This is a genomic window from Paenibacillus sp. HW567, from assembly GCF_000374185.1.
Classification (GTDB): Bacteria; Bacillota; Bacilli; order Paenibacillales; family Paenibacillaceae; genus Paenibacillus_AQ.
Genome location: NZ_KB910518.1, coordinates 2545889 through 2661231, shown reverse-complemented (window position 1 = coordinate 2661231; position 115343 = coordinate 2545889). Strand labels below are relative to the sequence as shown.

The window sequence follows — 115343 nt, the reverse complement described above, 5'->3', positions numbered from 1 at the left end:
CGCATTCCTGACAGCGTATTCGAAAGCGCCGAGCAGATTGAGCTGGTTGATATTGAACCTGAGGATCTGATAGAGCGCTTGAACAAAGGCAAGATTTATAAGGATGAACGGTCTCAGAACGGGCATGCCCATTTGTTCAGCACAGAAAAACTGATCGCCCTGCGTGAGATCACGCTGCGCTACACGGCGAAGCAGTTGAACCGGATCGCGCTGCAAATCAGCACAGAGGAGCACAATAACGAGTACTCTACGAAAGACCATATATTAGTGTGCCTGTCTTCGGCTGCAACCAACAAAAAGGTGATCCGCACTGCTGCGAGAATGGCCGATGCGTTCCACGGGAATTTCACAGCACTTTATGTGGAAACACCGGAGAACAGGCATCTGACCCCAAAAAAAAAAACGGAGCTGAGGGCGAACCTCAGGCTGGCCGAGCAGCTTGGGGCACAGATAGCAACGGTGTACGGGGAGGACATCCCGGGGCAGATTGCCGAGTACGCGAGAACCAGCCGTGTATCGAAAATCGTCATGGGACGTTCACATAACAACAAAAAAAGATGGTTTGCCAAACCCAATGTCGTGGATCGGCTGACGGCCTCTTCGCCCAATGTTGATATTTATATCATCCCTGACACTCAGCCATCTTTCTACAAATGGTTCCCCCAGTATAGAAAATCCCCCAATTTCTCATTAGTGGACACAGTCAACACCGTGGGAATATTGGCTGGCTGCACCTTGATCGGACTTTGGTTTCAATTTCTGGGTTTTCGGGAAGCGAATATCATCACGGTGTATATTCTGGGGGTTCTGCTGAGTGCTATTATTACCAAAGGCAGGATATATAGCGCGATAACTTCGGTGCTGAGCGTGCTTGTGTTCAATTATTTTTTTACCGAGCCTTACTATTCATTGAACGCCTATGATCCGGGATATCCGGTTACCTTTTTGGTTATGCTGTCAGCTTCCTTCATCTCAAGTACGCTGACTATGCGTGTAAAAGAACAGGCCCGTCAATCCGCACAAAAGGCCTACCGCACAGAGGTGCTTTTAGAAACAAGCCGTAAGCTGCAGCAGGCGAAAGACACACCCGCAATCATCAACGAAACGGCGCATCAAATGGTGAAGCTGCTAGATAGAACGGTAATTTTTTATCCGGTTGGGGACAATTCCTTGGCTGAGCCGCTCATCTATGCCAAAGAAGAATCGGCTGTTGATCCGCAGAGCTACACCGGAGATAATGAGCGCGCGGTTGCAGACTGGGTATACAAGAACAATAAGCGCGCCGGAGCGACAACGGACACCTTCTCAGCCGCCAGTTGCCTGTACCACGCGGTACGGGGAGGCGATTCTGTTTTTGCGGTCGCGGCTATTGTTATGGAGCAGGAAGATCCTTTGGGGATTTTTGAGAAAAGCCTCATGTTTGCCATGCTTGGCGAATGTGCGCTGGCGCTGGAGAAGGAGCACCTGAACGAGAAGCAAAAAGCTATATCCATGCAGATTCAACAGGAGCAGCTTCGCGCCAACCTGCTTCGGGGCATTTCCCATGATTTGCGCACCCCGCTGACCAGCATCTCCGGCAACGCAGGAATTCTTATCGGAAACTCCAAAGTGCTGAGCGAGGAGCAGAAGCAGGGGCTGTACACGGATATTTATGATGAGTCCATGTGGCTCAATAATCTGGTTGAGAATCTGCTTTCGATAACCCGCATTGATAACGGCACTTTAAATCTGAATCTACAGCCGGAGCTGCTGGAGGAGGTCATTGCGGAAGCGCTGCTTCACATCCACCGCGACAGTAAGGACCATCATATCAAATCTGTGGTGAATGACGAGCTGATCATGGCAAAAATGGACTCCCGGCTTATTGTTCAGGTGCTCATCAACATTGTGGACAACGCAATAAAATATACGCAATTTGGCTCGCATATCACAGTCTCGGCGCGGCGTGAAGAGGATATGGTCGTTGTGCTGGCGGCCGATGACGGACCCGGTGTCTCCGATGAGGCCAAGGCGAAACTGTTCGAAATGTTCTATACGGCTGATAATATCCGTGGAGATGGCCGGAGGGGCTTAGGTCTTGGGCTTGCTTTGTGCAAATCCATCATTATTGCCCACGGCGGCACTATTGAGGTGCATGATAATTTCCCGCAAGGTACAGTATTCCGCTTTACCCTGCAGGCTGAAGAGGTGAGTGTGCATGAATAAGCCTTTGATCCTTGTTGTAGAGGATGACAAACCGATCCGCAAGCTGATTACTACCACCCTGGAAACACAGGGCTATAAATATCACACGGCTGAAACGGGGGCGTCTTCGATTCTGGAGGCAGCGTCCAGGCAGCCGGACATTATGATTCTGGATCTGGGGCTGCCCGATATGGACGGCGTGGATATCATTACCAAAGTCCGCTCATGGTCGAATATTCCAATTATTGTAGTCAGCGCACGCAGTGAGGACCGGGATAAAATTGATGCGCTGGATGCAGGTGCGGACGATTATCTGACCAAACCCTTCAGCGTAGAGGAGCTGCTTGCCAGGTTAAGGGTAAGCTTACGGCGCATCCGTAATGACACGGATAAGCTGCAGAAGGATGCCTCCATATTCACCAATGACAGCCTGAAAATTGATTATGCGGCAGGCTGCGTATGGCTGGATGCCGAGGAGATTCATCTGACACCGATTGAGTATAAGCTGTTATGCCTGCTTGCCAAGAATGTAGGCAAGGTGTTGACGCATAATTATATCCTGCATGAAATCTGGGGCACGCATACCTATGACATCCCAGCGCTGCGCGTTTTTATGGCAACCTTAAGGAAAAAAATAGAAAAAGCACCTTCGCAGCCAAAGTTCATCCAGACGCATATTGGCGTCGGGTACCGGATGCTTCAGGTGTAATCAATCAATCTGAAATATGGAGGAGCTTGTATGACAATAGGATCACAAGATGATATTGATGGCTTGAAGGAAATTGGCAGAATCGTTGCAATGACGATAAATGAAATGAAAAGTCACACACGCGCCGGAATTACAACCAGGGAATTAGATGAAATTGGCGGAGAGTTTCTGAAAAGATATGGGGCTGTGCCAGCACCTCAAGCAACCTACAATTTTCCCGGCAACACCTGCATTAGTGTTAATCATGAAATTGCCCACGGAATACCGGGAAACCGGATCATTCAACCGGGCGATTTAGTTAACATTGATGTTTCGGCAGAACTCGGAGGCTATTATGCGGACTCGGGACATTCTTTTCCGATAGCTCCATATGAGCCATCATTAGTGCGTCTGTGCCAATACACACACGACACGATGATGAAAGTAATCTCTTCGCTTAAAGCTGGCGTGAAAGTGAACGAAATCGGAAGGATCATTGAAAGTGAGGCTGAAAAAGGCGGCTATACGGTCATTGAGAATCTATGCAGCCACGGTGTCGGGAGGTCGCTGCATGAGTTCCCAAGCGAGATTCTGCCGGTGTATAACAAGCACGATAAACGGAGATTGAAAGAGGGGATGGTCATTACAATCGAGCCCTTTTTATCTACAGGTGCAAGGTATGCCGATGAGCAAGGGGACGGATGGACGTTATGTGTACCGGACAACAGCTTTGTAGCACAGCATGAGCACACCATTATTATTACAAAGGATCAGCCGATTATCTTGACTGCAGTATAAGTCATCAGATGAAGAATTCGTGCTAGTCCGCAGGTTCATTAGAAAATAAAACAGCGGCAGTCCAGGACTTATTTTCTTCGTCCTTGGCTGTCGCTGTTTCAATTTCCAGGTCTTTATGCAATCTTTATCCGCGCATAGAAACCCTAACCCTGAACTAATGGCGGGAGTGATACGCTATATCCGTAACCAAGAATAAGAGAGAAGGAGTCTTTTGTATGAATGAAATTTTGAAAAATACCGGTCTGGTATCGCTCATGCTGGTGCTGCTGTATAGCATTAAAAAAATATTCGACTATTGCGATTTGCATAGCACTGATAGCTATGAGGATGAGAACGTCAGTAAAGCTGCTGAAGAATTTGTACAGGAAATCTCCCGCAAGGGTGAAAAAGCTGATCTATAACGATGTATCTAGCGTATCTTAATGCAATCTTTATCCGCCCATGAAAACTCTAACCCTGAACTAATGGGAGAAATGTTACGCTAAACCGGAAGAATAAAAGAATTGAAAAGCAGAAAAAGGTAGAGAGAGGAGTGGCAAAGACGATGCTGGATGTGTATATGGTGGCGGCTTTGGCCGGGTTATTCGTTTTATTGTACACATTTGTACTGTGGTGTGGGCAGGTTGTTGATGATAAAGGAGGAGCCGGGCAATGACGGTGGTCATCATAGCAACCTTGTTATTGTTTCTGTATTTGGTATATGCCTTGATTCATCCGGAGAAATTCTAAGTCAGCTTATACATTTAAGGAGGAGCATCCGTGGGTATAGTGCAAATCATTGCTGTCATTGCCATACTGCTGCTGCTGGTTAAGCCAGTAGGAACTTATTTATATCATGTATTCTCAAATGAACCGAACCGGACAGACCGCGTCTTCGGCGGCTTCGAGCGCGGGATCTTCAAGCTAAGCGGTCTGAACAACCGCAAGAGAATGTCCTGGAAACGGTATGCCGTCAGCTTTCTGGCAACCAACATCGTACTGGTCGCCTTCAGCTATTTGTTCCTTCGCCTGCAAGGCGCATTGCCGATTAATCCGAATGGAACCGGCAGGATGGAGCAGACACTTACGTTCAATACAGTAATCAGCTTCATGACCAACACCAATTTGCAGCATTACAGCGGTGAAACCGGCCTTTCGTATTTCTCGCAAATGGCGGTCATCACCATGATGATGTTCACTTCGGCAGCGAGCGGGTTTTCTGTTGCCGTAGCTTTTGTGAGAGGGATTACCGGTAGAGGGTCTGTGGGGAACTTCTTCGAAGACTTCGTGAAGTCGATCACCCGTATATTCCTCCCGCTTGCGCTACTGGTTACACTGGTGCTTGTGGCGCTGCAGGTTCCGCAGACTTTGAAGCCTACTCTTCAGGTAACAACGCTGGAAGGAGCAACACAACAGATCGCAATCGGACCTGTAGCCTCACTCGAATCCATCAAGCATCTGGGAACGAACGGCGGCGGATTTTTCGGGGCGAACTCTGCGCATCCTTTCGAGAATCCGTCGCCGCTGACCAACATCATTGAAATCCTGTCAATGTGGACGCTGCCGGCAGCCTTGCCTTATATGTACGGACTGTTCGCCAAAAATAAACGCCAGGGCTGGATGATCTTCAGCGCCATGATGACCTTGTTCGTGCTGCTGCTGGGACTGAACTATTATGCGGAAACCCAGGGGAACCCGGCAATTAATGCAATGGGTATTAATGCTTCGCAGGGCAGTATGGAAGGCAAGGAGGTCCGCTTCGGCATCCCGCAGACGGCCTTGTTCACCACAGTGACAACTGCGGCGACAACCGGCTCTGTTAACAATATGCATGACACCCTCACCCCGCTCGGCGGCGTTACCCCGCTGGCCCTGATGATGCTGAACAACGTGTTCGGAGGCAAGGGCGTCGGTCTGGTCAACATGCTGATGTATGCTATCCTGGGAGTCTTCCTCTGCGGGCTTATGGTGGGCAGAACGCCGGAGTTCCTCGGACGGAAGATTGAAGCGCGGGAAATGAAGCTGATTGCAATCGCCATTCTGATTCATCCCTTGATTATTCTGGCCCCGACTGCCGGAGCCTTCCTGACTGAGCTGGGTAAAGGCGCGATTACTAATCCGGGCTTTCACGGGTTGACTCAGGTGTTATATGAATATACCTCCTCTGCCGCCAATAACGGCTCGGGTTTTGAAGGGCTGGCGGACAATACATCGTTCTGGAATATCACCACCGGGATCGTCATGCTGCTGGGACGGTATGTCTCCATAATTGCGATGCTCGCGGTTGCCGGCTCCATGATCCGCAAGAAGCCGGTTCCTGAAACGATTGGCACCTTCCGCACAGACAACGGCTTGTTTACCGGTATTCTGATTGGTACGGTGCTGATCATCGGCGCGCTGACCTTTCTGCCGGTTGTTGTCCTCGGTCCGATTGCCGAATATTTGACCTTACGTTAGGAAGAGGGAGAACACAATGAGTACTGTACCAAGAAAAAAGCTGCTGACAGGTCCTATCCTGCAAAGTGCGGTCAAGGACAGCTTCATGAAGCTGAACCCGGTGACCTTAATGAAAAACCCGGTCATGTTCGTTGTTGAGATCGGAACCTTTATTGTGCTGCTGATGGTCCTTGCGCCTGAGTATTTCAATGCCGAGGATTCCATAGGCTTCAATATTACGGTGTTCTTTATCCTGCTGTTTACCGTCCTATTCGCCAACTTCGCGGAAGCACTGGCGGAAGGCCGGGGGAAAGCACAGGCCGATACGCTCAAGAAAACGAAACAGGACATTTCCGCGAATAAGCTGATAGGCGGGGCCATCAAGACAGTTGCCTCTTCCGAGCTGCGCAAGGGTGATGTTGTTGTCGTCAGCCAGGGTGAATTGATTCCCGGCGACGGCGAGGTCATTGAAGGACTGGCTTCCGTAGATGAATCAGCGATTACCGGGGAATCGGCTCCCGTTATTAAAGAAGCGGGCGGAGATTTCAACTCGGTCACAGGCGGCACAAGAGTTGTTAGTGATGAAATTAAAGTGCGGATTACGAGTGACCCCGGTGAATCCTTCCTCGACCGGATGATCTCTCTCGTTGAAGGGGCCAAACGGCAGAAGACGCCGAATGAAATTGCGCTGAGCACGCTTTTAATCAGCTTGACGATTATCTTTCTGATTGTGGTGGTCACGCTGCGTCCGATTGCCGCTTATCTGAATGTCGAGCTGGAAATCCCGGTTCTCATCGCGCTGCTGGTCTGCCTGATCCCTACGACAATCGGCGGTCTGCTGTCAGCCATCGGTATCGCGGGCATGGACAGGGTGACTCAATTCAATGTGCTCGCCATGTCAGGAAAAGCGGTTGAGGCCGCTGGTGACATCAATACGATGATCCTCGATAAAACAGGCACAATCACCTACGGCAACCGGATGGCGAGCGAATTTGTTCCTGTGGGCAAGGAAAGCGCAGAAGAACTGGCCGTGTGGGCGGCGATCAGTTCCCTGAAGGATGAAACGCCTGAAGGCCGTTCCGTCATTGAACTTGTCAAAAAGCAAGGACACCGCTACGATTCCGCACTGGAAGGACAGTTCATTGAATTTCGCGCCGAAACGCGGATGAGCGGGCTGGACTTGAACGATGGCCGCATGGTGCGCAAAGGGGCTGTAGACTCCATCAAGCGCTGGGTATCTTCGCAGGGAGGGCTGATCCCGGACAACCTGGATAAATGCTCCAACGAGATCGCCGGTAAAGGGGGGACCCCGCTTGCCGTGGCAGTAGACAACCGGATTTACGGGCTTATTTATTTGAAGGACACCGTTAAGCCGGGGATGAAGGAACGCTTCGATGAGCTGCGCAAAATGGGCATCAAGACCATTATGTGTACCGGAGACAACCCGCTTACTGCCGCAACAATTGCTGCCGAAGCCGGGGTGGACGGATTTATTGCCGAAAGTACACCTGAGAATAAAATCGAGGTTATCCGCCGTGAGCAGGCCGAAGGCAAGCTGGTAGCTATGACAGGCGACGGCACGAATGATGCGCCCGCACTGGCGCAGGCGGATGTGGGTCTTGCGATGAACAGCGGCACATCGGCCGCCAAGGAAGCGGCCAATATGGTCGATCTGGACTCTGACCCGTCCAAGATCATTGAGGTTGTGGCGATTGGCAAGCAGCTCCTGATGACGCGTGGCGCCTTGACAACCTTCAGCATCGCGAATGATATTGCCAAATACTTCGCCATCATTCCCGCAATGTTCACGCTCGCTATTCCGGAGATGAAGGTGCTGAACGTAATGGGGCTGGGATCGCCAAGCTCGGCGATTATCTCGGCGCTGATCTTCAACGCCATCATCATCCCGCTGCTTATTCCGCTGGCGATGAAGGGCGTATCGTATAAGCCAATGAGCTCTACCAAGCTGCTCCGCCGGAATATATTTATCTATGGGCTGGGAGGAATTCTGGTTCCGTTCGCGGGCATTAAGCTGATTGATCTGCTGGTCAGTATTTGGATCTGAGAGATATACCTAAGGGTGAGAGAGGATGAAGTAAGAAATGGCAACTATCAATGCAGAACCAGTTGAACAGGAGCCGGTGCCACAAGGTTCTTATTGGATAAGTATCGTTAGGCTGAGCGTAGTGTTCATTGTACTCTGCGGAATTGTATATCCGCTGGCTTCCACGGCCATTGCCCAGGTGCTCATGCCTTCCCAGGCGAACGGCAGCCTGCTGAAGAACAGCGAGGGCCAGGTGGTTGGCTCTGGACTCATCGGACAGAACTTTACCAATCCGGCGTTGTTCCACGGGCGGGTATCCAGCATTGAATACAAGGCTGAGGCTTCGGGCTCGAACAACTATGGGCCATCGAATCCTGATATGCTGCAGCGCACACGCGATTCCATCGCCCAGTGGAAGCAGGATAACCCTGATGTTCCTGTGAATCAACTGCCGGTTGATCTCGTTACGAATTCAGGCTCGGGGCTGGACCCGGATATTACCCCGGCTTCCGCCAGCGTACAGATTCCCAGAATCAGCAAGCTGACAGGAATTTCGAAGGATAAACTGGAAGCATTAGTGAAGAAATATACCACAGGCCGCGATCTCGGATTATTCGGCGAGGAACGGGTCAATGTGCTGAAGCTGAATATGGCTGTAATGGAATTGTCGGCGAAATAGCCGGCTGTACCCTGTCCGAAATGGGCAGGGTAGTTTTCATTTCGGATTTCAAGAATAAGCGGCGAGGTCGGAAGGAGGTTGACCGGTGGCTCCATACAAACGTAAAACACCGGAAGAAATTTTGGATTCCATTTATCAGTTGCACAGGGGCAGGTTAAAAATTATTATCGGCTCCGTCAGCGGATCTGGTAAAACGTATCATATGCTGGAGGAAGGCAAGCTCCTGATGCAGCAAGGTATAGATGTAGTAATCAGCGCCGTCTCCACCATGCAGCGGGCGGAGACTGTTCAGCAGCTTGCGGATCTGGAGCGCGTCCCCAGCCTTCATTGGGTGAAGGACGGCAAGGAGCAGAAGGATCTTCCTCTGGAGGCTCTGCTGCAGCGCAACCCTGAGGTGCTGCTGGTGGACGGTCTGGCACACCGCAACCGGAAGGGAGCGCGGTTTCAGACGCGGCTGGAGGATATCCGGTATTTGATGGACAACGGCATCAGTGTGATCACGACGATTAATGTGTATGAGCTGGCAGGTATGTCCGAGCTCATTCACCAAAAAACCGGTATCCGCGCCGGAGAAACCGTACCGCTCAACACGCTGGAGCTGGCGGATGAGGTGCGGCTGATCGACGTGTCTCCCGAGACGGTTCTGAAAAGAATCGCGGAGGGAGTGCTCGGCGGTGAGGCCCATCCGGCGCTGTCCCGGCGGGGCAATCTCGGCGTGCTTCGCGAGCTGTCGCTTCGTCTGGTAGCGGAAGGCGTCAATGAAACGCTGGAGAAGCACCGGGAGGAACAAGGGCTTATCGGGCCTTCCGGCGCCAGCGAGCGGATACTTGTCTCCACGCAATATCACTGGAACGGTTCACTGTACGTGAGACGGGGCCAGCAAATTGCGAAGCGGCTGGGCGGCGATCTCATAGTTGTGACGTTCGTTCTCCCCAAGCGTCCGCTTACGAAGGAGCAGCAAAGCTTCAAGCGCTCCATTACAAAGCTGGTAGAGCGGGTGGGGGCCAGGTTTGAGGAGCTGCCGCTGGCAAATCTGCGTCTGCTTCCTCCCGTATTGGTGCGTTATGCCATTCGAAACAACGTAACCCGGATCGTTATGGGGCACTCCAAAAAAAGCCGCTGGCAGGAAAAATGGCAGGGCTCCATCGCAAACCGGGTTCTGCGGAGGACGCGGAATATTGATGTGTTCCTGATGGCTGACCGGGCGGAGCAGGACGGGGAGCGGATATTGCCGATCAGACCGCAGCCTAAGGAAACAGAGGAGCCCTTTCACCGTCTGACCCGCCAAGAGATGGAGCAGAGAATTGAGGGAATCCGCCGGGGAACCTTCAAGGTCTATATCGGTGCGGCTCCCGGCGTAGGGAAAACCTACAAAATGCTGCAGGAAGGCAATCTATTGCTGAACAAGGGGATTGATGTCGTTATCGGGCTGCTGGAAACTCACGGCAGAAAGGAAACCCAGAAGCAAATCGGCGGATTGACCATGATTCCGCGGGCCAACGTACTTTATCAGTCCACACAGCTCGAGGAAATGGACACCGATGCGATTATTGCCCGCCATCCTGAGGCTGTGCTGGTAGATGAGCTGGCCCATACCAACGTGCCTGGCAGCCAGTCCAAAAAACGTTATGAGGATGTCATGCGCCTGCTCGAAAACGGGATTTCCGTCATTACAACCGTGAATGTGCAGCACCTGGAAAGCCTGAACGATGCAGTGGCACAGCTAACCGGTGTGCGTGTCAGGGAAACGGTGCCGGATGCGATTCTGAAGATGGCCGGCGAGGTGGAGCTGATAGATGTCACGCCGCAAATGCTGCAGGAGCGGATGCGGGAAGGGAAGATTTATGCGAGCGAAAAGGTGAACCAGGCGCTGGAATCCTTTTTCAAAATCGGAAATCTGATTGCGCTGCGCGAGCTGGCCCTTCGTGAAATTGCAGATGATGTAGATGAGCGGCTGGAAGCGTGGGACCGTGATAATTCCCTGCGCGGGCCTTGGAGCAGACGGGAGGTTATCTTTGTCTGTGTGGACCTCAGACCACGGGCGGAACGGCTGATTCGCCGCGGCTTCCGCATCGCACACCGGCTGAAGGCAGACTGGTACGTACATTATGTACACTGCGGAGGGGGACGCACGCCCGAAGAGCAGAAACGCCTCGATTCGCTGCGTCATTTGACGGAACGGCTTGGCGGGAAGATGGAGGTCGCACAGGCAGTCGGCAGCACAAGCGTCCATCAGCACCTGCTCACAAGGATGAATGAAGTGCAGACAACCCAGCTAATTATCGGATATTCGCGTAAACCTCTCTGGCGCAGTCTTTTCAAAGAAAGCTTTGTCCATTATCTGCTCCGGCATGCCCGGCATATGGATATGCTGATTGTGGCGGATTTTGATCCTGAGGCTGCAGTTCCAGAGCCGGTCAGATGATTCTCAGGAGCACTGCGGAGCTTCCCTGCGACAAGGTCTTGGTGTTGTCAGGTCGAGCTCCGCTCAATGAGCCTGTATTCCAGGGAATGAAGCTCAAGGTCAGATTGGGCCAGTCTATTTTGAATCAGAATAAAGGCATTTTCCGCTTGCAGGTCTACCGGAGAATGAATGGTTGTCAGGTCGAGCAAATGAGCCACTTCAGTATTGTCAAATCCCATGATGCCCACATCTCCGGGAACTGCAAATCCTCTTCTCCGAAGCTCCGTAACGGCTCCTGCTGCGACTTCATCGTTGGAACAAAATAGGGCATCCGGTCTGTCCGTCTGGGCGATCCACCATCCGGCGAGCTCTTCACCGTCCTGAACGGAGGTCTTGTCCTGAAACTGCGGGAATCCGTGATCCGGTATATTGTATTTTTCCACGAAATCGGCATAAGCCCGCTTGCGTTCCTTCGTGTTGAGACCCTTGGACATGGCATAGATGCTGAGAATTTTGCGGTAGCCCTTGGAATACAGATGTTCGATACCAAGGATGTAGGCCTGATACTGGTCCATAAAGACAGAGGGGATTATCTCGCTTTGCAAGCGCTGCCAGGTTACAATCGGGCCGTATTTCGTATAAGCTTCAATCACTTCCCAATCATTGGCCCGCAGCACGCATACCAGTGCATCCAACTGCTTGCTCCGCAGCATTTCAAGCGCAACAAGCTCCTTCTCCAAATCTCCGTTTGTCATGAACAGGGTGATATTGAACCCATATTGCTGAGCAATTTCCGTGAACGCTTGGATGAAATTAAGCAGCAGCGGGCTGAGTGAAACCGCAATAATTCCGATTAACCGGGTGGAGCCCTTCTTTAGGGATCTGGCACTGGCATTGGGTACATAATCAAGCTGTGAAATTATCTCAAGAACTCTTGCCCGGATTGAACCGCTGACATATGGATGCCCGTTAAGTACACGCGAGACTGTTGTGGTTGATACGCCCGCCCGCCGGGCGATTTCCTGAATATTTGCCATATAGAACCACCTCATGGACAAGCATATCACAAAATTTCCTTTGACCTGTAATGCATTCCACAGTTTACAGTGTTCATGCAGCACCAATTAAGCCTCAAAAGGAGACTGAATGCCAATGACTCAGGAACGCAGAAAAATTGTCTTTATAGATATTGACGGAACACTTGTGGGGGATGATGGGAAGGTGCCGGAATCCGCACAAATCGCCTGTAAAAAAGCGCGGGAGAACGGCCATCTGCTGTACCTGTGCACCGGCCGCTCAAAGGCGGAAATCTATGAGGAGATTTGGGGCATCGGCTTCGATGGCCTGATTGGCGCAGGAGGGGGCTACGTTGAGTCCGGCAGCGAAACTCTTTATCATAAAAAGGTTAAGCCTGAGGATGTCCGCCAGATGGTGGATTTCTTCGATGCGCAGGGTGTAGATTTCTACTTGGAATCCAACTCAGCCCTGTATGGAAGCAGGAACCTGAAGGCGCACCTGGAGCGCAGAATTTATGGCGATGTTGTCAATGACCCTGCGGCCAAGGAGCAAATGCTGCTCTCTCCCCATCCCTTCATTGCCGGCATCACTTACGGGGAGACGGATATGTATAAAGAGGATGTCAACAAGGTTTGTTTTCTGGAAAGCAGCCTGTCCTTCGGGCAGATCAAGCGTGAATTCCAGGGCAAATTTGAGGCCATTCAGTGTACCATCCCGATCTTTGGCGAGGACAGCGGCGAGCTGATGATTCCAGGTATCCATAAGGCCGTTGCTATTGCTGATCTGCTAGAGCATTTGAAGATTTCCCGCCAAGACAGCATGGCTATCGGGGATGGAATGAACGATGCTGAGATGCTCGAATATTGCGCTATAGGCATTGCTATGGGCAATGCGAAGCCGGCCCTGAAGGAACTGGCCAATGATATTACGGGCAACGTGGGAGAAGATGGACTTTATCAGAGCTTTGTAAAATACGGCTTGATTTCCGGCTGATAACGGAAGTCTAATCCTCAGAAATAAGTATTCTCTTGACATCCGTCATATAATGTAACTACAATAGTTACAGGTTAACATTCATAAAAGCGGATTACAAAGGAGTTATTTCTGTGAATCAAAATAATCTTAATCTCATTTATGTGTGGGATGCTTATTGCGGCTGGTGTTACGGGTTCTCAAAGACCCTGCGGGCATTCCGGGAGACACATCCTGAGCTGCCTTTGACCGTTCTGTCCGGCGGACTTTTTACAGGAGAACGTAAGCAGCCGATCAGCGCGTACCCGCACATTGCCGAAGCGAACAACCGGATCAGCCAGCTTACGGGTGCGGAATTTGGCGCTGGTTATCAGCGCTTGCTTGCAAATGATGACTTTATTCTGGACTCCGAAGCCGCGGCAACCGGCTTTGCTGCCTTACGATTCTTTGCACCGGAACGTGCAGTGTACCTGGCTTCAGCTATGCAGCATGCGTTTTACTTCGAGGGCAAAAGTCTCAGCGACACCGAAACCTACCGCGAGCTAGCGGTTGCCTTTGACCTTGACCCTGAAGCTGTAACGGCACGAATGAAGACATCATCTGCCGCTGAAGAAGCTGCCAAGGATTTCATTACCGCCCGCCAGATTGGTGTACAGAGTTATCCAACCCTGCTTCTGCAGAAGGATGGGGAATATATTCGTCTCGGTGGAGGAACGATGACCCCAGAGAAGCTTGAGCTGCAGCTTTCCGCAATTATTGCCTGATGTTTTTTAGAAAAACAGTTCAAGTCAGCACTGCATCCCCAGTGTTGGCTTTTTCTATATGTTCCTGCTAAGGCTTGCAGAATGAATTATACTGAAGGAACACTATGGCGTTTGAGGCAGGAAAGGAAATGTACGCATGAAGAAGGTCATCGTAATCGGAGCAGGAATTCTAGGGGCCTCGACAGCCTATCAGTTAGCAGCAATGGGGGCAGATGTCCTGGTAATAGACCGCAAAGATAAGGGACAAGCAACCGACGCCGCTGCAGGCATCATTTGCCCTTGGCTGTCCCAGCGGCGCAACCAGGCCTGGTATCGTCTCGCCAAAGCCGGTGCCCGTTATTACCCGGAATTAATTGCACAGCTTCATAACGAAGGGGAAACAGAAACCGGCTATGCGCAGGTGGGGGCTCTAAGCATTCATAATGACCCGGAGAAGATTAGCCGGATGGAAGAACGCGCACAGATTCGAAAAGCGGAGGCACCGGAAATCGGGGAAATCACACAGCTTAATGAATTACAAACCCGGGAGCGTTTCCCCCTGCTGGCAGAAGGGTATCCCGCAGTTCACATCAGCGGAGCCGCACGTGTAGATGGCCGTGCGCTGCGCGACGCGCTTATCCGTTCAGCACAGCGCAAAGGGGCCGTTTTTGTAAACGGGGATGCTTCGCTTGAATATCACGCAAACCGTGTCACGGGAGTAACTGCCTCAGCGCGTACCTTTGCGGCTGACCTTGTTATTGTATGTGCGGGGGCGTGGGCCGGTCCGCTGCTGGAGCCTTTGGGCATTCATTTTGACGTTCATTATCAAAAAGCGCAAATCGTCCATGTAGAGCTTCCCAATCCGCAAGATACAGGCACCTGGCCGGTTGTTATCCCGCCCAATGATCAGTATCTGCTTACTTTTGAAGGGCACAAGATCGTCCTTGGATCTACACACGAAAATCACATTGAAGGCTACGATACCAGAATAACCGCAGGTGGAATTCAGGAGGTGCTGAATAAGGGGCTAGACCTGGCCCCTGGCTTAGCGGACAGCACTTTTCAGGAGGTGCGGGTTGGCTTCCGTCCGTTTACGCCCGGATTCCTGCCTGTGATTGGAGCTATTCCCGGCTGGGAAGGTCTGATTACGGCTAACGGACTCGGTGCGTCCGGGTTGACAATGGGACCCTATATAGGAAGTCAGCTTGCCAAGCTGGCGCTCGGAATGGATTTGGATCTCGACATCAGTGATTATGATATTCGCAAGGCGATGGATCAAGGCTGATTCCAGCAAAATTCAACCCGCAAAGGAGAAGGTAATGATGGTACATGAAGCACCTAATCTTGAGTTAGATGCATACCGGACAAAAATCCGTTTAGATCAACCCCACCCGGCAATTGCAGCCGGGCGGTTAACCGAACAGCAATACCTGGAAAGCTTAGAGGCGGCAGCTAAGCTGCTTCTTGAAGACCCGGAAGGTTATATGGAAGGTATTCCATCTGCATCACCTGACCAGAAGAGGGCCTACATTAAGGCGGCTCTGACCATTAAGACTCCAGGCGCAGCCAATGCAAAGCTCAACCCCTATATGGATGTAATCCTGCAATATGAACGGCAGTTCAAGACGATTACCAAAGCTTCGGCTCTAACACCTTTGTCGAAACAATTCCAGTCTATACAACAAGAAATAGCTCCGGAAATATACCTATGGCAAGGAGATATTACAGAGCTTGAAGCCGATGCCATCGTGAACGCTGCCAACAGCAGGATGCTGGGCTGCTTCCAGCCTTTTCATGCCTGCATTGACAATGCCATTCATTCCGCCTCCGGGCCAGAGCTGCGTGAGGATTGCAATGTCATCATGGAGCTGCAGGGTCATGCCGAACCGACAGGCTACGCTAAAATAACAAGGGCATACAACCTGCCCTCCAGGTTTGTGCTGCATACGGTTGGCCCCATCATTGCGGCTGGACAAGCGGTCACAGAGCATCAGAGATCTCTGCTGGCTGGTTGTTATACCTCCTGCCTGGAGCTTGCGGCCCAGGTTGACTCCATCTGTTCGGTTGCATTTTGCGGAATATCCACCGGGGTATTCGGTTATCCCAAAAGGGAAGCGGCCGTCGTAGCCGTAAACGTAGTTCAAGCTTGGCTAAAACAGCATCCCGGGCGTTTCGGGCAGATTATTTTTAATGTGTTCAGCGACGAGGACCGTGAAATCTACGAATCTGTGTTGGAGGGGTAATTAAATGAATCCTATAGATCAGCAATTGATCCAAAGGGCGAAATCGGCCATTGGCGAGGCGGAATATATTGTTATAGGGGGAGGGGCAGGCTTATCTGCTGCTGCTGGGATTGAATATAGCGGGGTAAGATTCACCCGAAATTTCCAGCCCTTCATTGAGAAGTACGGATTGACTGACATGTACTCTTCCGGCTTCTATCCCTTTAAGACCCAGGAGGAACGGTGGGCATATTGGGCCAGACATATCAGCCTTAACCGATACGAAGCGGCCAGCACCAAGTTATATACCGATCTGCATCAGTGGGTGCAGAACCATAATTACTTCGTCATCACAACCAATGTGGACAGCCAGTTTGAGAAGGCCGGTTTTCCGCAGCATCAAATTTTTGAAATTCAAGGCAACTATGGCTATTTGCAGTGTGCGGCAGGTTGTCATGATAAATTGTACAATAATGAGGCTCTGGTCAAGGCAATGGTTCAGCACACCGTCGATTGCCGGATTCCTTCTGAACTAGTTCCCAAATGCCCGGTATGCGGCGGAGAGATGAATCCACACCTTAGAATTGATCAATACTTTGTACAGGACGGGAAGTGGTATGAACGAAATGCTTCCTACAACGAATTCCTGCGTGCAGCAGAATGCAAGAAGACTGTATATTTGGAGCTGGGGGTTGGTTATAATACACCGGGAATTATTCGTTATCCCTTTGAAAAGCTTACGTACCGCAATGAGCATGCGACCTTAATCCGCTTCAACAGACATAATCCCGAAGGCATGGAAGGAAATGAGGACAAGACCATCTCATTTACAGGAGATATGCAAGAGGTTATAACGTCATTGCTTAATTGAAGCATATTCATTTCTAGCAATGGATATATTAGATACATTCTTATGGCCAAAATGATTTTTTGTTTGACAGACGATGGTGATTGATCCATAATACAATCCATACTAAACTCATATGATTTATAGGAAGGGGAAGGATCAGACATGTCACAGTTTACAGCATCTTTTAGAAAGTCGGTTTGGGTAGGAGCATTAGCAATTCTGCTAGTGGTAATTGCAGGATGCTCCGGGTCCAAGAATGATCCTAAACAAAATAACAGCGCTCAAGCAACAACGAGCCCAGCGGCAACTCAAAGTGCAAATACAGATGTGCCTGCAGCGGGAGGAACCTTTGTCTATGGACGGCCTGCTTCAGTAACCTCTTTTGATTTACATAATGAGATTACGTCGAACAATGCGTTTGCAATTGACAAAGTATTCGAGTCACTGGTTGCTTTTAACAGCAAGGGTGAAATTGTAGACTGGCTTGCCCAGTCACACAGCATCAGTCAAGACGGGCTGACGTATACCTTTGTCCTCCGCGACGGTCTGAAGTTCTCGAACGGCACGGCTGTCACTGCAAAGGATGCGGTATTCTCGCTTAACCGGCATTTGAAGGTGGGCGGTCCGCTGGCAATCGCAGCCAAGGTTGCTTCTGTTAAAGCGCAGGACGACAAAACGCTCGTGATTACACTTAAAGAGCCGTATACACCGTTTATCTCCGAGCTGTCCAACTTCTCGAACGGGATAATTCCGGATAACTTTGGCGGGGCTACCGAAGAAGAGTTTTTCAAAAAACCGATCGGTACTGGACCTTTTGTTGTTGAGACATGGGACCCTGCAGGCGACCTGACCTTCACCAAGAATCCTAACTATTGGCAGGAAGGCAAGCCTTACATTGACAAGCTTGTGTATAAGCTGATTGAAGACGACAGCCAGGCAATCAACCAGCTCAAGGCTGGAGATGTTGACGCAATTGAATCTCTGGCGCTGCAGAACGCAGACGAAATCAAGAATGGTGCAGACACAGCAGTAGTAACGAACGGGAGCTGGGTAACAGAGCAATTGTTCTTCAATACACTGGACAAACATTTCTCCGATGTGCATGTCCGCCGTGCTCTGGCGCTGGCGCTGGATCGTGAAGGCTTGACCAAGGCGCTTACGTTTGGTTATGCACAGACTGCAAATTCTTTGCTGCCGACCACCATTCCATATAACTCCAATGATACGATCAAGCCGCTCAATTACGATGTAACTGCAGCGAAGGAAGAGCTGGCCAAATCCGCCTTCCCTAACGGCTTCACTACCAAATTGCTTGTAGCGTCCGGCAACAGCACCAGAGCCCAAGAGGCGCAAATTATTCAGGCAGCGGGTCAAACCATCGGCATCAAGATCGAGATTGAATCCACTGAGCTGGCTACTTTCCGGGAACGTTTCTTCAAATATGATTTCGCGGCAATGCTGAACAGCGGTCAGGCGGACTCCCCTGAAGCGAACTCGATTATTGCTTTCCAGACCGATCCGGATGGCTTCAGCAAGTCGTATTGGACGCATTACACGAATAAGGATGTAACCAAACTGCTCTATGACGGGCAAAAGACAGCAGATGGCGATGCCCGCGCGCAAATCTACTCTAAGCTGCTGCAGACGCTTGCCGATGAAGTACCTTACATTCCTTTATACTACCCGGATATTCTGATTGGTGCCCGTTCTTCGGTCGATGGCCTTGTTGTTTTGCCTAACGGCAGCCTGCGCCTGGAAGATGTCCGCATTGGAAAATGATGAAATCCAATAACACGTTAACTCCATCAACAGGTAGGAACGGTTCATACAGTTGGCTTGTGATTGCACTTGTTAGAGCATTGATAGTGATCCTGTGCGTGATGACGGCAGTTTTTTTCCTGATCCGAATCGTGCCGGGGGACCCTGCAAAAATGATTTTGGGTGAATACAGCACACCGGAGGCGCTCAAGAGTATGCATCATACTCTTGGGCTTGATCTCCCTGTATGGGAGCAATTCGTCCGTTTTGTGCAGACATTGTTTACGCAAGGGGATACCGGAAATTCCATTGTGACGGGAATCTCTGCAAGAGAGCTGATAGCCGAACGGGCTCCTGTTACTCTGCTGCTCATCGCATTGGCCAGCGCTCTGGCAATCGTAATATCGCTGCTGCTTGCCACACTTGCAGCCACGAACAAAGACAAGCTGCTGGATCATTTGATCCGTATTTTTCCTACAATCACACTGGGCATGCCAATCTTCTGGGTTGGCATCCTTTTGATTCTGCTGCTTAGTGTCCGTCTTCATTGGTTTCCCGTCGGAGGAGTTGGCGAAGGGTGGACCGGAACCTTGTACAGCCTTACGCTTCCGGCGATAACCGTCGCTTTTTCACAGATTCCGACTCTGGTTCGTTCGTTAAGGGCGCAGATGCTGGAGGTATTGGAATCCGATTTTGTAGTTACCTTGAAGGCCGCGCGAATACCTAACAGGGTGATTCTGTTTAAGCATGTGCTGCGCAACTCCGCGCTTCCAACACTGATGCTGCTCGGTGTCAATATTTCCTATCTCATAGGTGGCACACTCGTCGTTGAACAGGTGTTCGGCATCAAAGGAATTGGCAGCCTGCTGTTTACTTCAATTTCGAAACGGGATTTCCCGGTCATTCAAGGAATAGCGCTTTACTGTGCCATATCCGTAGTGATCATCAGCCTCCTGGTTGAAATCCTGTCCTGGTGGCTCGATCCCAGAACGAAAGGAAAACAATGAACCCTACAACGATAGACCCACAATTGCAAGAGGGCAGCAACAAGAAAAGCACTGTTAAGCGAATATGGGGAACACCTTCTCTTCTGATCGGGAGCATTATGTTTGCAGTGCTGATTCTCCTGGCTGTATTCATACCGTTTATAAGTCCGTATCAACCCACGGAGCAGAATTTGAGCGCTTTTTTGCAGCCGCCGTCTGCTTCGCATTGGCTGGGAACAGATCAGCTCGGACGCGATTTGTTTACGAGACTGATCTATGCTGCACGAACTGATCTGAAAATCATGGTCCTGGCGGAAATCATCCCTTTTTGCACCGGCATCTTTCTGGGAATGCTTGCAGGGTATTACGGGAAGTGGATTAACACTGTGATTACGCTGCTGACGGATACTTTTATCGCGTTCCCTTTTTATCTGATCGTTATCATCGTGGCATTTGCCAGCGGAGCAGGCGAGCGGGGGATTTATATCACTTTCATGCTTGTAGGCTGGATCGTATTTGCCCGTGTGGTCAAAGGTCTCAGCGCATCGTTCCGTGAGCAGGAATGGGTGGCGTCGGCTCAGACTCTGGGCCTTCCCGGAGTAAGAATTATTCTGCGCCATCTCCTGCCCAATGTTCTGCCTCAGGCGGTGGTCGTCCTAATGGCCGATATGGTTGGACTGCTGGTCGCGATTGTAACGCTCGGTTACCTTGGCATTGGCATTGCACCTCCGACTCCAGACTGGGGGACGATGATCGCGGATGGACAGTCCTTCATCACTACCGCTTGGTGGCTCTCGGCTGTTCCCGGCTTTGCAGTGGTGTATACGGGAATAGCGCTGTCGCTTGTCGGTGATGGGCTGGCAGACATATGGAGGAAAAAATGATGGCTACACATCCGATTTTGACAATAAATTCGCTGTCACTCGCCACAACGTCCAAAGAACCATTGGTCAGCAATGTCAGCTTTTCACTGGGTAAAGGGGAGAGCCTGGGACTCGTCGGTGAATCGGGCTCCGGTAAGTCGCTTACGCTGCGTGCCATTCTGGGGTTGCTCCCCCGCGGGGTGGAGCAGAGCGGAGGGGTCATCGAGACCGCGGCAAGCAGCGCGATGGTGTTCCAGGACCCGAGAGGGGCGCTGGACCCGCTCTGCCCGGTTGTTAATCAGCTCGCAGAAGTCGTGTATTACAGACAGAGAGTCGGCCGGAAGGCTTCACGCAAAATAGCGCTGGAATTGCTCGAAATGCTCGGGCTTCCCGAATCTCTAAAGAAAGCAGACCGCTATCCAAGCCAGTTGTCGGGCGGTCAGTGTCAGCGTGTAGTTATCGCTATGGCGCTGGCGTGCAAGCCGGACATTCTGCTCTGTGATGAACCGACAACCGCGCTGGACGTTACCGTTCAACGGCAAATTATCGAAACCATTACCCGCTTGCAAAATGAGCTGGGTTTTGCCATGGTCTTTGTGACACATAATCTGGCGATTGCAGCTAACTTATGCTCCAAGCTATGTGTGATGAAGCAGGGGCGGATTGTGGAGCATGGTGAGACTCAGCAGCTATTACACAATCCGTCTGATCCTTACACTCAGATGCTGATTGATTCCGTGCTGCCGCTGCCGGAGCTTGAAGGGAGCGAAGCTGAATGAATACTGCGCTGCAAGTACAGAATCTCACAGTCCGTTACGGCGGGTTTACTGCGCTGGATCACATTAATCTGAGTTTGCAGGAGCATACCACCCTTGGCCTTGTCGGCGAATCCGGTTCGGGCAAATCCACTCTGGCGCGAGTGATTGCCGGGCTGATCGCTCCCGATGAAGGGCAGATTCTGCTGGGAGCCCAGCAATTAGTGAAGAAGCGCAGCCGTGAGCAGCACAAAAAAATACAGATGATCTTTCAGAACCCGGATGCGTCGCTGAATCCGAAGCATTCCATCCGGCAGATTCTTTCCGAAGCACTGCTGTTCCATAATATTGTGAACCGCTCAGAGGTTGAGAAGAGATGCAAAGAGCTTTTGGACCGTGTTCATCTGGAGGCAAAAGCATTGGATAAATATCCGCACGAATTCTCCGGCGGACAGCGCCAACGGATCGCCATTGCGCGTGCATTAAGCGTTGAGCCGAGCCTTCTGATCGCGGATGAACCGACGAGCGCGCTGGATGTTTCCGTTCAGCTAAGTGTGCTCGAACTGTTCAATACACTCAAAGCCGAGCTTAATTTGACCATGCTGTTCATCTCCCATGATCTGGGAGTCATTCATGCAATTAGCGATACCGTAGCCGTTATGCGGCAGGGCAAGCTTGTTGAGAGCAGTCCGAAGGACCAATTCTTCACTCGTCCTGAGGCCGCCTACAGCCGCGAGCTGCTGTCCGCAGTTCCGAAAATGCCGATAACAAGATCAGCAGGAGGTTTTTATGAACCAAGAACATAAAGGATTTATCCCGCTTTCAATTACCGAGTTCAATACGCTTACGCAGTTGCTCTCCAAGCTATTGTCTACCCAGCATCCCCCGCTCATCATCCCTGGTGAGGCTATCTTAGGGATTGAGGCGGTGGCCGCAGGAATAGCTGCGCCGGGGCGTACCATTCTAAACGTAGTAACCGGACCTTATGGCAGTCTATTCGGAGAATGGCTTAAGCGCGGCGGAGCAACGGTTGTAGAGGTGAAGGTTTCCTTTGACGAGGTGGTTACTGCAGAGAAGGTTGCTTCCGCGATTGAGCAGTTCAAGCCCTGCGCTATTTCCTTTGTGCAGGCAGAAGTGGTTACAGGCGGGTCTAATCCCGCCCAGGCAATATTCAAGCTCGCCCAGGATAACAACCTCATTACAGTGACGGACTCCGTGTCGGCAGTCGGGGGAGAAACCCTGCTGGTGGATGAATGGGAAGTCGATTTTGCAGTGATGGGTGCGCAAAAAGCCCTGTCCGGGCCAAACGGCGTAAGTGCCGTAAGCATCTCGCCGCGCGGCTGGGATTTCCTTGCGTCTAACCCGGAGGCGCCGCGCAACTCGATTCTGTCCTTGCTGGATTTGAGACCATCTTCAGGCGGCGCTGCACCGTTACGTGTTCCGCCCAACATTCCAACTCTTGAGGCCAGAGCCCTGATTTCGGCTTTGACACAAATTGAAGAGGAGGGGCTGGAGCAGGTAATCAAGCGTCATGAACGGACAGCCGCCTCAGCCATTGCCGGTATTCAGGCATTGGGGCTTACGCCGTGGCAAAAGGATAGCAGTCATTACTCAACGCTGACAACGACGGTTAGAATTGCCGGGGAGCAGAAATTGCTTATAGATCAGCCTATTGGCATCGTGGCTCCAGGGGACGGAGAATTATTCGGCCAGCTTCTGCGTATCAACCATTTTGGAGCGAAGGCTAGCCGGCAAAGCGTGGAAGAAGCTGTGACTACACTCGCTCAATTGTTACATCAGGAGCCTGACCATGCCATAACGGCTGTTCGGCTGGCTTGGGGGGAATGAACATGATCATTAAGCATCCAGAGCTGCAAACCTACAAGAATATTGCTATCGCCGGCACCACAGGGAAACGGTTTGACATTGTGATTAAGGAAGGACGGTTCTCATCCATTGTTGAAGGCTCGAAGCCGTATGAGGAGTCACCTCAACCTGCCTCACAATTATGGATAAGTCCGGGTGTAATTGATCTTCACACGCATCTGGCCTGGACAGACTTCGACCATGCTGACCAATTGAAACGGAGCAGCGGCGAGGTTGAGGCTATGCAGGCCAAAGCCTTTGAAGCGACACTGCGGACCGGTGTAACGACTGCGCGCGATGCGGGCGGGATTCTGCCGAGCACGATTCAGCATCTTGTGCAGCACTATCAGCAGCCGCTGCGGGTACAGACCAGCAGCGATATGCTTGGCGCAGGGGATGCCCGCGGCCTTCAGCATTTAGAGCACCGGATGGCAGAAATCTTCGCTACAGGAGCAGGCTGGATCAAAATCATGGCCACTGGCGGTCTTGGAGCGCCTACCGAACAAGTGCTTGATCCGAATTTTTCGGAGGAAGAGTTCGCTTTTATTGTGCGGAACGCGCATGACCATCACAAAAAGGTCCTGGTTCATACCTGGGGTGGGGTGACAGTTGATTGGTCTATCCATGCTGGTGTGGAATCTATAGAGCACGGCATGTTCCTGACAGCAGATCAAGCAGGCAGACTTGCTGAGTCGGGGACAGCTTATGTACCTACAACTTCGATCTACCGCATAGCCGCAGATCCCAAAAGCGTGCTGGCGCTGAACCAGGTAATTTGCGAGCGGGCCGCCCGCGCCGCCGAAGCTCACTCGAAAGCCATTGACTATGCCAAACGGGCAGGAGTCCGTCTTGGATTCGGTACGGATTATGCCACACCTGCGCTCCACGGGTACAACCTTCAGGAGCTAGATACGCTGATGGAGTATGGCTTGACCCGTACAGAAGCGTGGCAGTCAGCCACCGGCAATGCCGCAGAGATTCTGGGAAGCGGCAACGAGCTGGGACGTATTGCAGAAGGCTACATTGCCGATGCGATTATCTTCAACGCCGATCCGTACCAAGCGTCAAATGCGGAGCAGCTCCGCACCAGCATCGTTTCTGTTATTACGGGGGCGGATATTTAAGGAATTGGACGTGTCTGCCGGGGGCCCGCAACTATATTTTTAAGCTTGCCGATCCTGGAACGGCTGTTTCCACTCAGAAAGCCAAGCTGCTCTGCCAGGTCACGCCTGAATTTCAAGAAAGCTTCATCGTTCAGCCTGCTCTCGTCATCAATATACCCGACAATGATTTGCTTGATCTCAAGCTCACTGTTAAAGTAGGCTTTGTTCTTCTCGTACAGGTCATGAATATAATCATCGGGATAGGCTTTTCTTTTCTTCACAAGCTCTTCGACTTGATTCCGGTGATAATTATACAATGATTCTATCTTGAAAATATCCAAGTGCTGCTCCGCTGCACCCAAGCTGTTCGTTACTGTCGATACTTCAAACGTCAGCACATCCGCTTCGAACCGGAAATGCTCGCCAATATGCTCCTCATAAGGGCTAATGTTGGCAAAGGTGAACTTCCGGTCACCCTTCAAGGCTTGATTGCATGATTTGCAGACCGGCACGAGGTTATAGAGCGACATGGAGAAGTAAGGATAATCGCACTTCGGCAGGAAGTGGTCGATATCTGCCCGCATTTTCCCGTTATCAGAGAGGATGGGGGTAATATACTGGCGGTTGCAATAGGGACACACGCGGATTCCGCTTTCCATCACGAAATGATAATCGTTCCATTCCTTTTGAAAAATATCCATCTGTCTGAAATTATCCATGCTGATGTTGAGCTGCTTCAGCTTTTGAAATTGCTGTCCACACTCTGCGGCATTAAGCGTGCCTTGACCAAGGCAGAGCCCGATTTCTTTACTTAGCTTAGGATAATTCGCCTTAAGGATGTTAACAATTTCTATCTGCGCTCTGGAAGAATACCGGTCCATTCCGATATTATCCAGGGCTTTTTTCTTGATGTAGTAAAAAAAATCCTTGACCTTAAACCGCTGATAGCCGAACAGCTTATTCAGATGCTCGGAGTAGGAACGCTCTTTAAGACGGATCATTTGATAAACTAGCGGGAAGTCCCGCTGAATCACTGCATCCAGGTTTTCTAAATCCTTTAGTTTGCCTATTGCGAAAGCTCTGTAGTTCCTTTCCACGTACTCTAAAAACAAACGGTGCTGGCTCATGAATTCATTGCGGATTTGTTGCTCATTCCACGGCAAATTCATCTTCGCTTTCAATTCGCTTAATATTTTAGAAGTTGGGATGTAAGCAGGATTGCTTCGTTCTTCTTTAAGAGCTGGATTGATCTTCCTCTTAAAATATCTCAAATGTGTTTTTACAGCTTTTGCGGATAATTGGATTTTCCTCATTGGTCACGATCCTTCTCATTGTCCTTGATGATATAATCAATCAACCGGTCGCGGTCCTCCTGCGACAATTCCTCATAGAGACTGATTGCACTCTTGAGCTTTTCCGTCCGGTAGGCCTCTTTAAGCCGCTGCAGCTTGGTTTCGAAGGCTTTTCTGATCACCGGCTCGCCAATGATGCCTGTAATATATTCATAATGCTCGAGGAGAGCGAACTGTTCGGATCTCACATCGCTTACATCTGGCAGCATAGCCGATTGCACCAATTCGTTAAGTCCATTCCCGACACTTTGAATGACCCCGTTAGCAAATTCTCCAACCTTTAGGTCCATAAAGAAAGCGTCGTTAAATAATGTATAGATATTCTGTCCAAACGTTTCCGCATGGTTATTTGCCGAATCATTCGTACCCTCTTGTAAATACATGACATTGCTCTTTGGAACATCCGACAGCAGCATGGGGGAATGGGAGGTCAGAATAACCTGTACCTTAGCAGATTTGTAGATCGTTCTCAGCATGTAGAGCAGACGGCTTATGTACTGAACCTGCCATTTTGGATGAAAAGATAAGTCCGCCTCGTCGATCAAGAGCAGAATACCTGTGCAAGGCTTATTCAAATGATTTACAACTTTATCGCTCCGCCCCCCGCCGTCATTAGCTGGCTTCAACACAGAGTGGAGTCTGGAATAGAGGCTTAACAAATTGCTCTGGCCCGTACTTAGACCCCAAGAGAAATTCAAGAAGTAGAAGGGGTAGCAGGTTCTGTTGTAGTGGTCAAAAAATACACGAAACCGCTCTTTATTATGATCATTAAGCATAATTCGGATGATGGACGCAGAGGCGGCATCAATCTCCAGATCAAGCGCCCGTGATTCCACTTCCATCCACTCCACAAAAGCGCGGTACGGGACTAAACGTTCTGCGAACACAGAACCTTCTTTATCCAATTCAATCTCTGCCCGTACTAAATAGTCTCTACAGTATGTAAGAATGTCCTCATTAGCACTTAACGGCAGATAAGCCTTCAACAGACACTCTAACTCTCGCTGCCTATTGTCTGATGTCGTGACCGGCTCCGCAGTATCCTTGATCGCATTGATGAGCAAATGGTCCGCTATGAGGACTTTCCATAAGTTGTTGTGTCTAATTGTTGTGAAGGAGCCTGAAATCATCGTAAGCAATTGTCCGACTTCATTCTCAGGCATCCCACTGAAGTTCGTCAGTGAACCTGTACCGGGCTTCTCTTTCTGTGGATAATATTTCTCGATAGATTGAGCAAGATATCTGCGATTCCAATCATTATCTGTAATTTCAACCTGTAAACTATTCACCATCTTAAATAAAAATTCGGTATCCAATTCACCCTGCTTATAGTGATACAAGAAGTCAATTTGCCTGTACACCTCATTATTTGAAAAATGAATGATAGGGTTCGCATCATGACGAATGTGACGATTTTCCACTCCGCTGGAGTGGTCTCTCCGCATTAGCCCGCCAACGGAGAGGTCATGCGTATAACCCGGTTTTTTGTAGGAATAATCCTGGATGTCCAGCACGTTGTTCACATAGATAAATTTAGTTGACTCCATCCATTCCTCGAATGCAATTTTGTCCATAAGGACAGTCCTTATGCCTTTACTTTCTATATTCCGGATCTGAAGTTCATGGTTGTATATTCTCAGCTCCTGCTCATCTTGGGCGAAGAAACCCGCTATAAAAGGGGACACATTAGCTTCATCTCCGGCAAGGCAGTCCAGGATCAACCTCAAAACTGTTGTTTTCCCCGCGCCATTATCACCCACGATGACACTTAGATTCGATATATTTTCGCCAAAAAAATCTTTCGGCTTGTATGTTCCCATTCCAGTCACAACTCGCAATCCGCTGGATTCAAGATCATACTCAAATTGATACGTGTTGTGAAAATGGAAGCCCGTTTCTTTGAAACAGCCGTAGCGCTTCACCCATAAAAAGACTAATTCCATAAACTGATAATCCTCCTTTGACTGTGGTATATTATACCATTCCGTCATGTGGCGGAGCATGAGGTTGTACAAAATTATTTTTAGCTATATAATACCCCTGGGGGTATATGAAACGAAATTGCTCGGAAAGGTGAGATGTGATGATGGAAGTACAATATACAGATGAACTAAAAACCCGTTTGCGGAGAATAGAGGGGCAAGTTAGGGGAGTACTGCGGATGATGGAGGAAGGTAACTCCTGTAAAGAGGTTGTCGCGCAGCTATCTGCCGTTCGCAATGCGTCGGATAAAGCCATAGCGCAATTGGTAGCGGAAAACTTGCAACAATGCATATTGGCAGAACAGGCAGCGGGCAACCAGGATACTGGAAAATTGGTCAAGGAGGCTATTGAACTGCTTGTAAAGAGCCACTGATAAAATAAGTCTTTTAATCAAAGGAGAGGATTTGTATGGCATTTAACATTCCAAAAGCAATAATACCGAAGGAAGTAGCAGCACAGTTGAATAAAGGAGATTCCCTTAAGATGCTGGATGTCCGTGAAAATGGTGAATGGGCTATGGGGCATATCGAGGGAGCTAAGCATATCCCGCTGGGGCAGCTTCTGGAAAGACTCCACGAACTGGACCCTGAGCAAGAAACCATCGTGATCTGTCAGAGCGGCAGCAGAAGCGGACTCGCCTGTGAGCTTTTGAATGAGAGAGGTTTTAAAGTAGTGAACATGACGGGCGGGCTGAACGCATGGGCGGATAAGCTGGTTGTATAGAAAAGGTGCCTCCTGATCCTTACGGACCGTTAAGCCCTTATTGTCCCGAACGGGGTACATTTGCCGGGCTTAACGGACCGTAAAGTGCTTATCACCACTTCGGTAGGTAAATTTGGGGTGAATGTCCGCCCATAAAGGCTCTGGAGTCCGTTCACTTTCGGAAAAATGACTTTCAGTAGAAATAAGAGCGGCTCGGTCCGTTACAACCGGGTAGAATCTTCCGATCAGGAGATGACTTTGTTCGCGGGGTGTGGGTCTGACGATCTAATAGTGACTGTCCAGGGTAAGCTCCTTTTTAAGTCGATTCATTCTTCATCTTGCTTAGGGGTGATGCTCCTGAACGGCCGCGCTGCGGATTCCCTGTTTTTCGCATAAGAAATTTTATAGATACAGGAATAAATCACGTTCAGTACGTATTCGAAGGCGATTTGGGAGGAAAATGTGCCGATTTTGGCATGCTTTTCTTCATCGTTAGGCACATAGATACACAGATTACTGAGCTTGGCCAATTCACTTTGATGTGAGGCCGTAATCGTGATAAAAGGGATTTTTTCACGGGAGAAATACTGCGCGGCTTGTACGTACATCGGCGACTGGCCATGGTAGGTCAGGAAGATCGCGCAATCCTCAACTGTGAGATTAGCTGTATGGTAAGCCCACTCCGACAGCTCGGTGGCAATTACTGCGTATTTGTTGATTTTAATCAATTTGTTCTGAAAGCTTTTCGCCCGGATTTGGGAATCGCCGACGGCATAGATAAAGATCCTTGCAGCTTGATCCAGCAGCGCGGCGGTCTGTGCCAGCAGTTCATCGTCCATGAAGGTAAAGCTTTTATCCATAGTTTCCTTCATTAATTCGGCAATTTCCTTCGCCACTTGAAGGGGAGATTCCTCCAGACCGAACGGATAGTTGGGATCAACGCTGGAAATACTTTGGGTACTTTGCTGGAATTCACGGGCCAGATTGATGATGAACTCCTTGAAGCCGGATAAACCCAGTTTGTGCGTTAACCGGTTAATCGCTGAATGCGAAGTATAGGTTGCCTTTGCCAGCTCCTGAATATTCAAATGCAGCATGCTCTCCTTGTGAGTCAAAATATAGGCGGCGATGCTTTTCTCATTTGGGGTAAAGTTAGGCATCTCCGTTAATTGCAGCAGTATTCTCAACAGCTTCACCTCAATAAACATTTTGTTCAAAAATCAACCGCCTTGGAGTCAAGGAATTGGTCGATTGTACCGTTTTGCCGGCAAATCTGTTACGTCCGGCCTTCTTCTTTTATAATAAAGGAAACAACACCATAGGGGGAATGAACATGCTGACCATTGGATATATCGGGAATGGCAAAAGCACGAACCGTTATCATCTGCCTTTTTCCATGAACCGGGATCATTTGAAAGTGAAGGCCATTTACGCCCGCAATCCAGATAAAAGCGAGTGGGAGAAGGCACCAGGCGTTCTTTACACCAATGATATTGATGCAATAATGAATGATCCGGAAATTCAATTGATCGTTGTCTGCACACATATTGACTCCCATTATGCTTATGCCAAAATGGCGCTGGACCACGGGAAGCATGTGCTTGTGGAGAAGCCTTTTATGTTAACCACAGATGAAGCGGTGTCGATCTTTCAATACGCCAAGGAGAAGAAGCTGATCATACAATGCTATCAGAACAGACGTTACGATTCGGATTTCCTCACTACCCAAAAAGTAATTGAATCAGGCAAGCTTGGCGAGCTGCTGGAGGTAGAATTCAATTATGATTATTACCGCCCGGAAACTCCGCTTTCGGTGACGCAATTTTCTAAGTTTAACAGTTACTTGTACGGACATGGAGTTCATACGGTTGACCAGGCAATTTCCTATTTTGGCGCTCCGGAATCCATTAATTATGATGTTCGGCAATTGCTGGGTCCCGGGAGAATGAACGATTACTTTGATCTGGATTTCTTTTACCCTTCGCTTAAAGTATCCATCAAATCAAGCTTTTTCCGCTTAAAAGCACGGCCAAGCTTTGCGGTGTACGGGAAGAAGGGGGTATTCGTAAAGGAAACGATCGACCGTCAGGAGGAGCACTTGAAATTATTTTACCTGCCTAAGGGACATGCTGATTTCGGGATCGACCTGCCGGAGCATTATGGCATTGTAACCTATCTGGATGACGAAGGCAAGTATCATGAAGAAAAGGTCGTCTCTGAAAAAGGGGACTACGCCCGGGTCTACGACGATATGTATCAGACCATTGTCCACGGCAAAGAAAAAGTGATTAAAGACGAAGAAACAGTGGCAGTCATGCGAATCCTTGAAAAAGGCATAGAGGGGTGCAGCTAAGATGAAACTGGGAATTGTCGGAGCCGGAATGATTGTAGGGGATTTGCTGGGTTTTATTCATGAGATCCCCGGCATCTCTTTGGAGGCTATCTGCGCCAGAGCAGGCAGCCAGGATAAAATTCTTGATCTGCAGCAGACATACGGGATTGCTCAGACCTATTCGGATTACAGCGAAATGCTGATGAATACGGAGGTCGATACTGTCTACATCGGGCTGCCGAACCATCTTCATTATGCCTACGCGAAAGAAGCGCTGCTCAGCGGCAAGCATGTCATTTGCGAGAAGCCGTTCACCTCCAATGTAAACGAATTTCGTGAGCTGAAAGAGCTGGCACAGCAAAGAAAGCTGGTATTGGTGGAAGCCATCACCAATCAGTATTTGAAAAATGCTCTGACGATGAAGGAATTTCTGCCTAAGCTCGGTGAGATCAAGATCGTGGAGTGCAATTATTCCCAATATTCCTCCCGTTACGATGCCTTCAAAGCCGGAGAAACCCCGCCTGCCTTCAACCCGGAAATGTCCGGCGGAGCCTTGATGGACATTAATTTATATAATATTCATTTGGTGGTCGGCTTCTTCGGGAGTCCTGAGCAGGTGGAGTACTACGCTAACATGGAGCGTGGAATTGATACTTCCGGTGTGCTGCTGCTTGACTACGGCCATTTCAAGTGTGTCTGCATCGGAGCGAAAGACAGATCAGCCCCAAGCAGTGTGAACATTCAAGGAAATAAGGGATATATACACATGCCAAGTTCAGCGAATGTATGCGACTCCTTCAATTTCACTCCTAATAAGGAAACGCCAATCCGGGTGGATCACAAGGATCATCCGCATCGTATGTATGATGAGTTCGTTGAATTTGAGCGTATCATCACAGAGCAGGATCTGGAAAAGGTCAAGAGGATGCTGGAGCATAGCGAGAAGGTCATGGATGTAATTGAACAGGCCAAACGATCGGCCAAGCTTGTTTTTAGTGCAGATAACCGTTAAAGTATTGACTTGGAGTTAACTCCAGACTGTACACTTCTCTATGTAGTTGTGAACAATACGGTATTAGGCGGTGAAGCAATTATGGCGATGGCGATAAAGCAAGTAAGCGAGAGATTCAATATTTCACAGGATACCCTCCGTTATTACGAACGGATTGGACTGATTCCTCCGGTGAATCGCAACAAAAGCGGCAACCGAGAGTATTCGGAAGAGGACTGCAATTGGGTTGAGTTCATCATATGCATGCGAAATGCCGGTCTCTCGATCGAAGTACTGATTGAGTACCTTGAGCTGCTTCAACAGGGCGATGAAACTTCCGGGGCGCGAAAAGACCTTTTGATAGAAGAACGTAAGCAGCTCACCACAAGGATAGAAGTTATGAAAAAAACACTGGAACGCTTGGATACTAAGATCTTAAGGTATGAGCAGATTGGTGAAAAGGAAAAAATACTTAACAGATAGCGGTCTTTCTTGATTTAATACCAAACGAACCATAGTGGCAGGAGCGTTGCTAACATGAAGGACAATGCGAAAGAAAGTATCATAGAATACTGCCTGAAGAAAAAGAGAGCGCATAAGGATTATCCCTTTGGGCCTGATCCATTGGTAATCAAAATCGAAGGCAAGATGTTCGCTCTTATTTTTGAGAATTTGGAGAAGCATACGATTCTAAACCTAAAATGCGACCCGGTCATCGCAGATAATTTGAGAGAGCAGCATGGTAAAGTTCGGCCAGGCTACCACATGAACAAAAAACACTGGAACTCCGTTACCCTTGATGGCTCCGTGCCAGAGGCGGATATCTTTTTCATGATTGATCACTCTTATAATCTGGTTGTTAACAGTCTTTCCAAAAGCCTCCGCGAGTCGATACTGGAAAATAATTAACAGTCTTATATGCTACACCCGTTCGTGTACAAAAAAGCAACCTGCCTAATTAAAGGTAGGTTGCTTTGCATTTAATGTGTGCAGCACCATAAAAATACTAAAATTTCCAAAGTAAAACCTTAAATTTGTGCAGATGAATTATAAAAGAGCTATGGTAACATATTAAATGTAACCGCTTTCAATATTATTTATGGAAGGTTGTGGTATATTAGTCCGCTAAGTGCTGCACAGCACCCTGGTAAGACTAAATGCAATTAACCAAATGGGAGGGATTTCAGATGAAAGCAAAAAGAATGAGGCTAGCCTGGGCAATTTAAATTTGTTTGGCGCTTATATTGCAAGTATGACATGTGTGAGGAGATACTATTATGTTCACAACGAAACTAATAAAAGGGGCCGTGGCCCTGGTACTATTCGGTACTTTGTTCTCATTCTCTAATCTGGAAGAACCTGTCGCTAATGCTGCCGATGCCAGTTGTTCTACGGGCTACGTGGGACTGACATTCGACGATGGCCCGAATCCCAGTAATACGACCAATCTGCTTAATGCCCTGAAGCAGGCCGGGCTGCGCGCAACGATGTTCAACCTTGGGCAAAACGTGCAGAATAACCCGTCTCTGGTGCGGGACCAAGTGACTGCAGGCATGTGGGTAGGTAACCACTCCTATACGCATCCTCACATGACTACATTGAGCAACTCGCAGATGTCGTCGGAAATCACGCGGACTCAGCAGGCGATCCAGTCGATTACCGGAACGGCTCCGAAGCTGTTTCGTCCGCCGTATGGCGAGACCAACGGAGTGCTAAAGTCCCTTGAGGCGCAAAATGGTCTTACCGAAGTTCTCTGGAACGTTGACTCCCAGGACTGGAACGGTGCTACCACCGCCCAGATCGTAGCCGCTGCGGGCAGGCTGCAAAACGGCGATGTGATTCTGATGCATGACCAGTACCAGACTACGCTCCAAGCGATTCCGCAGATCGCGCAGAACCTTAAGAGCCGTGGGATGTGCTCAGGCATGATCTCACCGAGCACAGGTCGGGCCGTCGCGCCTGACGGCGGAGGCGGAACTCCAACTCCAACTCCAACCACAGTCACGAAAATAGAAAGCGAGAATATGACCAAGGCGGGACAGTACACCGGCAATATCAGTTCGCCGTTCAACGGAGTCGCTTTATATGGGAACAATGATTCGGTGAAATACACGCAGTATTTTGGAAGCGGTACCCATAATTTCTCCCTTCGCGGGGCTTCGAATAACTCAAACATGGCCAGGGTCGACTTGAAAATCGGTGGAGTGACGAAGGGAACCTTCTACTTCGGCGGGAGCAATCCTGCGGTCTATACCTTGTCCAATATCAGTCATGGAACCGGAAATCAAGAGATTGAGCTTGTGGTAACCGCAGATGACGGAACATGGGATGCGTACCTTGATTATTTGGAGATCAACTGAGTGATGGCTTGATGAACTTCAGTGAGTGAAAGCTAAAACAGCCGGAGAGATCCCGGCTGTTTTCCTAAGTAAATTTGCTATTAATGTTCCTTCTCCACACGGAATGACACAACAGTCCCCGAATCGACGATGCTCTGCACTCTCAGGGCACTGCCGCAAAAGCGTTTTAACCGTCTGTCGGTATTCAGCAGACCAATTCCCGTGCGTCCGTTTGTCTTGATATCCAAAATATGGATCAGCGTTTCTTCGTCCATCCCAACCCCGTTATCGGATACAGAAATTTCAACAGCCCGGCCTATATCCGTTACTTTAATTCGCACTTCACCCCCCGATGACCTCTTTAATAAGCCGTGGGTAACCGCATTTTCTACAAGCGGCTGAATGGTCAGAGGAGGGATGCGGACTTGTACATTCTCGTCAAGCTCCCATACAACCTGAAGCCGGTCCTCGAACCGCTTCTGCTGGATATACAGATAGGAACGAATCAGACTAAGCTCCCGGTCTAGAGTGATCAGGCGGTCCGAATTCCGAAAATCTATGCTAAGCCTGAAATAGTTGGTGAGCTCATCAATTAGTTCATCCATTTTGACCGGATCAATCTTGCTGAGTGCAGATACTGCGTTAAATGTATTGATTAAGAAATGCGGTTTGATTTGTGCCTGCAGCAAGGCAGCTTCCATACGCAAGCCTTCGTTTACCGATTGTTTGAGATTGGTCAGCGACCTTACCCTGGATTTCAGCTCCGTTGCATTCACCGGCTTGGTTACATAGTCATTTGCCCCGGACCGGAATCCCGCTTCAATATCCTTATCCCGATCACTGGCTGTCAAAAGAAGAACTGGAAGCTCCGCAATGGAATAACGTTCGCGAATCCGCGTTGTCAGTTCGTATCCGGACATGACCGGCATAGTTACATCCGAAATAATGATGTCCCATTCGCCTTTTTCCAGCAGTGCCAGCGCTTCTGCGCCGTTGACAGCCGAATAGAGGTCATAGGGTTGATTCGCAAAAATTGCTCTTAGCACATTAAGATTTACCGGATCATCGTCAACAACCATCAGCCGCATCCTGTCAGGAGACGAAGGGAGGTCCAGCTCCATATCAGAAGGGGGCTCAGTTGAAGTAGCTGCAGCCTCACTGCTTACAGCAGTTATATCGGGAGCTTCAGGCTGCGGTGTTGTGAGCCTTCCAACAGCCCCTTCAGTATCTAGCCTTAAAGTGAAAGTAAAAACCGAGCCTACATTCGTCTCCGACTGTACCTCTATGGCTCCGCCATGCATTTCAACCAGTTGCTTACATATATTAAGCCCCAGGCCAACGCCTCCCATTGATGAGACCGAATCCGAAGGTGCCTGAACATACGCTTCGAACACTCTGCTCATTGTCACCGAATCCATCCCGATCCCCGTATCTGCAACCGATATGCTTGCCTGACCGTCTCTCACTTCGGCATTCACCGATATCTCGCCTGCATCGGAGTACTTAATTGCGTTATGTACAAGGTTGAACAGGATTTGATTCAATCTGTACTCATCAGCGAATACTGAAGGGAAATCCGCCGGGATGCGGTTGACCAACTGAATCGGCTTGCCTTCTGTCATAAAACGAAGCATATCGAGCACGCTGGAAGTGACGCCATGAACGGAGACAGCCTCAAAGTGCAAATGAATCTGATTTTCCTTCAGCCTGGCCATATCCAGCAAATCGTCCAGCATATAAGACATCCGGCGGCCAACCTTGACCATCAGGTGCAGGTCATTTGCGCTGTTAATCCCCAGTTTATTCTGTTCTCTATCGACAACCGACTGTGAGAGGTTAATCATTCCGTGCAGCGGATTGCGCAGTTCATGGGCCACTGTGAAAAGAAACTCGTCCTTCTGGTTGTCCGCCTTTTGCAGGATACCTGCGAGCTTCTGAGCGTCCCGTGACACCCCGATAAAACGCTTGAACCAAAAGGCCGCAATACAGATCATCGCTATGATCAGGTCGAACGGATATGAGGGAACCTCCATCCGGGCTTTTTCGTATATAACCAGCCAAATCATACTGCTAACCGCAGCAAGCGCGGCCAGGAGCAGATAAATATTATCCGTCACCTGCTTGACCGTTGATCTGTACATCACAAAGGGCATAAGCAGACAAGGAATGAACATTAGCGCAAAGAACAGGACCTCATACCCCTGCACAATACGTAAAGGCAGAAGACAGACCGCCGCAACCGCAAGGCCGCACAGAAAATTGTAGACTTGAACCGCCCGGGCCGGTAACCACGCAGGGAACTTGTCCTTAATCAATTGCTGCAAAAAAAACGCGCCTGACAGCATAACGATATAAATAATTTTGTACCCCCAGACATAGGACAAGGGAAGCCACTGATACAATAGCCGTACATCGGTTAGCAGCGTAGCAAGTATGACGCAAATCACCATCATGGAAAAGAACAGCAACTGCTTATTCCGTGCTCCTAATATATATAATAAAAATCCGTAGAGGGCATGAAGGGCATACGCCACACAAGCGATCCAGAGCACATTTTCTTCTAATTTCATGTCTTTTCTAAGTACATCTTCTAGTCCCAAGGTAGCGGAATGAACAATCCCGCCGCCGCGAATGCTGTCGTAATCGGAGACCTGTATGATCAGTTCAATTTCTCTCTCATTTGTTAATGTAAAATACATCGTATACGGTTTCTCCAGCGGTGAATAGCTGTCTCTGGTCAGTCCCGGATGTCCAGAGTGTCCAAGCAGCTCGCGGTTGATGTATACTTCTGACGCACTTTTTATCCTTGTGATGTGGACGCCGTAAGACTCTCCCTTGTCCGGGTCCACAAGAATCCTCAAGCGGTAAGTACCCGAACCATGCTTCCCCTTGCCAGATGAATCCTCTGTGTAAAGTAAGCTGCCCGGAACCTGGACCCATTGCTTCGGGGATTGAAGCCCGGTCATTGAACTGCCATTCTTGAAGGGAAGTACACCCGGATAAAATTCCCATTCGCCATTCAGCGGCAAAGAATGTTTGCTTAGAGATTCCCATCCCCGCAAATCCAGGACACCGCGTTCCGCAACAGGATAGTTCGCAGCCAGCGTATATTGCAGCCATTCATAACGCAGCGTTGTCAAAACGACCATAAATATTGCACATATCATCCATATTTTCGTTTTCTTCATAATGGTTCTACCATTCGACATGGCATTGCAAATTTCCTCCAATGAGGCTAAATACGCTTGACGTTGCGCCTAACAAGCGGGGCGGGCAGCGTAGTGACCAGAGACATTCCTTCAGGGGTTATTGCCGCCGGCTTATTTGCATTTTATTGTGTTTTAGTCAGCCATAAAAATATTGCTATTCTTTGGGCTCAAAACAGAAATCAGTGCTTGACGAAATGAATATCGGATAAAATTGGAAAAACATCTGCTAATCCTGTATTGTTGTAAGTCCCCACCCACAACAAAAGGAATAGACAGATGCCAACTCAGTATATCAACGAACTGCTCGACATACCAGAGCTAAAGATTCACCAACTGTTATCCGTTCATGAGGATGAAGTTCACATAGAAGCCGTGCCGTTAGATGACAAGCAAATCTGCCCATGCTGCGCTTCGGATCAAGAAGTCATTCGGAAGGGAAGCAATGGTATGCGAACCGTCCGACATCTATCCGTTTTTGAAAAGAAAACCTATCTGCACGTGCCGACTATTCGCATGTTTTGTAATAGCTGCGAAGCCGGGTTCGTATGGATATATGATTTCGTTGGTCCCAAACAACGTTACAGCAGGCTTCTTCGCTCCCACACGGTCGAACAGGCTCTTGGATCCACGGCCGCGCATAGCGCCAGGATGCAGCAAGCGCCGGCAAGTACCGTACAACGTATGCATAACGAGGCGGTTCCTGACGTTAGCGATGCGCTCTACGAACAAGTGTGGGAAGAAGCCAAAGGAACGTCTGAATTGGTTCTGGGTGTCGATGACTTCGCGATCAAGAAAGGTCATACGTATAACACCGGCATTCACAACCTTAAAGGCGAGACGATGCTGGACCTGCTGCCGGGCCGAAAGCTGGAAGCCCTGCGGGCGTATGCCCAGGCACATCCGGAGTTCCTTCTGCTTCACCCGAAGGCAGTGGTTATGGATCTGGCTCAGGCCTACCACACTTGGATTGGCGAGTGTTTTCCGAAAGCGATTCGCATCGCAGATCGGTTTCATGTTCACGGTTATGTAATTGAAAGCGTGCAAGAAGTTCGGAAAACCGTTCAGCCTACACTGTCGCCGCGTGCCAAAGCATACCTGAAAGCGAACCATCGCCTCCTGAATCCGCCTGCCGAAGCGCTGAACGAGGAAAGCAAAAAGAAGTTGGACGCCATACTGAGCTACTCCCCGCTGCTGCGCAGCGTGTGGGAATGGAAAGAAGCGTTCACGACTTGGTATGATTGCTCGCCTAGCTATGTCGTTGCCATGCTGGGATTTGAGCGTTGGTGTAAGCAAGGCGATCAGATCGACCACGCCGCCGTCCAAAGTGCGCTAAAGACCATGCGTAATTGGCAAGAGGAGATCGTAAATTACCATCTATGCCGATGGACAAACGCAACCGTAGAGGGCCGCCACAATCGAATTAAAGCCTTTCAACGCCGCCATTATTTTACAAGGAATCGCAGTCGCTATAAGGCGGGTATTCTGATCGAATGTAACCGCCATCGGATGTTGTGCTAATAATCAAGCACTGATTCTGAGGTTGAACCATTCTTTGAATCGTATTTTTCCATCAATTGTTTGATGTCTGTCCGGGGAGGCGCTCCAAACATACGGGTATATTCCCGGCTGAATTGGGAGGCACTTTCATATCCTACCCGAAAGGCAACATCTGCCGCTTCCGCAGATTCAGATAACAAGATGCGCCTAGCCTCGTGCAATCTGAGCTGCTTCTGGAATTGGATCGGGCTCTCAAAAGCTTATACAGAATTTCTTTGATGAACAGAGGGGCGAGGTAAGGGATGTCATTAGGGCTGTCTAACAGACGGACTAATCTGAGGATCGCATCCATCAAAGAAAACTCCATCTCTCCAACAAATAACGCCCGTTTTGCATTTTCCTTGGAAGTGATTGGAAGCTTGGAATCATTCATGACTTCTAAAATTAGATCCTGTGTAAATTCGAGCTTGAAGCTTAAATAAGGAACCTCTGGTGAAGCTGTGATGATCTGGCCAACCACCGGCAGATTCATAGAGGAAATAAGGTATTCGGCTGAGCTATATTCAAAACGCTCTTGGGCCAGCAGCACTTCTTTTGAACCTTGGGCGATGACACATAATGAGGGTTTGTAGACTCTATAAGCCGGTTCGGACACATGGGTATAGCGGATAACAAATAAAGACGGGATTGCAGTTTCGAAAACTCCGTTGTCGCCTGAGTGCTGCCCGATCAGTCTGGCCAATTCGGTCTGCTGTTGAAGTATATTCTCGGTCATCTTATCCTCCTTGAAGCTTATGATCTCAATTATAATCGGCTTTCATACATTGTGTATGTACTCATGAGAGAATTAGGCAATGATTCAAGACGATTGGGATATCGGTCTTGTGCTGCATTGCGGCATAATAAAAAGACGCCATTCAAGATGTCTGCAAAATAATGCAAGAACAAATAATATGCAATCTTATAGAAGAAAGTAGGGTAATGTTTTGAAAAACGCATTAAAAATCTATATGCTGGCCTTAATCAGCTTCCTCGTCGGCACTTCCCAATTCAGCATCGTGGGCATGCTTGATAAAGTCGCGGAGGCTGCTTCAGTATCGGTGTCGACAGCGGGCCAGCTTGTCACTGTATTTGCAATAGGGAATGCCATCGGCTCCCCTTTGATCATAGTGGCAACAGCGAAGATGAACCAGCGAAATCAATTGCTGATGGCTCTTGGAATCATTGTGCTTGGTATTGCATCAATGCTGGCTCTCCCAGGCTTCGGCTTCCTTATGGCTTCTCGAATCATTACAGGAGCAGGAACGGGTGTATTTGTCGTATCCGCCTATGCCATAGCTGCAAAGCTGGCTTCGCCCGGGCGTCAAGGCGGAGCGATGTCAACGGTTGCGATGGGGTATAGCTCATCACTTGTGTTTGGGGTTCCCATCGGACGTATTGTTGCTGTATCCCATGACTGGAGAACGATCTTCTGGGCGATCGGGATTCTCAGCTTGCTGGCAATCTTCACTGTTGCAAGGACGATACCAGCATTAGGGGGAGAAGTGGCGATCCCTTTAAGCAAACGTTTTGCCCACCTGAAAAATCCAAAAGTTACGGTTACGCTTGGCATAACCTTCTTTATTTTTATTAACTATTCAATAATCAACACCTATATCACGCCATATCTGGCCTCCGCCTTACCGGAGATGAAGGAGAGAATCAGTGCTATTCTTCTAGCCATGGGCATTGCGAGCTTAATCGGTTCCAGACTTGGCGGCTTCTTGGCAGACCGCTTTGGAACCAACCGGACCATCCGGGCTTCGATGACCGTTCAAATTGTTGCGCTGTTACTATTAGCCCTCAATCCAGGATGGACTTTCGCAACGATTCTGCTGCTTATGCTCTGGGAGATCGCTTGCTGGACCTTCGGGCCGACGCAGAACTACAATCTGATGTCGCTTGCCCCTGAAGCGTCGGGTATTCTGCTAAGTCTGAATAGCTCTTTTGTACAGCTTGGCTTCGCGGCGGGTGCCGGAATAGGGGGAATTACAACTTCGGGCTTATCGGTCATGGATATTACCTGGATTAGCGCGATTGCTGTTCTAATTGCGGGTGGGGTATCGCAGTATGTCTCCCGGGTTCAGCCAAAAGCCAAAACGGATTGTTGAAATAGAAACAAAAGTTTATTATAATGTTGTCGCTGCATGAGCAGGTGGGAGGACAGGCCATGAACAAAGAGGACCAGGTCTTAATGGGTTTCAGGGACTTGTATAACAAGATGGTTTGGCTTAATAAGGATAAGATGGAAGACAGTCTTAAGGGTTATACATCTTCTGAAGTACATTGCATCGAATACATTGAAAAGAATGCAGATTCCAACGTCACAACCCTTGCGGAGTCTTTTTATATGACCCGCGGTGCCATAAGTAAACTAACTAAGAAGCTTATCAATAAAGGCCTTATCGAAAGCTACCAGAAGCCGGATAACAAGAAAGAAATCTATTTCAGGCTTACTGGGCAAGGGAAGGTCATTTATAAAATTCATGAAGACCTGCACACAGAATTTCAAGAGCGGGATAAGGCTGTATTTGAGCAGGTCACCGAGGAACAATTTGACAGTATGCTTAGCTTCCTGGATAAGTACAGCAGGCATTTGGATGCGGAAATTAAGAAACTGGGTGTAGATAGCAAGGCAGAATAAATTTGGATAATGTGAATGAAACCACAGGCAGCCAGGCTCTATTAAGAGCGGGCTGCTTTTTTATTGCTATTATTTTGTTGACAAGGAAACAAACTAGCGCTACGATGAATATGTTTCCAAGGAAACAAAAAAACAACTTTTGAAGGAGAATTACATGACTAAATTTAGATCACACCACGAACAGAACACAGAACAAACCGTAGATACACATGCTTTAATCTTCGGTCTTATCTCAGTGTTTCTTTGCGGAATAGGGTTCAGCATTATAGCACCTGTCGTCCCGTTCTTAGTGCAGCCATATATCAGCAATCCGGGAGAACAAGCTATAGTTGTTACGCTGCTGACCTCTATTTATGCATTCTGTGTATTTTTTGCGGCCCCCGTACTTGGAGCTTTAAGCGATAAATATGGCCGCCGCCCATTGCTCTTAGTATGTCTTTTAGGTTCCGCAATCGGGTACTTGGTTTTCGGCATAGGAGGGGCTCTATGGGTACTGTTCGCCGGGCGCATAATAGAAGGTATAACAGGCGGGAGCATAAGCACAATCTTCGCATATTTTGCAGACATCATTCCTCCAGAGCAGAGAACCAAATACTTTGGGTGGGTGAGTGCGGTTGCAGGTGCAGGCACCGTCATTGGCCCGACGCTGGGCGGATTGCTTGCCAAGTTTGGTTATGCTGTACCCATGTATTTTGGAGCGGCAATAACATTATTGAATGTTGTGTACGGCTGCTTTTTTATGCCGGAGAGCCTTGATAAGAACCATAGACTGAAAGAGATTACCTTTGTGAGACTGAATCCCTTTGCACAGCTTGCCAGCCTGTTGTCCATGAAAAACTTAAATAGGCTGCTTGTCTCAGCGTTCTTACTCTGGATACCGAACGGATCTCTACAGGCCGTTTTTTCACAATTTACAATGGATACTTTTAGTTGGAAGCCAACACTAATCGGACTTATGTTTTCAATTATGGGCGTCCAGGACATCCTTTCACAGGGCTTCATCATGCCAAAGCTTCTGAAGAGACTTAGTGATCAACGGATAGCAATTCTTGGAATGGTCTCGGAGATTATAGGCTACAGTCTTATTGCGCTATCTGCTTTGTTCGCATTCTATCCGCTTTTTATCGCTGGAATGTTTGTATTTGGGTTTGGTGATTCGATCTTCGGGCCTTCATTCAACGGGATGCTCTCCAAGTCTGTTGATTCTAGCGAACAAGGAAGAATTCAAGGGGGCAGCCAATCTATTCAGGCTCTGGCAAGAATGATCGGGCCGGTCATTGGAGGTCAAATCTATGTATCGCTTGGGTCTGCCGCACCCGCTTTTATGGGGATGATCCTTATAGCAGCGGCAATACCGGTTTTATATAAGAGAACGGTATAAAATAGGGTTTCAGAGCTTGTCCCCAAGCTCTGAAACCCTATTTGTCTATTGCAAAATGCAATCCTCCTGAAAATCTAAGCCGTTCTGAAAATAAACATTTTGCTCTCTTTTGTGCAGTAATCAACGAATCCAAGGATTTTAACTATTGAAAGAATAATAGCTTTTTCTATAATTATTAACGCCGGGGCAGTCCGAGTGCCACGGTGATTACGGGTTCCAGTGCGGCTCTCATTATGGGCGTTCACGTGACTATAAAAAATAACGCATCGAATCCGTGGACCCGATGCGTTTTTTTAGAGCTTATCGTACCATTCGCTGTCAACAGGCTCCAGCCATACTGTTTCACCCGGCGTGATGGCCAAGTGTACAAACCAGCTCTCTCTGGTAGCGCCATGCCAGTGCTTCACATTTGGCGGGATATTCACCACATCCCCCGTTTTTAGCAGCTCCGCCGGCTTTCCTTCTTCCTGATACCAGCCCTCGCCGCCTGTCACCAATAAGACTTGGCCGACTTTGTGAGAGTGCCAATTATTGCGAGCGCCCGGAGCAAAGGTCACATTTCCAATAGGTGCATTGAGCGGGGCAGCATCGGTAAACACCATTTGCAGGTAAGCATCACCGATAAAATTTGCGGGAACCTTTTGTCCTAGCGGGAAGATCGTACTGTTGCTCAACTGTTCATTAGCCATATTGTATTCCTTCTTTCTTTAGCCTTTGAAGATTTCTTTGGCAATGTTAAATGCAGACCAGGCTTTGGGCCAGCCCGTATAGAACGAAAGATGCGTAATAATCTCCGCGATTTCGTCTTTTGTCACTCCGTTTTCCTTCGCTTTATGAAGATGTGGAGTCAATTGTTCAAAGTTACCTCCGGCAATCAATGCGGAAACGGTGATCATGCTGCGGTCGCGGGGAGATAATTCCTTCTCCCTGGACCATACTTCACCAAATAAAATATCGTCGTTTAGCTCAGCAAATTTAGGCGCAAATTCGCCCAGCAGGTCCCGTCCGGCTGTCTGTTTTTTTGTCATATCCGTCATTCCTTTCATTTTTTCATGGGTTCAGGTAGAAGTATAGACCTTAAAGTGGACTTCAATGCAAGATTGAAATTTATTGTAAGAAACGAGGAGAGAACAAATGAATATTGCTCAAGTAGCCCATCAGTTCAGTCTGGCGGCTTCAACTCTGAGATATTACGAACGGATAGGCTTAATTCCTCCGGTTAACCGAAATGTAAGCGGCGTGCGCGACTATCATCAGGAAGATATCAAATGGATTGAATTCATAAAATGCATGCGGGATGCCGGCTTATCCATAGAGGCACTGATTGAATATACCTCTTTATTCATCGAAGGGGAGCATACCATCGAAGCACGCAAATTAATCCTGGTCCACGAAAGAGAGAAGCTGATCGGGAAACGGAGCGAAATCGACAGGTTAGTCAAGAAATTAGATGGAAAAATTAATAACTACGAAGATAAACTGCTTGAATGGGAAGCTGAGCTCAATTTGACTTGGAGTTAACTTCAAGGTGTAAGCTGGCTTTAAGAGATGGGAGGAATAACCTTGAGAACACTGGATCAACAACTGCTAACCGGAGAGCGGGCGCTTTTTAAAAGCAGAGAGCTTGTAATCACGAATTCTGTTTTTGCGGATGGTGAATCGCCCCTGAAAGAAAGTCGCGATATCTCGATTCATCATAGTATTTTTAAATGGAAGTATCCGCTGTGGTATAGCGAACACATTCATGTGGAAAACAGCACATTTCTGGAAATGGCACGCTCGGGAATTTGGTATACGCGCGATATTTCCATCCATGACAGTATTATAGATGCGCCTAAGGCATTGCGGCGTTCAAGCGGTATCCGCCTGGTAAATGTCAATCTGCCCAATGCGCAGGAGACCTTATGGAATTGTGAAGGTGTGTGCTTGGAGCATGTGACCGCACATGGAGATTATTTTGGAATGAACAGCCAGAATATTGAAATTGATGATTTGACCCTGGTAGGAAATTATGCGTTTGATGGTGCGAAGAATATAGAAATCCGTAATGCGAAGCTGATATCAAAAGACGCCTTTTGGAATTGTGAGAATGTTACAGTGTACGATTCGCTTATCATTGGCGAGTATCTCGGCTGGAACTCCAAGAATATCACCTTTATCAACTGTACCATTGAAAGCAATCAAGGCATGTGTTATATGGATCATTTGGTCATTAAGCAGGGAAAGCTCATCCATACGGATTTGGCCTTTGAATATTCGACGATTGATGTGGATACGGCAACAAAGATTGACAGTGTGAAGAACCCGATGGCCGGAAGGATTAAGGCGAAGGACATCGGCGAACTGATCCTGGATGATGAAGATATCCCTGCCGCAAATACCCGGTATGAGCTGGAGCAGGCAGGTGAACCTTGTGAATTATAATTTTGATAAAATGACGAACCGCTTCGGCACAAACTCGTATAAATGGGACGTTGGCTCCAAGGAGCTGCCCATGTGGGTAGCGGATATGGACTTTGAGACATCCCCTGAAGTGATCGAGGCCTTTCAACGAAGGTTAGACCACCGTATCTTTGGCTATACCTCCGTGCCGGATGCCTATTATGAGGCGGTTGCCCAGTGGTGGGACAGGAGACATCATTTTCATGTTCATCACGAATGGATAATGTTCTGCACAGGTGTGGTGCCGGCGATTTCCTCCATCGTGCGCAAAATGACCACGGCCGGTGACAATGTGCTGGTGCTGGCCCCTGTATATAATATCTTTTACAACTCTATTGTAAATAATCAGAGAAACGTTCTCGTAAGTGAGTTGGTATATTCGGAGCATACGTATTCAATTAATTTTGACGACCTGGAAGAAAAGCTGGCTGCCCCCGAAACCACGCTGATGATTTTCTGCAATCCGCATAATCCAATCGGCAAGGTCTGGGACAACGATGACCTGCAAAAGGCGGGAAACCTGTGCATCAAACACAATGTCCTTATCCTGTCCGATGAAATTCATTGTGATCTAACCCATCTCGGATATCGGTATACTCCTTTTGCATCGGTCTCAGAAGAAATTGCCCAGCATTGCATCACCTGTGTAGCGCCAACGAAGGCATTTAATCTTGCGGGAATACAATCTTCGAGTATTATCGTGCCGAATCCGGGACTACGGGCGCTCGTAAATCGGGGGATTAATACAGATGAGGCTGCTGAACCTAATGCTTTTGCGATTGAAGCGGCCATTTCAGCATTTACAGAAGGCGAACCTTGGCTTAATGCATTATTAAGCTATCTAATGGAGAACAGGCAGCTTCTTGAACATTTGATAGCAAGTCAGCTCCCGGAGCTTGAAGTCATTCATTCGGAAGCCACCTATTTGGCCTGGATAGATTGCAGGGCTGTAACCCGGGATACAAAAGCCTTATGCGAATATCTAAGAAAAGAAACGGGGCTGTATGTTTCGGAAGGGTCCATGTTTGGCGGAAACGGCAGCACGTTCCTTCGAATGAACTACGCCTGTCCGAAAGCTCGTCTTGAAGATGGATTACGGCGCTTTGCAGAAGGAGTCAAGGCATTTCAAAGCCTCCAGATCCCGGCGAATCGTTCTTAGGCAAGAAAGTTTCTCTTGCATTCTTTTGTCTATTAATGCTATTTTTAAATAAAAGAACACAAGAAACAACTTAAAAACACATAAAACAACACGAAAAGCTCGAAGACGAGAATTTGAATCCCAGGAGGTTCAAAATGAACAAGCGGCGCCTTTCCTTCCACGCGGATGGAACCTTTAAGATTGTGCAATTTACCGATATTCATCTTCAAGACGGGATCAACCCGGAGCACGATGCCCGGACACTGGCCCTTATGAAACGCATTATGGAAACCGAGCAGCCGGATCTGGCAGTGTTCAGCGGCGACCTGATTTACAGCCATGATACGGTCGACCCCAAGGCTACCTTTCGCCGGGTCATTGAGATTGCGGCACGGGCGGCAACGCCCTTTGCCGTGATCTATGGCAACCACGATTCGGAGAAGGGAGTGACCCGGCCGGAGCTGCAGGAGATTTTGACAGAATATGAGTTCTGTATGGCTGAAGCCGGGCCGGAAGAGATCCACGGTACAGGCAATTACGTGCTGTCGCTCTTCAGCCATTCGGGAGACCGGGAAGCAGCAGCGCTGTATTTCGTGGATTCGGGTGAATATGCGCCTGAAGCAATCGGTGGATATGCCTGGATTCATCCCGATCAGGTCGCCTGGTATACCCGGGAATCAGCCAAGATTAGGGAGAGAAACGGCAGGGTGCTGCCTGCACTGGCTTTTATGCACATTCCCATTCCCGAGTATCATGAAGTGTGGCAATCGGGCAGCGTAGCGGGGAGAAAAGGCGAAATGGTCTGCTGCTCCAAAGTGAACAGCGGCTGGTTCGCGGCGATGCTGGAAGCGGGGGATGTGATGGCAGCCTTCGCCGGGCACGATCATGACAATGATTACATAGGTGATCTGCACGGAATTAAGCTGGCCTACGGCCGGGTTACCGGGCATAACACATACGGGGCGCTCCAGCGGGGCGCGCGCGTCATTCAGCTATTGGAAGGGGAGCGGCGCTTCGAGACATGGATCAGGCTGGAGGATGGCAGCGTCATTGACTAGCATTGATAGGAACACATCAGGAGGGCTTATGAAATGAAAGTAGATTTTCATCTTCATCTGGAAGAAGGGCCGTATTCGCCGAGATGGCTGCAGCGTACGCTGGAGAGCCTGACAGCTATGACTGATAGCGGCGAGAAAATGCACACACTGGCTTGGATGCAGGAAAGCTTCCGTCTGCTCGAACGGCGCATTTCAGGCGGGGCTTATACCGATGAGTGGCTGGACTTGTATCTGAAGCAAGCCAAGAAGCTCGGTATGCACACTGTCGGCATCGTCGATCATCTATACCGGTTCACGGAATACAAAGCCTATTACGAGAAGCACATGCTTCTGGATGATAGCCCGATAGGCCGCTTGCAGCGGGAATGGCTGGAGCAGGTGTGCATGGCAGAGGTGGACGGTTTTGTAGCTTGCATTCAGAGCCAGAAGGAGAAATGGCAGCGGGAAGGAATTGAGCTGCGGCTCGGCATTGAAGCCGATTATTTCCCGGGCTGCGAGCAGGAGCTAAGCGGGATCTTAGCGGAACAGCCGTACGACTATGTCATCGGCTCGGTGCATTTTGTAGATGGCTGGGGCTTTGACAATCCGGCAACGCAGAAGCATTTTGAACAATTCGATCTGGAAGCTCTCTACACCCGGTTCTTCGAGCTTGTCGGTGGGGCGATTTCGTCGCGCTTGTTCGATATTGTTGCCCACCTTGATAACCTCAAGGCCTTCAGCTACCGCCCGGACGAGCAGCGGCTGCTGCCGATGTATGAGCGGATTGCAGACCTGCTAATTGCGCATGACACGGCCACCGAGATCAACGCCGGAATGGTGTACCGCTATCCGATCAAGGAAATGTGCCCAAGTCCAGCTTTTCTCGGGGTATTGGCAGCCAAAGGCGTGCTTCTCACGACCTCAACCGATGCCCACTTTCCTGACGACCTCGGCGGCTATACGGAACAGCAGCTACAGATGCTGAAGCAGGCGGGGCTGCGGGAGATTGTCACCTTCCAGAACCGACGGCGGAGCCGGCACGAACTCATGTAACGACTAAATATGTAAGTTGAACTAAAGAAAATATATAAAGGGCCGAAGTGACGGAGGGGAAGTTTGGATACTTACGGAGCGATAGCGTCCGCCTTTGTCTGCGGATTTCAACCGCGAAGAGCGGTAACAATCAAGAAATCTGCAGACAACAGCGGCCGGAAGTCCAAACATTCCCCGCAGTTACGACCAGACCAAGATATGATAATCTATAGTTCAATTTATATTCTTAGGCGGAGGTAAATCAATGTACGATCAAGAGAAACGAACACTTACTACCGAAAGATTGATTTTAAGACCATTCGAATTGTCCGATGCACAACGTGTCACCGGGCTCTGCAATAACTACAATATTTACAAAAGCACATTGACTCTGCCTTATCCATACCCCATTGATTGTGCAGTATCCTGGATTCAGACACATGAAGAACATTTCAACAATAATAAGTCCTATGAGTTCGCCATTACTGACAAAAGTACTAACGAGCTTTATGGAGCCATAGGACTCACCAATAACCTAACACACAGAAATGGCGAGCTTGGATATTGGATAGGGGAGGAGAACTGGGGTAACGGATATGCAACTGAAGCAACAAAAGCGGTCACTCAGTTTGCTTTTTCAGAAAAGCACTACCACAAAGTATATGCAAGATATTTCGCTTCAAATCCAGGCTCTGGACGGGTTATGCAGAAATCGGGCATGGTGCAAGAAGGCGTATTATTACAGCAGCATGTCTTTAAAGAAAATAAATTCGAGGACCTTATTCATTACGGAATTATAAACCCTAGACAGACCTCTTGACACCATATACTTCACGATACTGTCGCGGTGTGAGCCGAGTTACCTCTTTGAAATTTTGTCCAAAGTGGCTTTGGGAACAGAAGCCCAGGCTGGTTGCGATTTCACTGTATGAATACTCTGAGTAAATCAGCAGATTTTTAGCCAGGCTTACTTTTTCCTGCATAATAAAATCCCTGATGGTGATCCCCTCGCTTTGACTGAACAGCTCTGCCAAGTAATTTGCATTCATCTTTAGTTCTTCGGCAATATTTTTAATGCTGATTTTCTCATGAAGATGTTTGAAAATATAGTCCTTACACTGCTTAACCCGGGGATTGCTGCTCTTCATTGCGGGTTTGCCGGATCGCTGTTGTTTGATGTGATGAACCATCCGGGTATACTCGAACTCTGCTCTGCGGCATAGCCGCTGTATCGTTTGCGGGTCAGATAACTCTTCAATTGTGTAGATATAGCTGTCACTAAGTGAATAAGCGATCTCAGGAGTAACCCCGCCTTCAATAGCGGCACGGCTTGCCAGTGTGATTACCACAATACATATATTTTTTATGGATCGAAGATTGTCTTTGGCGAGCACACCATAATGACCGCTGATATTCTCGCTTATGCTTTTTTCGAGCTGCTTAACATCCCCGCTGCGAATACTGCTGATTTCCCGGACCTCCTGATCGTATGGATTGTGCATTTTTCCTACTTCCTGATTTTGAAACAATATATGTGAAAAGTGCTTATTCACAGCTTGCTCTGCCTGGGTAGCGATTTTGTTGTCCGGCAATATGTCCTCACTCATAGGATAGGCACTCATATAACTTCCCCCTTCGCTCAACAGTAGTCTACCAAAAATAAAAACTGAGTTCCATGATATATTTATGTAATTTGTGATATATGATAGACTGCCGGCCAACTACACTTTATTTATAACCTACCATTTGCAGTCCAGAAGGGGGCACTTGTATGTATATTAATGGTGTAAATCTTGGAAATTGGCTGGTGCTAGAGAAGTGGATGAGTCCGGGGCTTTTCGAAGGGACTACGGCTGAGGATGAGTACTATCTGCCAACCCAGCTTTCCCGCGAGGTCTATGAGGCGCGTATTCAATTGCACCGCCGCGAATATATCACAGAGCGGGATTTTGCAACGATTCGTTCTTTTGGAATGAACGCGGTGCGCATCCCTGTTCCGTACTTTATTATGGGAGATTGTCCGCCATTCATCGGTTGTGTAGAAGAGCTGGATAAAGCCTTCTCATGGGCAGAGAAATACAATATAAAAATACTGATTGATCTTCACACTGTGCCGGGAAGCCAGAATGGGTTCGATAATGGAGGCATTTCCGGGGTATGCAGATGGGCACAGCAGCCTGAGAGTGTAGAATTTGCGCTGAACCTGCTTGAAAAGCTGTCCGCGCGATACGGCACACACTCCAGTCTCTGGGGCATAGGGGTTCTGAATGAGCCGATTACCGAGCGTACCTGGAATGCAATGGATATTCAGGGCCGGTATACACCGGTAGATCCGGAGCTGGCGGCAGGCAGTGCGCCGATTACCTTGGAATTTCTGCGCTCATTCTATGTAGACGCTTACCGCAGAATGCGCCGTTATCTTCCCGAGGACAAGGTGATTGTCATTCATGATGGTTTCGAGCTGAAGGCATGGAAGGACTTCATGAGAGAAGCAGAATTTATAAATGTCGTGCTGGACACGCATCAATATTTGATGATGGCTGAAGTGTACGGCTGCGAGCAATCTCCCGAAGGGTATACAAAATTTGTCGAAGAGTATTTCAGCAAGGATATTGAGGAAATGCAGGAGTATTTCCCAATCATCTGCGGGGAGTGGAGCCTGTTCAATTCCTATGGCTGCGGGATCGACACCGCAGGGGGATTGTCACCGGTTAACGGCGTTGGAGCCAGTGAAGACAAATTGAATGCCGACAGCCGAAGAGAGCTGTACAGCCAGGTTGCGACAGTACAACTGGAAGCGTGGAAGAAAATCAGCGGCCATTTTTATTGGAACTATAAATTGTTGTTGGACACGGTTAATGAGCCAGGCTGGATCGGATGGGATAGCTGGGATTTAGGTAAATCTGTAAGCCTTGGCTGGTATCCCGTAGAGCGTTAGGAAGGAGTCCAATAAATGATCAGAAACCCTATACTTCCCGGATTTAATCCCGATCCTTGCATTTGCCGAAAAGGCGACGATTATTACCTTGCGGTATCTACATTTGAGTGGTTCCCCGGGATTCCGGTTTATCATTCCAAGGATCTGAAGAATTGGGAGCTGTACACACATGTGCTGACAGATGATACTGCCGTGGATCTGAAGAAGCTGCCTTCCGCCAAAGGCATCTGGGCGCCTTCGCTGACCTACAGTGAAAAGGAAGAGCTGTTCTACGTTGTATACGGTGTCAAGAATTCCATGAATGCGAGATACTTTGATGTCGATAATTTTCTGATTACTTCAAAAGACATCACAGGCCCGTGGAGTGAGCCGGTATATCTGCATTCGTCCGGGTTTGACGCCTCAATCCTGCATGACGGGGATGGGAAGAAGTGGATTGTATCCTTGGAATGGGAGACCCGGGAGGGCTACGAAAAGCCGGGTGCGATCTGTCTCGCAGAGTATTCCCCGGAGCGTAAAGAAATCGTAGGTTATCCAACAAGAATATGGACAGGCGGCACCGACAGAGGCTGTATTGAAGCACCGCATCTCACAAAACGCGGGGAGTATTACTATCTTATGTGCGCTGAAGGCGGTACCGGGTATGGTCACAGTGTAACTATGGGAAGAGCCGAAAACGTGTGGGGGCCCTACTTAAAAGATCCAATGAATCCAATCGTGACCTCCATACCGGGCGACTTCTATGAAAGACATGACCCGGATCATCTAAAGCCTAAATATTTCAACCCGGATGCTGTGCTGCAAAAAGCAGGTCACGGGAGCTATGTGGAAACTCAGCTTGGTGAAGTGTATTTAGTGCACCTGTGTGCACGGCCGTTCGTACCGGAGCTTCGGTGTACGCTGGGACGCGAGACAGCCATTCAGAAAATGGCATGGACCGCTGACGGGTGGCTCAGGATGGAGGATGGTACTAATCTCGCCAAGGAATACGTGCCTGAGAGCCAGTTGCCGGAATATCCGGTGAAGGAGCTGCCTTCATTGGATCATTTTGATTCAGAGGAATTGGGGATACAATATTATGCGCCAAGAATCATGCCGGGCAGCTTCGCAGATGTTCAGGCGCGTCCAGGCTATGTGAGAATCCGCGGTCAGGAATCAAGAACTTCTCTTAATAAGGTAAGCATATTGGCCCGCAAACTGACATCCGTATATGCAATGGTGACAACCCAAATGGAGTTCACGCCTGAAGTGCCTCAGCATAGCGCCGGACTGATTTTGTATTATGACAACATGAACTATATCAATTTGAGAAAATACTACAGCGAAACGCTAGGACAAAGCGCCTTGTCCATTATTCATTTGGAGAATGGGGAGAAGGCCGAGTTATTGAGCACCCGTGTACCCGTAGATGACGTTCCGGTTTATTTGCGTCTGAATATCAGAGACCGCAGGCTTTGGTTCGAATGGAGTTATGACGGCACAGTGTATGCACGAATAGGAGATAACTTCGATACCACTAAATTCTCTGATGAATACAGCAGGTATGGCGAGTTTACAGGCAGCTTTGTTGGCCTGACCTGTGCCGACCGTGTGAAGCACCGGCACTACGCCGATTTTGATTTTTTCGAATATGTTGTGGACAGCATACCTCAAAGTTAACACAGAAACGGCTGTGCCCGCCTCGAAAGGCGGCACAGCCGCTTGTTCTGTATCTACACTATGGCATCCTTGTATGGATGGATCGTTTGAATGGTGCCGTCATCGCCATATTTCAGCTCCGTAAATTTCACGCAGCGCTTATTGTCGGCCCCCCCGGATAAGGAGCTGTCATGGTAGAACAGATACCATTTTTCCTTAAATTGAACAATGGAATGGTGCGTTGTCCAGCCTACCACCGGTGTGAGAATCTTGCCTTGATATACATAAGGTCCAAGCGGATTTTTGCTGATAGCATAGACGATAGTGTGGGTAGTGCCAGTGGAATAAGAAAGATAATAATAACCATTATATTTATGTACCCATGGACCTTCGAAATATCTTCGCTCTTCATCGCCGGCAAGGATCGGATCGCCGTTCCCATCGACAATGGATAATTCTTTGGGTTCGCTCTTGAAGCTCAGCATGTCCTCGCTCAATTCCGCTGCGATTGGCCCAAGTGCAGGTGCTGCTGCATCCGGCCCCTCGGCATCCCCGATAAACGTGCCGGTCTGCCATTTTTCAAGCTGACCTCCCCACAGACCGCCAAAGTAAATATAAGCTTTGCCATCGTCATCGACGAGTACGGCGGGATCAATGCTGAAGCTGCCGGGAATATAGTCCGGTTCGGGCTTAAACGGCCCGGAAGGGGAGGCGCTTGTCGCTACGCCAATCCGGAAGATATCGTCATGGTCCCTCGCCGGAAAATACAAATAGTAGGTATTATTCTTGTAAGCGGCATCGGGAGCCCACATTTGCTGCTTGGCCCATGGAACATCCTTCAGATGAAGCGCTTCGCCGTGATCTACGCAAACGGAGCCTTCTTCCTCCAGGGACAGAACATGATAATCCTCCATATTGTATTGATCGCCGTTGTCATTAGAGATCATCTCTTGATCGAGGTCATGGGAGGGATAAATATAAATTTTGCCTTCAAATACATGTGCGGAAGGGTCCGCGGAATACATATGTGTTACAATTGGCTCATTTTGCTGCACGGGCTTGGTCACGTTAGTTCCTCCTAATATTTTTGTCAGCAATGCTTCACCACTTCGGAAGCATTCGCTTATTTAACCGCTTACAATTGATGTTAGCAGGAAAAACCGGACCTGTGAATATAGCATATTATAGTTTATACCCAATAAACTTTATATTTAATAACCGTGGGGGCTGGAGAATCTTCAGGTGAAGCACTGAGACCCTCCAGCGCGACAGCATACTTGAGTCAGGGAAACAACAGGCTAAGAATGGATTGGGACTCCATTAAAATTAATGTCAGCTTATAGGGAATAATCAACTATTTTGAAGGAAATTATTGGTCTCCCGTCGAAATCATATTGAGCTGTTCCGGCATTCAGCCGGACAGCATACATACATTGGGGGAAGGAATTAGAACATCTATGAAAAAAATTGTAATGCTGCTCACCACCCTGCTGCTCTTGATCGGTCTGGGTTATCCTGCCGGTACCGGACGGGCTTCCGCAGCCGCTGCACCGTCATATGAGGAAATCTCAACGTTTGTAGACGGCAAGCTCATCATCTCGGCGTCCAAGTCAGTGCTCGTCAACGGTTCTTCTTATGTGCCGGTGAAGCTTTTGAATCAAATCCCGGATATTTCTGTTGCCTCTGCCGGCTCTGTTGTAACCATTAGCGGCAGCAAAGGAAGCGCCAAGCTAAGCAAGGACAATTCAGTCCTGTACAACAATTCCAATTATGTCGCCTTCAAAACGCTGCTTAAGCTGGGAGCCATTGACGGTAAATACGCCTCCAGCGCGGCATCTTTGTTTATCTGGAGCACAGAGGAGGGCAAAACAAAGAGCAATAGCATGCTGTACGCAATCAGTAAGCTTCCCGGAACCATGGGCCTTGCTGTCGGCAAAAAGGTCTACTTGTACGGGCACCCGGGAAGCCATTGGGTGACGGATGTCCAGTATGATAATGTCAGCCTGACCTTCACCATGCAGAATGAAGCAGGAACCATTTGGACACTGGATTTGGACACGTATGAGAACTATACCCTGTACACCGGAGAACTGCTCCAAGCACTGAGGAATTTCTTTAACGGGCAGACGGTATGGGTGATAAATTCGGAAATTGCCAACAGCCCTTTTAAGAACATGGAGAAGGCTTCGATCAAAGACCTTCGTTCCAATCCTAATAATGGAAATCTGGAGATCATCATCCGCCGGGCAAATGGGCAGGATATCAATATGAAGATAGAGCCGGGCGGTAACCGGTATGAATCCATTACCAAACTTTTTTATTTTAAAAATCCGCGCAGCGTCACTACCATCAGCGATAAAGCATGGGCGGCTATCCGTGAAGAACGGGTCATCGTCGGCATGAACCCGGCGGAGGTTTTCCTTGCCTGGGGTGATCCTGACAGCATTAATGAAGATTTGGGATATCTCGTCTACGGCAACGTGTACTTATACTTCATCAATAACAAGGTCAAATACATTTATAAGATGTAGCAATTTAAAGGAACATATGCGTAAACAAAGTGGCTCTCTTCCGCAGAGAGTCACTTTTTGCATTTCTATCATTATGCAGCTATCGACGCAGCTCACATGATATGTTATTATGATAACCTGATAACGTGTTAACGAACTAAAGCGCGCGATACTGTGTGTACTTACTAGGGGGATTAGAGAGATGAAACGACAGGGGTTATTGGTATTATTAATAGTTATGGCAATTGCAGTAATAGCGGGCTGCTCCGGTTCAAGCGGCAAGGACGGCAAGCTGGTAATTGGTATAGATGACAAGTTTGCCCCGATGGGCTTCAGAGATGACAACAATGAAATTGTCGGCTTTGATATAGACTATGCAAAAGCAGCGGCTGAGAAAATGGGCAAGGAGGTTACCTTCCAGCCGATTGACTGGTCGTCCAAGGAATCGGAGCTGAACAGCGGACGCATTGATATGATTTGGAACGGATACACCATTACGGACGAGCGTAAGGAGAAGGTGCTGTTTACCAAGCCTTATCTGGAGAACAGCCAGGTTGTTGTTGTGCTGGCGGATTCGCCGCTAACGAAGCTGGATGATCTGGCGGGAAAAGAAGTCGGACTGCAAAGTCTTTCATCGGCTGCCGACGCCCTGAATTCCAGCCCGGTCAAGGCAAAGATTGCCACTGTATCCGAATTCCCGGACAATGTGCTTGCCCTGACGGATCTGAAGTCCAAACGGCTGGATGGAGTGGTCATTGACGAAGTGGTGGCTAAATACTACATGTCCAAGGAACCGGGTACTTACAAGCTGCTGAATGAATCGCTTGCACCTGAGCAATACGGCATCGGGATTAAGAAGGGCAATGAAGCGCTGCTGACTGAGCTGCAGAAGGCTCTGGACGAACTGAGCAGTGACGGAAAGGCTGCCGAAATTTCCAAGAAGTGGTTCGGAGAGAACAAAGTACTAAACTAAGATGGTTACCCATAGGAGTCGGTTGTAGAAATGAATATGGATTATATTATTAAGATTGCCGGACCAATGCTGGAGGGTGCGCGGACGACCGTTCTGCTGTTCCTGATTGTCATCGTGATATCCATTCCGCTTGGGATGCTGGTGACGCTGATGGCCAAGAGCACCATCAAACCACTGGCCTGGATCGCACACACTTATATTTACGTTATGCGCGGAACTCCGCTTCTGCTGCAATTGCTGTTCTTCTGCTTCGGCCTGCCCCAGATTCCGGTGATCGGCCAGTATCTGGTCATGGACCGCTTCGTCGCAGCCAGTCTTGGTTTTATCCTTAATTATGGCGCTTATTTTGCCGAGATTTTCCGCGGCGGGCTGCTCTCGATTGATAAAGGACAACATGAAGCGGCCAAGGTTCTCGGACTCAGCAAATGGCAGACCCTGCGCAAGGTAATTCTCGCCCAGATGTTCCGGATCGCCTTGCCTGCGGTTGCCAATGAGTCGATAACCCTGGTCAAGGACACCGCTTTGCTCTATGCCGTAGCCGTACCGGAGCTGCTGAATTACGCGAAGACGGCGGTGAACCGTGATTTTACGGTGACCCCATTTGTAGTAGCCGGCGTTATTTATTTGCTGATGACACTAATCCTGACGCTGTTCTTCAAGGCACTGGAGAAACGTTTCAAATTTGAGTAGAAGGGCTGTCCAACTATGAGTAGTATGATTGAAGTCAAACAATTGCAGAAAGCCTTCGGCAGTCTTGATGTGTTGAAAAGGATAACCTTTGATGTCAATCCGGGAGAAGTCGTGGCGGTAATCGGGCCTTCCGGCTCCGGAAAAAGCACGATGCTCCGCAGTCTTGTGCATCTGGAGGAGGTTACCGGCGGAAGCATCTTAATCCACGGCAAGCCGCTGGTAGAGAACGGCAAATACGCCAGTGGCGCAGACATCAGGGAGATTACCGCGACCATGGGCATGGTGTTTCAGCACTTCAATCTGTTCCCCCACTTGAGCGTACGGGGAAATCTGGAGCTTGCCCCGAGAACGCTTAAGCGGGAGAGTATTCAGGATATTACCGCCAAAAGCAAGGAATTGCTCGCCAAGGTGGGCCTAGCCGATAAGGCCGACGTGTACCCCTCCATGCTGTCGGGCGGGCAGAAGCAGCGGGTTGCTATTGCCAGAGCGCTGATGCAGAACCCGGACATTCTGCTGTTTGACGAACCGACGTCCGCGCTTGATCCCGAACTGACCGGCGAGGTGCTGCGGGTTATCCGCCAGCTTGCGGAGGAGAATATGACGATGATGATCGTCACGCATGAGATGAACTTTGCCCGCGATGTAGCGGACCGTGTATTCTTCATGGACAACGGGGAGATTGCCGAAACGGGAACACCGGAGCAGATCTTTGGCAGCCCGCAGCTTGAGCGGACCCGGACGTTTTTACAACAGGATTAGAAGAATACAAAACGCTACTGACACACTGATGTCAGTAGCGTTTTTGTAATATTTCAAAAGAGAAGAGCGGGTACTTAGCGTTACTTCTCAAGTTTTTTCATTTTCTAATTATCTGTGTGAAGGTGGACTGCTTTATGAATGATACGGATATTTATTTTCCTTCTCCGCTCATAGAGGGAATGATTGTGAAGCGGAATAGCCAGTTTACAATGGATGTACAGGTTGAAGATGAGCGGGTTAGATGCCATTGCCCGACCACAGGAAGAATCGGTGAATTGGATTTAACTGGAATCCCCTGTCTTCTGTCTAGTAGCGAAAGTGCAAATAGAAAGACACCATTTACAGTGGAGGCAGTATCTCTGGACCCGCCACAACAAGAACACAAAACATGGATAGGCATTAATCAAAATGCTGCTAACCGGTATGTCGAGCATTTTTTAATGAACCGTCAATTTCCGGAAATGGTTTCCGATTATGATGATGTACAGCGCGAACGGTGGTTAGGACAATCCAAATTAGATTTCTTGGTAGGGGATACCTACTTAGAGGTCAAGACACCTTTGCAGAATTTAATGGTAGATTATCCACCGCATATCAAAAGGAAAAAAGTAACTCCTTTTAAATCTACAGACCGCTTTCTTAAGCATATTAATGAGCTTGCCAACAGTCTAGAAAACCATCAGCGCGCTATTTTATTGTCATGCTTTATCTATCCCTGCTCCAGCTACACCGTTCCCGGGAATTCCCCTAACTCTGACTATATCAAGACACAGGTGCAGCAATGTATAAACAAAGGGATTGAAGTTTGGCAGGTGAATTTTACGATTACTAAATACGGAGTAGCCCTTGAGCGATATTATAATACTACTAACAACTTTTTGGATGGCGGGTCGGCTTTGCGGGGTACTTAGACACTATAAGACTATTCTACTGAACTTGTGTTAAAATAACACCATACTTCACGTTATCACACACAAGGAGGTTGCCATGCAACTGATTCATCCAACAGAGATACAGAGTCAGATCGACCGTCTTGCCGGTCAGGATCTCTACGTACACCTTGAAGTCACAACAGGCGCCTACACCAGTCACCTTGACAGTACCCGGCACCCGGCGTCAGCGTTTATTTCCAATGCGGTTGTGCGATATACACAGGGCTCCATCTCCGGCACAGGTCCATACCGGGTAGGCTTAAAGACAACACAGGGCTGGATTTATGCGGAGGGCCTTACACACGTTGATGAGTTAGATAACGAACGGCTCATCATGGCTGGGCACGACGGTCAAGGAAAGTTAATGGTTGCGCTGCAACTAAGCCGGGAAAAGTTCTGATGAAAAGCAGAGGAGAAGTCATGAATATTACACGAGCTGAACATCAGCGCATTTTAGTTGTGTTCCCCCATCCCGACGACGAATCATTCGTTGCAGCAGGGACATTAGCAAAGTACATAGAAGGCGGTGCTGAGGTTACCTATGCTTGTCTGACCTTAGGGGAGATGGGGCGAAACATGGGGATTCCGCCGTTCGCGAGCCGTGTCACCTTACCGGGTATCCGTAAGGAAGAACTTACAGCATCTAGCAATGCAATTGGCATTCAAGACTTAAGGATGCTTGGCTTCCACGATAAAATGATCGAGTTCGAAGACCAGCAATTGCTGGACAATACCGTCAAAGCGCTGCTCAAGGAACTCAACCCGTCGCTAGTTATCACATTCTATCCAGGGTACAGTGTGCATCCTGATCACGATGCTACAGGAGCCGCTGTCATCCGGACGATCAGCCAACTCCCTGTAGGAGAGCGGCCGCTTGTACACTGCAACGCGTTCTCCAGCAATCACGAGCAGATGATCGGGAAAGCAGATGTAACCGTAGACGTAACCGCATTCCTGGCGAAGAAAATGGCCTCAATTCAGGCACACCGTACGCAATTCCAGGCAGCGGAGCTCGTTGGGAACCGGGAACTGACAGATGAGGAGATCCGGTACCGGTTCGGGACAGAACAATTCTGGACGTACCGGTTCGATTAAATCAAAGAGAGCGTCCTTAACCGGGCGTTCTCTTTGTAATTAGTCAGCAAAACATTTTCATATGATAGAAATTTATAAAAAAGAAGAAATGAAGAAGCAACTTTATTAGCACAGAACTTATTACATAAACTTAATTCATTTAATCAGTAATTTTTTTAAGCTCAAAAATAGTTGCCTCTGATAACAAGATAAGCCTATCGTTATTAACTACAAAAAAACTTACACTTACAGGTATGCTACGTTTTGTAGAAGGGTCACTTATATCTATTGCTTTTACTTCATCATTTATATTTAAGTCTGGGATATCTATTTTATAAAATCTATAAAAAGAGTCAGAATTATAGCATGTCGCTGTAATCTGATATAGTGGACTTTTTAGTTCATATTGATATTTTTTATAGTTATTTAGTCCTTTTGATGAAAAAAAATCTTTATTGATTATAATTTCATCTCCAATAAATTTTTGCCCTGTTGGATATTCAGAAGCATCATTATATGAATTTGCAAATCCTAAAAGCTTCTCAACTTTCCAAGTTCCATAGAAATATTTTTCAGTTTCACTATCCAAACTTATACGTTCTACAGTACAATATTCGGATGTGTTTTTTGGAATAATAGACTCTTCCGTTTCAGGTGTAGGCTCACTAGAAGTATTTGGATTTGATATCGTTTCAACATTTCCACAAGCCGATGCTAGCATCAACATTATCATAGTACAAGCCATTAATGTTTTTTTCATATCTCACACTCCTACTATAAAGTTATGTTTTCGCATGTTTACTCGCTTGCTAACTGAATTAATCCCCGTATGGATTAAAATCTCCTGTTCCATCGTTTTTATATCACCATGTGCTAAAAGCTACTTCCGTACAGCGAGTAATCCGTCACTGCTGTATAACAAATGGGGCGATACTTTTTCTTTATTTTCCGATGCCTTTATCAGTTTTGCCTCAGTGGAGATTGATTTTGGCCAAGAAATCGGAATAAAATCGTCCAGCGCCCAAATCACAAAACGATATGAAGATGAGGATATTATAGGAAAGCAAGTAATTGGGATAGTCAACTTTCCTCCGCGCCGTATAGCCGGATTTAATTCCGAGGTATTAGTGCTCGTAGGGATACCCGAAAAGGGGGATGTTGTTCTCTTAAAGCCTGACTTTCATCTGCCTAATGGAACACCTATTTGTTTAGGCCATAAAATAGTTTTTTTCAGGAATACTTCTGTATGGCAGATAATCTAAAAATCGCTTAACCGCGAGTGAAACAGATTCTTTATCTTTCATTGCAAGGTCAATCCTGCGATAAGCTGGAACTTCAAGTTCTCTCACAACAATCGGGTATGGAGTGCGCTTCAGAATAAGCTCAGGTATAATACTGATCCCTAACCCGCTTTATACCATCGACATAATGGCATAATCATCCCATGTTGTAAATTGTACTTTGGGTTCTATACTACACCTCTCAAAAATCTCAGAAATTTCAGCTTTCTCACCTTTTTCCAAGAGCATAAACGGGTATTCACTTAAAGCTTTAACAGGGAAACGTTCACAATCGGCCAGCGGGTAATTTTCTGGCAAGATTACAAGCAGTCTGTCCTGCTCCAAAAAGACCGTATCCAGTTTGGGATGTGTGGGGAGCCTTAAAAAACCGCAATCCACGCGCCCTTCTAAAATCCAGTTTTCGATTTCCGAGTAGTCGCCAAGCAAAAGCTCATATTCAACATGGGGATATTTTATTTGGAATTCTTTGATGATATTCGGAAGCCAATGGGTAGCCACACTTGAAAATGTTCCAATTCGAATTAACCCGGCTGATACCCGACTGTGAATAGTTTAGGGCTTCGGCCGCTTTTGTAAAGCTACCGTACTCAACTGTTTTGACTAATGCTAAATATTTCTGGATGTTCATGTCCATGCTAATGTCCAGCTCCAATCATCTGGTTTTGTCATCATTAATATGATAAATATTCGTTTTTGTAATAACAAAGAAAATGTTACATTATAAATCAGTTAACTACAAATGAAACATATTAGTAGAAAGCGGGAATGTATCGTACAGGAAAAATTGTATTTCGTGCTGTCAATGATTATCTTCGGCGCAGTTGGTGTATTTGCAAAATATATAGACATGTCTTCGAGTAAAATCGCGTTGTTCTTAAGTTTAATCGGCTGCCTGTTCCTGCTTGTAGTCTTTATATGGACGAAACAGAAGGTATTTGGGCAGAGGGTAAAAATGAATGCCGTCGCTCTGTTCATTGCAAGTGTTGCTCTAAGCGGCAACTGATTCTTTCTATTTCAGGCTTACAAGGAAACAACAATTGCCAATGCGGCATTGAGCTATTATTTTGCGCCAGTTCTGGTCATCATGCTCTCACCTTTAGTATTAAAAGAAAAATTGTCCCTCAAAAAGGCCCTATGTATAGGCATTGCTTTACTGGGACTGTACCTCATCATGCAAAACAGCGGGATAGGAACAACCGAGAATCATCTGCTTGGTATCGGCTATGGACTAATTGCAGCAGGTTTCTACGCCGTCTTAACGCTGGTCAACAAGTTTATCTGGGAGCTGGACGGGCTTGCAAATACACTTCTGCAGCTTGGCTTGTCGGTTGCGATGCTATTTCCATTTGTGCTATTCACGGAGGGCTTCAATTTCTCTTTGGTCACCGGTAACACGGTTATATTGATGCTTGTGCTGGGAATCTTCCATGGCGGGGTTGGATTCTATATGTTCTTTGCTGGAATGAGAGGATTAAAAGGCCAAAGCATCGCCGTAATGAGCTATATCGCCCCCCTAACCTCATTATTAATTTCTACTCTTGTTGTAGGAGAAAAGATGAGTTTACAGCAACTGATCGGTGCCATCTTGTGGATAGGCTCTATTTGGATAGGTGAAGCTGGCGGAGAGAAGCCGAAGGGTTAATAATAACCTCTTGTGAGCTGTCTTCCATATGCATTGTCTAGATCATGCTAAACATATGACTTGAAAATGAAGGTTTGGCAAAGTGAAAGTATACTACAATGTGGGAATAGCAGAGAGAGCTAAACAATCTGTATAAAAAATAGACAGGAGCGCGGATATATGCAGTACACCAATCCCGTCATACCGGGTTTTCATCCTGATCCAAGTATTTGCCGTGTCGGTGATGATTACTATTTAGTGACAAGTTCTTTTGAATATTTTCCCGGAGTCCCTATCTTTCACAGCAAGGATCTGGTCCATTGGCGGCAGATCGGCCATTGCCTCACAACAGAGAAACAGGTTCCACTATCGAATGCATGGAGTTCTGGCGGAATCTATGCACCAACCCTCCGTTATCACAACGGCTGGTTTTATATGGTGACGACCAATGTAAGCGGAGGCGGAAATTTCTTTGTCAAGACACAGAACCCGGAAGGGCCTTGGTCAGAGCCTGTGCAGATTGCCTGGGGTGGCATTGATCCTTCCCTGATGTTTGACGACGACGGCCGCGTATATTTACAGTCTCCAACTACCGGAGATGAAGGCAACGGCATCTACCAATGCGAGATTGATATTGAAACCGGAGCCACACTGTCAGAGAGCCGTTTGATTTGGAAAGGTACTGGAGGGGCGCATCCCGAAGGACCTCATTTATACAAAATCAACGGACAGTATTATTTGATGATTGCCGAAGGGGGAACCGAATATGGACACATGGAGACGATCGCTAGAAGCAATCATCCTTATGGGCCATTTGAACCTTGTCCAAGCAATCCGATTCTCACGAATAGAAGTATGGGGAACGGCATTCATGCAACAGGCCATGCAGATTTAATTGAAGCCCATGACGGAAGCTGGTGGGCTGTATGCTTAGGGATAAGGCCGGTATCCTATCCTATGGGACATCATCTGGGAAGAGAGGTTTTTCTGGCGCCTGTGAGCTGGACATCTGACGGATGGCCCATTGTAGGCAATGATACGCATATTGAGCCGGTGATGGATGCTCCCAAGCTGCCACAAGTGCCGTGGCCAGACAAGCCGCGCAGAGACGACTTCAATGCCGCTAAGCTGGATATGCTGTGGACTTTTTTGCGCAACCCCGCTGAGGGAAGCTGGTCGCTGGCAGAACGTCCGGGATTCCTTGTCCTCCATGGACAAGCGGCAACATTAAATGAAGTGGGTTCACCCACCTTTGTAGGCCGGCGTCTTTGTCACTTTTCCTGCAATGTGGAAACTATGCTGGAGTTCGATCCGAAGCACGAGGGAGAAGAAGCGGGCTTAACCATGTATATGAATGAGAAGCACCATTACGATCTGGCAGTAAAATCCGTCCAAGGCCGCAAGAAGCTGATCTTCCGCCGGACTGTCGGTTCAATGCAGACGGTGGAAACCCGCGATTGTCCTGAAGGGCCCATTGTGCTTCAATTCCAGGCTCTGCCCGAGAAATTTGTGGCAACGGTCCGTACCTTGCAAGCCGGCGCAATTGAAATGGGATGGGGCGAGACCCATCTTCTCTCCACCGAAATTGCGGGCGGCTTTGTAGGAGTAATGACAGCCATGTATGCAATTTCCGAAGCACCGGAACCTTCTCCTGCTTCATTTGACTGGTTCGATTATAACGTGACTGAGTAATTATTATTGCATTTTGCGAAATGCTTTCGGCGTTACACCATAGCATTTTTTGAATTGGCGGGTGAGGTAATTGCTGTCGTTAAATCCGCACTCGTATGAAATATCTGTAATGGAGCGGTTCGTTTGCTTTAGCAAGGTGCAAGCCCGCTCCAAACGCAGCCGGTGAAGATAGGCAATCGGTGTTGTCTGATAATATGCCTGGAAAATCCGGTTCAAATGTCTGACGGAAATATCCGATTTGGCCGCAATCTCCTCAAGCGTCACTTGATCCAGATAGTGATCCTCAATGTAAGAAATTGCACTGGCCAGATGCATCAGACTGTTGTCTACCCCGGTCTCCTGATGGTCATATTGCCTGGACAAATATACTATAAGCTCCATAAACCGTGACACGAGCATGGTTTGATAGCCTTGCTGCTTGGTCTCATATTCTTTAATCATGACCGACACCAACGCCGAGACATATTCAAGACTTGTAATCGACATGTTCAGCTTGCTCTGATATGGATTAATGCTGCGGTAGAACGGCTCCAGAATGAAGAGCACCTGATAACCGTTCAAGGACCGGAGATCCGGTCCGGCTGACTTTAGCATATCCGGCTTGTACATTACGTTGCATATCTTAAAATCATGTGGAGCCTTGTAAGCATGAGGCGTTCCGCTGTTCAGGACAAATGCATTCCCTTTCTTGATAAAAGATTCTTCATTATTGACGACATGTGTAGCATGACCATTCAGAACAATGACCAGCTCGGAAAAATCCACATGCTGGTGAAGCGATATCTCTTCCTCATGTCCCCCATATTGAATAAAAAAAGGGAACTTCTCATCGGTCGTAAACCAGTTTAAATATACATTACTCAAAATGCTCCCACCCAGTCCATTGTTGTCTATGTCCATATTATGCTGTTTTATGACTTGATAATCAAGGTTTGCAATAGGCGTAGAAGATAAAATTAATAACGAAAACAGTCACTCTTGACACACTATAAGGGGGAAATGATGACCATGATTCAGAAATTGCCCAAGAAATGCGGAATAGCGTTGTTAGCAAGTATGCTGCTGCTATCGGCGGGCTGCAGCAGCACAAAAAACAACACTGCCAATAACGGAAATGACAGCAGCAGCGATGATTCCAGTCCAATTACGTTTTCATTTTTTGGAGCTGATGCTAATCCGAACTGGAACAACATGCAGGATGATGTAGGGAAAGAAATTATCGCCAAAACAGGGGTTACGCTTGATGCCGAATTTGATGTAGGCAGCGGTGGCGGACAGGACAAAATCTCTTTAATGGCGGCCAGCGGGCAATACCCTGACATCATCTACGCCAAAGGAGAGCTGGGCAAGCTGGTAGATGCAGGCGGGATTATTGACTTGACCGATCTTATCGACAAATATGCTCCAAATATTAAAAAGGTTATGAGCAAGAGTATGAACCGCATGAAATACAGCAAGGAAGATCAGGCCATTTATTCAATTCCAACCAATGTCGGGGTAGATGAACAGGTTTTTGATGCAACGGGCGGTTTTGAAGTTCAGCTTAGAGTTCTCAAGGAACTGGGCTATCCGCAAATTAAAACAGTTCAAGATTTTGAAAGCGTCCTCAAGGAGTATGTAGCCAAACACCCGACAACTGACGGACAGCCCACAATTCCGCTGTTGCTCAATGCAGATGGCTGGAAGAGTATGATTACTGTAACCAATCAAGCCGCGGCGACTACAGGCGGTGCAGGTGACGGTGAATACTATGTGGTCCCGGAAACCTATCAAACGATGCTTCACTACAAACGCCCGGAAGAAAAAGAGTACTTCCGCTGGCTGAATCATATGTATAATGAAGATTTGCTGGATAAGGATTCCTTCGTGCAAAAGGATGATCAGTATAAATCTAAAATCTCCAGCGGACGTGTACTCGGCCTCACCTCTGTAGAATGGGAATACCAGGACGCTGAGAATGCCCTGAAGTCAGCCGGCAAAGACGAATATACGTATGCTCATTTTCCTGTTACTATGGGTACGCAGTATAAAGATAATTCCATGCAGGCCATCGGGGTTGACGGGTATGGCATTAGCATCTCGACATCCTGCAAAGACCCAGTACGTGCGATCAAATTTCTTGACTGGCTGTCCTCCGATGAAGGACAAGTGCTGCGGAATTGGGGAATCGAGGGCAAGCAGTATAATGTTGAGAATGGGAAGCGCATTATCCCGGATGACATCCGTAACCAAAAAGTCAATGATGCAGCCAACTTCTCGAAGCAGACAGGCATCGGACTATACTCGATCTTTGGGGTCCGTTACGGAGACGGTGTCAAGGATTCAACTGACAATTACTATACCACCAACTTCCCTGAACAAATCATCGCCAGCTACTCGAATGCCGAGAAGGAAACTTTAGCGGCTTATAAAGCGAAGACATGGAAGGATCTGTTCCCGGCTGCGGATGAATTCCCAGTCAAAGAATGGGGGGCACTGTATAATATGCAGGTTCCGACGGATGGAGATTATCAGGTCATTTACCAAAAGACACAGGACATCGTTCACAAACGTATTCCTGAAGCCATTCTCGCTAAGCCTGCAGACTTCGACAAACTATATGATGCATTCCTCAAGGAAATGAACGACGTTGGAGCCGAGAAAATGGAGAAGCAATATACCGATCTGGTTAAAGCAAGGGTATCACTTTTCACAGGCAAGGATATTAAATAAAAGAAATAAGCATATGAAGGGCCCTTCCCAGCTTGGGGAGGGTCTTTCTGCATGTCTATGGATTAAAAAAAGAGTGCCCGAAAGTGGACACTCATTGTTTTTTACAATAATCAATATAATTCTCCAGCCATTGAATCGTTACAGTCTCACGTAAAATAGCACCATCTAGCACTAGATAATCACCAAAATTATCACTGTCGAGCGGAGGAATGCTATTATAACGCTCTTTATTTTTGCGTAAATGTTTCAGCCTGTCCTGATGTTGAAGCAGTTGATGCCCCAGCAATTGTAATCGGGTAGCTACATCCAGGTTATTAGAAAAATACATTCTCAATCTAAATACGTCTTTAGGAGTGGGCTCAATCGGCTCTTCCTTTTTCAACCATTGCAAAAAATCCTGCTTACCCTTCTCCGTAATAGAATACAGCTTTTTCTCTAATACTTCCCCGCTAATTTGAATTTCGTAAACGATCAGGCCCTCGTCAAGCAGCTTCTTTAATTCCGGATAGATCTGACTGTGCTTTGCATTCCAAAATTCACCCAGGTCCTTGCTGAACTCTTTACCAATATCATAACCAGTCATTGACTCTTTATTTAACAAACCTAAAATGGCATATTTTAAAGTTCTCATATGGCTCTCTTCCTATGCATGATCTTCGTTTTTGTGTTTAGTATAACATATTTAACCAGTCAACAATTAAGTTGTGTACTAAAAAGAAAACATATTTTATTAAACGTATAAATATATACATGTTTGTGTTGATATAATCAAAGCCGCGTGCTAATATTAAATCGAATCAAGATGTGAATGATTTCACAATGGACGAATAAGGAGATGAGAATTGAAGTGGAATTTACAAAAAAGAGATGGATTATCCTGATTGCGAGCTGCTTTATTAACCTGTGTATTGGATCAATTTATGCTTGGAGTGTGTTTGCTGCCCCAATGGCAGAATATCTGAGCAGCGTTACAGGACTTCATCTAACACCGGGTGACTTGGCTATTGCTTTTACGATTACCAATTCAGTAGGTCCTATCACGATGATCTCGGGCGGCTGGGTTAATGATCGGTTCGGACCGAAGAAAGTGATCTTTGCAGGGGGCTTATTATTTGGGGGCGGTATGCTTTTATCAGGTTTTGCAACGTCTGTAAGCTTCCTCGTAATTGCTTATGGTATCGTACTCGGCCTTGGAACAGGAATGGTCTACGGATGCACAATTAGCAACTCGATTAAGTTTTTCCCGGACAAACGTGGATTAGTTGGCGGAGTAACAACGGCTGCTTATGGATTAAGCTCAGTAATTATACCTCCCATTGCCAATGGTTTAATCAGTCACTCTGGTGTAACGGCAGCATTTAAAATAATCGGTATAGCCTTCCTTTTGATTGTATGTTCCGCTTCATTCTTTATTGAGAAATGCCCATCTGATTTTGTCCCGGCAGGATGGACACCAAAGGCTGTCCACGCTGGCCGTTCGTTAAAGAACAACAAAAACTGGAAGGGTATGCTTGCAAGTCCACTATTTTATGTAATGATCCTGTTATTGATTAGCGGAGCTTTTGCCGGACTAATGTGTACATCGCAGGCTTCACCTATAGCTCAGAAGATGGTTGGCCTGTCTGCGGCAGCCGCTACGACAGTTGTTTCTGTGTTGGCTCTGTTTAACACTGGCGGACGAATCCTTGCAGGCTATATTTCAGATAAAATTGGCCGAATCAATACCCTGGCTTTTGCTTCTCTCTTTTCGGTAGTAGGACTCACATTGCTTTATTTATCAGGAGAAAGCAGTGTAGCGACATTTTATATCGGTATTTCCGTTATCGGTTTAAGCTTTGGCGCACTGATGGGGGTATTTCCCGGATTTACTGCGGATCAGTTTGGTGCAAAAAATAATAGTGTGAATTATGGCATTATGTTTATTGGATTTGCCTTAGCAGGATATTTTGGACCGTCCATTATGCGGAGTGTATATAGCGCAGACGGTAGTTATCAGAGAGCCTTTGTCATTGCCGCCATTTTTGGCATAACCGGATTTATTCTAACATTTGTATACAAGTGGGCTGTCAAGTATCAGGAGAGAGCTGCTAATAAGAATCCGAAAGCTATCATTTAAACGTAAGAAAGAAACATCTATAGAGAAGGAGAATGAAATCATGCACAGAAAATATCCAAACCTATGTAAACCCATCACCCTTGGAAATGTAACCTTCAGAAATAGAATGTTTGGCTCGCCTATGGGAGGTACAGACATTACAGCAGACTGCACGATTGGCCCCAAATCTACAGCATTTTACGAATTGCGGGCAAAAGGTGGTGCTGCCTCAGTTACGGTCAGTGAAGTTGTGGTTCATCCCGAAACAGAAGCCTCCCATATGTACCATCTGGATCTGGGAACCGTAGATTCTCTTGCAAGCTTTACCTACACAGCCGATGCTATTCGGCGTCATGGTGCAATTGCCAGTGTGGAATTGTCTCATTCCGGGCAATATGCAGGAACTTATCTGACTGACAAAAATAAGAAGCAGGGTCTTGCTCAATGGGGGCCAAGCCCCGGGGTCCGTCCAGACGGCAGAGAAGTAAAAGAGCTTACACAAGAACTAATTGCTGACATCGTAGCAGCATATGGCAGATGTGCCGGACTTGCTAAGAGAGCAGGCTATGAAATGATCATGGTTCACGGTGGACATGGATGGCTGATTAACCAGTTTTTTTCGCCTTATTTCAACCGCAGAACAGATAAATACGGCGGAACTCTGGACAACAGGGTGCGTTTTGCACAGGAGGTTCTGGATAGCATCCGTGAAGCGGTGGGTCCCGGCTTTCCCATAGAGTTTAGAATGAGTGGTTCCGAGCTGTTTGAAGGCGGTTATGATCTGACAGAAGGCATTGAGATTGCCAAATTAATTGAATCAAGAGTCGACTTGCTTCATGTATCTGCCGGAACCTATCAGACAGGGTTTGGCATCACGCACCCTTCGATGTTTCTGCCTCATGGAAGCAATGTTTATCTCGCAGCAGAGATCAAGAAGCATGTAAGTGTGCCGGTGGCAACTGTTGGCGGATTAAATGACCCGGCTCAAATGGAAGAGATCATTGCCAGCGGCCAGGCGGATGTTGTTGAAATGGCCCGCGCACTGTTGGCCGATCCGGAGCTTCCAAGAAAGGTGATGAGCAACCGTGACGAGGATATTATTAAATGTCTGAGATGCTTCACCTGTATGGCAGAACGTGCGGAGACATCGACAAGACGGTGTACGGTTAATCCTTTAATTGGCCGTGAAATGGACGGGACGGAAATATATCCTTCTCCTAATCCGCGTAAGGTTCTAGTCGCTGGCGGGGGTCCGGGCGGACTTTATGCCGCTCTTACTGCAGCTAAACGGGGACATAAAGTCGTTCTGTGTGAGAAGTCTGACGAGGTAGGCGGCATCTTGAGGGGAGAACAGGCGATTCCGTTCAAATACGAGATGTATGAGTTAGGTGTGACTCTTGGAAAATTAGCCAAAGACGCCGGCGTTGAGATTCGTTTGAATACATCTGTTACTAGAGAGTATGCAGAGAAAGAAAATGCTGAAGCACTAATTATCGCAGTCGGTTCCGCAGCCATTATTCCGCCAATCCCTGGACTTGATGGTGATAACGTTGTGGTTGTTAATGACTATTATCTGGAGAAGGATAAGATCAGCGAGAGTGTAGTCGTATTGGGCGGCGGGCTGGCAGGCTGTGAAGCAGCCATTCACCTTGCCCAGGAAGGCAAATCTGTTCAACTGGTAGAGATGAGAACGGAGCTGGCTCCAGATGCCAATATTAGACATCGTCCGATTATGCTGAAAGAAATCGAAAAGAATAATATTCAGGTTCGATTAGGGTATAAAGGTCTAAGTGTACAACAAGATGGTGTTGTGTGCGTTGATCAGAATGGTGAAGAGCAGCTTGTTCCAGGCACTTCAGTCATTTGTGCGCTTGGACAACGGCCAAGAAGAAACGTAGTAGAGGAGTTAATTGACAGTGCACCATATGTTGCACAGATTGGAGATTGCGTTAAGGCGTCTACGATCACGACAGCAATATATCAGGGGTACCATGCTGCGCTTGATATCTAATGGTGGCCATGAGAGAGGAGAAATCCTCTCTTTTTTTACTTTGCTTTGAAGGAGTTGCGGTACTCATTCGGAGTGATGCCATAAAGAAGCTGGAACTTTTTATAGAAAAAGGTCAGGTTGTTGTAGCCGATTTCTCTGGAAATATCATCAATGCTCTGATCAGACAACTGCAGCAGCAAGGCAGCGTGCTTGAACCTTTGTTCCTGGACGATTGCAGAAAAGGTTTTGCCAGTCACTTTCTTCACAATTCTGCCCAAATGGGCTGGTGAAAATTGAAAGTGCTTCGCGGTTTGCTCCAGCGTAATGTCCAGATAGTGTTCCTCCATATAAGCCAATAAATCGACTACGGATATGCTGGTATTTCTAACGCCTTCCTTTAGAAAAATTTCATAGCTTTCACTTTCCAGAAGCCTGCTGAATAGAATCGTTAAATACGCTTTGATAATTTCGGGATTGGTGGGTTTACTGTCAAAAGCTTCACACAATATATTCTGAATAGTTTGTTTGATTTGCCAATTGTTCTCTGTCCGAAATAACAGGAAATTCTTTTCCTTAGTAATATTGGTTATAATTGAAGCGATGGTTTTGCCTAAAATATTATCTCCCAGGATTTTAAATACGAACTGGTTATCGAAAAATTCATTTGTCGCCAGGAAGTTGATTAAGATATCCTCTTGTTCAACTTTACTGATCGAATGCTCCACATTCTTGTTGAGGATGATTATATCTCCCGCGCTCAATTTGAACTTCTCCCCTTGAATCTCCTGATAGAAGGTCCCGCTGTAAATGTAATTCATTTCAAATAAATTATGCGTGTGATTAAGCATTTTGGCGAAGCGGGTATGCCTGGAAATTACAAATATTTCATCTGTAACATTCAATTTCAGAACATTATTCTCCACGATGTAGGTAGGAATCCACTCACTTGAAAAGGACGGCGAGAGGATTTTTTCTTTTATTATTTCATCAGAGAGCTCCGAGTGCTGCAATTCCTGTTCCAAATCGGTTAATCCGAACAATAGAACATCTAGTTCCTCATAGTTCATTATTTTCCCTCCCTCCTGAAGAATGTATCACTTTTGGTTAGTCAAAACAACAGCTACCGACATTGGTGAAAGGGTTTACATGATTTATTATAGCTCTATTGGATATCCAACAAAGGTATGGTCAGTTGCACAGTTATAAGGGGAACCGGTAATTTGAGCGGAGGGAAGAAGATGAGCAAGGGTTTTGATCAATATTATGAAAACGCTGTTAAAGCACCCTTTAAAAAAAGGGAACTGGTTAGTTACACCATTGGAGGACTCGGGGACTCTGTCCTATCGGGATTAGTATCTACATTCTTTATGATATTTGCTACGTCCGTCATGAAAATATCTCCGATCACTATCGGGACGATTCTGCTGGTCACGAAGTTCGTTGATGCTTTCTGTGATCCGGTTGTAGGCGTGCTGATGGATAATACAAGAACGAAGTATGGCAAGCTGCGACCGTATATCTTGTTTGGAGGGCTGTTTTGGGCGGCGATCACCGCATTGTTATTTTTTAATCCGAATTTCTCTTCACATGCCTTACAGATTACCTATGTCGCACTCATTTATACGCTCTGGGGGATTGGTTTTTCACTGTTCGATGTTCCTTACTGGAGCATGTCGGCGATTATCTCCACAGATCCTCAGAAACGCAATTCCATTGTCAGCTTAACGAGATCTGCTACGACGCTCGGATCGCTGATGGTCTCGTTAACAGGAGGGCTTCTGGTATCCTACTTTGCACGTTCGCCGCACAGCGGGCAAGGGTATTCGTATCTGGGCTGGCTGTTCTCCTTGCTTGCGGCTATCAGCTTTATCACCTTGTTTATTGTATCGAAAGAGCGGGTGAAGCCCAGAACCGAGAAGACCAGCTTTAAGAGCATCGTTAACATCTTGAAAATAAACAAGCCGTTGCAGGCGTATATTGTCAGTCAATTTTTTCAGGTATTAACGATGGTTGTTACGATGCTGACCAGTTACTATGCGATTTATAATCTCGGCAGTATCGCACTGCTGTCGTTTATTATGGTGCCTACCATGATCGGATTTTTATTGACGCCTCTGGTTATTCCGAAATTGCTTAAAGTAGTCAGAACACCACAGCTATTGCTGTATAGCGGAATTATTTCAGTAATAACAGGAGCAATTTATTATATTGTGGGCTATCAGAATTTAACCTTTGTTTTCATCATTTCTATATTCGCTGGTTTTTTCATCTCAATGAGCATGAGTCTATCCACCATATACGTTGTTGACTCGATAGACTATGCAGAATGGAAGACCGGCTATCGGGCGGAAGGCTTAATGTTTTCAATTCAATCACTCACAGCAAAGATTATGTCTGCATTCGGCTCATTCGTCACCGGTATATTGCTGACCGCCATTCAGTTCAATACAGATGCCGTCACGCAGTCAGCGTTTACCCTCAAAGGCCTGTTTTTCATTACTGCTTTCGGGGCTGGGATCAGCTCCATTCTGGGCTCCATCCCACTATTAATCTGCAAATTCAAAGGGCGGGAGAGGGATAGAATCCTATCCGAATTGTCCGACAACAGAGCAAAAAAACAACAGTAAGGAGACAAAGACATGAAGGTAACAGACATAAGGATGAATGGAATCAAGAATCCGGCTGGTTTTGCATATCCAATGCTAAAGTGTTCGTGGAAGGTTAAGGATACCCGTTCAAAGCGGCAAAAGAGAGCCAAAATAGAAGTAAGCTTAACTGAGGATTTTGCAAACGTTCTATATATCAAAGAAAACGAAAATTTAGACGCTACAGGAGAAACAATCCTAATGGATTGTCAGCCTAAGACGAAATACTATTATCGCATTGAAGTCGAAACGGAGGAAGGAGAGGTCGCTACAAGCGGCACAGCCTCCTTTGAGACAGGCAAAATGAATGAACAATGGAAGGCGAGTTGGATTGGTACCCAGGAAGGAGATCATTTCCATCCGCTGTTCAAGAAAAATTTCTCTATAGAGCATCCCGTTAAAAGTGCCCGCCTGTACATTAGCGGATTGGGCCTGTATGAAGCTTATATTAATAAAATGAAAGCAGGGGACGAGTATCTTGCCCCTTTATATAGTGATTATCACAGTGAATATCAGTATCAGACCTATGATATTACCGGTATGCTGTCCAGTACCAACACAGTGGAGATTATGCTCGGGAATGGCTGGTATAAAGGGCGTTTTGGACTAGGCGATTTGCAAGAGAATTTCGGAAGTGAATTTGCTTGCATTGCCGAGCTTCATATTACGTACCAGAATGACGAGGTCCAGGTGATACACACGGATGAGACATGGCGTTACACCGGTTCTGATATTGAACTAAGCGATATCTATGACGGCGAAATTATCAACCGCCTGTTATGGTCCGGGCAAGCCAACCCAGAGCAAGAAGTCCGTATTCTCAATTTGGATAAAAATAAGCTGATCAGCAGATACAGCCTGCCTGTTAAAGTAAAGGAAATAAGGGCTGTTCAAGAGATTATAATCACCCCTAAGGGTGAAACGGTACTGGACATGGGGCAGAACCTCTCCGGGTTGATCGAATTCCGCAATACGTTTCCAACAGGAACCAAGCTAATCTTTGATTTTGGAGAAATACTGCAGGACGGGAACTTCTACAATGATAATTACCGCTCAGCCAAATCTCAATTTATTTATGTATCGGATGGTACCGAGGAAGTCGTAAGACCTCATTTTACCTTCTTTGGCTTCCGGTATGTCCGGGTCGCAGGCTGGATTGGAAATGTAGCTAAGGATGATATTGTTGCTAAAGTTCTATACTCCGATTTGGAGCAGAGCGGACATATTGAAACCTCGAATGAAAAGATCAACAGGCTCTTTCAAAACTGTCTGTGGGGTCAAAAGTCAAACTTCATTGATTTTCCTACGGATTGCCCGCAAAGGGATGAACGTCTGGCCTGGACCGGAGATGCGCAGGTATTTGCGGGAACCGCGTCGTATAACATGGATACAAGGGCATTTTACAATAAATTTATGCATGATTTAAGAACCGAACAAATGAAGCATAATGGAATCATTTCGGCCTTTATTCCGGTGTTTGGTGAGCCCATTGCCACCAGTGTTTGGGGCGACATTGGAACATTCTTGCCGATGGTGCTCTACACCCACTACGGAGACAAGGATGTTCTGGAGCAGAGCTTTCCAATGATGAAGGACTGGGTTGATTATATAACAAGAGAGGATCAGAAGCGGGGCCAGCAGTACCTCTACAATTTCGGCTCCCATATCGGAGACTGGTTAGCACAGGACGGGAGATCGCCACAGAGCTTTAAGGGAGGTACGGACGACGGCTTTATCAGCTCCTGCTACTACTATGAATCTCTTAAAATGGTCGCTAAAGCCGCTACAATATTGGGAAAAGAAGCAGATGAACGGAAATACGCGGAATTATCGGAGAAAGTGCTGGACGCCATTCTTCATGAGTACTTTACGGCTTCAGGCAGATTAAGTATAGATACCCAGACCGGTTACCTGGTTGCCTTAAATTTCGGCATATATGTAGACAAAGATAAGCTGATGCAAGGTCTCCACGAACGATTCTATAAAGACTGCAACAGATTAACCGGCGGTTTTGTAGGGGCGCCTATTATGTGCAAGGTGTTGGCCGAGAATGGGATGGAGGAAGAAGCCTTAGACTTTTTGCTCCAGGAAGAGTATCCAAGCTGGCTTTATTGTGTGAATCTGGGCGCCACCACCATTTGGGAGCGTTGGAACTCCGTACTCGCAGACGGCAGTATGAGCGGGACTGTCATGAACTCATTGAACCATTATGCATACGGATCGGTTGTTGAATACCTCTACAGGGATCTTGGCGGAATCAGACCTCTGGAAGCCGGTTTTAAGAAGGTGCTGTTCGCTCCGCAGATCAACGGGAAGTTTCAATATTTCTCCACGGAGTATGATTCCATCAGCGGTAAATATGGATCACAGTGGAGGCTTAATGAGGACGGGAGTGTCTGGGTTAGATTTGAGGTTCCTTTCTCCCGGACCGCAGAAGTACAGCTTCCCGAATATGATGGAGAGACGATTTTTTTGGAAGCAGGAGCTCATGAATTTACCTACCATCCCTTGAAGGATTATAGAAATTTATTTACCATGAATACGCGCCTGTCCGAATTGGCCAAACACGATGAAGCGTTAGCAATCTTGAAGCAAAGAATTCCTATGGCGGTTGAGTTTATTTCACTTGGAGATATTGACGGGCTGTCCCATTCATTAAATACGCTGAAGAAGATGGACTTCTTTGGCATCAGGGAAGAGGATATCGAGGCGGCTGCCGAAGAAATTTTAATGCTGAAGCAATAGGAGGACAACATGGATTATTACACCTCGCACAAAATTTCAGAGCATGTAACCCAAATTACAAGCCTGACGAACGAATTTTTGTATCTGATTGAAGGAGAGCGGGAGGCTGCTCTAATTGACACCTGTCTGGGGATCGGAAACCTGAGAGCCTTTGTTGAGAATTTAACTAAAAAACCGTTAACGGTAATTCTCACACACGGGCATGTTGATCACGCGATGGGGGCTCCTGAATTCGACCGGGTCTATATGAGTTCAAAGGACAACCCGGTATTCATGGAACATAAAGCTCTGGAAGTCAGAAAGGAATATATCGCAATGGCTCTTGGGGACAGGACGCCTAAGCTTGAAGATAAGGATTTCGTTAGCGTCATGAATCCCAATTTCGAAGAGCTGCAGGAGGGAGATAGCTTTGATCTAGGGGGGATACACTTAGAGATATATGCGGCAGGAGGCCACACCCCGGGAACGATGGCTATCCTAATCGCAGAGGAACGAACCTTGATCCTTGGGGATGCCTGTAACCATTCTACCTTCCTGTTCGATAAAAATTCCTACTCGGTGGAGAAGTATCAACAGTCTATGCAGCAACTGGATGTACAAACCAGGGGGAAATATGACCGAGTCTACTTGTGCCATCATGAAGCGGAGGCTTCAGGTGAAATCCTTCAGCAAATAATCATTCTTTGCCGTGAAATTATGAACCGGGAGACCGATGATATCCCGTTTGAGTTCATGGGGCAAAAAAGCTATTTTGCAAAAGCAGTGGACAAAAACCTGAAGAGGTTAGATGGCGGGCTGGGAAACATTATTTATGATACAAACAAGATTTTTGAGGAATAGAAGTCGTCCATAATGGATATCTGGAGGTTATGCATCGAACAAGGCAGCGGCCCTTATTGCGGGTTCGCTGCCTTGTTTCTTGTGGGAGAATATATTAAGAATACACGCAGCTAAAATGTGTAAACTCTGCATTGGAACCGGGAGTTTCTCCAGTAGCATACAGACCGATTAGTACACCAGTAAACCCTCCTGCTACTTCTGAGGAGAGGTATCTCGTCTGCGCAGCTCCAAGCAAGGTCTCAGTACCTTCAATCTGCACATAAAAGTGATAATAAGTAGGGGTAGCCCTAACAACCAATGTGGCATGATGGCAGTCGCTCAGATCTATAGCTTTTTCAACGGATTTAATTTCTCCGATATTAAGCCGTTCGATAACCTCGTATCCCTGCTCATTTCCGCGCAGTGCCAAATCGTAGTGGTGTTTTTCATCCATATAGAGCGTAATACCGGCTTCGCCGCTGTTAAGGCTGATTTCGCATGAAATGACAGCATTGAAATCTTTTTGACGAATGCCTATGAATGTGGGAGATGCCGGAACATCCAGCGTCACTCCGGTTCCTGTAAGCTTTACCTTGTCGGCTTCTAACTGATAATGCCCGGCAGCCGGATGGCGAAGATAACACCAGTCCAGATTCCAATCGGTATTCTCAAATGTAAAGACCTTTTTGTCCTGTTGAACGATTGTGTCCGCGATACGATCTGTCTCGAAGCTCAAAAGCGTGGTGCTATTATGGCCTGCCGTAAACCAGCCATCCTCTCCAAAGGTAACCGGGGCCAGAAACACTTCGCGTCCCAAGTGGTGATACGTAAGATATTGACCCGTCTGCCGGAATCCGAGATGGAAGAGCCACCAATGCCCCTCGCCATCTTGAATCAAATCGCCGTGGCCGACTCCCTGCAGCTCGTAACCGCCCAAATTACGATTAGTCAGTACAGGATTGTTCGCATAGGCCTCGAACGGGCCAGTAGCTGAATCTCCCCGCGCATAAGTAATCATATGGCCATATTCGGTTCCGCCTTCGGCTGCCATCAGATAGTATCGTCCATTTATTTTATACAGGTGAGGACTTTCCAAATACCGTCCGCCGGTTCCTTGCCAGATTGAACGGCTGGGCGTCAGCTTGCGTCCGGTTTCAATTTCGAGTTCACATTGGACAATGCCGCCAACTCCGAAATCATCAGTCCCGTTGCTCATGAAATACGTTCTATCTTCTTCAAAATATAGATCCGGGTCTATTCCCCCTTGATCGACATAAATAGGCTCAGACCATTCGCCATAAATATCGTCAGTCCAGATATAGAAGTTCTGACGTGTAGTGTCATTTGTGGTTGTCATGTAGAACCGTCCATTATGGTGACGCAGGGTAGGGGCAAATACGCCGCCGGAGCTGTCCACAGTGTCCAGTTGAACCTGACTCGTTCGGGTCAGGCAATGACCAATTTGGGTCCAATTGATCAGATCCTTGCTTTCAAAAATCGGAACGCCAGGGAAATACTGAAAGGAGCTGCACACGAGATAATAGGTATTATTGACTTTACATACACTGGGGTCAGGATAAAATCCCTTAACGACCGGATTATTGAATCTCATTTCTCCACCTCATTAGTAAATTCATATATACAAGAATTCAGCATGATCTATAACTAACAAGAATTAAACACCATTGGCTAGAAACTTTCAATAAAACAAGGTTGAAGTTTCCGATTAATTTTATTAAATTAATATAAATATGATTTCAATAACATGGTCAGGAGTTAATGATTATGATCCAGGCAAACGGGGAACAAAAATTCATGCCGTTATACGAAGCATTGGCTAGTGAGGTCAGATGGAGAATTATGAACCTCATTGCCGGCAGAGAAATGAATGTGAAGGATATTGCAGCTAATTTAGAGCTTAGCCCCTCCATCGTCACCATGCACATCCATAAACTTGAACAAGCCGGATTAATCGGGAGCCGCAGGGTTCGCCTGAAGGGAGGCACACACAAAATGTGCTTCCTCACAGAAAAACATATCGAGATCAACCTGCCATCTGCCAGCCGAACCAAGAAGATAAGAGAGCAGACAATTTCAGTCGGTCATTATACCGCTTTTGACGTCCAGCCTACATGCGGGCTGGGCACCCGGGAAAAGGAAATTGGAATTTGGGACGACCCGCGTTACTTTCTCGATCCCGAGCGGGTTCACGCCGCCATTCTGTGGTTCGGGAAGGGATACGTAGAGTACAAGACGCCTAACTATCTGCTTCCTGAGGAAACTGCCGATGCCATCGAAATTTCGATGGAAATCGCCTCAGAAGCGCCCGGCTTGAGCGATCATTGGCCTTCGGATATTCAATTCACCTTTAACGGTGTTGCGCTTGGAACCTGGACAAGCCCGGCTGACTTCGGCAGGGCTGCGCGGGGCAAATATACGCCGAAATGGTGGCACAGAAATGTGAATCAGTATGGATTGTTGAAGACGATCCGTATTGATGCCACAGGTACATTTATAGATGAAGAGTGGATGTCAGACGTGACCGTCGCAGATATCAAGCTAGCCGAGCAATTCTGGACACTCCGCTTCGCAGTTGACGAGAAGGCCGTTAACATTGGCGGATTGACACTATATGGAGCCGGCTTCGGCAATCATGATCAGGATATTGTAATCCGCGTATTCCTTAGCGATGGAACATCACAGTAGAGGGAGAGAAGCTGCGTATAAATAGGGATAACCGCCACTAATTATGGGCAGTATAAGCGTAATCTTTCTTGTATACCTTCTAAGACTTCTTTTGGCATTTCCCTAACCCTGATGTCCCCACCCAGAAAAAGCAGCCAATTGATGATCCCGGTCAATTCTTCAGGCTTAGCCACATTAATAAAAGTCTCTAGAAGGGCTGTGGTTTGGTAAGGATTCGTATAGGCAATAGAAACCTTTAGAGGATGGTATTTTTTGAATTGGGCAATCGCTTTTGGACCAAGTTCAAGGATAAGATTGATTACTTCCTCCTGTTTACTTAGTTTTTCTAAAATCATTGTCTTGCTTAGTTTTTGTTTCCCCCTATAGGGCGTGACATCCGTTAGATTGTCTACAGGAAAAATATGTTTCTTTTCTTCCTTTAAGTCGAAGCCTTCTATCAACCACAGACTTTTTTCACGATACAGGTGCAAGAGATAAATTGAATAAGACTTGATTAACTTATCTTCTTTGGTGGTAATGCATAAATAGCTATCCGCAAGAAGGATTTGGATCAGTTGTTCCAGCATGGGATGGGGAAGGTCCGAAAGATCAAGCAGGTCGGGATTATAGGGGTTGGTTCCTTCAAACAGCAGGATTTGATTTAAAAGAAAAAGCTCCTCCTGCTGGTTGCTCGAGATAAGACCCAGTAATTTTTCAGTTAAGGACTGACGGCTCTTGAGGTAGGGGAGCTGTTGATTTCTAGTAGCCATAAAGGCAATAAACAGAGCTTTGACCTCATTATCGGTGAAGCGGACAATGGGAAGGACGGAGTTATTCATGACGGAATAGCCCCCATCCCTTCCAGCTTCAGCCACTAGCGGCATCCCCATAGCCTCAATCTCTCTGATATCTCTAATCGCTGTCGAACGGGAGATGTTAAATTCCTGCATAATTCCAGAAATTGTAAAGTGGGCGCGGTTGTTGATATACCGCATGATGATATTAATCCGTTCAACTTTTTTCATCGGGACTCCTAAACAGTATCATTTTTTGACATGATTTAAGGCTATCATATACTCATCAAGTGAAGAAGACAAATCACTGGATAATCCACAAAAAAGGAAGGTTTTAAATATGGCAGAGTATACCCTGGTTGAAAAAGACAGCTTCACCGTTATAGGATTAGGAACTGAGCTTAAGAGTGATTACACAGACTATGCTGGTATAATTAAGGAAAAGTCAGACTTTTGGCAGGCCGCCAGCCAAGATGGAAGGCTCGACACGTTAAAAGCCATAGCCGCAAATGACTACATTTTTGCCGTGAATGAAGCGGTAAATGGCAAGATGATGCACTATGCCGGCGTCCTGGCAGAAGCAGCGGCGGCACCTGAGGAAGCCAGAGTCATTCAATTTCCTAAGGGAGAATATCTGGTTGTTACAGGAGAAGCGCAGACGGCTGATGAATTAAATAATAAGCTTGCCGGCATTGCCTTTGGCCAAGCCTTGCCGGAAGCAAAGCATGTTTCCTATGTCGGCGCGCCCAATACATCGGTGGAGATGGGGGAGCGGAACGGCTTAGTTTTTGGCGAAATGTGGATTCCTGTTGTAAGGAAATAAAGAGAGCCAACGCTTCCGGAGCCAGCTATTCGGTAATTTGCTGCGCTTCATTCGGCGAATAACTTTTAGGAGGGACGTAGTTGCCTTATATCGTTGATTTTAAAAATGTGTCTACAACTGGCTTAGAGTCTTCACCTGTAGCAGAAGCGCTTGCCGGTTTACGTGCGAATGAAGCCCGTTACTATATGAACAAATACGAGCATGCTTTTACGGTTGTACCCGCCGGCGAAAGCCAGGAGACCCTTGACTATGTGAACCGAATTTTGAAGCAGGAACGTGAGATTGAGTTCGCAGCCAAGCCTTTGGAAACGTCACAGTTTCAAGTGGGGAACATTAAAATGGCCTACGTTTTTTATGAGGATGGTCTTTCGGTCAACGTCATGTATACGGTTGATGACCCGAAGAAGCGGGCCGTGGGTTTTAAGCTTTCCGAGGGGATGGAGGTTCCTAAGGAGTTAGAAGATAAGTTTAAATTTGCAAGACAAAAGTCCAAACTGGCCGGAACGATTCGGGGCTCGTTTTTTGTAATTAAAGGGGAGTATTGATGTTATCCAAGGAAATTGCAATGATGAAACCATCAGTACAAAAAATTCGTGATCTAACTTTGGTGCGAAGAGCGGGAAGCCGCTTGCTGGTCATAGGCTGTGACTCCAGCGCAAGTATCGGAAACAAGCCAATGGATGCTGTGCAGACTCCGCCGGATATCGTCGGCTATTATACAGCCCGGGTTGCGGTTATGGAAGTACTGTCCGTGGGCGCGGATATTCTTACCGTAGTGGATACCTTAGCTGTGGAAAGGCATCCAACAGGTAATGAAATTATCCGCGGCATCCAAAGACTGCTGGGCGAAGCCGGACTCACGGAGGCTCATATCAATGGCAGCACGGAGGACAATTTCGAGTCGTGCCAGACTGGCGTAGGAATTTCCGTTATCGGGGAAGCCGATGAGGAACGGCTGAAGCTGAAGCGGTCGCTTGCCGGTGACTGTGTGGTTATGCTGGGGGAACCGTTGATCGGAAGCGCAGTGCTGGAGCAAGAGGCAAAAATATGCAGCATCCGGCAGCTACAGTCCCTAGCAGCCTCACCTGAGGTGCATGAGATTCATCCGGTCGGCTCTAAGGGGGCCGGGTATGAGGCAGATCTTCTGGCTGAACTGAATGGCTGCAGTTTTCAGGCAGTTCCAGGGATTACGGACAAGCTGAATGCCTCAGGAGGTCCGTCGACGGCGGTGATTTTCTCTGCCGCAGAGGAACAGCTTGAATACATTCAATCCGAAATTGGCGGCGGGCTGGAGATTATCGGTGTCTTGCTTCCCTTTGGGGGATAAAAAGGGCAAAAAAGAACCTGGAATTTTTCCAGGTTCTTTTATATTGCACAGGAACAGTCACGATGATATAATCAAATCACGACCGCCAAAAGTAAAGTTTTCACAAGTAATGCATCTTACAATATTATTGTATCACGGCGGTAAAGCTCCTGTCAAATCTTTTTTCTCAATTAAATGGTTAGGAGAGGATATTGAATGAGTGCTTTGGTTCTCAGTTTTCAGGAGATGGAGAAAACGCAGCTTCAGCTCGTTGGCGGAAAAGGGTTGAATTTAGGGGAATTATCAAACATTGAAGGAATACATGTACCTGAAGGATTTTGTGTTACGACAGTAGGATATCAAAAAGCCATCGAACATAACGAAACCTATCATGCTTTAGTGGGTCAACTAACCATGCTAAAAGTAGAGGATCGGGAGCAAATTAGTGAAATCAGCAGAAAGATTCGGCAAACCATTATGGAGGCAGAAATTCCTTCCGATGTTGTGGGAGCAGTTACTCACTATCTCTCACAGTTCGGTGATAAACTTGGCTTTGCGGTCCGTTCTAGTGCAACTGCTGAAGATTTGCCGCGGGCTTCTTTTGCCGGTCAACAAGATACCTATTTAAATATTATCGGCGTCAATGCCATCCTGCAGCATATCAGCAAATGCTGGGCTTCACTGTTCACGGAACGCGCGGTAATCTACCGTATGCATAATGGATTTGACCAGAGTCAGCTTTATTTATCCGTTATCATTCAAAGGATGGTTTTCCCGCAGGCTTCAGGAATTGTATTTACCGCTGATCCCGTTACTTCTAACCGGAAGCTGCTGTCCATTGATGCCGGTTTTGGACTTGGAGAAGCGCTGGTTTCCGGTCTGGTATCTGCCGATTGTTATAAAGTACAGGATGGGAAGATCGTCGAGAAGAGGATCGCAACCCAAAAATTGGCTATCTATGGACGAAAAGAAGGCGGAACAGAGACCCGGCAGCTCGATCCAAATCAGCAAACAGCTCAAACACTAACTGAACAACAAATTTTACAACTTGCGCGCATTGGAAGACAGATTGAAGCTTATTTCGGCCAGCCACAGGACATCGAATGGTGCTTGGCTGATGATACATTTTATATTGTCCAGAGCCGGCCGGTCACTACTTTATACCCGGTCCCTGAAGCGGATGATCAAGAAAATCACGTTTACGTATCCGTCGGTCATCAACAAATGATGACCGACCCCATAAAACCACTGGGATTGTCTTTTTACCTGTTACTAACTCCTGCGCCCATGCGTAAAGCCGGAGGAAGGCTGTTTGTTGATGTCTCACTTATGCTGGCTTCATCTTCCGGCAGGGATACTTTAATAAATGTCCTGGGAAAAAACGATCCGCTCATAAGAGATGCATTGACGACCGTCATAGAGCGGGAGATTATTAAATTGATGCCAGAAGATAAGAAAGAACAGAGTTACGGTAAAAGCAATCAAGGCCCGGCACCTGCGGATTATCAGACACTCAACGATTACGACCCGACAATCGTTTCTGATTTGATTAAGCGAGGTGAGGCAGCAATCGAAGAGCTACAACATAAGATTCAAACGAAATCAGGAGCCGATCTTTTTGATTTTATCCTGGGAGATATCCATGTATTAAGAGAGAAGAAGAGCGTATCTGATCCACAAAGCTTTGGTGTGATTATGACTGCTATGAATGCTTCATCATGGATCAATGAAACAATGCTGAAGTGGTTGGGTGAAAAAAACGCAGCAGACACGCTATCTCAATCTGTACCAAACAATATCACTTCGGAAATGGGTCTGGCTCTAATGGATGTTGCAGATGTGATCCGTCCTTATCCGGAAGTCATTAATTATTTACAGCATGTAAAAGATGATCGCTTTTGGGATGAACTAGTTAAAATTGACGGCGGACAGGAAACCCAAGACGCGATCTGTGCTTATCTGGGCAAATACGGAATGCGTTGCGCCGGAGAAATTGATATTACCAGAACCCGCTGGAGCGAAAAACCAATTACACTTGTCCCCATGATTCTTAGCAACATCAAGAACTTCAAGCCTAATGCCGGAAAACGGAAGTTCGAGCAAGGGCGACAGGAAGCTATGGAAAAAGAAGAAGAGTTATTAGGCCGATTGAAGCAGTTACCGGATGGAGAACAAAAAGCCAAAGAGACAAAACGAATGATCGACCTAGTCCGAAATCTCATTGGGTATCGGGAATACCCAAAATATAATTATATTAATCGCTTCTTCGTGTACAAGCAGGCTTTAATGAAGGAAGCTGAAAAACTCGTACAAGCAGGCATTGTTCTTGAAAAAGAAGATATCTATTACCTCACTTTTGAAGAGCTTCACGAAGCCGTACGCACCAAAAATTTGGATTACAAGCTCATTAGCAAACGAAAAGACGAGTACAAGTTATTTGAAAAACTAACTCCGCCACGTGTTATCACGTCTGATGGCGAAATCATCGCAGGCAAGTACAAACGAGAAAATCTCCCAGCTAAAGCTATTGCAGGTCTGCCTGTTTCTTCCGGAGTAATCGAGGGGCGGGCACGTGTCATCTTAAAGATGGAAGATGCCTGTCTGGAAGATGGAGATATTTTAGTCACCCCGTTTACTGACCCTAGCTGGACACCCTTATTTGTATCCATCAAAGGCTTAGTCACCGAAGTTGGCGGACTGATGACCCACGGAGCAGTTATCGCACGTGAATATGGCTTGCCGGCAGTTGTCGGGGTGGAAAATGCCACGAAGCTGATCAAGGACGGGCAACGAATTCGCGTGCATGGAACAGAAGGGTATATTGAAATATTGCAATAACTGAGCTGGCGTACTATATAAAAAATGCCCTGTTAATGTCAAACAGGGCATTAAGCACTATATTACTATAGGCTTCTCTCTAATAAGGCGCCAACTTGTTTGGCCATGACTTGCGGCGGGTACGGCATTCCATTTCTAATCCACCATTCGATTACCCCTACATAAGCGGTCCCGGCGTATTGCAGCATAACATCTTCACTTACATCCACATTTTTTCCGCTTTCTCTGTCAATTTCACCATTGAATCCTGCCATAACATAATTAAGCAGCCGGGTTCTAAAAGAGGGGGCACCTTTACTGGCTAACATAGTCGAAAAAAATAAATGGTTTTTCTCAAAGTACTCAAAAAAAGGAACAAGCCCATTGCTCCAATCCAGCTTACATGCCCATTCATCCATTTCCCCTAATTCATTCATGTGTGATTCGATCAGTTTATCCAATAAATCATATTTGTCCTGATAATGAAGATAAATGGTTCCGCGGTTTAGGTTTGCCTGGTCTGCAATATCCTGAATGGTGATCTCATCGAAATTTTTCTCTCTCATTAATTCAATTACAGCTTTTTTCAAGGCTTCCTGCGTTTTAATAATTCTCCGGTCCGTTTTTGCCATCGTATACTCACCAATCTTTCTTATATAATTAACATTTTCGCTTGCTGTGTTGAGATATCAACAAACTGCACTTTTTTATCCATTGATTGTACGCTTATTATTCATATAATAATAGACAGAAGTTGAATAAACAAATTGTTTTGTTAATCCACTGAATGGGCATGTGAAGATAGGAGTTGTTGTTTTGACGAAACGAAACAATTTATTGATTTTTATTTTAACCGTAGGTGTCTTTGGTATTTTAAATACTGAAATGGGCTTTATTGGTATACTTCCGGCTATTTCAGAGCATTTTGATGTCAGTATAGCCAAAGCAGGGTGGCTGGTAAGCTTTTTTGCACTTGCAGTAGCCGTGTCTGGACCGACCATGCCGTTATTATTTTCAGGTATAAACCGGAAGGGAGTCATGTTACTTGTACTTGGTGTTTTCGTTTTGGGAAACATGGTCTCCATATTCACAACTAACTTTACCATTATATTTATTGCTCGCATTATCCCGGCCTTGTTTCATCCTGTATATTGTTCTTTGGCATTTTCAGTAGCTGCAACTTCAGTTAGCAGGGAAGACGCTCCAAAAGCTGTTTCAAAGGTATTCATTGGAGTGTCTGCCGGTATGGTAGTTGGTGTACCCATCGCAAGTTTGATTGCGAATACACTTTCTTTACAAATGGCGATGGTATTCTTTGCGGTTGTTAATGCTCTGGTATTCTTTGCTACATTACTAATTGTTCCGTCAATGCCTGTTGAGGACAGACTTTCTTACAGCGCACAACTATCCATATTGAAAAAATCTATTACTTGGCTTTCAATTGCCGCTGTCATTTTATTAAATTCGTCCGTCTTTGGAGTTTATACGTATCTTGCCGAGTATCTGCAAGCTGTTACGAATATGCCTTTGAATACAATTAGCTTAACGTTATTTATCTATGGTGGTGCCAATATAATTGGAAATATAATTGCGGGAAAACTGCTCACGAATCATGCTTACAAATCTGTAGTATCCTTTCCCTTTGTGTTGGGGGCTGTCTATATCCTATTGTTCTTATTTGGCCAGTTCAGCATACCGGCGGCGGGCATTACTTTAATCTGGGGGATTGTAGCGGGTATAGGGGCGAATCTAAATCAATACTTGATGATGTCCTCAGCTCCTGAAGCACCTGATTTTGCTAACGGTTTGTTTTTATCTGCATGTAACATTGGAACAACCCTTGGTGCGGCTGTAGGCGGACTATTTATATCTGAATTGGGTACGCCATATGTTATATTTGTCGGATTACTCTCTTTGGTTTTGAGCTTTGTAGCCGTTTTACTAAGGAATTATAGGTTCGCCCGAAATAAGCAGATAATTAACCCTTGAATAAGTCCCATTAGAACCCGCGCCCCGCGCGGGTTTTTTGCTTTGAGTTCAAAGTCGTCAAGATACCAAACAAAGCAGGATTGTGAGGGTCTTTAGCATGATGGCGCGAGTAAGTATTTATCTAAATTGATACGATTAGTGCAAAAGAATAGGGAGGTCAAACATGAACAAGATAAATACCGTTAACCGGAATCCCGGTTATCAGCTTCATATCAGGAAGGAAGGCTGGCTGCAGCGGCTCAAAAAAAATAAAGCACTGCTTATTATGTGCATCCCGGCAATCCTGTTTTTTCTTATATTCTCTTATCTTCCGATGCCGGGACTTTATCTGGCATTTGTCCGCTACAACTACTCTGACGGGATATTCGGGAGCCCGTTTGTAGGTTTTGAAAATTTTAAATTTCTGGTCATGACCGGTGATTTATGGAGACTGACCTTTAATACCATTGCCTACAATCTTGCTTTCATTTTATTTGGCAATTTACTTCAGATTACGATTGCTGTTTTTTTGAACGAAATTCGAAAAAAGTGGTTTAAAAAGGCTGCGCAGACTTTAATGTTCCTGCCGTACTTTATCTCTGCTGTATTGATCGGACTAATCGCCTATAACATTTTGAATTATGATTATGGTTTGCTTAACGGTATTCTTCGCTCCGCAGGCATGAATCCGTTGAAAACGTATACAAATTCGAGTGTTTGGCCATTTATCATCGTTCTAACCTATTTATGGCAGTCCACAGGCTACGGTTCTATTGTTTATTTTGCCGCGATTATGGGGTTGGACAGTGAAGTGGTGGAAGCTTCTGAAATAGATGGTGCCCATGCTTTTCAACGTATCCGTTACATCGTTCTCCCTTGGTTGAAGCCAACCTTTGTGATTCTGCTGCTATTTTCACTTGGAGGAATATTACGTGGGAACTTTGGGCTTTTCTTTAATCTTGTAGGAGCAAACAACACCGCGCTTTATGGCACAACCGATATCATTGAAACCTATGTGTTTCGTGCATTAATGACGAATTTTAATTTTCCTATCGGCAGTGCAGTCGGCTTATATCAATCGGTTTTTGGTTTTATCGTGGTGATTACCGCGAATTGGCTCGTTAAAAAATTCTCACCAGATAATTCTCTTTTTTAGGAGGCGGCTTGTTATGAAAGAAGTTATTGAACCTCATGATGTGCGGCGAAGTCCAAGCGATATGCTCGTCAAAACCATCGGGTACGGATTTATCGGTTTGTTCGCTCTTTGCTGTCTGCTGCCCTTTTTACTTGTGCTAGGCACATCATTTACATCTGAAGCTGCCATTCGTCAGAACGGCTTTAATTTCTGGCCATCAGAGTTCAGTACGTTTGCCTACCAGATTGTGTTTGAAAATCCGGGGCTTATTATCGGCTCATACGTGGTGACAATTGGGATCACAGTGGTAGGAACTGCAACCGGACTATTTCTTGTAGCCATGACCGGTTATGCGCTTCAACGTCCGGATTTTCATTACCGTAACAAAATTTCTTTCTTTATCTACTTTACAACGCTGTTCTCCGGCGGGTTGGTTCCTTATTACTTATTAATTACTCAGTATCTTAGCCTGAAGGATAACTATTTGGCTATCTTGCTTCCAGGATTACTGTCTCCTTTCTTAATCATCATGATGAAGAGCTTCGTCCGCTCGATACCGCATGCCATCACCGAGTCTGCCAAAATTGACGGTGCCAGTGACTTTAACATCTTCATCCGGCTTATTCTCCCCATGACCACCCCGGCGCTTGCAACAATCGGCCTTTTTATTGCATTAGCGTATTGGAATGAGTGGTATAACTCTTTATTATTCCTATCTCCGGATATTGAATACCGTCCATTACAGTTGTTCCTGTACAACGTCGTCACCAAAGCGGATTTTATTCGAAATTCGGCTGCCGCCTCTAACGTGCAATTGAGGGATGTTCCATTAGAATCTATGAAAATGGCCACAGCCATCGTAGCAACTGGTCCCGTTATATTGTTCTTCCCTCTTGTTCAACGTTATTTTATCAAAGGCATTACAGTTGGGGCGGTAAAAGGTTGATGTGACGCGGACGGCATGTCCTTCACATAACAAGGGTTCATTGTTGTTTGATTCAGTGTCATCAAAAAAGGGAGGGTTTACACATGTCATTATGGAGAAAAATATCTGTAACGCTGCTCACAATTGTTATGGTAATTACGCTTGCTGCCTGTGGAGGAAAGAAAGATTCTGCTGAATCCACTGACACAACTGTACAAGGCAATCCCGATACTTCAGAATTTGTAAAGATTAAATATCTGGTTCTCGGTGATAAGCCCACCAATGGGCAGTTTGAGAAAGTATTTGCGAAAGTGAATGCAATTATGAAAGAAAAGATTAACGCGGAATTGGATTGGCAATGGATTGAATGGGCGGATTGGCAGACGAAATATAATCTGACCTTGGCCTCTGGAGAGCCCATCGACTTAATCACTATCGGCACAGATTGGCTGGACACATGGGCTAATGCTCAGCGCGGGGCATTTATGCCGCTGGATGAATTGTTGCCGAAATTTGCGCCGGAAACCTGGAAATCAATCCCGGCGGAGGACTGGGAGCAAAGTAAATATAATCATCAGATTGTTCTTATTCCTGAGAACGACTTGACTCAATGGGTAAATCATGGCTTCTTCTACCGCGGTGATTGGGCGAAAGAAGCTGGCATTACTGAGCCCATTAAGGATTGGGAAGGAATTGCGAAGTACATGCAGTTTGTAAAAGACAACAAGAAAGGTGTCATTCCGTGGGAAAATGGTCCAGCAAACATTTCATTCGGCGGGTTCGTTCAATCCTACACGGATAATTTAGAACTGCCCATTTCAACTGGCATGCTGCCTGTATTTGCGGCAAAATCATGGGAAGAGAAGTATACGGTTGTCAGTCCTGTTTTCGGTGATGTGTTCGAAAAATATGCTGCAATGATGAAGGACTGGGCTGACAGAGGATTTTGGCGTGAAGATGCATTGAATAACAAGAATGATCCTCGTGCAGCACTCAGAGCAGGCCTTGCGGGACTTGATCAATACCATACCGAGATCTTCGCCGGATTACGCGTGCAAATGGATAAAGAACAGCCAGGCTCCGATCTTCAAATGTTTCCTTTTGCCCGTACCCGGGGTACGAATCTTCTGGAGACACCAGTCACACATGGAGGGACATCGGTAGGCGCACATAGTAAAAATCCCGAACGTGCACTTATGGCTTATGACTTGATTCGCAATAACGAGGAAATTTATCACTTAATTAACTATGGTATCGAAGGAGTCCAATACGAGATTAAGGATGGAAAACGTTCACTGCCAGCAAGTTATGTAGAATCACAAGATTCATATAGCTCCAACTTCTGGGGCGGCCGTGTCGATAAGTTTGAAATTCCGAGCGACACACGTTGGGATCAGTTGGAGGAAACGCTATATGCGGAATACGATAAGATTAAAAAAGCGTATCCTTATGGTAAATTTGTATTCGATAAAACACCGGTGGACGCTGAGTTAACAGCTATCTCCCAGGTTACCGCTGAAATGGGGCCAGCTATTGCTCTTGGTAAAGCAGGCGACCCCGTTCAGGCTGTACAGCAATTCCGCGACAAGTTGAAGAAGGCGGGTTATGACAAAGTCATAGCAGAACTGCAACAGCAGATGGATGCTTTTAAAGCTGCGGTAGAAAAATAACTTCGTTAAAACATCACGATAAAGGCGTATTTCCATTATGGGAATACGCCTTTTCCTGCACACTCTCTTTATTTCGAACTGGTAGCTAGTTCACTCTATCCCTTTGCTGTTTGCGATAATTTGATGGGCTTATTCCGAAATAACCGGTGAACTTTTTTGAAAAATAGTCCGGGGAATTGAACCCAACTCCAAGAGCAATCTCTGTAATTGGACGAACCGTATATTTGATCAGCTTCTCGGCTTGGTTCAGCCGGTATTTGATCAGCGTTTCGACGATGGAATCCCCCACCTGTTCCTTGAACAAATGGGACAGCCGGGAAGGAGAGAGACATACTCTACTGGCGAGGTCTTCAACCAAATGTTCTTCCATATAATTGGTAGCAAGAATTTCCAACACTTCGCTTATACGGGGGTCCAGCTCCTTCTTCCGCTGATTCTGGCTGGCGACCAGAAGAATAATCTCCTCCAGCGCATTCAGAGTCAGCTCATCCCGCAGCAATACATCCCTGTGCAGCCTATAAGATAACACTCTCCGGAAGGCTGACTCTAGGGCACGGCTGGAGTTCTCATTGTCGATGTGCAGATGAAAGATAGGACCCTTCGTATTGCTGGAGGGCAACCAGTCCATCCAATTCAAACGCGGCAGGAAGTGTGCCCACAGCTTCTCCCACGTATATCCTTCTACTGTAAAATAATTCTGAGGGGTTCCGGGGGATACAATAGTTAACATCCGTTCTGTACAGGCCAAATATTCTCCATCTCCATTATATATGGAGCCTCTCCCCGATAATGTATACATAATTAGCCAATCCTTGGTGCCTTCAGGCCGGTAACAGGTATATCCGTAAGGCTGGCTGTAAAAGTCCGATACAAGGATGCCGGCGGGATGTGTATACTGGTCATCCAATATGCGCATAGCAGGATAGTTAGGGTTATTAGCCATATCCTCATTCCTTTCAGGAGCTGCTCTACTCTACAATTGTATATGAGTCTAACATAAGAAAAAAACATTAGCTAGCAATTCGACATTGAAAAGGGAGTGGCTATATGACATATGCGCAGCAGGCAGAAACGCTTAATTTAGCGGGGACATGGAAATACGCTCTCGATCCTCAGGATCAGGGGGAGCCGGGGTGTTGGTATGATTCCCGGATGTTCAAATCTCAAGGGACTGTAAATCTTCCGGGTACATTGACATTGAATGCAGTAGGTGATGTACAGGAGTGGAGCGACGAGATGAACAGGGAATCAGTCCGCTCCTTACGCCAGCGCTATTCCTACTATGGAGCTGCATGGTACGAATACGAAACGGCAGTTCCGGCTGAATGGGCGGGCAGGCAGTTCATCATATTGCTGGAAAGAGTAATGTTCCAGTCGACATTATGGGTGAACGGACAGCATGTCAGCCAGCAGGATAGTCTGTCTGTTCCCCATGAGTTTGAGGTGACCGCATATATTCGGAGTGGAGAGACGAACCGTTTTACCATTCGGGTTGATAATCGCGATATCCAGAATCTGGGTACTTATCCCAGCGCATATACGGAAGAAACCCAATCCATTTGGAATGGAATAGTTGGGCGGATCGAGCTGCAAGCTTTAGAGCCATTTTTCATTACGGATCTGCAAATTTTTCCTGGGCCGGGGCTGCAATCAGTGACGGTTAAAGGCATATGCCACAATACAACCGGCATAGAGATGCATGCAGCGATAGATTTGGCAGCAGGTATCTGTCACGGCAAAACACAGCATGCAGCGCCAGCTATTCGGAAAACTATGCAGCTTTCTGCGTTCTCCTCGGAGCCCTTTGAATGGTTATATGGGATGGGAGATGAACCGCAAGTATGGGACGAGTTCAATCCCAATATTTATGAGATGAAGCTAGAAGGACGGGTTAACCTCGGAGAGTTACAGATAGAGACAGTGACCCGCCAAACGTTCGGCTTGCGGAGCTTTCAGAGGAATGGAAGAGTGCTGGAGATCAATGGCAGGCCGCTTTTTTTGCGGGGAACACTGGAATGCTGTATCTTCCCGTTGACAGGTCATCCTCCGATGGAGCTGGCCGATTGGCTCAGCCTGTTCGAAACGGCAAAAGATTACGGCTTGAACCATATCCGTTTTCATTCCTGGTGCCCGCCGGAGAACGCGTTTGAAGCTGCCGACCAATTGGGCTTTTATCTGCAGGTCGAAGCTCCCATGTGGATGGATACGTGGAATTCCCCGGTCGGGGCTCACCCGGAACACTACACTTATCTACCTCTGGAAGCACGTCGGATCTTGCTGAAATACGGGAATCATCCATCCTTCTGTATTTACAGCAACGGCAACGAGCTGAATGGTGATTTCGATTTGCTTCACAGCATGGTCTCAGACCTGAAGGCGCTTGATGACAGGCATTTGTATACACTCACAACGAATTGGGACCGTCCGCTGGACCCGGCAGATGATCTGTTCTGCGCCCAGACCGTTGATGAAGCCGGAGCGCGCGGACAATATTTTCTTGATGAGATTGCCAATTCCACGCTTACCGACTTCCGTGAGGCTATAGCCAGAAGGCCAGTTCCCGTGGTTACACATGAAGTAGGGCAATATACCGTTTATCCGAATGTTGAAGAGATTGATCTGTACCATGGAGCATTACGTCCGGTCAATTTGGAAGTTATTCGTGCGGATCTGGATACACGCGGTTTGCTGGGCGATATTCGTAAGCTGGTTCACGGCTCCGGCATGCTTGCGCTCCAGTTGTACCGTGAAGAAATCGAAGCAGCGCTGCGCACGCCGGAGCTTGGCGGATTCCAGTTGCTGGATTTGCATGACTTTCCAGGTCAAAGCACGGCTACTGTCGGTATTTTAAATGCATTCTGGAACTCTAAGGGGTTGATAGAACCCCGGCAATTCCGTAATTTCTGTAATGCTACTGTGTTACTTCTCCGTATGCCCAAACGGATATACACCACTGAGGATATCTTTACAGCAGAAATAAATATCGCACATTTCGGTGCCAGCGAGCTATCAGACGCCTGCATTAAATGGATTATTACGGATGGGGATGGGATCAAGCTTGATCATGGCTATGTAGAGGCAGAGAAGATTCCTCTTGGTTCAGGCATTGTCCTTGGACAATTTACAACTGAGGTTCTGAAGCAGCTTCGAAAAAGTGACCGGTTGTCAGTAACTTTGGAATTGGCAGGTACGGAAATCCGTAACGAATGGCCGATCTGGGTATATTCACGCACAGAGGAGCAGGTCGATATCACGCCGGAAATTACGATAACCAGTACGCTGGATGACGAGCTGTTGCGTAAGCTGGCCGATGGAGAACGGGTTCTTTTCCTCGCCAAAGAGGGGGAGTTAGAGCACTCGGCAAGAGGCAAGTTCCATCCTGTCTTCTGGAGTCCGGTACATTTTGCCACTGAAAATCCATGCGGTATTATCGTAAATCCTGTTCATCCGGCACTGAAACACTTCCCGACAAGGGAGTATGCAGAATATCAATGGAAGGATCTGCTCGATCATTCAGTATCGCTCGTACTAAATCTTGATGTGCCATTCGATCCGATCGTTCAGGTGATTCCTAACTTCTATCATAACCGGAAGCTGACCAATCTTACGGAATATAACGTCGGCATGGGCAAGTTACTCATCTGCGGCATTAATATCGAGGATGCATTGGAGATCAGACCTGCAGCGGCACAGCTTCGTAAAAGCCTGATGGATTACATGTCCACTGCTGATTTTGCGCCAAGCATGACGCTGGAGATCAATGCACTCCGTACGTTATTGAAGAAAAAAGAGCCTGGTTCCCATTCGGAAGGGGGGCACATCCCTCAGAGCCGTGAGCTTGCCTTGGGCAAAAAAGCTTCAAGTGACAGCGTGAGAGATACCCATCATAAAGCAAACAACGGGAACGATGGCATCGGGCATACGATGTGGCTGGCGGAGGACGAGCTTGCGGGTCACTGGTGGCAGGTCGATCTGGGAGAAGAACAGGCTCTCACAGGAATCCGGGTGAAATTCCACCAGGAGGGCAATTTCCTGTACGTCATTCAAGCTTCAATTAACGGGATAGATTGGAAGGTAGCCTCGAACCAGACTGGTCAGACATCAACCGATCAGACACGGGTTGACCGATTTAACGCAACCGGAAGGTACGTAAGAATTATCTACAACGGGCTGCCAAAAGGCTTGAGTGCGGGACATTATTCATTTGAGGTATATGGGGGGGAATTGGCTAAAAATTAGGGGCTTCTTTCGTCCCGACCTCAGCTTAATAGTGATAGCTGTGGAGACTGACAAGTGAATGATGACAGGCTAGATAGAATTTCTCTTGCGGGAACAGCTTTCAGGCCCTAGCTACCAAGAGCGTCCTGGTATTTAAGCAGCGCGCTCTTGGTTTTTTTACATGGACTATAGACTTCTCTCTAACAGAATACCAACTTGTTTGGAATGGATCGACCGAATATGGGACTCAGCCTTATCCGTCAGCGATACCGCACACAGATAATTTAATTAATCACTTGGTTTCTTTTTAACAATCCCCATAATTGCTCCGCTACATCCTCTGGTGATTGAGGCATATTATTCAGGATCCACCATTCGATTACTCCGACAAAGGCTGAAGCCATGAATTGAGTGATGAATTCTTTGCTGTAATTTTGGTTGTCCCCGTCCATATTAATATGGATTTTGATGTGGGTCGTAATTAGTTCCAACATCCGATCACGGAATACAGGGATTCCTTTATTCGACAGCATCGAAGCGTAAAATGAATGATTCTTTTCAAAATACTGAATAACTGGCAAAAAGGAGGATTGAATTAAATCAATCGTTTCTCCGTCGGCATCTGTTGTCGTCGTAACCGAAACAATGTTGTTCAAATTCTCTTCTATGCACTTGTTTAGCAGGTCGTATTTATCCTGATAATGAAAATATACCGTCCCTCTATTGATGTTAGCTTGTTCGGCGATTTCATTAATCGTAATGTCCTCAAAGTTCTTTTTAGCGATTAAAGACATAAAAGATTGAAAGATAGCTTCCTTCGTCTTTACGATCCTTCTGTCGATTTTTTCGCCCATTCTTCATAACCTCCATTAAATATCTATCAGTTTAACGTATTGTGTTGGATATCGAACAAAGTGCGCCACATTAGCGATTGAACTGTTCCGTATACCTTATATAATAACATTAAGTTTTATTTATTCAACAAATGTTGGATAGTGAAACGAATGATGAGAAAAAAGAAAGGATGCAACTTAAACACTAAAATATTAAGAGATAATTCAAGGAGGACAAGTCTATGTCACTGCAAACTGTACAAGCCAAAATGGAATTAAAAGAACTGGTAGATTCTTACGCAACGTTAACCGATGCAAAGAAAATTTCGGAGCAAATGCTTTTGTTTACGCCGGATACGCAATTCAGGATTTACTTTGGCGACCAATTGGTGTCTGAAGTCACCGGAACAAAACAACTGGAAGAGGAGTTCAACGGTCATGTTGCCCATGTGAAACGTTATTTTTCCACCAACGCACAACACGTGGTAAGTGTGGATAACGATACTGCGACAGGAGTACTTTTCTCTCAAATGAAAATGGTAAGAGATGATGAAGAGGGCAAAGAAGTGATCACGGACTATAGCGTACAATACCATGACGTTTATGTGCAGCATAATGGAAAGTGGCTCATAAAAGAACGTACTTCACACTATATCATTGTCGAAGCAAGACGACTACAAAGCTAATCTAATCTCAATGAAAATAAAAAATGACAGGATCGTTGGGTTAACGACTCCGTCATTTTTTAATGTCATTTAACCCTTATGATAAACGGTTACTGGTTACAGTGGTTATCAATGAACCCTCCTCCTGGTGAAGAGCCACCCGCCTGCCGCAAATAGAAGGTACAGCAAGAGGTTGAATCCTACGCCCAGCAGAAGCGAATCGTTGATCAGCAGCGTTGCGAAAAAGGAGGCGACATGAACCCTCAGTGAAGGAATTGCCGTTCCGACCGGGATAGCCGTGAGAAGCAATGCGGACAACAGCCAGCCTGCAGCATTGGAATATCCTGACACCAGCATGCTCAGAAGTGCCATGCCCATCAGGTAAAAGGCCGTCTGATAAAGGAATGAGCCTGCAAAGCCAAAGTTAGTCCAATGAAAGGCATCGACTAAGTCAACGGTACCGGCATAATTGTGAAATGCATGAATCTGCAGCGTGATCCATATGGAGTTGATTAGAGCAACGGCTGCCGCCCAGACGGCAAACACGGCATGAAGACCTATGAAATATTGCTTCCGGCTGGCGCCTAAATGAACGATTCGTCTGAAATAGCTAAGCGGCAACACGATAGCCATCAGCGGCAACAGCAGAATGAGCATGTTGGTCTCCGATAGGCGGGATAATCCGCTACTGTCTGTAAGAGAGGTAATGATAAGTTCAGCAATTCTACCCAGCACGATAATCATCAGGACGGACCAGATATACATTTTGAGTTGCCTATAAGTTGCCTGTAAATGAACACCCATAGCATCCAATTCAAAGTCCCCCTTCGATCAAATACAGGAATAACTTTTGAAGACTCAACGTTTCGATTGAGATGTCCTGCTCGCGGGCTTGCCGCAGATCTTGGTCATCCAGCTTCTCATAAATAGCCGCAAGCATTCCTCGTCCATAGGCCTCATGGTATAAAACGCGCTTCCCTGCCATAAATGAGGACACAGTCTCCGCATTTCCCCGAACAAGATGAGCGGATAGGCGTATTTGCTCCATATCATCCTAAAGCAGGAGAGCGCCTGATTCAAGGATGAAGATTTTTTCCGCAACCGGGGCAATCTCGTCAATCAGATGTGTAGACAGCAGAATTGTGCGCGGATGATTGGCGTAATCCTCGAGCAGCGTCTTGTAGAACCGTTCCCTCATCAACACATCCAGCCCCAGAACCGGCTCATCGTATAAGGTAATCTGCGCCCGGCTGGCAAGACCGATTATATTGCCGATAAGCGACTGGGTGCCGCTTGAAAGCTGCCGAATCTTTTGGTCCGGATCAATTAGAAAAAGGCTGAGCAGCTCCCGGGCGTAGGACCAATCCCATTGGGGATGGAAACACGCGGCAATCTCCAAAGCCTCGATCACTCGCGCGCTCCCGAAGTGCCGGTATTGATCGCGGACATAACAAAAATCCTTCGGCAGTTCCCCTCTGCCCAGCTTCTTTCCGCTAACCTCAATCGTACCCGAATCCGCCACGATTCCGCCCGCAATGGTGTTCAGTAAAGTGGTTTTTCCGGCACCATTTCGCCCTAACAAGCCGTAAATCACATTTTCCTCCAACTGCAAATCCAAATTCCGCAATGCCGGGACAGGGCCATAGGATTTGGTTAAATTGCCGCAAGCCAAAGCTATACTCACGGAGTTCAGTCCTTTCTCAACTGTTTGATCATGTCAATGATTTCTTCGATTGTCAGCCCGAGCTTGTTAGCCTCGTTCAACAGATCGGACAACAGCTCCTTATAAAAACGATCTCTTCGCTTGAGCTGAATCTTTTCTTTCGCATCAGCCGTAACAAACATGCCCAGCCCTCTTTTTTTGTACAAAATTTCCTCATTGACCAGCAGGCCGATCCCTTTGACCACGGTTGCCGGATTGATCTGAAACAGTTGGGAAAACTGGGCAACAGAAAGAATCTGCTCGTCCACGCGAAACGTGCCGTTCAGAATATCATCCTCGATCAAATGGGCGACTTGCTGGAAAATCGGTAAATTATCATCGAAAGTCATGGTCATGGCTTCACCATTCGTCCTATTAGTATGTTACTCATCCAACATACCATAAGGGATGAAAAATAAATTGTCAATTGCTGCGATCTTTCATACCGCTGCAGGTTGACAGCTAATTATTTGTGCATTACAGTATGCTACATGAGTAACATACTAACATACATATTCCGTATAGACAATCGAAGGAGATGAAAGAAGTGAACAAGCTGATTGAATTCAAACATGTTGTAAAAGAGTACACAGTAGGAGAGGTACCGATTAGAGCGCTTGACGGCGTTGATTTTTCCATTTCGGAAGGGGAGTTCGTAGTCGTCCTGGGGGCCAGCGGAGCAGGCAAAAGCACGATACTCAATATATTGGGCGGCATGGATACGGTTACCTCAGGCCAAGTATTTGTCGGCGGTCAAGAAATCACGAAATTAAATGAAAAGAAATTGACCCGCTATCGCGCCGAGAAGGTTGGTTTTGTGTTTCAGTTCTACAATTTGATCCCGAACTTAAATGCTTTGGAAAATGTCGAATTTGCCGTTGAGGTTTGCAAGGACCCTCTGGATGCCAAAGATATTCTGCGGAAGGTGGGATTAAGCAACCGGATCAGAAACTTCCCTTCCCAGCTCTCGGGGGGCGAGCAGCAGCGGGTGGCGATAGCCAGAGCGGTTGCCAAAAATCCGCTGCTGCTGCTCTGCGACGAACCCACCGGCGCTTTGGATTATATGACGGGCAAGGCCGTATTAAAGCTTCTTGAGGACTTAAACCAAGAAACGAACAAATGCGTGGTTCTGGTCACGCACAATTCAGCGATCGCTCCGATGGCGGACAAAATCATAAGGGTGAAAAGCGGAAAAATTGAAAGTATTACCATCAATGAGAACAGACAAAGCGCCGAAGGGATTGAGTGGTGAGCATGAAGCTGTTATTCAAATTATTGCGGGATATCAGACAGTCGTCAGGTCAGTTTCTCTCCTTCGTGCTGGTTGTCGCGGTAGGCGCTTTTTTCTACACGGGACTGGCCACCTTAAGCAATAACTTGAGCACTTATACCGAGGCTTATTTCAAAGAGTATAATTTAAGCGACTTGAATGTTTATTACAGTCATCTTACTCAAAAGGAGATCGCAGAGTTAAGCAAAGTGGAGGGTATTTATCGACTAGAAGGGCGGTATACCTTCGACGCAACGGAATCGTTTGATGGTTATCGTGCGGCGCTGAAAATCCACTCCATCCCCGAAAACAATAAAATCAACAGGCTCGCCATGACGGAGGGCAGCCTTCCATCGGGCAAAGACGGGATAGTTCTTGATTCCGGCTATGCTAAAGAGCATCACTATACGGTTGGCGACATAATCACCCTCCGCGTCAATGACAAGGAACTGGCGTTTACAATCAGCGGTTTGGGTGAAAATGTGGAGCATGCAAAAAAAAATGAAACGCAGGATCATAAAAGCTATGGAATTGCTTACGTTGGAGAAGAGGTCATACCGGAGATTGCAGGCAGTTTTTTCTTTAATGAGCTGTTGGTGGATGCCAAAGCGGGTTACGATACCGGGCAAATAGGGAAATCCATTGAGGCGCAGTCCAAAGGGCTTTCATACCTGGGACAGGAGAGCAAAGAACGGTCGTTCAGCTATTCCCGTCTGATGGCCACGCTCCATAACAATAGGCTGATGAGCAGGGTTATTCCTCTCGTTCTTTTCTTGATCGAAGCGATTATTTTGTCCCTGGCCATGTCCAGAATAATTGATTCGGAACGAAATCAAGTCGGCATTATGAAGGCTTTGGGCGTAAAAGACAACAGCATCATGTTACATTATATGGGTTATCCTGTGCTGATCGGCATTGTGGGAGCGATGCTGGGCTATGCGCTTTCCGCGGCTGTGTTTGTTCCCTTTATCTCGGTATCGAATGCCAGGTCTTATTCGCTGCCGGAGATACATTTCGCTCTCTCGTATGATTTAATGCTGCCGCCGATTATCGTCTCCAGCCTTTTCGGGATGTTTGCTTGCTACTTGAGCATAAGAAGTCTGTTGAAGGAACGTGCGGCCCAGGCGATGCGCCCCAAGCCTTCGAAAACAATGAAAGCCATATTCATCGAAAGAATTCCCGGCCTCTGGAGCCGCATGCCGTACAACTATAAGCTCATCTTGCGAAATATCTTTTTGAACAAGAAAAAAGTGTTGGCCAGTACAGTTGGCGTCATGGTCAGCACCGTGCTGTTAATCACGGCTTTTGGCACTCAAGCGTCCCTGCAAAAGGTTGCGGGCCAGTTCGAGCAGGTGTATACCTATGATCTTAGGGTTGATTATAAAGCGGGCGAAACCTTGGATGAGAGGACACTGCCCGCCGGCATTAAAAGCCATCACTTCCTAGCCTCATTTCCCATTGAATTGAAACAGAATAACCAAACCGAAAAAGCTACATTGCTTGTAACGGAAAAGGACAACAATCTCATTCATTTCTATGACGACAATGACAATCCGCTATATTTGGAGCATACTGGCGTGCTGGTGCCGAAATCTTATGCCGATCAATACAGTATTGCGGAAGGGGATACCATCCAGGTTGCGTTTACTGCCCCCGGGATAAGCAACAAGACGGTGGAGATGAAGGTGCTGGATATCTCCACGCAGTATTCAAGCCCGTCTTTTTACATCACACCGGAGTATTTGACCAGCTTAGGGCTGACATACAAGCCAACCACACTGTTGGTGGAAACCGATTCGGCAGCAGATCCGGCGGGTATCCGGAGCTATTTCGAGCAAGATCAAAGAGTGGATGCCATTTCCGGTAAGGCGGATTTGCGGAAGGAGGCCCGTTACATTTTGCAGCAGAACAGCTTTGTCTTTATCATGTTTATTATTTGCGCTGTCATCCTCTCCTTTGGCGCGATCTACACCATATCGTCGATCAACATCTACGAGAGGAACCGCGAGCTTGCAACACTTAAAGTGCTGGGCTATTACAAAAAAAAAATTAACCGGCTTATCTTTTTTGAAAATATTATTATTACGACATTAGCAGTGCTGGCAGCCTTCCCGATTTGCGGATATGTCTATGAGATGGTTGTAAAAGCGTTGTCCAGCACCCATCAGCAAATCCCCAATCAATTAAATATGCTCATTGTATGGCTGTCGGCACTGATTGCCTATGCGCTCACTCTTTTGGCCAACCTGCTGCTCAGACGCAACGTCAGCCGAATCAATATGATTGAATCCTTGAAAGGTCTGGAATAGTACCTAAACCGGTATAATTGTTAGCCGACAAGAACATAGTCCCATTGAGAGCCGCTAAATTAGCGGCTTTTTTGTACATCCAGCATGGGCGATGCGCATTGACGGTGAAAACACAACCTTTAACTTGGGGCCGGATTCCTTCAGGGGTATGATCAGCCAACATGCAAATTAATAAACGGTTAAGATATGTTTCATGACCAGTTTATACTTTTGCCTTACGATTAATAAAACATTACAAGTTCATGGCAGGAGGCTTATTACATTGCATGCATTTTATAATTTTCCTCTTTTCTCAGCCTTAATCGCTATGATTCTGGCTCAAGTGATCAAGGTCCCCTTGAATCTATTTATAAATAGATCGTGGAATCCGGCACTCGCCTTCAGCACGGGAGGAATGCCTAGTTCTCATTCTGCTGCTGTCGCCTCACTTGCGGCATCTATAGGGATACTCGATGGATACAGATCCTCTTTGTTTGCGATTGCCGCTGTCGTATGTGCGATTACGATGTACGATGCAGCAGGTGTCCGGCGTCATGCCGGAATACATGCTTCTGTACTAAACCAGATAACCTATAACCTTTCAGAAATAACTAAAGGAGAGACGACAGCGGTCCATCTGAAGGAGCTTCTTGGGCATCGTCCTATGGAAGTACTGGCTGGACTAATATTAGGTGCGTTAACCAGTTATGGATTATATTATTTGGGCTGATTTATTGTTCATGTGTATAATTTGCTTAGACACACTTAGCCTATTCACCCGTAAGGGTGATTTTTTTGTTCATTTTTTTTTAAGGATTGTTTCACAGCGAGTTTATATTTTGTGTCTATACTGAGCTTGCTGAAAGCGTAAGAGACGATCTGAGGAGGAGATTTATATGAAAGAACAATATGAAATTGATCAATTTCTAAAGGAGATTAGGGATATTGAGAGCAAAGTATACCAATTACTTCAACAATCGAATTTATCGGAAGAAGAGAAGCATTACATACTCAATCATATCCTAGTGGTGCCTTGTTTCTGAGTGGTTGCACTGCCTGCCGGATAGAGAGTATGAGAGAAATAACACAGAATACAAGCAGGATTTTATAAGATACAACGTTGGTGGTGAAATTCATCATCGGATTGTACCAGTCGAGCACGGCAAAAATCAGAAATGTGAAGGATAATACGATACAAAGATGAGACAATATTCTAAAAAACATTAATTAAACACCTCATTTTTCTTAGTTAGTTGGTTCAGCAATGTAGACACTATCCATAATTTTTTTGGAGGGTTTACTAGGGTGGTTAACCACAGCGCTGTGTAAGGTCATAAATGTGGTGTTGCCACCGTCAAGATTGTAGGCCGCGACACAACCAAGATCTTCAAAGACGGCTGCAAGCTCTGGAAGCAACATTCCTCTAGAATAATTATCTTGCCTTCCATCCGCAACAACAAAAGAGTAGTGCCCAGGTTCGAAATATCCTATAGCACTGCGCGGATGGTTTTTTCGAATGTAATCCCAGGTGTTGAATTCCTTAAGGGCCCGTCCATTCTCATCCAGCAGCTTTGGGCCGAACACCCATGTTTGCAGTACGCCCTTTTTAATAGCCTGTTGCGGGTTGAAGCTGCTTGGACTGCTGGTAACCATTGTTCCATCCTTATAGAGTACGCAGATATCTGCATTGGTAAAATTCGTGCGATAGACCGTACCGTTTCTTACTAAGAGCCCGTTTAGATGACTTAAATTTAAGCTATATGAATCACCGTTCATTGCCAGGATCGCTCCGACTTCGCTGCTCATCTCTGCTAATGATTGATTGCCCCCGTCATAAGTGTTGTTAGCAAAATGAGTCTGAAAACTCTTTATATCTGCCATATAGATATCAGCAATGTAGTAAGTCAAGGTATTTGAACCGTTGCCTATTGTATGTTTTGAAATTTTAATTGACAAATTTGGACTAGAATAAGAATTAGCAGTAGAGACAATTTTGCTCGTAAAGTGTGTGGCAAATTTACTTCTCCAATCTGATGAATGGGTTATTTCTCCTGAGTGACTGGAGCTTGGCGAAAGACCGGAAGTGATGCTCTTTGTATTTGTTAAGTTGTTAGGTGATGTTGATGGCATCTCATATACAATAAAAAACACGATCAGCACAAGTACTGTAGCTAAAACCACATCAAGAAATAACAGAAGAAGGATATGAACCCATCTTCTAAGTCTGGTTGTATCATGCATGCTTTACTTCCTCGTTCGCTTGGGATGTGAAATCTTTAGATTTGAAAATTATTAGGGACTGTACTAGAAAACTAATGATAAAAAGTAAGAGCTCAGTCAGTATTTTGGACAAATACGGAGGAAACCCTACTATTCTGGTAAAAAAAGAAAGGAAGATGCTATTCGCAATAAGTATGCCGAAGGCAAGCAGCACGTATTGAGGTAGCGTTTGGGTTACACTTTTCTTTTTATGAAAAACGGTATTCTTGTTAAGTGTGTAGTTAACCGTCGCACTGAGGGTCCGCGCTACAATATTGCTGATAATAAAATGGTACGGAATAGCGGCGGTTAGCGAAGCCAATACCAGAAAAGCAACATAGTCAATCGCAAAGCTAAGCAGGGAGATGGAGGCAAACTTGAAAATCGTTCTGTAGATTCTTATTGAATCTTTAATTGCATTAAAATGCGAGAGTGAATTCTGCCGGTCGAGGTAGACTGTATCAATCGGCCTCTCCAACATTGAAATGCCATGATTATCACACTGCAATAGCATATTCATTTCATATTCATAACGCTCACCCGGAATTTGCAGCATGAAGTCTAATAGGCTGTGGTCAAAGGCACGCAGTCCGGTTTGTGTATCGCTGACCCTTGCCTTACTAACGGCAGAAAAAACAGCCCGGGTTATTTTATTTCCAAATCGCGATCTTGCCGGAACGGTCTTATCAAATTGCCGTACTCCCAGAACTAGGGAATGCTCATTGGCAGCCGCCGTCTCAATAACTGCTTCCATATCCTTTGGTAAATGCTGACCATCGGCATCCATCGTAACAATAAGCCCAGTGTCCGAAATATTATCGGATAAATATTGAAAAGCCGTCTTGAGGGCAGCTCCCTTTCCCCGATTAACGCTATGGTGAATAACGGTTGCCTTACTCTTCAATATGTCCCACATGGCGTCGAATTCCGAGCTGCTTCCATCATTTACAATAAGCACCTCGTAACCGGCAGCGGTAATGTCATGAACAAGATTCACCAGTTGCTCCGGCGGCTGAAAAGCTGGGATTACCACATAACGGGTTGCTTCTTTTAAAAAGCTTGAGTTGTACTCTTTCATCTGTGCTGTCCTCCTTTACATCATAGCTTTAGCATAAGGGAGCAAAATGAGAGGACCATGAAGAGAAAATGAGATTTTCTCATTTCGAAAGGAGTTAGCTGTTGCATGAGAATTTTAGTAATCGAGGATGACACTGCACTACACCGTATTCTCTCCAAACGTTTGAAAGAAGTAGGTCATTCAGTGGATGGCTGCTATGATGGCGAGGAGGGTCTGAATTATGCAAGAGCCTTAGAATATGATTGTATAATTCTAGACTTAATGCTTCCGAAGAAAGACGGGATCTCCATCCTGCGGGAGCTTCGTAGTTACGGCAATGTGTCTCCAGTCATGGTTCTAACTGCCAAAGACTCCATTACAGATCGGGTGACAGGGCTGGATGCCGGGGCGGACGATTATCTGACCAAGCCATTTTCATTCGAAGAATTGTCGGCACGTTTGCGGGCCTTGCTTCGGCGCAGCGGAGATACAAAGGAAATTGTGTTAAAACTGGCCGACTTGATGTTAAATACAGCAACCCACACTGTAATGAGGGCTGGACAGTCCATTTTGCTGACATCCAAAGAATATGCGCTTCTGGAATACTTGCTGCGAAATCAAGGCCACATTCAAACACGGTCACAAATTTCCGATCATGTGTGGAATTATGAATTTAATTACGATTCCAACATAGTAGATGTGTACATTCGTTATTTACGTAATAAGGTAGACAAGGACTTTTCAGCGAAACTGATTCATACCATACGGGGCTTCGGTTATGTCATGAGGGAAGAAAATGCATAGGATGAAAATCCGGACGAAAATGATGTTGTGGTACTCCCTATTCTCAATCTTGATTCTGGCAATGTTACTTCCGTTGGTTTATAGTACGGTATCAAATTCCCTGTATCAAGGCTTGAAATCGGATCTTGGGTTAGTAATCTCTCAAATGATATCCGTTTTGGAAGTGGATGATGGAGAATTGACAATAAACACCACTATGGAAATGGAAGGCGATGCCTCCGTATGTATAACAGATGAGGCAAATAACATCATATACGCTAAGCGAAATGGGGATTGGATGGGAAAAGAATCAGTTACCGGCTCGCAGATGGTGGTCACCCACAATGGAATCAGATGGTTAATCGTCAAAAAGCACTATTTCTCTAATGGGATAGAACTCACTCTGTATGCAGGCAGTTCCACCTCTACGTTGTCAGCTTCGCTTGGAAATTTAAGATTATTGCTTTTGGCTCTCGTTCCATTGTACCTCTGCATTTCCGCTCTGGGTGCATTTTTTATTGCCGGGCATACGCTAAAGCCAATTGCTGCAATTACGGAGACTGCCCGCTCCATTCGCGCCGGTGATTTTTCACGACGCAGCAATGTTATAGAGTCAAAGGATGAGGTTGGAGAATTGTCATGGGCCTTTAACTCTATGTTAGATCAAGTGGAAAATTCAATTCAACGCGAGCGCCAGTTTTCGTCGGCAGCCTCCCATGAATTGCGCACTCCGATTGCTGTCATTATAGCATGCGTAGAGGACGCTTTGAATGGAGAGCAGACTTCTGGTAATCTTGAGAATCTGACTGCGATTCAAAGAGAGACGGGCCGCATGAATCATATCGTTTCACAGCTTCTTATACTCACCCGGGGTTATGAAGGGCGTTATTCTGTTAACAGAGAAGGGATACCCCTAAATGATATGGTGAATTCTGTCATGGAGGAGCTTTACAATTTGGCCGCGAGATCCGGCGTAACCCTTACAAATGATATTGAGAAGAATATAACTATCTATGCCGACCAAAGTCTCATGACACATTTTTTTGTAAATGTCATTGAGAATGGTATTAAGTACGGCAAGAACGGTGGTGCAGTGAATGTGGCAGCAAAAAACAGTGGAGGCATGACTGAAATTATCATTTCTGATGATGGTATCGGGATAAACGCAGAGGATCTCCCACATATTTTTGAGCGGTTTTATCGTGCTGACAAAGCGAGAGACCGTACGGGAGTTGGACTAGGGCTGTCTATTGTAAAATGGATTGCGGATACCCATGACAGTGAAATTACAGTCTCTAGCGTGGAGGGGAAAGGAACGGAGTTTCGTATATTAATTCAGCAGGGAGGGGCATAGGTCTCCAGAATATTCTCCATTTGAGCAGCAAATTCGCGGCTTGATTTGGCTGGAATGCACTCATCTATGCCTGTTTCCCATATACATAGAACGCTAGGGTTTATGCGAAGCTTTTACTTTACCCCAGCGTTTTTTTCTTGCGGGTTAACGCTTTATACAAGACATAGATGAGCATTAAACCGATAGCTCCCCATAGAATAGGCCGTGTATACGGTGCGGCGTTCTCATTGATGTTCTTCCAATTTTCGCCCAGCGTCTTGCCCAGCGATACAAATAAAATCGCCCAAGGGACAGAAGCAAGTCCTGAAAACACCAAGAATTTGACCATATTCATTTTGGCGATACCTGCGGGAATAGAGATCGCTTGACGGACAACCGGAATAAAGCGAGAGGTGAAAACTACACCCACACCATACTTCTGGAACCAGCGTTCCGTCAAATCCACATGCTTGGTTTTGATATGCAGGTACTTTCCGTACTTGTCCACAAAGGCTCTTCCTCCATACAGACCAATTGCATATAAAATAACCTGCTGCAGAAGACATCCAATAGTTCCGAAGATTACGGCCTCAATCAGATTGATTTGCCCCTGATAGACCAGATACCCTGCATAAGCCAATACGATTTCACTTGGAATTACCTCAAGTGCCAGTCCCAGTAAGATCCCCCAGTACCCCATACCTGTGATAAATTCCAAAATCCGTTGAATGATATCTCCCATTTTAATCCCATCCTTTTCTATTCGAATTGAATTGATTATAGTGTTTGAACTATAAGAGCTGCTGATTCCATTAGAGTCTGATCCTGCGCCATGATCGTTAAAATTTGGGATCGTACAGTGTTGTCCATCACTTTCATAACAGCCAGCGTCTTAGCTTTATCAGTTTGCAGCATCCGGTCAATGAGCTTGGCTGCCGCAGCAGGGGGCATTTGAGAATAGGTTAAGGCAAGCTCCTTCGAGGAGGTTTGCTGCAGCTCCTGTTGTTTGATCTGATTGACCTTCTGCTGAAGCCTGGCAATTTCCTGTTCCGTCCAGTCAGAGTTGCTTTTCAATTGAAAGGATGTCTCTGCGACCTTAGCCGGGTCCATCTTGCTCCAGATATGTGCACGTTCGCTCGAAGACATTTCAGCCATAGTATAGATGATTTCCTCCGTGGATTGTTTTTGCAATATTGCGGCGGCTTTCGCAGGAGGCATGACGGCATAGCTTTTGGCAATTCCAATCGCCTCGCTGATCGGTGTACTCTTGTTTGGCGATGCAGAGGGGGACGCCAGTGCGTTTGCGGCAGCCGGAGCTGGTGTTGCGTTGCTGCTGTTAGCTTGAATTCCAGAGGAGGGTGCTATTGTCACAGCAGGCGAAGGATTGGCGGGAGGGGCAGAAGACACAGCGCTGCCGGCAGGTTGGTGCAGCCAAGAGGACCCTAGCTGTACAAGCGGTTTCCAGTATGAAACAACACCCGCAATAAGCAAGATAGCAAGCAGTGAACGGCCCCACTTAAATTTACGTTTTTTGGGTGGAGGAGCATCTGGGGTTTTTACTGCAGGGACTTCTTTTGGCGGAACACTTTTTGGAGAAGATGTCTTGACATTCGGTGTAGGCATGGATTCACTTCCTTCTTCAGATTTCATAGGAAATATAACACCCATATATTAATAAATTCTTAAGTGTAATAGAAACGATGCACATTAGAACGCAACCATTACTGTTATATCCAGGAAGTTAAGATTTTTTTAATAGTCTCTTCACGGCTAGTTTAGGAATAGAACCTAGAATTAAACCGCACCTTAAATCTATTTTGAAGGAATGATACAAGCATGAAGATTCTGCATGATTATCTTATTGCGATTATTCAGGGGATTGTAGAGGGGATTACGGAGTTTCTACCGGTGTCTTCCACAGGACATCAGGTCTTGGCTGGAGAGCTTCTCGGATTCACAGGAGAAAAAGCAGCTACCTTCGAAATCGTTATTCAGCTTGGAGCAATTCTTGCTGTGGCGATCATTTACTGGCGGAGGCTTCTCAGCATACTGGGGATTGGAATAGGAAATTCTGCGGATAGACATACCCATCCCCTGCAGAAATTGAATCTGCTACATGTCATTATGGCCTGTCTGCCCGCATCAGTGTTAGGACTGGTTCTTCACTCCTTTATCAAAAATTATTTATTCTCTCCTTACTTCGTGCTGGCAGGGCTTGTGCTGGGAGGGGCGTTTATGCTTTATGGCGAGAAGAAGCAGGTGGCTGTAAAGGCAGAAAGCATCGACCAGATTTCTTATAAGCAAGCCTTCTCCATTGGCCTGTTCCAATGCTTGTCCCTTTGGCCGGGGTTCTCACGTTCCGGGGCAACCATTGCCGGGGGACTGCTCACAGGTACAAGCTATAAAGCTTCAACCCATTTTTCTTTCCTCATTGCCGTACCAATGCTAGTGGCTGCAAGTAGTTATGAAATGCTGAAGAGCTATAACACTTTAACTTCGGCGGATACCGGATTTTTTATCACTGGATTTGTAGTGGCCTTTGTCGTAGCCATGCTGGCTGTTGTAACATTCTTGAAGCTGCTTGATAAGCTAAAGCTTGCCCCCTTTGCTTACTACCGTTTCGGGTTGGCAGTGGTATTCCTGGGCTATCTGTTGTTTCACTAAATCAGGAGGAGTAATTTCCTTGACTTAAAGTTAACTTCAAATGATAAAGTTAGAAACAAATTGGGAGGGGGAAAGGGATGAATGCATGAATAACTCAATACCCTTGGAAAAGCTAAAGACATATTCATTACTATCAGTTGCGTTATTCATTTCTTCAGGACCCGTAATCGCTGCTAACATTCCTGCGATAGCAAAGGATTTTCCGGCAGTATCTCTGATACATGTAGGGTTATTGACTACGATCCCTTCATTATTTGTCATTCTCGGTGTTTTAGCCGGTAATCGGCTTGAGCTACGGATTGGGAAAAAGGCAACCATAGCGACGGGGTTAGGATTTGTTCTCGTTGCAGGGATATTTCCCGCATTACAGCATGATTTTTTTTCATTGCTGTTCATTTCCCGCTGTTTGTTTGGTTTGGGTATAGGTCTATTTAACCGGTTAACCATTCAGATGATCAGCGATTTGTATCACGATAATCCAGGTAAGCAGGCAACCTTAATTGGATTGGAAAGCTCCTTTGAAGGACTTGGCGGCATTTGTCTGACTTTACTTGTAGGCCAATTATTAAGAGTCAACTGGTATACATCATTTTATGTTTATGCACTGGTCCTACCCATTTTAATAGCATTCCTTTTCTTTGTTCCCGGTGATAACGGTAAGTTAAAGCAAAACAGGACCGAACACCTGACAACGAAATCATTCCCACCAGGTGATAAAAAAAAGGCTTTTCAAGTGATGATCGCTTTTGGCATCTTACTGTTTGCGATTGTAACTATTTTCATTAACTATAATATCCAGATTACTCCTTTGCTTTTGGAGCAGAATATTGGAAACGCAACGAACGGCAGCAATATGATTGCTTTTATAGGCTTAGGAGCCTTTATTGCCGGCTTCTCATTTGGAAAGCTTTATAAATGGGTCAGTGGTTTTATCGTTCCTTTATCCATTCTTTTACTTGGAATATCCATGCTCGCAGTTACGGTCTCGCACAGTATTGCCCTTACTACATTGTGTTCAATGGTTATCGGTTTTTCATTCCGCTGCATCATGCCCTATCTGCTGCATACCTTTACACAGCAAATTGCGGAAATAGCCAAGCTCGGTACCACTATCGTGTTGGTCGCTTATAACTTAGGAGCCGCACTTTCACCATATGAAGGGACGTTAATTAGACAAATCGCTCACGTCCAGACTGTGCAATCCCTGGTTTTCACTAATGCAATAATCCTATTAATAATTGGGGCAGCAGGTATTGGGGTAGCTTGCATAAATCAAAAGCATAAAAAAGGCGGAACTGCTCATGTACAGTAGTATCGGAAAAGCAATCAAGGCACCGCAAGAGCTGATCAAGGCACCGGACAAAACAGCGAGCTTACAGCAAAACGGCTTATCTGTAATTACTTTCTGCCTGCATACGCAAGGGAGAAAGGGCTCGTATTTTCTGAAGGATCATCTGTTATTGTACGTGAAATCAGGGACCTATAGGGTTCGTTTCAGAGACCGGGAATATACCGTGCGCAGTAATGAAATGATTTTTATTCATAAATCCACTTTGATTGAATATGACAAATCGGGGGAAGCCAGTTCCGATTACATGCTGGATTATATGATGTTTTTTCTGAATGAGAAATTACTCGAGGAATTTGTCCAGTTCGCCGGAGTGAAGCCAATTTATCCTGTAAGCGATGTTGCTCCGGTAACCATTATTGCGGTTAATGATCTTACCCGAACTTATTTTGAGTCCTTACAGCCTTATTTTAACCAGCCTAGTCAGGTCAGTGACGGGTTGGTTAAGATCAAACTGATGGAGCTGCTGTTTCATCTGACAAATTCAAATGAACATTTTTTGTATCAGTTGCTACAGCCGGGTAGCAATGGCAATGACAATATCAGCAGGATTATGGAGGAGAATTTTACGAATCCCGTATCCCTGCAGGATCTGGCATATCTGTCAGGCAGAAGTCTGTCAACATTCAAACGGGAATTTCAAGCCACCTACCATACTTCTCCCTTGAAGTGGATTCGCAACCGCAGGCTGGATAAGGCTGAGAGGCTGCTGTTAGAAACGGCGCTTTCCGTCACTGATGTCTGCTATGCTGCCGGATTTGAGAATATCACCCATTTCTCTAAAGTGTTCAAGCTTCGATTGGGGCTCTCGCCATCGGAATTCAGACAGAAGTCTAAGTTCACAGAGGATGAAGTCAAGCTTGAGCTAAATGAACAAACAAAATGAGCTTCACAGCAAAGAAGTCTATGCTTAATCTTGTTATTCTTATCTCAGGCACCACAACGAATTACTAAATAGAGAGAAGGAGAGATTCTGAATGAAAACACTCGTACTGGTATTCCACCCCAACCTTTCGGGTTCCCGTCTCAATCGCCGCTGGGCAGAGGAGATGGACAAACAAGATGATGTTACTGTACACCGTGTTTACGAAGCTTATCCCAACGAGGAAATCGACATTAAGGCGGAGCAAGAGCTGCTAGAGCAGCATGACCGTATCATTCTGCAATTTCCTTTTTATTGGTACAGTACCCCGTCTCTCCTGAAAAAATGGGAAGATGCCGTGTTTACCTATGGTTGGGCTTATGGAAGCACGGGCAACAAACTACATGGCAAGGAACTAATGCTTGCAATTAGCTTAGGTGCTCCAGAAGCTTCCTATACCCCTGACGGTGCATTCAAGTATACCCTTCCAGAGCTGCTGCGCCCTTTCCAGGCAACAAGCAATATGATCGGGACCCGCTACTTGGCACCTTACGCAGTCTATGGAGTTATGCAGCTATCCGACGAGCAAGCAGAGCAAGCTGCAAAAGCGTACCCGGCTTATGCACTTCAGCCTGAGGCTGCCTTGAATATCGTCAACTCGAATTGATTATAAGGAGGAATTTACATGCCAGTAATTACGATTGAAGCAGGCAAATTAGAGAAAGAACAAAAAAGAGCGTTGGTCACTGAACTTACCTCAACAGCTTCAACCATTATGAACGTACCCGAGTCGGCTTTTATTGTTTTGATTAAGGAAAGCGAACGGGACAACATTGGTTTCGGAGGAAAATTATTATCTGATCGCTAATGTCAGAAGATGGAGAGGATCAAATGGAATACGTGAAACTTGGCAATACCGGGTTGGATGTTTCCAGGCTTTGCCTTGGTTGTATGGGCTTTGGTGAACCTGGACGAGGATTTCACAAATGGACACTTGATGAAGAGAACAGCCGTCCTATAGTCAAAAAAGCCCTGGAGCTTGGCATCAACTTTTTCGATACGGCAAATGTCTATGCAGAAGGAACCAGCGAGGAAATCGTCGGCCGTGCTCTTAAGGACTATGCTAACCGGGATGAAATCGTCCTGGCGACCAAAGTTTTTTCGCGCATGCATGAAGGTCCAAACGGCTCCGGGCTTTCCCGAAAGGCAATTATGAGTGAAATTGATAAAAGTCTCACACGCGTTGGAACCGACTATGTCGATCTCTATCAAATTCACCGCTGGGATGAGCATACGCCGATTGAAGAAACCATGGAAGCATTACATGATGTAGTGAAAGCCGGGAAAGCTAGATATATCGGAGCTTCTGTTATGCATGCCTGGCAGTTTCAAAAGGCGCTGCATGTCGCTGAGAAGTATGGCTGGACCCGGTTTGTGACGATGCAAAACCACTACAATCTGATTTACCGTGAAGAGGAAAGGGAAATGATGCCCCTATGCCAGGAAGAACACATCGGTGTCATTCCATTTAGTCCTCTTGCATCAGGCAGATTGACCCGAAATCCGCAAGAGTCCACACAACGTTCAGAAACCGATCAGGTGCAAAAAGCTAAGTATGATGCGACTGCTGAGGCCGACCGGATCATTATTGATCAGGTTGCGGCAATCGCAGCAAGTCATGGCGTTCCCCGCGCTCAAATTGCACTGGCCTGGCTGCTGCAGAAAGCACCGGTCACTGCTCCTATTATCGGCGCTACGAAGATCGCTCATCTTGAAGATGCAGCGGCGGCACTTTCGATTACCTTAACCCCTGAAGAAATTGTATTACTGGAGGATTCCTATGTCCCACATCCGGTGTATGGATCTAATGCCGGTTTTAAATAAAAAAGTATATTACGTTAATTAGATATTAGAAAAGGTGGAGCTTAAAAATGAAAGCAAATATTATGTATGCAGCCGGCGATGTTCGCGTTGAAGAAGTACCTGTTCCCCAATTGCAAGAACCGACGGATGCCATATTAAAAGTTGTTGTTGCGTGTATTTGTGGAAGTGATCTGCATCCCTATCATAACATGCATGCCCATGAGCATGGTGAAGCCATGGGGCATGAAGTTATTGGACGAATTGAGGAAATGGGGACCTCTGTTTCCGGATTCAAGAAGGGCGATTTGGTCATCGTGCCTTTTGCGGTTGGAGACAACACCTGCCCGTTTTGCCGGGAAGGATTGATGACTTCCTGTGTACACGGAAGCTTCATGAGCGGCTGTCAGGCTGAATTTGTCCGGGTGGCGCAAGCACAAGGTAGTATGTTCAAGCTGCCTGACGAAATTGATGAAGAA

General features: G+C 46.7%; 106 protein-coding genes and 4 pseudogenes (2 of these 110 running past the window's edge). 82 read left to right on the top strand and 28 right to left on the bottom strand.

The window, feature by feature from the left end; translation table 11 throughout:
• The 9 genes from B212_RS0112095 to B212_RS0112055 form a co-directional block, all read left to right on the top strand.
• Positions 1 to 2205, top strand: the 3' portion of a protein-coding gene (locus B212_RS0112095) for a sensor histidine kinase (protein WP_051128169.1). Its footprint begins 474 nt before the window's first position; 2205 of the gene's 2679 nt are visible here — the last part of the coding sequence; its start codon lies off the left edge, out of view; it ends in the stop codon at positions 2203 to 2205.
• Positions 2198 to 2893, top strand: coding sequence for a response regulator (locus B212_RS0112090; protein WP_019911045.1), 696 nt, complete (start codon positions 2198 to 2200; stop codon positions 2891 to 2893). The genes B212_RS0112095 and B212_RS0112090 overlap by 8 nt, the downstream gene beginning before the upstream one ends.
• Positions 2894 to 2923: 30 nt before the next feature.
• Positions 2924 to 3670, top strand: coding sequence for a type I methionyl aminopeptidase (gene map / locus B212_RS0112085; protein ID WP_019911044.1), 747 nt, complete (start codon positions 2924 to 2926; stop codon positions 3668 to 3670).
• Between the two features lie 215 nt (positions 3671 to 3885).
• Positions 3886 to 4071, top strand: a complete 186-nt coding sequence (locus B212_RS31335; RefSeq protein ID WP_019911041.1) for a hypothetical protein — start codon at positions 3886 to 3888, stop codon at positions 4069 to 4071.
• A gap of 250 nt (positions 4072 to 4321) precedes the next feature.
• The gene (gene kdpF, locus B212_RS35935; protein WP_084673406.1) at positions 4322 to 4399 is read left to right on the top strand and encodes a K(+)-transporting ATPase subunit F; all 78 of its coding nucleotides are present in this window, start codon (positions 4322 to 4324) and stop codon (positions 4397 to 4399) included.
• Between the two features lie 30 nt (positions 4400 to 4429).
• Positions 4430 to 6106 (top strand): potassium-transporting ATPase subunit KdpA, encoded by a 1677-nt coding sequence (gene kdpA / locus B212_RS0112070; protein ID WP_019911039.1) that lies wholly within the window; start codon positions 4430 to 4432, stop codon positions 6104 to 6106.
• A 16-nt stretch (positions 6107 to 6122) separates the two neighbouring features.
• The gene (kdpB, locus tag B212_RS0112065) at positions 6123 to 8150 is read left to right on the top strand and encodes a potassium-transporting ATPase subunit KdpB (RefSeq protein ID WP_019911038.1); all 2028 of its coding nucleotides are present in this window, start codon (positions 6123 to 6125) and stop codon (positions 8148 to 8150) included.
• Positions 8151 to 8187: 37 nt separating this feature from the next.
• Complete coding sequence (kdpC, locus tag B212_RS0112060; RefSeq protein ID WP_019911037.1) at positions 8188 to 8808, top strand: potassium-transporting ATPase subunit KdpC; 621 nt, start codon at positions 8188 to 8190, stop codon at positions 8806 to 8808.
• Between the two features lie 85 nt (positions 8809 to 8893).
• A complete protein-coding gene (locus B212_RS0112055; protein ID WP_019911036.1) occupies positions 8894 to 11233 on the top strand; it encodes a hypothetical protein in 2340 nt (779 codons plus the stop codon).
• Positions 11234 to 11280: 47 nt separating this feature from the next.
• Here the strand turns inward: B212_RS0112055 and B212_RS0112050 are convergent, their stop codons facing one another.
• Entirely contained in the window at positions 11281 to 12249 is a 969-nt protein-coding gene (locus B212_RS0112050; protein ID WP_019911035.1) for a LacI family DNA-binding transcriptional regulator, read from the bottom strand.
• 115 nt (positions 12250 to 12364) lie between these two features.
• Here B212_RS0112050 and B212_RS0112045 point away from each other — a divergent pair, with 115 nt between their 5' ends.
• The 12 genes from B212_RS0112045 to B212_RS0111990 all read left to right on the top strand — a co-directional run bounded on the left by B212_RS0112045 (position 12365) and on the right by B212_RS0111990 (position 24368).
• Positions 12365 to 13222, top strand: a complete 858-nt coding sequence (locus B212_RS0112045; protein WP_019911034.1) for a Cof-type HAD-IIB family hydrolase — start codon at positions 12365 to 12367, stop codon at positions 13220 to 13222.
• Between the two features lie 113 nt (positions 13223 to 13335).
• The gene (locus B212_RS0112040; protein WP_019911031.1) at positions 13336 to 13965 is read left to right on the top strand and encodes a DsbA family protein; all 630 of its coding nucleotides are present in this window, start codon (positions 13336 to 13338) and stop codon (positions 13963 to 13965) included.
• 136 nt (positions 13966 to 14101) lie between these two features.
• Complete coding sequence (locus tag B212_RS0112035) at positions 14102 to 15229, top strand: NAD(P)/FAD-dependent oxidoreductase (protein WP_019911030.1); 1128 nt, start codon at positions 14102 to 14104, stop codon at positions 15227 to 15229.
• A gap of 34 nt (positions 15230 to 15263) precedes the next feature.
• On the top strand, positions 15264 to 16187 hold the full coding sequence (locus B212_RS31330) for a protein-ADP-ribose hydrolase (RefSeq protein WP_198015855.1): 924 nt from the start codon (positions 15264 to 15266) through the stop codon (positions 16185 to 16187).
• Positions 16188 to 16191: 4 nt separating this feature from the next.
• The gene (locus tag B212_RS0112025) at positions 16192 to 17037 is read left to right on the top strand and encodes a Sir2 family NAD-dependent protein deacetylase (RefSeq protein ID WP_019911028.1); all 846 of its coding nucleotides are present in this window, start codon (positions 16192 to 16194) and stop codon (positions 17035 to 17037) included.
• A 141-nt stretch (positions 17038 to 17178) separates the two neighbouring features.
• The gene (locus B212_RS0112020; protein ID WP_019911026.1) at positions 17179 to 18795 is read left to right on the top strand and encodes an ABC transporter substrate-binding protein; all 1617 of its coding nucleotides are present in this window, start codon (positions 17179 to 17181) and stop codon (positions 18793 to 18795) included.
• Positions 18792 to 19781, top strand: a complete 990-nt coding sequence (locus B212_RS0112015; RefSeq protein ID WP_232231476.1) for an ABC transporter permease — start codon at positions 18792 to 18794, stop codon at positions 19779 to 19781. Before B212_RS0112020 ends, B212_RS0112015 begins: the two co-directional genes overlap by 4 nt.
• A complete protein-coding gene (locus B212_RS0112010) occupies positions 19778 to 20644 on the top strand; it encodes an ABC transporter permease (RefSeq protein WP_019911024.1) in 867 nt (288 codons plus the stop codon). The genes B212_RS0112015 and B212_RS0112010 overlap by 4 nt, the downstream gene beginning before the upstream one ends.
• The gene (locus tag B212_RS0112005) at positions 20641 to 21402 is read left to right on the top strand and encodes an ABC transporter ATP-binding protein (protein WP_156830118.1); all 762 of its coding nucleotides are present in this window, start codon (positions 20641 to 20643) and stop codon (positions 21400 to 21402) included. The genes B212_RS0112010 and B212_RS0112005 overlap by 4 nt, the downstream gene beginning before the upstream one ends.
• The gene (locus B212_RS0112000; RefSeq protein ID WP_019911022.1) at positions 21399 to 22184 is read left to right on the top strand and encodes an ABC transporter ATP-binding protein; all 786 of its coding nucleotides are present in this window, start codon (positions 21399 to 21401) and stop codon (positions 22182 to 22184) included. Before B212_RS0112005 ends, B212_RS0112000 begins: the two co-directional genes overlap by 4 nt.
• Positions 22168 to 23226, top strand: a complete 1059-nt coding sequence (locus B212_RS0111995; protein ID WP_019911021.1) for a pyridoxal-phosphate-dependent aminotransferase family protein — start codon at positions 22168 to 22170, stop codon at positions 23224 to 23226. The genes B212_RS0112000 and B212_RS0111995 overlap by 17 nt, the downstream gene beginning before the upstream one ends.
• A gap of 2 nt (positions 23227 to 23228) precedes the next feature.
• The gene (locus B212_RS0111990; protein ID WP_019911020.1) at positions 23229 to 24368 is read left to right on the top strand and encodes an amidohydrolase family protein; all 1140 of its coding nucleotides are present in this window, start codon (positions 23229 to 23231) and stop codon (positions 24366 to 24368) included.
• On the opposite strand, the gene B212_RS0111985 is transcribed toward B212_RS0111990, so the two are convergent.
• Entirely contained in the window at positions 24365 to 25516 is a 1152-nt protein-coding gene (locus B212_RS0111985; RefSeq protein ID WP_232231475.1) for an HNH endonuclease domain-containing protein, read from the bottom strand. The two genes, B212_RS0111990 and B212_RS0111985, sit on opposite strands and share 4 nt — an antisense overlap.
• Positions 25517 to 25656: 140 nt before the next feature.
• On the bottom strand, positions 25657 to 27642 hold the full coding sequence (locus B212_RS0111980; RefSeq protein WP_019911018.1) for an AAA family ATPase: 1986 nt from the start codon (positions 27640 to 27642) through the stop codon (positions 25657 to 25659).
• A 143-nt stretch (positions 27643 to 27785) separates the two neighbouring features.
• Here B212_RS0111980 and B212_RS0111975 point away from each other — a divergent pair, with 143 nt between their 5' ends.
• Positions 27786 to 28055, top strand: coding sequence for a metal-sensitive transcriptional regulator (locus B212_RS0111975; protein ID WP_028530773.1), 270 nt, complete (start codon positions 27786 to 27788; stop codon positions 28053 to 28055).
• A 35-nt stretch (positions 28056 to 28090) separates the two neighbouring features.
• Entirely contained in the window at positions 28091 to 28405 is a 315-nt protein-coding gene (locus B212_RS0111970; protein ID WP_019911016.1) for a rhodanese-like domain-containing protein, read from the top strand.
• Between the two features lie 305 nt (positions 28406 to 28710).
• Here the strand turns inward: B212_RS0111970 and B212_RS0111965 are convergent, their stop codons facing one another.
• Complete coding sequence (locus B212_RS0111965) at positions 28711 to 29571, bottom strand: MurR/RpiR family transcriptional regulator (RefSeq protein ID WP_036669278.1); 861 nt, start codon at positions 29569 to 29571, stop codon at positions 28711 to 28713.
• A 146-nt stretch (positions 29572 to 29717) separates the two neighbouring features.
• On the opposite strand from B212_RS0111965, the gene B212_RS0111960 reads away from it, so the two are divergent.
• The 5 genes from B212_RS0111960 (at position 29718) to B212_RS0111940 (ending at position 34067) form a co-directional block, all read left to right on the top strand.
• Positions 29718 to 30737, top strand: coding sequence for a Gfo/Idh/MocA family oxidoreductase (locus B212_RS0111960; RefSeq protein WP_019911014.1), 1020 nt, complete (start codon positions 29718 to 29720; stop codon positions 30735 to 30737).
• Between the two features lies 1 nt (position 30738).
• Positions 30739 to 31728, top strand: a complete 990-nt coding sequence (locus tag B212_RS0111955; RefSeq protein ID WP_019911012.1) for a Gfo/Idh/MocA family protein — start codon at positions 30739 to 30741, stop codon at positions 31726 to 31728.
• An 81-nt stretch (positions 31729 to 31809) separates the two neighbouring features.
• The gene (locus tag B212_RS0111950; protein ID WP_019911011.1) at positions 31810 to 32190 is read left to right on the top strand and encodes a MerR family transcriptional regulator; all 381 of its coding nucleotides are present in this window, start codon (positions 31810 to 31812) and stop codon (positions 32188 to 32190) included.
• A 54-nt stretch (positions 32191 to 32244) separates the two neighbouring features.
• The gene (locus tag B212_RS0111945) at positions 32245 to 32616 is read left to right on the top strand and encodes an MmcQ/YjbR family DNA-binding protein (RefSeq protein ID WP_019911010.1); all 372 of its coding nucleotides are present in this window, start codon (positions 32245 to 32247) and stop codon (positions 32614 to 32616) included.
• 368 nt (positions 32617 to 32984) lie between these two features.
• Positions 32985 to 34067, top strand: a complete 1083-nt coding sequence (locus B212_RS0111940; RefSeq protein WP_019911009.1) for a polysaccharide deacetylase family protein — start codon at positions 32985 to 32987, stop codon at positions 34065 to 34067.
• Between the two features lie 80 nt (positions 34068 to 34147).
• Here the strand turns inward: B212_RS0111940 and B212_RS0111935 are convergent, their stop codons facing one another.
• Positions 34148 to 37234: a hybrid sensor histidine kinase/response regulator gene (locus B212_RS0111935; protein WP_036669276.1), complete on the bottom strand. Its 3087-nt coding sequence runs from the start codon at positions 37232 to 37234 to the stop codon at positions 34148 to 34150.
• A 297-nt stretch (positions 37235 to 37531) separates the two neighbouring features.
• Between B212_RS0111935 and B212_RS0111930 the strand changes: the two genes are divergently transcribed.
• Complete coding sequence (locus B212_RS0111930; RefSeq protein WP_019909810.1) at positions 37532 to 38773, top strand: ISL3 family transposase; 1242 nt, start codon at positions 37532 to 37534, stop codon at positions 38771 to 38773.
• Here B212_RS0111930 and B212_RS31325 read toward each other — a convergent pair.
• Positions 38770 to 39527: pseudogene (locus B212_RS31325) on the bottom strand (AraC family transcriptional regulator N-terminal domain-containing protein). The gene B212_RS0111930 and the pseudogene B212_RS31325 sit on opposite strands and share 4 nt — an antisense overlap.
• 211 nt (positions 39528 to 39738) lie before the next feature.
• Here B212_RS31325 and B212_RS0111920 point away from each other — a divergent pair.
• The 3 genes from B212_RS0111920 to B212_RS0111910 all read left to right on the top strand — a co-directional run bounded on the left by B212_RS0111920 (position 39739) and on the right by B212_RS0111910 (position 42816).
• Entirely contained in the window at positions 39739 to 40902 is a 1164-nt protein-coding gene (locus tag B212_RS0111920) for an MFS transporter (protein WP_019911007.1), read from the top strand.
• Positions 40903 to 40961: 59 nt separating this feature from the next.
• Positions 40962 to 41435, top strand: coding sequence for a MarR family transcriptional regulator (locus tag B212_RS0111915; protein ID WP_019911006.1), 474 nt, complete (start codon positions 40962 to 40964; stop codon positions 41433 to 41435).
• Positions 41436 to 41589: 154 nt separating this feature from the next.
• Positions 41590 to 42816: an MFS transporter gene (locus B212_RS0111910; protein ID WP_019911005.1), complete on the top strand. Its 1227-nt coding sequence runs from the start codon at positions 41590 to 41592 to the stop codon at positions 42814 to 42816.
• Positions 42817 to 43109: 293 nt separating this feature from the next.
• On the opposite strand, the gene B212_RS0111905 is transcribed toward B212_RS0111910, so the two are convergent.
• Together B212_RS0111905 and B212_RS0111900 are read right to left on the bottom strand one after the other, a co-directional pair.
• Positions 43110 to 43505: a cupin domain-containing protein gene (locus tag B212_RS0111905; protein ID WP_019911004.1), complete on the bottom strand. Its 396-nt coding sequence runs from the start codon at positions 43503 to 43505 to the stop codon at positions 43110 to 43112.
• Between the two features lie 18 nt (positions 43506 to 43523).
• Complete coding sequence (locus B212_RS0111900) at positions 43524 to 43844, bottom strand: carboxymuconolactone decarboxylase family protein (RefSeq protein WP_019911002.1); 321 nt, start codon at positions 43842 to 43844, stop codon at positions 43524 to 43526.
• Between the two features lie 106 nt (positions 43845 to 43950).
• Here B212_RS0111900 and B212_RS0111895 point away from each other — a divergent pair, with 106 nt between their 5' ends.
• From B212_RS0111895 to B212_RS0111870, 6 genes are all read left to right on the top strand, one after another.
• Positions 43951 to 44337 (top strand): MerR family transcriptional regulator, encoded by a 387-nt coding sequence (locus B212_RS0111895; protein ID WP_019911001.1) that lies wholly within the window; start codon positions 43951 to 43953, stop codon positions 44335 to 44337.
• 42 nt (positions 44338 to 44379) lie between these two features.
• Entirely contained in the window at positions 44380 to 45240 is an 861-nt protein-coding gene (locus B212_RS0111890) for a DUF3737 family protein (protein ID WP_019911000.1), read from the top strand.
• A complete protein-coding gene (locus tag B212_RS0111885; RefSeq protein WP_028530771.1) occupies positions 45230 to 46417 on the top strand; it encodes a MalY/PatB family protein in 1188 nt (395 codons plus the stop codon). The genes B212_RS0111890 and B212_RS0111885 overlap by 11 nt, the downstream gene beginning before the upstream one ends.
• Positions 46418 to 46551: 134 nt before the next feature.
• Complete coding sequence (locus B212_RS0111880) at positions 46552 to 47454, top strand: metallophosphoesterase family protein (RefSeq protein WP_019910997.1); 903 nt, start codon at positions 46552 to 46554, stop codon at positions 47452 to 47454.
• 33 nt (positions 47455 to 47487) lie between these two features.
• Entirely contained in the window at positions 47488 to 48486 is a 999-nt protein-coding gene (locus B212_RS0111875) for a histidinol phosphate phosphatase domain-containing protein (RefSeq protein ID WP_019910996.1), read from the top strand.
• A 244-nt stretch (positions 48487 to 48730) separates the two neighbouring features.
• On the top strand, positions 48731 to 49285 hold the full coding sequence (locus B212_RS0111870; RefSeq protein WP_019910995.1) for a GNAT family N-acetyltransferase: 555 nt from the start codon (positions 48731 to 48733) through the stop codon (positions 49283 to 49285).
• Here B212_RS0111870 and B212_RS0111865 read toward each other — a convergent pair.
• A complete protein-coding gene (locus tag B212_RS0111865; protein ID WP_019910994.1) occupies positions 49269 to 50087 on the bottom strand; it encodes a helix-turn-helix domain-containing protein in 819 nt (272 codons plus the stop codon). The two genes, B212_RS0111870 and B212_RS0111865, sit on opposite strands and share 17 nt — an antisense overlap.
• 149 nt (positions 50088 to 50236) lie before the next feature.
• On the opposite strand from B212_RS0111865, the gene B212_RS0111860 reads away from it, so the two are divergent.
• Positions 50237 to 51403, top strand: coding sequence for a glycoside hydrolase family 5 protein (locus tag B212_RS0111860; RefSeq protein WP_019910993.1), 1167 nt, complete (start codon positions 50237 to 50239; stop codon positions 51401 to 51403).
• Between the two features lie 15 nt (positions 51404 to 51418).
• Positions 51419 to 53062, top strand: coding sequence for a glycoside hydrolase family 43 protein (locus B212_RS0111855; RefSeq protein WP_019910991.1), 1644 nt, complete (start codon positions 51419 to 51421; stop codon positions 53060 to 53062).
• A 53-nt stretch (positions 53063 to 53115) separates the two neighbouring features.
• Here the strand turns inward: B212_RS0111855 and B212_RS0111850 are convergent, their stop codons facing one another.
• Positions 53116 to 54108 carry a glycoside hydrolase family 43 protein gene (locus tag B212_RS0111850; RefSeq protein WP_019910990.1) on the bottom strand — a complete coding sequence of 331 codons (993 nt, stop codon included), beginning with the start codon at positions 54106 to 54108 and terminating at the stop codon, positions 53116 to 53118.
• 390 nt (positions 54109 to 54498) lie between these two features.
• Here B212_RS0111850 and B212_RS0111845 point away from each other — a divergent pair, with 390 nt between their 5' ends.
• From B212_RS0111845 to bshB2, 7 genes are all read left to right on the top strand, one after another.
• Positions 54499 to 55572: a hypothetical protein gene (locus B212_RS0111845; protein WP_019910989.1), complete on the top strand. Its 1074-nt coding sequence runs from the start codon at positions 54499 to 54501 to the stop codon at positions 55570 to 55572.
• A 181-nt stretch (positions 55573 to 55753) separates the two neighbouring features.
• Positions 55754 to 56524 (top strand): amino acid ABC transporter substrate-binding protein, encoded by a 771-nt coding sequence (locus B212_RS0111840; RefSeq protein ID WP_019910988.1) that lies wholly within the window; start codon positions 55754 to 55756, stop codon positions 56522 to 56524.
• A 30-nt stretch (positions 56525 to 56554) separates the two neighbouring features.
• Entirely contained in the window at positions 56555 to 57214 is a 660-nt protein-coding gene (locus tag B212_RS0111835; RefSeq protein ID WP_019910987.1) for an amino acid ABC transporter permease, read from the top strand.
• A gap of 15 nt (positions 57215 to 57229) precedes the next feature.
• A complete protein-coding gene (locus tag B212_RS0111830) occupies positions 57230 to 57973 on the top strand; it encodes an amino acid ABC transporter ATP-binding protein (RefSeq protein ID WP_019910986.1) in 744 nt (247 codons plus the stop codon).
• 134 nt (positions 57974 to 58107) lie between these two features.
• On the top strand, positions 58108 to 58884 hold the full coding sequence (locus B212_RS0111825; protein ID WP_019910985.1) for a DNA/RNA nuclease SfsA: 777 nt from the start codon (positions 58108 to 58110) through the stop codon (positions 58882 to 58884).
• Positions 58885 to 58960: 76 nt separating this feature from the next.
• The gene (locus tag B212_RS0111820) at positions 58961 to 59305 is read left to right on the top strand and encodes a YojF family protein (protein WP_019910984.1); all 345 of its coding nucleotides are present in this window, start codon (positions 58961 to 58963) and stop codon (positions 59303 to 59305) included.
• A gap of 20 nt (positions 59306 to 59325) precedes the next feature.
• Positions 59326 to 60000 (top strand): bacillithiol biosynthesis deacetylase BshB2, encoded by a 675-nt coding sequence (gene bshB2 / locus B212_RS0111815; RefSeq protein ID WP_028530770.1) that lies wholly within the window; start codon positions 59326 to 59328, stop codon positions 59998 to 60000.
• Positions 60001 to 60139: 139 nt separating this feature from the next.
• Here the strand turns inward: bshB2 and B212_RS0111810 are convergent, their stop codons facing one another.
• Positions 60140 to 60739 (bottom strand): hypothetical protein, encoded by a 600-nt coding sequence (locus tag B212_RS0111810; protein WP_019910982.1) that lies wholly within the window; start codon positions 60737 to 60739, stop codon positions 60140 to 60142.
• Between the two features lie 214 nt (positions 60740 to 60953).
• On the opposite strand from B212_RS0111810, the pseudogene B212_RS35345 reads away from it, so the two are divergent.
• Positions 60954 to 61241, top strand: a pseudogene (locus tag B212_RS35345) (hypothetical protein); the annotation flags it as partial.
• Here B212_RS35345 and B212_RS35930 read toward each other — a convergent pair.
• Positions 61188 to 61908, bottom strand: a pseudogene (locus B212_RS35930) (LysR family transcriptional regulator). The pseudogenes B212_RS35345 and B212_RS35930 overlap by 54 nt on opposite strands.
• Positions 61909 to 62073: 165 nt before the next feature.
• Between B212_RS35930 and B212_RS35340 the strand changes: the two are divergent.
• The 4 genes and pseudogenes from B212_RS35340 to B212_RS0111795 all read left to right on the top strand — a co-directional run bounded on the left by B212_RS35340 (position 62074) and on the right by B212_RS0111795 (position 64593).
• On the top strand, positions 62074 to 62283 hold the full coding sequence (locus B212_RS35340; protein ID WP_019910979.1) for a hypothetical protein: 210 nt from the start codon (positions 62074 to 62076) through the stop codon (positions 62281 to 62283).
• Between the two features lie 15 nt (positions 62284 to 62298).
• Positions 62299 to 62442, top strand: a pseudogene (locus B212_RS35695) (EamA family transporter); the annotation flags it as partial.
• A 9-nt stretch (positions 62443 to 62451) separates the two neighbouring features.
• Positions 62452 to 62922 carry a DMT family transporter gene (locus B212_RS35690; RefSeq protein ID WP_332258146.1) on the top strand — a complete coding sequence of 157 codons (471 nt, stop codon included), beginning with the start codon at positions 62452 to 62454 and terminating at the stop codon, positions 62920 to 62922.
• Positions 62923 to 63081: 159 nt separating this feature from the next.
• On the top strand, positions 63082 to 64593 hold the full coding sequence (locus B212_RS0111795) for a glycoside hydrolase family 43 protein (protein WP_019910977.1): 1512 nt from the start codon (positions 63082 to 63084) through the stop codon (positions 64591 to 64593).
• A gap of 3 nt (positions 64594 to 64596) precedes the next feature.
• On the opposite strand, the gene B212_RS0111790 is transcribed toward B212_RS0111795, so the two are convergent.
• Positions 64597 to 65457, bottom strand: coding sequence for a helix-turn-helix domain-containing protein (locus B212_RS0111790; RefSeq protein ID WP_019910976.1), 861 nt, complete (start codon positions 65455 to 65457; stop codon positions 64597 to 64599).
• A gap of 138 nt (positions 65458 to 65595) precedes the next feature.
• Here B212_RS0111790 and B212_RS0111785 point away from each other — a divergent pair, with 138 nt between their 5' ends.
• Positions 65596 to 67305: an ABC transporter substrate-binding protein gene (locus tag B212_RS0111785; protein WP_019910975.1), complete on the top strand. Its 1710-nt coding sequence runs from the start codon at positions 65596 to 65598 to the stop codon at positions 67303 to 67305.
• Positions 67306 to 67396: 91 nt separating this feature from the next.
• On the opposite strand, the gene B212_RS0111780 is transcribed toward B212_RS0111785, so the two are convergent.
• Positions 67397 to 67936 carry a PadR family transcriptional regulator gene (locus B212_RS0111780; protein WP_019910974.1) on the bottom strand — a complete coding sequence of 180 codons (540 nt, stop codon included), beginning with the start codon at positions 67934 to 67936 and terminating at the stop codon, positions 67397 to 67399.
• Positions 67937 to 68152: 216 nt separating this feature from the next.
• Here B212_RS0111780 and B212_RS0111775 point away from each other — a divergent pair, with 216 nt between their 5' ends.
• Positions 68153 to 69421, top strand: coding sequence for an L-lactate MFS transporter (locus B212_RS0111775; protein ID WP_019910973.1), 1269 nt, complete (start codon positions 68153 to 68155; stop codon positions 69419 to 69421).
• Positions 69422 to 69461: 40 nt separating this feature from the next.
• Positions 69462 to 71411: an oxidoreductase gene (locus B212_RS0111770; RefSeq protein WP_019910971.1), complete on the top strand. Its 1950-nt coding sequence runs from the start codon at positions 69462 to 69464 to the stop codon at positions 71409 to 71411.
• A 35-nt stretch (positions 71412 to 71446) separates the two neighbouring features.
• Here B212_RS0111770 and B212_RS0111765 read toward each other — a convergent pair whose 3' ends face one another.
• Positions 71447 to 72457, bottom strand: a complete 1011-nt coding sequence (locus B212_RS0111765; RefSeq protein ID WP_019910970.1) for an AraC family transcriptional regulator — start codon at positions 72455 to 72457, stop codon at positions 71447 to 71449.
• 171 nt (positions 72458 to 72628) lie between these two features.
• On the opposite strand from B212_RS0111765, the gene B212_RS0111760 reads away from it, so the two are divergent.
• From B212_RS0111760 to B212_RS0111750, 3 genes are read left to right on the top strand one after another with little or no spacing between them, the layout of a single operon-like run.
• Complete coding sequence (locus B212_RS0111760; protein ID WP_019910969.1) at positions 72629 to 74017, top strand: MFS transporter; 1389 nt, start codon at positions 72629 to 72631, stop codon at positions 74015 to 74017.
• A 12-nt stretch (positions 74018 to 74029) separates the two neighbouring features.
• On the top strand, positions 74030 to 76780 hold the full coding sequence (locus B212_RS0111755; protein ID WP_019910968.1) for an alpha-L-rhamnosidase: 2751 nt from the start codon (positions 74030 to 74032) through the stop codon (positions 76778 to 76780).
• Positions 76781 to 76789: 9 nt separating this feature from the next.
• A complete protein-coding gene (locus B212_RS0111750) occupies positions 76790 to 77620 on the top strand; it encodes an MBL fold metallo-hydrolase (RefSeq protein ID WP_019910967.1) in 831 nt (276 codons plus the stop codon).
• A gap of 94 nt (positions 77621 to 77714) precedes the next feature.
• Here B212_RS0111750 and B212_RS0111745 read toward each other — a convergent pair whose 3' ends face one another.
• The gene (locus tag B212_RS0111745) at positions 77715 to 79211 is read right to left on the bottom strand and encodes a glycoside hydrolase family 43 protein (protein ID WP_019910966.1); all 1497 of its coding nucleotides are present in this window, start codon (positions 79209 to 79211) and stop codon (positions 77715 to 77717) included.
• A gap of 173 nt (positions 79212 to 79384) precedes the next feature.
• On the opposite strand from B212_RS0111745, the gene B212_RS0111740 reads away from it, so the two are divergent.
• The gene (locus B212_RS0111740) at positions 79385 to 80305 is read left to right on the top strand and encodes an ArsR/SmtB family transcription factor (protein ID WP_019910965.1); all 921 of its coding nucleotides are present in this window, start codon (positions 79385 to 79387) and stop codon (positions 80303 to 80305) included.
• 41 nt (positions 80306 to 80346) lie between these two features.
• Here B212_RS0111740 and B212_RS0111735 read toward each other — a convergent pair whose 3' ends face one another.
• The gene (locus B212_RS0111735) at positions 80347 to 81309 is read right to left on the bottom strand and encodes a helix-turn-helix transcriptional regulator (RefSeq protein WP_019910964.1); all 963 of its coding nucleotides are present in this window, start codon (positions 81307 to 81309) and stop codon (positions 80347 to 80349) included.
• Positions 81310 to 81418: 109 nt separating this feature from the next.
• Between B212_RS0111735 and B212_RS0111730 the strand changes: the two genes are divergently transcribed.
• The 4 genes from B212_RS0111730 (at position 81419) to ppsA (ending at position 86045) form a co-directional block, all read left to right on the top strand.
• Complete coding sequence (locus tag B212_RS0111730) at positions 81419 to 81901, top strand: GyrI-like domain-containing protein (protein WP_019910962.1); 483 nt, start codon at positions 81419 to 81421, stop codon at positions 81899 to 81901.
• An 80-nt stretch (positions 81902 to 81981) separates the two neighbouring features.
• A complete protein-coding gene (locus B212_RS0111725; protein WP_019910961.1) occupies positions 81982 to 82446 on the top strand; it encodes a hypothetical protein in 465 nt (154 codons plus the stop codon).
• 20 nt (positions 82447 to 82466) lie between these two features.
• Positions 82467 to 83228 (top strand): AIR synthase related protein, encoded by a 762-nt coding sequence (locus B212_RS0111720; protein WP_198015853.1) that lies wholly within the window; start codon positions 82467 to 82469, stop codon positions 83226 to 83228.
• A 195-nt stretch (positions 83229 to 83423) separates the two neighbouring features.
• Positions 83424 to 86045 carry a phosphoenolpyruvate synthase gene (ppsA, locus tag B212_RS0111715; protein ID WP_019910959.1) on the top strand — a complete coding sequence of 874 codons (2622 nt, stop codon included), beginning with the start codon at positions 83424 to 83426 and terminating at the stop codon, positions 86043 to 86045.
• Positions 86046 to 86110: 65 nt separating this feature from the next.
• On the opposite strand, the gene B212_RS0111710 is transcribed toward ppsA, so the two are convergent.
• On the bottom strand, positions 86111 to 86656 hold the full coding sequence (locus tag B212_RS0111710; protein WP_019910958.1) for a TetR/AcrR family transcriptional regulator: 546 nt from the start codon (positions 86654 to 86656) through the stop codon (positions 86111 to 86113).
• A 184-nt stretch (positions 86657 to 86840) separates the two neighbouring features.
• Between B212_RS0111710 and B212_RS0111705 the strand changes: the two genes are divergently transcribed.
• The 4 genes from B212_RS0111705 to B212_RS0111690 all read left to right on the top strand — a co-directional run bounded on the left by B212_RS0111705 (position 86841) and on the right by B212_RS0111690 (position 91722).
• The gene (locus B212_RS0111705; protein ID WP_019910957.1) at positions 86841 to 88013 is read left to right on the top strand and encodes an MFS transporter; all 1173 of its coding nucleotides are present in this window, start codon (positions 86841 to 86843) and stop codon (positions 88011 to 88013) included.
• A gap of 163 nt (positions 88014 to 88176) precedes the next feature.
• Positions 88177 to 89148, top strand: coding sequence for an ABC transporter permease subunit (locus B212_RS0111700; RefSeq protein ID WP_019910956.1), 972 nt, complete (start codon positions 88177 to 88179; stop codon positions 89146 to 89148).
• 13 nt (positions 89149 to 89161) lie between these two features.
• Positions 89162 to 90073 carry a carbohydrate ABC transporter permease gene (locus B212_RS0111695; RefSeq protein WP_019910955.1) on the top strand — a complete coding sequence of 304 codons (912 nt, stop codon included), beginning with the start codon at positions 89162 to 89164 and terminating at the stop codon, positions 90071 to 90073.
• Positions 90074 to 90156: 83 nt separating this feature from the next.
• Positions 90157 to 91722: an ABC transporter substrate-binding protein gene (locus B212_RS0111690; RefSeq protein WP_019910954.1), complete on the top strand. Its 1566-nt coding sequence runs from the start codon at positions 90157 to 90159 to the stop codon at positions 91720 to 91722.
• An 85-nt stretch (positions 91723 to 91807) separates the two neighbouring features.
• Here the strand turns inward: B212_RS0111690 and B212_RS0111685 are convergent, their stop codons facing one another.
• A complete protein-coding gene (locus B212_RS0111685) occupies positions 91808 to 92665 on the bottom strand; it encodes a helix-turn-helix domain-containing protein (protein WP_019910953.1) in 858 nt (285 codons plus the stop codon).
• A gap of 104 nt (positions 92666 to 92769) precedes the next feature.
• Between B212_RS0111685 and B212_RS0111680 the strand changes: the two genes are divergently transcribed.
• On the top strand, positions 92770 to 95961 hold the full coding sequence (locus B212_RS0111680; RefSeq protein WP_019910950.1) for a sugar-binding domain-containing protein: 3192 nt from the start codon (positions 92770 to 92772) through the stop codon (positions 95959 to 95961).
• A gap of 263 nt (positions 95962 to 96224) precedes the next feature.
• Here the strand turns inward: B212_RS0111680 and B212_RS0111675 are convergent, their stop codons facing one another.
• Positions 96225 to 96794 carry a TetR/AcrR family transcriptional regulator gene (locus B212_RS0111675; protein ID WP_019910949.1) on the bottom strand — a complete coding sequence of 190 codons (570 nt, stop codon included), beginning with the start codon at positions 96792 to 96794 and terminating at the stop codon, positions 96225 to 96227.
• Positions 96795 to 97015: 221 nt separating this feature from the next.
• Between B212_RS0111675 and B212_RS0111670 the strand changes: the two genes are divergently transcribed.
• Complete coding sequence (locus B212_RS0111670; RefSeq protein WP_019910948.1) at positions 97016 to 97459, top strand: nuclear transport factor 2 family protein; 444 nt, start codon at positions 97016 to 97018, stop codon at positions 97457 to 97459.
• A gap of 108 nt (positions 97460 to 97567) precedes the next feature.
• On the opposite strand, the gene B212_RS0111665 is transcribed toward B212_RS0111670, so the two are convergent.
• The 4 genes from B212_RS0111665 to B212_RS0111655 all read right to left on the bottom strand — a co-directional run bounded on the left by B212_RS0111665 (position 97568) and on the right by B212_RS0111655 (position 99496).
• Complete coding sequence (locus B212_RS0111665) at positions 97568 to 98242, bottom strand: hypothetical protein (RefSeq protein ID WP_232231550.1); 675 nt, start codon at positions 98240 to 98242, stop codon at positions 97568 to 97570.
• 10 nt (positions 98243 to 98252) lie between these two features.
• Positions 98253 to 98423: a hypothetical protein gene (locus B212_RS35335; protein WP_019910946.1), complete on the bottom strand. Its 171-nt coding sequence runs from the start codon at positions 98421 to 98423 to the stop codon at positions 98253 to 98255.
• Positions 98424 to 98492: 69 nt separating this feature from the next.
• Positions 98493 to 99122 carry an ATP-binding cassette domain-containing protein gene (locus B212_RS31310; RefSeq protein ID WP_232231474.1) on the bottom strand — a complete coding sequence of 210 codons (630 nt, stop codon included), beginning with the start codon at positions 99120 to 99122 and terminating at the stop codon, positions 98493 to 98495.
• Between the two features lie 5 nt (positions 99123 to 99127).
• Positions 99128 to 99496, bottom strand: a complete 369-nt coding sequence (locus B212_RS0111655) for a GntR family transcriptional regulator (RefSeq protein ID WP_028530766.1) — start codon at positions 99494 to 99496, stop codon at positions 99128 to 99130.
• Between the two features lie 191 nt (positions 99497 to 99687).
• Between B212_RS0111655 and B212_RS0111650 the strand changes: the two genes are divergently transcribed.
• From B212_RS0111650 to B212_RS34480, 4 genes are all read left to right on the top strand, one after another.
• Positions 99688 to 100392, top strand: a complete 705-nt coding sequence (locus B212_RS0111650) for an ABC transporter ATP-binding protein (protein ID WP_019910943.1) — start codon at positions 99688 to 99690, stop codon at positions 100390 to 100392.
• 2 nt (positions 100393 to 100394) lie between these two features.
• Positions 100395 to 102719, top strand: coding sequence for an ABC transporter permease (locus B212_RS0111645; RefSeq protein WP_028530765.1), 2325 nt, complete (start codon positions 100395 to 100397; stop codon positions 102717 to 102719).
• Positions 102720 to 102912: 193 nt separating this feature from the next.
• Complete coding sequence (locus tag B212_RS0111640; protein WP_269636923.1) at positions 102913 to 103428, top strand: divergent PAP2 family protein; 516 nt, start codon at positions 102913 to 102915, stop codon at positions 103426 to 103428.
• Between the two features lie 166 nt (positions 103429 to 103594).
• Positions 103595 to 103741, top strand: coding sequence for a hypothetical protein (locus tag B212_RS34480; RefSeq protein WP_019910940.1), 147 nt, complete (start codon positions 103595 to 103597; stop codon positions 103739 to 103741).
• 202 nt (positions 103742 to 103943) lie between these two features.
• Here the strand turns inward: B212_RS34480 and B212_RS31305 are convergent, their stop codons facing one another.
• Together B212_RS31305 and B212_RS31300 are read right to left on the bottom strand one after the other, a co-directional pair.
• On the bottom strand, positions 103944 to 104939 hold the full coding sequence (locus B212_RS31305; RefSeq protein WP_019910939.1) for a phosphodiester glycosidase family protein: 996 nt from the start codon (positions 104937 to 104939) through the stop codon (positions 103944 to 103946).
• A complete protein-coding gene (locus B212_RS31300) occupies positions 104932 to 106035 on the bottom strand; it encodes a bifunctional glycosyltransferase family 2/GtrA family protein (RefSeq protein WP_019910938.1) in 1104 nt (367 codons plus the stop codon). The genes B212_RS31305 and B212_RS31300 overlap by 8 nt, the downstream gene beginning before the upstream one ends.
• 105 nt (positions 106036 to 106140) lie before the next feature.
• Here B212_RS31300 and B212_RS0111620 point away from each other — a divergent pair, with 105 nt between their 5' ends.
• Positions 106141 to 106818 (top strand): response regulator transcription factor, encoded by a 678-nt coding sequence (locus tag B212_RS0111620; protein WP_019910937.1) that lies wholly within the window; start codon positions 106141 to 106143, stop codon positions 106816 to 106818.
• Positions 106811 to 108151, top strand: a complete 1341-nt coding sequence (locus tag B212_RS31295; protein ID WP_019910935.1) for a sensor histidine kinase — start codon at positions 106811 to 106813, stop codon at positions 108149 to 108151. The genes B212_RS0111620 and B212_RS31295 overlap by 8 nt, the downstream gene beginning before the upstream one ends.
• A gap of 118 nt (positions 108152 to 108269) precedes the next feature.
• Here the strand turns inward: B212_RS31295 and B212_RS0111610 are convergent, their stop codons facing one another.
• Positions 108270 to 108872: a DedA family protein gene (locus B212_RS0111610; RefSeq protein ID WP_019910933.1), complete on the bottom strand. Its 603-nt coding sequence runs from the start codon at positions 108870 to 108872 to the stop codon at positions 108270 to 108272.
• 35 nt (positions 108873 to 108907) lie between these two features.
• Positions 108908 to 109780 carry a hypothetical protein gene (locus tag B212_RS0111605; RefSeq protein WP_198015851.1) on the bottom strand — a complete coding sequence of 291 codons (873 nt, stop codon included), beginning with the start codon at positions 109778 to 109780 and terminating at the stop codon, positions 108908 to 108910.
• Between the two features lie 195 nt (positions 109781 to 109975).
• Between B212_RS0111605 and B212_RS0111600 the strand changes: the two genes are divergently transcribed.
• From B212_RS0111600 to B212_RS0111570, 7 genes are all read left to right on the top strand, one after another.
• Entirely contained in the window at positions 109976 to 110794 is an 819-nt protein-coding gene (locus B212_RS0111600) for an undecaprenyl-diphosphate phosphatase (protein WP_028530764.1), read from the top strand.
• A gap of 85 nt (positions 110795 to 110879) precedes the next feature.
• Positions 110880 to 112106 (top strand): MFS transporter, encoded by a 1227-nt coding sequence (locus tag B212_RS0111595; protein ID WP_028530763.1) that lies wholly within the window; start codon positions 110880 to 110882, stop codon positions 112104 to 112106.
• Entirely contained in the window at positions 112096 to 113028 is a 933-nt protein-coding gene (locus tag B212_RS0111590; protein ID WP_019910928.1) for a helix-turn-helix domain-containing protein, read from the top strand. The genes B212_RS0111595 and B212_RS0111590 overlap by 11 nt, the downstream gene beginning before the upstream one ends.
• 91 nt (positions 113029 to 113119) lie before the next feature.
• Positions 113120 to 113671: an NAD(P)H-dependent oxidoreductase gene (locus B212_RS0111585; protein ID WP_019910927.1), complete on the top strand. Its 552-nt coding sequence runs from the start codon at positions 113120 to 113122 to the stop codon at positions 113669 to 113671.
• 18 nt (positions 113672 to 113689) lie between these two features.
• A complete protein-coding gene (gene dmpI / locus B212_RS0111580; RefSeq protein WP_019910926.1) occupies positions 113690 to 113872 on the top strand; it encodes a 4-oxalocrotonate tautomerase DmpI in 183 nt (60 codons plus the stop codon).
• Positions 113873 to 113895: 23 nt separating this feature from the next.
• Positions 113896 to 114888 carry an aldo/keto reductase gene (locus tag B212_RS0111575; RefSeq protein ID WP_019910925.1) on the top strand — a complete coding sequence of 331 codons (993 nt, stop codon included), beginning with the start codon at positions 113896 to 113898 and terminating at the stop codon, positions 114886 to 114888.
• Positions 114889 to 114935: 47 nt separating this feature from the next.
• Positions 114936 to 115343: the 5' end (the start) of a zinc-binding dehydrogenase gene (locus tag B212_RS0111570; RefSeq protein ID WP_019910924.1), read on the top strand. It continues 621 nt past the right edge of the window; the window shows 408 of its 1029 coding nt (coding positions 1-408); the start codon lies at positions 114936 to 114938; the stop codon falls past the right edge of the window.

Excerpts from the sequence above, each read along its gene's own strand:
- B212_RS0111760 (WP_019910969.1), top strand. The coding sequence starts at position 72,629 with ATGAGCAAGGGTTTTGATCAATATTATGAAAACGCTGTTAAAGCACCC.
- B212_RS0111605 (WP_198015851.1), bottom strand. The coding sequence starts at position 109,780 with ATGAAATCTGAAGAAGGAAGTGAATCCATGCCTACACCGAATGTCAAG.
- B212_RS0111745 (WP_019910966.1), bottom strand. The coding sequence starts at position 79,211 with ATGAGATTCAATAATCCGGTCGTTAAGGGATTTTATCCTGACCCCAGT.
- B212_RS0112025 (WP_019911028.1), top strand. The coding sequence starts at position 16,192 with ATGAATCCTATAGATCAGCAATTGATCCAAAGGGCGAAATCGGCCATT.
- B212_RS0111810 (WP_019910982.1), bottom strand. The coding sequence starts at position 60,739 with ATGAAAAAAACATTAATGGCTTGTACTATGATAATGTTGATGCTAGCA.
- B212_RS0111780 (WP_019910974.1), bottom strand. The coding sequence starts at position 67,936 with ATGAGAACTTTAAAATATGCCATTTTAGGTTTGTTAAATAAAGAGTCA.
- B212_RS0111710 (WP_019910958.1), bottom strand. The coding sequence starts at position 86,656 with ATGGCAAAAACGGACCGGAGAATTATTAAAACGCAGGAAGCCTTGAAA.
- B212_RS35335 (WP_019910946.1), bottom strand. The coding sequence starts at position 98,423 with ATGGCAGGGAAGCGCGTTTTATACCATGAGGCCTATGGACGAGGAATG.
- B212_RS0111825 (WP_019910985.1), top strand. The coding sequence starts at position 58,108 with ATGAATGATACGGATATTTATTTTCCTTCTCCGCTCATAGAGGGAATG.
- B212_RS0111680 (WP_019910950.1), top strand. The coding sequence starts at position 92,770 with ATGACATATGCGCAGCAGGCAGAAACGCTTAATTTAGCGGGGACATGG.
- B212_RS0111735 (WP_019910964.1), bottom strand. The coding sequence starts at position 81,309 with ATGAAAAAAGTTGAACGGATTAATATCATCATGCGGTATATCAACAAC.
- B212_RS0111590 (WP_019910928.1), top strand. The coding sequence starts at position 112,096 with ATGTACAGTAGTATCGGAAAAGCAATCAAGGCACCGCAAGAGCTGATC.
- B212_RS0112020 (WP_019911026.1), top strand. The coding sequence starts at position 17,179 with ATGTCACAGTTTACAGCATCTTTTAGAAAGTCGGTTTGGGTAGGAGCA.
- B212_RS31300 (WP_019910938.1), bottom strand. The coding sequence starts at position 106,035 with ATGAAAGAGTACAACTCAAGCTTTTTAAAAGAAGCAACCCGTTATGTG.
- B212_RS0111845 (WP_019910989.1), top strand. The coding sequence starts at position 54,499 with ATGAAAAAAATTGTAATGCTGCTCACCACCCTGCTGCTCTTGATCGGT.
- B212_RS0111740 (WP_019910965.1), top strand. The coding sequence starts at position 79,385 with ATGATCCAGGCAAACGGGGAACAAAAATTCATGCCGTTATACGAAGCA.
- B212_RS0111955 (WP_019911012.1), top strand. The coding sequence starts at position 30,739 with ATGAAACTGGGAATTGTCGGAGCCGGAATGATTGTAGGGGATTTGCTG.
- dmpI (WP_019910926.1), top strand. The coding sequence starts at position 113,690 with ATGCCAGTAATTACGATTGAAGCAGGCAAATTAGAGAAAGAACAAAAA.
- B212_RS0112050 (WP_019911035.1), bottom strand. The coding sequence starts at position 12,249 with ATGGCAAATATTCAGGAAATCGCCCGGCGGGCGGGCGTATCAACCACA.
- B212_RS0111835 (WP_019910987.1), top strand. The coding sequence starts at position 56,555 with ATGAATATGGATTATATTATTAAGATTGCCGGACCAATGCTGGAGGGT.
- B212_RS0111730 (WP_019910962.1), top strand. The coding sequence starts at position 81,419 with ATGGCAGAGTATACCCTGGTTGAAAAAGACAGCTTCACCGTTATAGGA.
- kdpB (WP_019911038.1), top strand. The coding sequence starts at position 6,123 with ATGAGTACTGTACCAAGAAAAAAGCTGCTGACAGGTCCTATCCTGCAA.
- B212_RS0111995 (WP_019911021.1), top strand. The coding sequence starts at position 22,168 with ATGAACCAAGAACATAAAGGATTTATCCCGCTTTCAATTACCGAGTTC.
- B212_RS0111640 (WP_269636923.1), top strand. The coding sequence starts at position 102,913 with ATGACCAGTTTATACTTTTGCCTTACGATTAATAAAACATTACAAGTT.
- B212_RS0111970 (WP_019911016.1), top strand. The coding sequence starts at position 28,091 with ATGGCATTTAACATTCCAAAAGCAATAATACCGAAGGAAGTAGCAGCA.
- B212_RS0111875 (WP_019910996.1), top strand. The coding sequence starts at position 47,488 with ATGAAAGTAGATTTTCATCTTCATCTGGAAGAAGGGCCGTATTCGCCG.
- B212_RS0111820 (WP_019910984.1), top strand. The coding sequence starts at position 58,961 with ATGCAACTGATTCATCCAACAGAGATACAGAGTCAGATCGACCGTCTT.
- B212_RS0111595 (WP_028530763.1), top strand. The coding sequence starts at position 110,880 with ATGAATAACTCAATACCCTTGGAAAAGCTAAAGACATATTCATTACTA.
- ppsA (WP_019910959.1), top strand. The coding sequence starts at position 83,424 with ATGAGTGCTTTGGTTCTCAGTTTTCAGGAGATGGAGAAAACGCAGCTT.
- B212_RS0112090 (WP_019911045.1), top strand. The coding sequence starts at position 2,198 with ATGAATAAGCCTTTGATCCTTGTTGTAGAGGATGACAAACCGATCCGC.
- B212_RS0111945 (WP_019911010.1), top strand. The coding sequence starts at position 32,245 with ATGAAGGACAATGCGAAAGAAAGTATCATAGAATACTGCCTGAAGAAA.
- B212_RS31295 (WP_019910935.1), top strand. The coding sequence starts at position 106,811 with ATGCATAGGATGAAAATCCGGACGAAAATGATGTTGTGGTACTCCCTA.
- B212_RS0111685 (WP_019910953.1), bottom strand. The coding sequence starts at position 92,665 with ATGGCTAATAACCCTAACTATCCTGCTATGCGCATATTGGATGACCAG.
- B212_RS0112035 (WP_019911030.1), top strand. The coding sequence starts at position 14,102 with ATGAAGAAGGTCATCGTAATCGGAGCAGGAATTCTAGGGGCCTCGACA.
- B212_RS0111620 (WP_019910937.1), top strand. The coding sequence starts at position 106,141 with ATGAGAATTTTAGTAATCGAGGATGACACTGCACTACACCGTATTCTC.
- B212_RS0111990 (WP_019911020.1), top strand. The coding sequence starts at position 23,229 with ATGATCATTAAGCATCCAGAGCTGCAAACCTACAAGAATATTGCTATC.
- B212_RS0111930 (WP_019909810.1), top strand. The coding sequence starts at position 37,532 with ATGCCAACTCAGTATATCAACGAACTGCTCGACATACCAGAGCTAAAG.
- kdpF (WP_084673406.1), top strand. The coding sequence starts at position 4,322 with ATGACGGTGGTCATCATAGCAACCTTGTTATTGTTTCTGTATTTGGTA.
- B212_RS0111870 (WP_019910995.1), top strand. The coding sequence starts at position 48,731 with ATGTACGATCAAGAGAAACGAACACTTACTACCGAAAGATTGATTTTA.
- B212_RS0111645 (WP_028530765.1), top strand. The coding sequence starts at position 100,395 with ATGAAGCTGTTATTCAAATTATTGCGGGATATCAGACAGTCGTCAGGT.
- B212_RS0111700 (WP_019910956.1), top strand. The coding sequence starts at position 88,177 with ATGAACAAGATAAATACCGTTAACCGGAATCCCGGTTATCAGCTTCAT.
- B212_RS0111655 (WP_028530766.1), bottom strand. The coding sequence starts at position 99,496 with ATGACCATGACTTTCGATGATAATTTACCGATTTTCCAGCAAGTCGCC.
- B212_RS0111980 (WP_019911018.1), bottom strand. The coding sequence starts at position 27,642 with ATGGAATTAGTCTTTTTATGGGTGAAGCGCTACGGCTGTTTCAAAGAA.
- B212_RS0111690 (WP_019910954.1), top strand. The coding sequence starts at position 90,157 with ATGTCATTATGGAGAAAAATATCTGTAACGCTGCTCACAATTGTTATG.
- B212_RS0111720 (WP_198015853.1), top strand. The coding sequence starts at position 82,467 with ATGATGAAACCATCAGTACAAAAAATTCGTGATCTAACTTTGGTGCGA.
- B212_RS0111960 (WP_019911014.1), top strand. The coding sequence starts at position 29,718 with ATGCTGACCATTGGATATATCGGGAATGGCAAAAGCACGAACCGTTAT.
- B212_RS0111865 (WP_019910994.1), bottom strand. The coding sequence starts at position 50,087 with ATGAGTGCCTATCCTATGAGTGAGGACATATTGCCGGACAACAAAATC.
- B212_RS0111910 (WP_019911005.1), top strand. The coding sequence starts at position 41,590 with ATGACTAAATTTAGATCACACCACGAACAGAACACAGAACAAACCGTA.
- B212_RS0111750 (WP_019910967.1), top strand. The coding sequence starts at position 76,790 with ATGGATTATTACACCTCGCACAAAATTTCAGAGCATGTAACCCAAATT.
- B212_RS0111935 (WP_036669276.1), bottom strand. The coding sequence starts at position 37,234 with ATGAAGAAAACGAAAATATGGATGATATGTGCAATATTTATGGTCGTT.
- B212_RS0111785 (WP_019910975.1), top strand. The coding sequence starts at position 65,596 with ATGACCATGATTCAGAAATTGCCCAAGAAATGCGGAATAGCGTTGTTA.
- B212_RS0111880 (WP_019910997.1), top strand. The coding sequence starts at position 46,552 with ATGAACAAGCGGCGCCTTTCCTTCCACGCGGATGGAACCTTTAAGATT.
- B212_RS34480 (WP_019910940.1), top strand. The coding sequence starts at position 103,595 with ATGAAAGAACAATATGAAATTGATCAATTTCTAAAGGAGATTAGGGAT.
- B212_RS0111830 (WP_019910986.1), top strand. The coding sequence starts at position 57,230 with ATGAGTAGTATGATTGAAGTCAAACAATTGCAGAAAGCCTTCGGCAGT.
- B212_RS0111585 (WP_019910927.1), top strand. The coding sequence starts at position 113,120 with ATGAAAACACTCGTACTGGTATTCCACCCCAACCTTTCGGGTTCCCGT.
- B212_RS0112045 (WP_019911034.1), top strand. The coding sequence starts at position 12,365 with ATGACTCAGGAACGCAGAAAAATTGTCTTTATAGATATTGACGGAACA.
- B212_RS0111975 (WP_028530773.1), top strand. The coding sequence starts at position 27,786 with ATGGAAGTACAATATACAGATGAACTAAAAACCCGTTTGCGGAGAATA.
- B212_RS0111940 (WP_019911009.1), top strand. The coding sequence starts at position 32,985 with ATGTTCACAACGAAACTAATAAAAGGGGCCGTGGCCCTGGTACTATTC.
- B212_RS0111575 (WP_019910925.1), top strand. The coding sequence starts at position 113,896 with ATGGAATACGTGAAACTTGGCAATACCGGGTTGGATGTTTCCAGGCTT.
- B212_RS0111985 (WP_232231475.1), bottom strand. The coding sequence starts at position 25,516 with ATGAATTTGCCGTGGAATGAGCAACAAATCCGCAATGAATTCATGAGC.
- B212_RS0111950 (WP_019911011.1), top strand. The coding sequence starts at position 31,810 with ATGGCGATGGCGATAAAGCAAGTAAGCGAGAGATTCAATATTTCACAG.
- B212_RS31335 (WP_019911041.1), top strand. The coding sequence starts at position 3,886 with ATGAATGAAATTTTGAAAAATACCGGTCTGGTATCGCTCATGCTGGTG.
- B212_RS0111665 (WP_232231550.1), bottom strand. The coding sequence starts at position 98,242 with ATGGGTGTTCATTTACAGGCAACTTATAGGCAACTCAAAATGTATATC.
- B212_RS0111695 (WP_019910955.1), top strand. The coding sequence starts at position 89,162 with ATGAAAGAAGTTATTGAACCTCATGATGTGCGGCGAAGTCCAAGCGAT.
- B212_RS31305 (WP_019910939.1), bottom strand. The coding sequence starts at position 104,939 with ATGCATGATACAACCAGACTTAGAAGATGGGTTCATATCCTTCTTCTG.
- B212_RS0111755 (WP_019910968.1), top strand. The coding sequence starts at position 74,030 with ATGAAGGTAACAGACATAAGGATGAATGGAATCAAGAATCCGGCTGGT.
- B212_RS0111860 (WP_019910993.1), top strand. The coding sequence starts at position 50,237 with ATGTATATTAATGGTGTAAATCTTGGAAATTGGCTGGTGCTAGAGAAG.
- B212_RS0111855 (WP_019910991.1), top strand. The coding sequence starts at position 51,419 with ATGATCAGAAACCCTATACTTCCCGGATTTAATCCCGATCCTTGCATT.
- B212_RS0111670 (WP_019910948.1), top strand. The coding sequence starts at position 97,016 with ATGTCACTGCAAACTGTACAAGCCAAAATGGAATTAAAAGAACTGGTA.
- B212_RS0112010 (WP_019911024.1), top strand. The coding sequence starts at position 19,778 with ATGAACCCTACAACGATAGACCCACAATTGCAAGAGGGCAGCAACAAG.
- B212_RS0112000 (WP_019911022.1), top strand. The coding sequence starts at position 21,399 with ATGAATACTGCGCTGCAAGTACAGAATCTCACAGTCCGTTACGGCGGG.
- B212_RS0111915 (WP_019911006.1), top strand. The coding sequence starts at position 40,962 with ATGAACAAAGAGGACCAGGTCTTAATGGGTTTCAGGGACTTGTATAAC.
- B212_RS0111895 (WP_019911001.1), top strand. The coding sequence starts at position 43,951 with ATGAATATTGCTCAAGTAGCCCATCAGTTCAGTCTGGCGGCTTCAACT.
- B212_RS0111840 (WP_019910988.1), top strand. The coding sequence starts at position 55,754 with ATGAAACGACAGGGGTTATTGGTATTATTAATAGTTATGGCAATTGCA.
- B212_RS35690 (WP_332258146.1), top strand. The coding sequence starts at position 62,452 with ATGCAAAACAGCGGGATAGGAACAACCGAGAATCATCTGCTTGGTATC.
- B212_RS0111905 (WP_019911004.1), bottom strand. The coding sequence starts at position 43,505 with ATGGCTAATGAACAGTTGAGCAACAGTACGATCTTCCCGCTAGGACAA.
- B212_RS31330 (WP_198015855.1), top strand. The coding sequence starts at position 15,264 with ATGATGGTACATGAAGCACCTAATCTTGAGTTAGATGCATACCGGACA.
- map (WP_019911044.1), top strand. The coding sequence starts at position 2,924 with ATGACAATAGGATCACAAGATGATATTGATGGCTTGAAGGAAATTGGC.
- bshB2 (WP_028530770.1), top strand. The coding sequence starts at position 59,326 with ATGAATATTACACGAGCTGAACATCAGCGCATTTTAGTTGTGTTCCCC.
- B212_RS0111675 (WP_019910949.1), bottom strand. The coding sequence starts at position 96,794 with ATGGGCGAAAAAATCGACAGAAGGATCGTAAAGACGAAGGAAGCTATC.
- B212_RS0111795 (WP_019910977.1), top strand. The coding sequence starts at position 63,082 with ATGCAGTACACCAATCCCGTCATACCGGGTTTTCATCCTGATCCAAGT.
- B212_RS0111770 (WP_019910971.1), top strand. The coding sequence starts at position 69,462 with ATGCACAGAAAATATCCAAACCTATGTAAACCCATCACCCTTGGAAAT.
- kdpC (WP_019911037.1), top strand. The coding sequence starts at position 8,188 with ATGGCAACTATCAATGCAGAACCAGTTGAACAGGAGCCGGTGCCACAA.
- B212_RS0111610 (WP_019910933.1), bottom strand. The coding sequence starts at position 108,872 with ATGGGAGATATCATTCAACGGATTTTGGAATTTATCACAGGTATGGGG.
- B212_RS0111900 (WP_019911002.1), bottom strand. The coding sequence starts at position 43,844 with ATGACAAAAAAACAGACAGCCGGACGGGACCTGCTGGGCGAATTTGCG.
- B212_RS0112005 (WP_156830118.1), top strand. The coding sequence starts at position 20,641 with ATGATGGCTACACATCCGATTTTGACAATAAATTCGCTGTCACTCGCC.
- B212_RS0111765 (WP_019910970.1), bottom strand. The coding sequence starts at position 72,457 with ATGAACTATGAGGAACTAGATGTTCTATTGTTCGGATTAACCGATTTG.
- B212_RS0112015 (WP_232231476.1), top strand. The coding sequence starts at position 18,792 with ATGATGAAATCCAATAACACGTTAACTCCATCAACAGGTAGGAACGGT.